The organism is Chelatococcus sambhunathii (assembly GCF_001418005.1).
Taxonomy (GTDB): domain Bacteria; phylum Pseudomonadota; class Alphaproteobacteria; order Rhizobiales; family Beijerinckiaceae; genus Chelatococcus_A; species Chelatococcus_A sambhunathii.
On the sequence record NZ_LIOL01000007.1, the window covers coordinates 1 to 113,291 of the forward strand.

Here is a 113,291-nt window from a genome sequence, read left to right on the forward strand (position 1 = left end):
TCGCCCCGTGCTGGTGGACGCGGACGACAGAGGTGTCGATCATCTGCACGTCACCATCGTAAGCCCTTGTGATCGCGTCCATGAGCCGATCCCAGACGCCCGCCTTCCGCCATCGGTTGAAGCGGTTGTAGATCGTGGTCGGCGGCCCGTAGCGCGCCGGCATGTCCGCCCACGGCGCGCCCGAGCGCAGGCACCAGAAGATGCCATTGAGAACCCGCCGGTCATCCACGCGAGGCACGCCCCGCGACTTGTTGGGAAGGTGAGGCCGGATCGCCTCCCATTCGAAATCCGTCAGATCGTAGCGGCCCATCGCAAAGCTCCCGAAAAGGAGCTTGAATCACAATCGCCACCGTCAGGGAACCCAGAGCCGTTTATGGGTTTACGGCCTAATCGAACAGCCGCCGGATATCTGTCATCGGCCGAAACAGCTTCATCGGGCGGTCCGGAAACGGCAAGAAGCTCTCGCGTTCGTAGAAGCGCCGCGCGTTCTCATCCTTCGCATCCACGATCACCGCGAACGACGCAATCTCACTCCGCGCCGTCCGATGGAGGGCATCGCCCAGAAGAAACCGCCCATAACCTTTTCCCTGGTGACGCCGGTCCACAGCTAGCCGGCCTAGAAGCGTCGCCGGAACCAGCGGATATCTCGGCAACTTCCGCACCGTTTGCGCCGGCAGCTCGCCGAGCTGCACAGACGTCGCGGAGAGCGTGTAGTATCCCGCGATCGTCCCATCCAGCAGCACCAGGACGAAAGGCGCGGCCATATTCTTCCGTGCGTCCTGTCCTGCCTGTGTCCGAAAATATCTGTCGAGTGGCTCTACCCCACTCTCAAACTCCGATCGGTCATGGCTCGAACTTAGCGGCTCGACGCGGAGCTTTTCTTCGATACTGCGAGGCACGCGTCAGACGCCGGCACGTTGGCGATAACGGCGGACCGTCTCACGAAGGCGATCATTGACCGGCTTCGGGTTCAGCAGCGCGTCAACGAACGCCTCGCTGTCACGCAGTGAGAGAGCGAGTTGGCTGTGTTCCTCGATCGCGCGTCGGGCGGCGTCCTGCACGCTCGTCAGCACGAAGTCGGTCACAGTCCGCCCCTGAAGTGCCGCGGCACGCTCGATGAGCTTCTTCTGCTCGGCCGTCACGCGGGTCTCAAGACGCTCACCGCGAACCCGACCACGAGTCGGCTTCCGGATTGCTTCGGCCATCTCAATACCTCCATCTCCTCGATCTGATATATTGTACGGCCAATGGCCGGGTAATTCAAGTGATCTTCAAGGTCGGGTTGCGAGAAGGCCTCCCTGCTCCTGGTCCTGCTTCACGGATTCAGTACCAGAAGGCCGTCAGCCGAGCGCGGCACCCACGGCCGATCGCTGCCTTCGGCAACTGGGATGGACCGAGCTTGGTGGCCAGGGCTGGGAAAGCCCACGGCGGAGCTGCAAACGCGGCAGGTTTGAATTCACTGACTGAATCGTAGCCAGCCTACGATATCCCGCATCAATCCAAATGAAGGGGAAAGCCTTCCCTGCGGCCGAGCCAGGGTCTCGGTCGACCCTTGTCTCGCCGGGAGGTCCCCCACAACGCCCCCATAAGGAAAGTGAGAGTGCGGACTGGGTTTGCCGTGACGGGTGGAGGGCTGGAGGAGAGGCCTCCGGCGCCCGTCGCGGAGAACCGCGATGTCCAGACACCAAAGCAATGGTCGGTCCGGCGCCGACCGGGCGAGCCTTTACGACGACATCACCAACAAGATCATCGCCGAGCTGGAGGCTGGGCGCGTGCCCTGGGTCCAGCCCTGGGGCACGGCTGCGGCGAAGGCGCCGCTCGCCATGCCGGCGAATGCCGCCACCGGCCGCGCCTATTCCGGGATCAACGTGCTGATCCTCTGGGGCGCGGTCATCGAGCACGGCTTTCCGGTGCAAAGCTGGCTGACCTTCCGCCAGGCGCTGTCCCTCGGCGGTCATGTCCGCAAGGGCGAGCGCGGCACCACCGTCGTCTACGCCGATCGCTTCATCCCCGACGACGAGAAGAAGCGCGCGCAAGAGACCGGCGAGGAAGCCCAGGCCATTCCATTCCTCAAGCGCTTCACCGTCTTCAACATCGCGCAGTGCGAGGATCTGCCCGACGATTTTGCCGTCTCGCCGCCCGCGCCGGGTCCCGGCCTGATCGAGCCGCGCGTCGAGGCACTGATCAAGGCGACGGGCATCGACTTCCGCATCGGCGGCGACCGCGCCTTCTATGTGCCGGCGCACGACTACGTCCAGGTGCCGCCACCGCAGGCGTATTTCGAGACGATCAACTGGCATCGCACGGCCCTGCATGAGCTCGGCCATGCGACGGGCCATTCGTCCCGTCTCGGCCGCGACCTCACCGGCTCCTTCGGCTCCAAGAAATACGCCTTCGAGGAACTGGTCGCCGAGATGAACGCGGCCTTTTGCTGCGCCTCGCTCGGCATCACTTCGACGGTGCGCCACGCCGATTACATCGTCTCGTGGCTGGACGTGCTGCGCGAGGACAATCGCGCCATCGTCCGCGCCGCATCGCAGGCCAGCAAGGCCGCCGATTGGCTGCTCGCGTTCCTACCCGAAACCGAACCGGCCAGCGAAGCAGCGAACGACAGGAGGGCGGCATGATCCTCCTGACCGACGACCTGCTCGAGCGCCTGCTCGCCAACGGCCGTGATCGCGGCGCCGATCATGTGCCCGTTGTCAAGTTCTTCAACCCGCTGGGCCAAGGCATCTGGCTCGCTTCCGAGCTGGACGCGGATGGCGATACCCTCTTCGGCCTCGCCGATCTCGGTTTTCCCGAGCTCGGCAGTTTCTCGCTCGAGGAACTCGCTTCGATTGTCCTGCCCTTCGGCATGGGGATCGAGCGCGACATCCTTTTCACCGGCGACTTTCCGATCTCGGTCTGGGCGGAGGCCGCCCGCGAGGCGGGAAGCATCCGGGCGGCCGAGCGCATCCTCTACCGGGCGGCTTCGCCTCGACGTGATGGCGCGTGACGCCCATCCTGAATTTCGCGGAACCGGAGATGAGCGTTTGCGCATCTCCGGTTTTGCGCCCCGGATCGCCGGGAGGAGCCGCCTCCCCTCAGAGTGAGAGGGCGGCGCTTCGCTTCGTGACGGGTTGGAAGCCGAGAGAGAGGCTCTCGGCGCCCGTCGCGGAGTATCTCGACATGGCAAAGGCTGCCAGGAAGATCGTCTTCTCGCGCTCGAGCGACATCCCCTTCAACAAGCTCGTGCTCTCGGAGTCCAACGTCCGGCGCACCCGGCCGGAAGCCGAGCTCGACGAACTCATCCATGACATCGACCGGCGCGAGGACCTCGTGCAGGGCCTCAATGTCCGCGCCATCCTCGACGGCGACGGCAACGAGACCGGCATGTTCGAGGTGCCGGCGGGCGGCCGCCGGTATCGCGCGATCGAGCGCCTGGTGAAGGCCAAGCGCTTCCCGAAGGACGGGCTCGTCCCCTGCATCGTACGCAAGGCCGACACCAGGATCCTCGCGGAAGACGACTCCCTCGCCGAGAACCTCCTTCGCGCTGGGCTTCATCCGCTCGACCAGTTCCGCGCGTTCCAGGACATGCTCGACAAGGGCATGACCGAGGAGGAGATCGCCGCAGCGTACCTCACGACCGTCCAGGTCGTGAAGCAGCGGCTTCGGCTGAACGCCGTCTCGCCCGTGCTGCGCGACGCCTATGCCGAGGAGCGCATGACGCTCGACATGCTGATGGCCTTCACCGTCAACCCGGACCATGCGCGGCAGGAGCAGGTGTGGGAAGCCGTGCAGCATTCCTACAATCGGCAGCCCTGGCATATCCGCCAGCTGCTGACCGAGACGACGATCCCGGCCTCCGACAAGCGGGAGCGCTTCGTCGGCATCGACGCGTATGTAGCGGCTGGCGGCGTCGTGCTGCGCGACCTGTTCGAGGACGATGATGGCGGCTGGCTTGCCGACCCGGCGCTCCTTCACCGCCTGGTCAGCGAAAAGCTGAAGGCGGTGGCCGAAGAGATCGCCGGCGAAGGCTGGAAGTGGGTGAAGGTCGATCTCGACCTGCCCTATGGCTACGACCACGGCCTGCGCAAGATCGGCGGCGCCTTTGTCGATCTCACCGACGACGAACGCGCCAAGCGCGAGACGCTGCGCGCGGAGTACGATCGGCTCGAGGCGGAGTATGACGGCGCCGACGAGCTGCCGGACGAGATCGACCGACGCCTCGGCGAGATCGAGGAGGCGCTCGAGGCCTTCGAGAAACGTCCCGTCGTCTACGATCCCGCCGACATCGCGCGCGCCGGCGTCTTCGTCAGCGTGGACCGCGACGGCGAGATCGTGATCGATCGCGGCTATGTGCGGCCGGAGGACGAGGCGCCCGTCGCCGTCGACAGCAGCGACGCTGAGACCGATGGAGAACCCGGCGGCGACGATGCTCCCGCGACCCCCTCCGCTCAGCACGCTGTCATCACCATCGGCGGCCAGACCACCGGCGCCGAAGAGGACGATGAAGACGACGCCGTCAAGCCGCTGCCCGAGCGGTTGGTGATCGAGCTCACCGCCCATCGCACGCTGGCGCTGCGCGACGCGGTGGCTAATCACCCGCAGGTCGCTTTGACGGCGCTCCTGCACAGGCTGGTGCTCGACGCCTTCAGGCGCACCGCGCACGGCTCCGCCGTCGAGGCGTCGGTCCGGGAGGTCCACTTCCCCGTCCAGGCCACCGACCTGAAGGACAGCGCTTCCGCCAAGGCCATTCAGGCCCGCGTGGAGGCCTGGAAAGCCGACATGCCGCTCGATGACGACGATCGGCTGTGGGACTGGATCGCCGGCCTCGACGATGCGAGCCGCCTCGCGCTGCTCGCCCACTGCGTCAGCTATGGCATCAACGCGCTCTACGAGCGCCCGAATCCCCATAGCGGCTATGGCGTCACGCAGCACGGTCTCGATCGGCGCATGCGCGATGCCGATCGGCTGGCGCGCGCCACCGGCCTCGACATGGTGGAGGCCGGCTGGCGGCCGACGGTGGCGAACTATCTCGGCCGCGTGACGAAGAGCCGGATCATCGAAGCCGTGCGGGAAGCGCTCGGCGAGGAGAAGGCTCAGCTCATCGACCATCTCAAGAAGCCCGAGATGGCGAAGGAGGCCGAACGCCTGCTCGCCGACACCGGCTGGCTGCCGGAGCCGCTGCGGTCCGCCGATCCCGGTGTGACGACCTCGGTCGATGCAAGCGGAGGTGAAGGCGATGAAACGCTGCCGGCCTTCCTCGCCGACGATGAGGACGAGCAGCCGGATGATGGCGACGCCGATGCCGATGACCCGGCGATGATCGCCGCCGAGTGACGCGACCATGGCGGGGGCGGCTCCTGCGCTCCCGCCAGCCTCTAGATCAGGAGCAATCCGATGACCAAGCTCAGCTCGGCCACGCCTAGCCGCGTCGTCTTCCAGTATCTCGTGCCCGTCCATGTCGAAGTCGAGGACGGCCTCGTGTGCAGCGTGACGGTGATCGACGAAACGCCCGTCGAGAACCCGACCGTCGTGGAAGGCGATGCCGACTATCTCGAAGCGGCGGTGAAGGCCGCCGATGACGGTCAGCCCTGGCCGCCCTGGCAATTCGGCTTCTAGGCCCGCCTTCCCTCCACCCAACCCCAACAGCCCGGCCGCCGCGCCGGGCTTTCGCGTTTTCAGGAGGCTGTCATGCCCGCTTACACCGTTGAAACGACCTACGGCGTGCCGGTCTACCGGCAGCGCACCTATGAGGCTGCAACACCAGCCGAAGCCTGCCGCCGAGCCATCGAGGACGATGACTGGTCCAACGACAAGCTCGACTACGAGGCTGCCGGCGAAACCTATGTCACCGGCATCTGGCTTGGGGCGGATGCTGCCTATTCAGGTGACACCGTCCCGGTCCCATCGCACTTCGATGAGACCATTCAGCGGAAGGCCGCGCACTTCGAGGTGCTGTTCGGCCTTCTGAAGATCGTCATTGCGGATGAGGTCGCCCAGCGGCGCACGGATGCCTACTGGCTTGCACGGGCGAGCGCCGCGGTCGCGAAGGCCGAGGCGATCCTTGCTGGAGCGCGCGATCCCGACGAACCCGTCACGGCTCCACGCCCACGTCACGTCCTCGCGCAGCTCCAGGAGGACCGCGTCCGCGACCAGATCGCCGCGATCGTCGAGACCGATGCCGAGTTTGCGAGTCTCAGCCCGGGCGCCGTGTCGGACGCTGATATTCACAGCGCATGCGTGTCCGTCGCCGCCAACATCGACTTGTCGGAGGAAGTGGGCGCAGCGGAATTCCGCGCGGCGCTCGCCGCCCTGCGAGCGGCGAAGCAGGCGGACGGAGGCTGAGATGCACGGCACCTATCTCCGCCTCGGCGTCACCGCCTGGGACAGCGACCGCACGGTGATCCGCGCGGCACGGCGCAAACTCACGCGATCGGCACGGCGCGATCCGGCGAAGCGGGAGGCCCGCAAGCAATTCTACCGCGAGATGCTGGAGCATCACGCCAACGCGCAGCGCCTCGTCGCTGAATTCCGGCTCTGACGCCGTCAACCGCAACCCCGTCCTTCAACCAGCCCGGCCATCGCGCCGGGCTTCGTCGTTTCAGGAGCCTGACATGGCCGACTTCTTCACGCACTTCTCCTGTCTTCTCGATGTCCGCACGCCGGAGAACGCCGCGCGTGCGCTCGATCTCTACAATCGCATGATGGAGGAGAACACCGCCGAGGACCCGCCATCCGAGGCGTTTCTTCTTTCCATCCAGCCCGAGCATGGCGGAACGCAGCTCTGGATTCGCGATGACACGACCGGCGATCCTCAGGCTGTCATCGAATTCGTGCTCCGCTGCGCCGAGGAATTCGGACTCACCGGACGGTGGGGCTTTCAGTGGGCGAATACCTGCTCGCGCCCGCGTGTGAACGCGTTCGGTGGCGGCGCGCACGTCCTCGACCTCGGCCGCCGCAGGACCGTCGCCTGGATCGCGACCAATGGCTGGCTCGACCGCACCTTGTCGGGCAAGCGCGGAATGCGAGGTGCGCGATGAGCATCCCCGATCACGCGCGGGCGAATTTTGCGACGCTGCTCCGTGCTGCGGCGGACGGCAACCTCGCGCTCATGGAGTGCGCCGATGCCGTTACCGGCGAGCCGCGCTACGTCATCTGTGCCGTGGGGCGCGACGGCACGGATTTCGTGTTTACGCCGTTCGGCCATCTCGCCAACGGCAACCCCTTCGACGCCTACGTGCCGTCATCGGCAACCCTGCCGGACGAACCGGCTCCCTGATCCTCGCGTGCGTGGCGGCGTGCGGTGAAGGCTGCGTGACGAGAGGGAGAGCCTGGCCGGGACGGGTTTGAGCCGGTGCGGTCCAGAGAGAGCGCCGGCCGGCTCGCCCGTCTCCGCTCTCCCAGAGGTTCCCCGACATGACCCCGTCCACCGCTCTCGCGGCCGCGCCCGCGGTCGCGGCGTCGCCGCTTGCGTCTCCCGCCGATATCGCTCGCTGCATCGGCGCAGCCGCGCACCTTCTCATTCCTCATCTTGAACAGGGCCGGCAGGTTGACGCGGCGATCCTTCGCGCCGCAATGGAACAAGCCTTCGGCGGTTCCGACACGTCCGGCGCGTGGGACTGGAAGGCGGCCTACGATGCCTGCGAGGCCGCGACCGTCCTGTTTCTCCGCAAATACGGAAAGGCGCTTCTGCGCAAGGCCGGTTCTCCGGCTGTCGCTCTTCCCATGCTGGAGAAGATCGTCGGCCTTCTGCCGACGCACACGCGCCGCTCGATCGAGAGCGAAGCCTTCCAGCAATTCTCGACACCGATGCCGCTCGGGCTCGCGGTCGCGACGGCCGCCGCCATTACGCCCGGCGACCGCGTGCTCGAGCCCTCGGCCGGCACCGGCCTGCTCGCCATCCTCGCCGAGATCGCGGGCGGATCGCTCGTCCTCAACGAGCTGGCGGGGGCTCGCGCCGGCCTCCTCTCCCTCCTCTTTCCGCACATCGCCGTGAGCCGGCATGACGCCGCGCAGATTCACGACCACCTCGACGCCGCCATCGTGCCGAGCGTCGTCATCATGAACCCGCCGTTCTCGGCGATGGTCAACGTGCAAGGGCGCATGGCAGATGCCGCGTACCGGCACATCGCCTCGGCGCTCGCGCGGCTCGCCGATGGCGGGCGCCTGGTCGCGATCACCGGGGCCAATTTCGCGCCCGACGCACCGGCCTGGCGCGACGCCTATATGTGGCTTCAGGAGCGCGGCCGTGTCGTCTTCTCCGCGGCCATCGACGGCCGCGTCTATTCCAGGCATGGCACGACTTTTCCCACGCGGCTCACCGTCATCGATAAGCGCCCGGCCGACGATCCCACAGTTTTCCCGGCCGCGCCCGGTGTCGCGCCGAACGCCGCGACGCTGCTGGTCTGGGTCACAGAGCACGTTCCGGCGCGGCTGCCGGTGGATGCCTGCGTGGCGGTGCCCACTGTCACCACGCCGCGCACCGTTCGCGGCTACGTCGCCCGTACCGCACAAGCCGCGTCGCGGCCAGCGATGGCGGCCGAGCCGGAAGGCATCGAGCTCGACTACGAGACGGTCGACTGGACACCGCCACAGGGTGCGCGCCTCTCCGATTCCATCTACGAGGACTATGCGCTCCAGAGCATCCGGATTCCCGGCGCTCAGGACCATCCGACCCAGCTCGTCCAGTCGGCGGCGATGGCCTCGGTCGCGCCACCCAAGCCGGGCTACCGGCCGCGCCTGCCAGCGAACATCCTGAATCTGCTCTCGGGCGCCCAGCTCGAAACCGTGATCTATGCCGGCGAGGCGCATTCCGGCTATCTCGCCGGCGGCTGGACCGTCGACGAGTCCTTCGACGTCGTCACCGCCGCCGCCGAGGACGCCAAGGGCGTGGTCCGCTTCCGGCGCGGCTTCATGATTGGCGACGGCACCGGGGTCGGCAAAGGGCGCGAGGCCGCCGGCATCATCCTCGACAACTGGCTGCGGGGCCGCCGCAAGGCGGTGTGGATCTCGAAAAGCGACAAGCTGATCGAGGACGCGCGGCGCGACTGGTCCGCGCTCGGCATGGAGCGGCTGCTCATCACGCCGCTCTCCCGCTTCCCGCAGGGCAAGCCGATCACGCTGCGGGAAGGCATCCTATTTCTAACCTACGCCACGCTGCGCTCCGACGACCGCGGCGAAAGGCTTTCCCGCGTCAAGCAGATCGTCGAATGGTTGGGCCCGGATTTCGACGGCGTGATCATTTTTGACGAAGCCCATGCCATGCAGAACGCGGTCGGCGCCAGGAGCGAACGCGGCGATCAGGAGCCCTCACAGCAGGGCCGCGCGGGCCTGCGGCTCCAGCACGCGCTGCCGGACGCACGCGTCGTCTACGTCTCCGCCACCGGCGCGACCACCGTGCACAATCTCGCTTATGCGCAACGCCTCGGCCTCTGGGGGAGCGATGACTTCCCGTTCTCGACGCGCGCGGAGTTCGTGGAGGCGATCGAGGCCGGAGGCGTCGCGGCGATGGAGGTGCTCGCCCGCGACCTGCGCGCGCTCGGGCTCTACACCTCCCGTTCGCTCTCCTTCGACGGCGTCGAATACGAGCTGGTCGAGCACGCGCTGACGCCCGAGCAGACCCGCATCTATGACGCCTACGCCGACGCCTTCGCGATCATTCACAATAATCTCGATGCCGCCATGCAGGCGGCCAACATCACCGGCGGCAGCGAGGGCGGATCGGGCACGCTGAACCGGCAGGCCAAGGCCGCCGCGCGGTCGGCCTTCGAGAGCGCCAAGCAGCGCTTCTTCGGGCACCTGCTCACCAGCATGAAGACGCCGACCCTGATCCGCTCGATCGAACGCGATCTCGAAGAGGGTCATGCCGCCGTCGTCCAGATTGTCTCGACGGGCGAAGCCCTGATGGAGCGGCGCCTCGCGGAGCTGCCGACCGAGGAATGGAACGACGTCCGCGTCGACATCACGCCGCGCGAATACGTCCTCGACTACCTCGCCCATTCCTTCCCGGTCCAGCTCTACGAGCCCTACACCGACAGCGAGGGCAAGCTGTCGTCGCGTCCGGTCTATCGCGACGGCCAGCCGGTCGAGAGCCGCGAGGCGGTCGCACGCCGGGACGCCCTGATCGCGAAGCTCGCGAGCCTGCCGCCCATCCCCGGCGCACTCGACCAGATCGTCCAGCACTTCGGCGCGGACATGGTGGCCGAGGTGACGGGGCGCTCGCGCCGGATCGTCCGCAAGCCGGGCAGCGCCGGCCGAACCGATCGTCTCGTGGTCGAGACGCGCGCCGCGTCCGCCAACCTCGCCGAGGCGCAGGCCTTCATGGACGACGGCAAGCGCATCCTGGTCTTCTCCGACGCCGGCGGCACCGGGCGCAGCTACCACGCCGAGCTATCCGCGAGAAACACGCGGCTGCGCGTGCACTACCTGCTCGAACCCGGCTGGAAGGCGGATACGGCCATCCAGGGGCTCGGCCGCACGCACCGAACCAATCAGAAGCAGCCGCCGCTGTTCAGGCCCGTCGCCACGAACGTCAAGGCCGAGAAGCGCTTCCTCAGCACCATCGCGCGCCGGCTCGACACGCTCGGCGCGATCACGCGCGGACAGCGCGAAACCGCCGGCCAGGGCCTGTTCCGGCCGGAGGACAATCTGGAGTCCCACTATGCGCGCGACGCGCTGCGCCAGCTCTATCATCTGCTCGCCGCGGCAAGATCGAGGGCTGTTCTCTCGAGCGCTTCGAGGCGGCCACCGGCCTGACGCTCACCGATGCGAAGGGGCTCAAGGACCAGTTGCCGGGCATCAGCACGTTCCTCAACCGCATGCTCGCGCTGACGATCGAGCTTCAGGGGGTGCTGTTCACCGCGTTCGAGCAGCTTCTCAACGCGCGCATCGAGGGCGCCATTGCCGCCGGCACCTATGATGTCGGGCTGGAGACGCTGCGGGCCGAGAGCTTCGTCGTCACCGGCCGGAAGACGATCTATACCCATCCCGGCACCGGCGCCGAGACGCGCCTGCTCACCATCGCGCAGCGCCAGCGCAACCGGCCCCTCACGCTCGACGAAGCCTTGAACCGGCTGCGCGAAAGCGGGGCACGCCGTCTCATCAACGGGCGGTCCGGCCGTGCGGCCGTGCAGGTCCATGCCCCCTCCGTCATGCTCGACAACGGCGAGATCGAGTACCGCGTCCGCCTGATCCGGCCGATGGAAGCTTCGAACGTGCCCGTCCGCACGATGGCGGAAAGCCACTGGCAGGACGCCGACGAGGCGACCTTCGCGGCCGCCTGGACGGCCGAACTCGCCGAAGCCCCCGCGTTCACGGACTCGACCTTGCACATGGTCTCCGGCCTGCTGCTGCCGATCTGGAAGCGGCTCCCGAACGAGTCGACCCGCGTCTATCGCCTGCAGACCGACGACGGCGAGCGCATCATCGGCCGCAAGGTTTCCCCGGTCTGGGCGGCCACGGCAACCGCAACCGGCCTGCCTTCACTGACGCCGGACGACGCCTTCGCCGCCCTGATCGAGGGCAAGACCGTCATCGATCTCGCCGAAGGTCTTCAGCTTCGCCGCGTCCGCGTCATGGGCGGCCTTCGCGTCGAGCTGTCGGGCTTCACCGACACCATGCGCGAGCGGCTCACGGCCTACGGCCTCTTCCACGAGATCATCTCGTGGAAGCTGCGCCTGTTCGTGCCCACCGACGCCAGCGGTCCCGCGATCCTCGCGAGGGTGATGGACCGCTATCCCATCGAGCGGGTCGCCGAGCGGGAGGCGGTGTGATGTCCCGGCCCGACGCTTCCGAACTGGCACGCCGGCTCGCGCGCAATGCCGAGGCGGTGTGCCGCCACTACCTGTCCAACGGTCATCGCGAAGGCCGCTACTGGATGGTCGGCGACGTGCGCAACACGCCCGGCCGCTCGATGTTCGTGCGCCTCACCGGCCCGGAGAGCGGCAAGGGCGCGGCGGGCAAGTGGACCGACGCCGCGACCGGCGAGCATGGCGACCTGCTCGACGTCATCCGCGAGAGCTGCGGCCTCGTGGATTTCGCGGATGTCGCGAAGGAGGCACGCGCCTTCCTCAGCCTGCCGCAACCCGAACCGCAGGCGCACGAACATCGTCGCGCCATTCAGCCAGCCCCAACGGGTTCGCCGGAAGCCGCGCGGCGGCTATTTGCCATGTCGCGGCCGATCCCCGGCACGCTCGCCGAGACGTATCTCCGCCGACGCGGCATTACGTCTTTGCACGGAACCGGTTCGCTGCGCTTCCACCCGCGCTGCTACTACCGGCCGGACGAGCATTCCGGCACGGAGACCTGGCCCGCCATGATCGCCGCCGTCACCGATCTCGACGGCCGCCTCACCGGCGCGCACCGGACCTGGCTCGATCCCGACGGCTTCGACCCCGTCCGTCTCGGCAAGGCGCCGATCGACACGCCGCGCCGCGCGATGGGCGATCTTCTCGGTCACGCCGTCCGCTTCGGCGTCGCTGGCGAAGTCATGGCCGCAGGCGAAGGCATCGAGACCATGCTGTCGCTGAGGATGGCGCTGCCCGACATGCCGATGGTCGCCGCCCTCTCGGCCGCCCATCTCTCGGCCATCCTCTTCGCCGACACACTGCGCCGGCTCTACATCGCGCGCGACGACGATCCGGCCGGCGATGGCGCGATGGCCGCGCTGATCGAGCGCGCGTCCGCCGACAGCATCGAGGCGATCGTGCTGTCGCCAAGGCTCGCCGACTTCAACGAGGATCTCCGGATGCTCGGCCCCGACGCGCTGCGGGCAGCCGTTCGGGCGCAGGTCGTGGCCCGGGATGCCGCTCGCTTCATGGCCGAGGCCGCGTAGCCCTCATGAACGTGGACGTGCGGCCGGAACGGATGATGGGGCTCGCCGTCACACCGGCGGCCGATGCTCCGAGCGCACTGGAGAGAGCCGCGCCCTCGGCCTTCAAGAGGGCGAACGGGACGGCAAGCGGCCCGGCCCGGCAATGGCTGCGGCCGGCTATTTTCCGCCGGCGCTGACGCGCCTTTGCATCGCCAGGCAAAATAGCCGGCCTTCGCCATCCTCCGCTCGCGCTTCGGCCCTGCGCTTCGCTCCGGGTGCAGGGCCGGCCCGCCCGCCGTCTTCCGTCGCCATGAAGGCCGCGAGGGTCGCGGCCAATCCAGCGACGGAGCATCCCATGACCAGCGACGACGACTTCGAGCCCCACCACAGCTCCTCCCCGACCGATCACGTCCTGACCGAGCTGCAGCTCTACGGCTTCCGCCCCTTCCAGGACGAACCCGACCCGCGCCCGCTTCCCGAGGGCAATGCCGTTGCCGGGGCCATCGCCGACATCTTCGACGCCCTCATCGCCACCCTCGGCGACACCCGCCTGGAGCCCGATCTCGAAGACCTGCTCTGGTCGACAACGAACGTCTTCCATCGCGCCGCCGACCGCGTCGCCCGTGACCTAGACGACAACGAGCAGGCGCAGCGCCGCAGCCAGCGCGAGCAGGACGGCACCGAAGTCAAGTCCGTCGAGCTGGAGCGGCTCATTGCCGAGGGGCAGACGCTCATCGAGCGCCGCGACGCCTTCGAGCTGATGCGCGACCAGGCCTGCGAGCATTTCGAGCGCCACACCGGCTCTGCCTGGCGGCCGCGCAGCGGCTCGCTCGTCAACCATCGCGCCATGACCGCGGCGATGATCGACAGCCGCGACTTCCTCGCCGCGAAGAAGCGCGCCGAGACCGAGGTCATGCTGCCGGCCGGCCCGAAGGTCGCGCTGAGCGGCGGGCTCGAGTTCAACGATCATCGGCTGATCTGGGCGAAGCTCGACCAGGTGCACGTCAAGCACCCTGACATGGTGCTCATGCACGGCGGCTCGCCGAAGGGGGCCGAGCGCATCGCCGCACGCTGGGCCGATCACCGCAACGTGCCGCAGATCGCGTTCAAACCAGACTGGACGAAGCACGCCAAGGCCGCACCGTTCAAGCGCAACGACGCCATGCTGGAGGTGCTGCCAATCGGCGTCATGATCTTTCCCGGCACGGGCATCCAGCAGAACCTCGCCGACAAGGCGAAGAAGCTCGGCATCCCGGTCTGGCGGTTCGGCGGCGCCTGAGCGCCGCCATCATTCTTGAAAAATGCCATCACATAAGGTATATTGATAGCACTGCAGTCAATCCGTCGAGGACGCCATCATGCCCGCTGTCACTATTCGCAACCTATCGGAGGAGGCGCATCGCGCTTTGAAGGTCCGGGCTGCGCAGCACAACCGCAGCACTGAAGCCGAAATGCGCGCCATTCTGGAAGCCGCCGTGCGCCCCGCGGGACGCCTGCGGATCGGCACCGCGCTCTCGGAGATGAGCCGCAAGATCGGGCTCACCAATGCCGATGTCGAGGCACTCGAACAGACTCGCGACACCCGGCCCGCCCAGCCGATGCGCTTCGGATGATCCTGCTCGACACCAACGTCGTCTCCGAGGCGATGAAGCCCGAGCCGCACCCGTCTGTCCGGGACTGGCTCGATGCCCAGGCCGCGGAAACGCTCTTTCTCTCCAGCGTCACCATCGCGGAGCTGATGTTCGGCATCGGCGCGCTGCCCAGGGGCAAGCGCAAGGGCCGCCTGGCAGCCACGCTCGACGGCGTGATGGAGCTGTTCGAGCCGAGAATCCTGCCCTTCGATACGCAAGCGGCGCCGCGATACGCCGACCTCGCCGTCAAGGCGCGCAAGGCCGGCAAGGGCTTCCCGACGCCCGACGGCTACATCGCCGCGATCGCCGCCGCGCACGGCTTCGCCGTGGCGTCGCGCGACACCGCCGCGTTCACCGCCGCCGGCCTGACGGTCATCGATCCCTGGACCGCTGGCGGCTGACCGGCAGCCGGCGAAGTTGCTTCCGTTGCGGAACAATCGGGCTCATCTGCGCCGGATGGGAGTCGTCCGCAACGTCCGCTCACGCGCCGTCGATCTTGTGCTATAGAGCCGTTGCGCCGTGGTGGTGGTGGAAGGCGCGACCGTCAGATCCTTGTCTCACGGAGGCCACCACCATGATTGTTCTCAGCGTGCTCGGCAGCATCGCCGCCATTGGCGTCATCTGCTGTCTCTTGTTCTACCTCGCGGTCTACGCCCTTCCTCTATTCGCAGGGGTCACGGCAGGCGTCTGGGCGTACGGCACAGGCGCCGGCTGGCTCGGCGGAATCGCCGTTGGAGCGGTCGCCGGCCTCGCAACCCTTCTCGCTGGTCACGTCCTGCTCGCATTCGTCAGGACGCTCTGGCTGCGGCTCATGATTGCCGCCGCTTTCGTCGCGCCGGCCGCCATCGCCGGCTATCACGCGACACATGGCATCGTGAAGCACACGATGCCCTCCGAAACTTGGCAGGTCGTCTTCTCGCTGGTCGGAGCCGTCGTCGTCGCCATCAACGCTCTTGTCCGGCTGGCGACGCTGGCCCCGCCCGGCCGGACCAGACAGGGCGTGGCGCGCGCCTGAGGCCTTTTCAGCGGTCTGGGCGGGACCAGATCACGCCGCCTGGGTCGCGCCGACCCATCGGTCGTGGTCTACGTTGGAACGCGGGGGTGGCGCGCGACGAAGCTCCACGCCCTCGTAGGCAGTGGGCTGGTCGCACGCATGTCCCTGCTCATCGGGAGCATTGATGCGGCCGGTCGCCTTGACGCGGGGGGAGCGCCGTGCGCCGACCCCGCCGACCCTCGGTTGCACGATGGAGTCGCAAGGCTCTCCTTGATCGTCTCTGCCTGATCGAGCGCTCCACGCGGCCTCTTCGATGGGCTGATCTGGCCGCAGGCCGGCTTCGCCTCGATCGCCTATGCCGCAATGGCGCCGGTCGACTTTCTTCCCCTGGGCTACGCCCATTCCTCGCGAAACAAGAAAGTCTCCCGGCCGCCATCCTCCGCTGCGCTGCGGCCTGCAAGCAGGTGCGGCGTCGATCGCCTGCGGCCTGCCGATCGCCATCGAGGCCGCAATGGTGCGGGCTCGAAACAGACATCAAGGAGAACCATCATGGCGACCATCGGCACCTTCAAGAAGTCCGGCAACGAGTTCGTCGGCCAGATCGTCACCCTCAGCGTCCAGGCCAAGAACGTCCGCATCGTCCCCGAAGCCAACCGCTCCGGCGAGAACGCCCCCAGCCACCGCGTCTTCGCGGGCCGCGTCGAGATCGGCGCCGCCTGGGCCAAGCGCTCCAACGAGGGCCGCGACTATCTGGGCCTCAAGCTCGACGATCCGAGCTTCACCGCCCCGATCTACGCCAACCTCTTCGACGATGAGGACGGCGACGGCTACAGCCTGATCTGGTCCCGCCCGAACCGCCGCAACGGCGAATGAGGCGCAAGCCCCAGGCCCCGCCCGGACAGCCGGGCGGGGCTAGGCCAGCTCGTTGCAGCCGACACGGCGGGGCGACCGAATCGGTTCGGCGCGATTCGCCCAACTTCCCGTCTTTGGCTGCCAATTTTGCTCGCCTCGTTGGCCAAGAGCGACTATTCTAGTCGTAGTTCTGGCACGCTCGATCGACCCGGTGGGAGGTGATCATGCATGATCACCGCCCGACAATCGCGGGCCGCTCGCGCGCTGCTGGGATGGACGCAGGAGACGCTCGCCGACAAGGCCCTGGTATCGCTGACGGCGCTGAAGCGCCTGGAGTCGGGCCATCGCGCCGTTTACGAGTCGACGGAAGATCAGGTCCGTCGCACGCTGGAGGCCAACGGCATCGTATTCCTGTCGTCAGACCAGGGCGAAGGAGTGATGCTTGTCCGCGCGAAGGCCGAGACCCGCAAGAACCGATGATGCCGCGGGGCGCCGCGGGCATCGATCCTTCGTGCCGACGCGTCGCCTTGCGCTCAGCGCCCGTGGGCGTAGCGTCAACAGCTCGTCGACGCGCGCCAGCGTCGGCCCGCGGGGTTCAGTTTGACACACGATCCGTTCATGGACGAACCGCCGCAGAGCGCCGTTCTGACCAGCTACGACCGCGCGCATATGAAGCTCTATCTGCGCCTGCTCGACGCCGAAACGGACGGCGCTGACTGGCGCGAGGCGGTCGAGGTCCTCTTCGGGATCGATCCCGCAAAAGAACGGGAACGCGCCAGTCGCGTGCACCGCAGTCATCTCGCGCGCGCCCGCTGGATGACCGAGCAGGGTTATCGGCAGCTCGCCCGTGAGACGGACAAGTAACACCCATACATGATGCCGTCACGGCATCGCGTGTTGCACAAAACGGGACTTCTCCAAGCTCGATCAACCCGTAATCGTATCTCCTCCTTCGCACGCGCCCGGCCCGCGGGTCGGGGGAGGAAGCAGAATGGGGCCCGACACATCGCGCTGGCGCTCGTCCGACACCTACGACTATCTGGATCACCTGGTCGCGCCTGACCTTGCCTGGGAATGCCTGAGGCGCAACGCCGTCTATCAACGGGATTTTGCCGAAAGCGCGCGCTCCCCCGACGCCACCGGGCGCCTTGCCGCGACCATCCAGCGGCGCTGGGGGCTGCGCTTTCGCGATCGATCCCACGCTCGATGCGACCGCAGCGACCGTATTCTGGGCGCCTGACATTGACCCCGGCACGGTCGTTCTCACAACCATTCCTGCCGCGCCGGCCGTCGAAAGCACCGTCCTTCCCGAGCTCGATCTGAATACCGCCCGCGCTGGCCCTGACGGGCTGAGCATCGTCCATGGCCGCGGGTCGAGGACGGTTCGGCTCCTGCTCGTGTCCGATGCTTCGCCGGCGGGCCCGCTCGTGGCCGTTGTCTCGCTGGGAGCCGACGGGCTTGACCGGATCGAGGCAGTCGCGCGCCTCTGGCGGGCCATCAACGGCCGGCACGTCCCGGCCGACGCGAGGCTGACGAGCCAGCAGCGACGACGGCTCCGCCGCATGCTTCAGGCCGTAGACGGCCACCACGAAGGCGCGAGCTATCGCGAGATCGCCGAGGCGATCTTCGGGGCCGCGCGCGTTGCCGATTCCCCCTGGAAAACCTCCGCCCTGCGCGACGCGACGATCGATCTCGTGAAGGATGGCCTTGCGCTGATCGCCGGCGGCTATCGCTCCCTCCTGCGCCGGCGCCGCCGCCCATAGCTCGGGCCGCCGCGGGGGTGCGATTTTAGCATCCGCATCTTCGCCATCCCCCAACGTCCCGCCCCTCCGCCACCGTGGCCGCCAATCGCCGGATTTGGCCGGCGATCTGAACGAACGCCCGGAGATGCGACATGACCAATCTCGCCGGCTTGCCGCCGCGCTTCTTGCGGACGCCGGAGGCCGCCGACTTCCTCGGCCTCTCCAGCCGGACACTCGAGAAGCATCGGACCTACGGCACGGGTCCCGCTTATCGCAAGCTCGGCGGACGCGTCGTCTACGCGCTCGACGATCTCAAGGCCTGGGCCGATCGCGGCGCCGTCACCTCGACATCCGACCCGCGCGGCTCGGTGCTGCCAGCGAAGCGTCACGGCCCGGCCCCGGCGCAGGTCGGCCGCGGCCGCCGTTGAGGTACGGGCCATGTCCTCGGCACGACGCAATGGCGAGCGGGAGCAGCTCGATCTCTTCCGGGCGCTGCGGGGCGACCTCGCGCCGCGCGACGCGCAGGACCTCATGGCCTATCCCTTCTTCTCGCTCGCCAAGTCGAAGCGGCTGACGCCGATCGACTTCAAGGCCGGCCCGATCGTCATCCGCGTCGAAGCGGTTCCGGAGCACGGCATGGCGACCATCTGGGACGCCGACGTGCTGATCTGGGCCGCCTCGCAGATCGTGGAGGCGCGCGATCTCGGCCTGCGGCCGTCACGCCTGATGGCGGCGACGCCCTACGAGATCCTCTCCTTCATCGGCCGCGGCGTGAGCGTGCGCGATTATGACCGGCTGAAAGCCGCTCTCGACCGCTTGCAGTCGACCACCGTAGCGACGTCGATCCGCCAGCCGACCGAGCGGCGGATGCATCGCTTCTCCTGGATCAACGAATGGAAAGAGCGAGCGGACGCGCACGGCCGTCCGCTCGGCCTCGAGCTGATCGTGCCGGACTGGTTCTACGCGGCCGTGCTCGACGACGCCCTCGTGCTGACGATCGACCGCGCCTACTTCCGCCTGACCGGCGGTCTTGAGCGCTGGCTCTACCGCCTGGTGCGCAAGCATGGCGGCCGCCAGCCGTCCGGCTGGAGCTTCGACATCGCGTATCTCCACGCGAAGTCCGGCAGCCTCTCGCCGCTCAAGCACTTCGCCTACGACCTGCGCGAGATCGTCCGCCAGCAGACGCTGCCCGGCTACCGGCTGACCATCGAGCAGCCCCCGGACACCCCCGAACGTCTCGCCTTCGCTCCAATCGATCCCGCTGTCCTCGCTTCGCTGGGGCAGCGCGGGACCTCGCGCGCTGGGGATAAGCTGTGAATCGTCTCGTGCTATCGGGGACCGGACCTATCGTGCCATCGGGGACCCGATCCTCGTGCTATCGGGGACCGCAATCGTCGAATCCTGACGCCGATTCAAGACATTCCGCGCGGCGTAACTCTTCTAACCAGGATTCCTTCGGAATCTTTCTAACGGCCGCTCCGCGATCCACACCTGTGCATGAGCGCCGCCGAGAGCGGGGCGCACCATGATCGTCGCGCTGCTCAACCAGAAGGGCGGCGTCGGCAAGACGACGCTCGCTCTTCACCTCGCCGGCGACTGGGCGCGCCGCGGCCAGCGCGTCACCGTCATCGACGCCGATCCGCAAGGTTCTGCCCTCGACTGGTCGCAGCAGCGCGCCCGGGAGTGCCTTCCGCGCTTGTTCGGCGTCATTGACCTGGCGCGCGATACGCTGCACCGGGAAGCGCCCGAGCTCGCGCGCAATGCCGATCACATCGTCATCGACGGTCCGCCCCGCGTCGCCGGGCTCATGCGCTCGGCGCTGCTCGCGGCCGACATCATCCTGATCCCGGTGCAGCCGTCGCCCTTCGACGACTGGGGATCGGCCGAGATGCTCACGCTGCTGAGCGAGGCGCGCATCTATCGCCCCCAGCTCGTCGCCCGCTTCGTCCTCAATCGATGCGCCGCGCGCACTGTCATCGCGCGCGAGACCGCGCTTACGCTCGCCGATCACGACCCGCCGCTGCTCGCCTCCAGAATCGGTCAGCGTGTCGCCTTCGCCGAGGCGGCCCAGTCCGGCCGCCTCGTCTGGGAAGCACACACAGAAAGTCCGGCGGCGCGCGAGATCACCGCTCTTGCCGCCGAGGTCGGGAGGCTGGCGCGATGACGCAGCGCTCCTCGAAACGCGCCTTCATCGCGCGACCGGCCGACCCCGAACGCTGGATCAAGGCGCCAGAACCGCGCGCCAGCGGCAACGGCGACGCCACCGCATTCACCGCGCGGCTCACGATCGACATCACGCCCGAGCTGCGCGGCCGCATCAAGATCGTCGCCTTCCAGCGCGGGCTAACCGTGGCGGACATGCTGCGCGAGCTCCTCGCCCGCGAATTCCCTCCAGCCGAAGGAGACCCGCAATGACCGGTGCGCCCCACCTGCGCCTCCTGCCGTCGCCACTTCCCGCCGACAGCCTGACACGCGTCGAGCTGACCTGGATTGAGAAGAAGGTCGAATACTGGATCCGCTTCGGCAGGGAGAAGGACGAGCAGATCCTCGACCGGCGCCGCCGCGTGCTCACCTTCGCACCCAACAGCACCTTCGCCTTCGTGCGCTGGGCCTCCAATGACCATGGCACCATCCTCTCTCGCATCGACATCGTGCGCGCGATCACGCCCGGCGAGCGCTATCAGACGCTGCCCTTCGTGCGCCCCGGCGGCGACATCCTCCTCAAGATGGAGGGCTGGCCGAAGGTCGAGCGCGTCCTCCAGATCGTCGATGCGATCGAGGCAATCGGCATCGATCCGGCCGAGGTGTCGCCGCATCACTGGCGCCACGTCCACAACCGCCTGACCGCCGGCCAGGAGCCGCGCCGCTACACTGTCGAGCAGCATCGGGCGCTCCTCCTGCGGCGGAGGGTCGAGCCGTGACGCGCTTCGGCTATGTCATGACGACCTCCTTCGCCGTGGTGGCGGTCGGCGTTCACTCCTTCCTCCCGGTCGCCCCGAAGCTCATCTGGAATGCGTCGGCCAGCGTGCCGCTCGGCCTCTATTCCATCGCGTCGGCGCGTCACGTCGAAGTCGCCGACCTCGTTGCCGTCCGCACGCCCGAACCGCTCGCATCCTTCATGGCCGAGCGCCGCTATCTGCCCCGCGGCGTGCCGCTGATGAAGCGGGTCGCCGCCGTTGCTGGCCAGCAGGTTTGCCGCGACGGATCGCACATCACGGTCGACGGCATCGATATGGGTGAGGCGCTGGCGCGCGACCACGCCGGCCGTGTCCTGCCCGCCTGGCACGGCTGCCGCCGCATCGCCGACGGCGAATTCTTCCTCATGAACTGGGCCGCTCCCGACAGCATGGACGGCCGCTACTTCGGCCCGCTCTCCACGAACACGATCATCGGCCGCGCGATCCCGCTGTGGACCGACGAGGACGGCGACGGCCGGTTCGAATGGCGTGCCGCAACGCGGTGACGGCGCACCAAGCACACCCTCTTCACCGCACATAGGGAGCTTTCAATGCCACAGATCGGAGAGTTCGCCCGCACCAAGAACGGCTATGCCGGGCACGTCCGCACGCTCACGCTGAACGGCGAGATCGTGCTCGTTCCGGCCGAACATTCCGACGCCGAGAACGCGCCGGATTACCGCGTCCATCTCGGCGACAGCAACGGGCCTGAGATCGGCGCCGGCTGGAAGCGCACCGGCGAGAAAGCCGGCGATTACGTCTCCGTCCAGATCGACGACCCGGCGCTCAGCCAGCCGATCCGCGCCAACCTGTTCCAGTCGGGCGACGCGAAGTCCGTCTGGGGCCTGCACTGGAACCGTCCCCAGAAGCGGCCGGAGCGAGACTGAGGCGATGCCCATCCGCTCGACATCGCGGAGATGGAGTGAGGCGGCCGGGCGGAGTTCACCCGCCCGGCGTCTTCCCGCTCTTCTCCTTTCCGGCCTGCTGATCGCCGGGCCGTTCACCAGCGTTGCGCTTGCGCAGAACGCGCCTGCCGCGCGTCCTCGGAGCGACCACGCGATCGCAGACTACGTCGCGGAAGCGGCGCGGCGCTTCGGCATACCCGTCGCATGGATATGGGCCGTCATGGGCGCGGAAAGCGCCGGCGATGCGCGCGCCGTCTCGCACAAAGGCGCGATGGGCCTGATGCAGATCATGCCGCACACGTGGTCGGAGCTGCGCATGCGCTACGGTCTTGGCCGCGATCCGTTCGATCCGCGCGACAACATCCTGGCCGGCGCGGCGTACCTGCGCGAAATGCACGACCGCTACGGATCGCCGGGTTTCCTCGCGGCGTATAATGCCGGCCCGCAGCGGTACGAGGAATACCTCGCGGGCGGGCGCGCATTGCCGGCGGAGACGCGTGCCTATGTCGCGACGCTGGCGCTCCTTATCGGCGGCGAACCGTTCGAGAGCGTGACCGCGATTGCGCCCGATCCGCTCACCTGGACGCGCTCGCCCTTGTTCGTCGTGCACGCGAACAACGGTGCGAATGCAGGACCATCGCAAGACCAGCGCGGGTCCGGCAACAACGCGACGGCATCGCGCATGCATGAGGCGATATCGCTTTCACCGCGCTCGTCCGGGCTCTTCGTCGCTTTGGCACGTCCGGAGCCGCCGCAATGACGTGCCCTCTGCCAGATCGCATTCTAGAGAACCCTAGCGCACCAAAGCGTGTGGTGAGGCGGGAGGGCGCAACCACGACCGCACGATGGCAGGATAAAGGGGCGCGAGGTGCGCTTCGGTTCGGTTGTGCTTTTTCAAGGGGTTATGGCGCGATTTCGCGAGGTGCGCATGATCGGCGCAGCCTGCGCATCGGCTCATTTCTCAAGAATATCATCGCGTTAGCGCGATGTGCGGAGCGTCGGGAATGACCGACGAGCACGACTTCCGCATCCGGCCAGGCCGCATCCGCTCGACGAGCGCGCAGCGGGCGCGGCCCTTCATCGCCCAGGCGCTGGCGGCCGCGCAGCGCGCCGGCGGCAGCGTCTCCCGGCAAGGGAAGATCGGGTCCGGCGCGCGGTCCCGGTTCGGGCGCGGCCAGCGCGCCTCGATCCAGGCGAACCGCCTCATCACCGCCCGCTCGCGCGGCGCGGTCATCAAGGCGCGGGTCGTCCGTCATAGCGCGCGGTCAGCGCCGCTCTCGACGCATCTCGATTACCTGCGCCGCGACGGCGTCACCCGCGACGGGGAGAAGGCCCGACTGTTCGGTCCGGGCGGCGATGACGTCGACGTCAAGAACTTCGCGGAGCGGTCCGAGGACGACCGCCACCATTTCCGCTTCATCGTCTCGCCGGACGACGCGCTGGAAATGTCCGACCTCAAGGGCTTCACTCGCGAGCTGGTCGGCCAGATGGAGAAGGATCTCGGGACAAAGCTCGAATGGGTCGCGGTCGATCACTGGAACACCGAGCATCCGCATGTCCATCTGATCGTCCGCGGCGTGCGCGATGACGGCGAAAACCTGGTCATCTCCCGCGATTATATCAAAGAGGGCATGCGCGATCGGGCGCGCGACCTCATCACCCAGGAGCTGGGACCGCGCACCGATCAGGAAATCCGGCAGACGCTCGAGCGCCAGATCGACTCCGACCGCTGGACCAACCTCGACCGCCAGCTCGCCCGCGATGCCTATCGCACCGGCGTCATCGATCTTGCACCGCATGCCGACCGCCAACCCGACGAATTCCATGCCTTGAAGGTCGGGCGTCTGCGCAAGCTCGCAGGGCTCGGGCTCGCCGATGAGATCGGCCCCGGCCAGTGGACCATCTCGGACAAGGCGGAGGCGACGCTGCGCGAACTCGGCGAGCGAGGCGACATCATCAAGCGCATCCACCATGGCCTGACCGAGCGTGGCATCGAGCGCGGCGCGGCGAGCTACGTGCTGGCGTCCGAGAGCCTCAACGATCCGGTCATCGGACGTCTCGTCGCCCGCGGCCTCGACGACGAGCTGAAGGGCACGGCCTTCGCCGTCGTGGACGGCGTCGACGGCCGCACCCACCACATCAAGCTTCCCGACCTAGACGCGGCCGGCGACAGCGCGCCGGGTTCGATCGTCGAGCTTCGGAAATTCGATGACGCGCGCGGCCAGCGCCGCGTGGCGATCGCGGTGCGCTCCGATCTCGACATCGAGCGGCAGGTCACCGCGACCGGCGCGACCTGGCTCGACCGGCAGAATATCGCCCGCGAGCTGGCCGCGCTCGGCAGCGGCTTCGGCGCCGAGGTGCGCGACGCCATGGACCGACGGGCCGAACACCTTGTCGGCCAAGGCCTCGCCGAGCGACAGAAGCGCGGCGTCAGCTTCCAGCCCGGCCTGGTCGACACGCTGCGGCGCCGCGAGCTGGAGGCGGTTGCCGAACGCATCGCCGCCGAGACCGGGCGGCCGCAGGTCAAACCTGAATCCGGCGAATATGTCACCGGCACCTACCAGCGGCGGCTGACGCTTGCGAGCGGCCGCTTCGCCATGATCGACGACGGGCTCGGCTTCAGCCTCGTACCCTGGACGCCATCACTCGAAAAGCAGCTCGGCCGTCACGTCTCCGGCGTCGCCCGAAGCGACGGCGGCGTCGACTGGAGCTTCGGCCGCCAGCGGGGGCTCGGCCTGTGACCACCACCCCAAGCGAAAGGACCAGCCATGTCCGCCACTAAAATTCTCTGGGGCCAGATCTTCACGGTCTTCGCCATCGTCGTGTTGACCACCTGGACCGCCACGGAGTGGACAGCCTACCGGCTCGGCTTCCAGTCCCAGCTCGGACCGCCGTGGTTCATGCTCGGTCATTGGCCGATCTACTATCCGTGGTCCTTCTTTCCGTGGTGGTATTTCTACGACGCCTACGCACCGCCGATCTTCGTCGAGGGCGCCTATATCGCCTCCTCCGGAGGCTTCATCTCGATCGCCGTCGCGATCGGCATGTCGGTCTGGCGGGCTCGCGAGGCGAAGAACGCCGAGACCTTCGGCTCGGCGCGTTGGGCACATGACGACGAGGTGCGCGGCGCCGGCCTGCTCGGCGAAGACGGCGTGGTGCTCGGCAAATATGACCGCGCCTATCTTCGGCACGACGGCCCCGAGCATGTCCTGTGCTTCGCGCCGACCCGGTCCGGCAAGGGCGTCGGCCTGGTCGTGCCGTCGTTGCTGACCTGGCCGGGCTCGGCCATCGTCCATGACATCAAGGGCGAGAATTGGACGCTGACCGCCGGCTTCCGCGCCCGCCACGGTCGGGTGCTGCTCTTCGATCCGACCAATGCGAAGTCGGCCGCCTATAACCCATTGCTCGAGGTGCGCCGCGGCGAATGGGAAGTCCGCGACGTTCAGAACATCGCCGACATCCTAGTCGACCCGGAAGGCAACCTCGAGAAGCGGAACCACTGGGAGAAGACCAGCCACGCGCTCCTGGTCGGCGCGATCCTCCATGTCCTCTATGCAGAGGAAGATAAGACGCTCGCCGGTGTCGCCGCCTTCCTCAGCGATCCCAAGCGGCCGATCGAATCGACTTTGGCGGCGATGATGAAGACGGCCCATCTCGGCGAGAGCGGACCCCATCCGGTGATCGCGTCGGCCGCGCGCGAGCTGCTCAACAAATCCGACAACGAACGCTCCGGCGTGCTCTCGACCGCCATGTCCTTCCTCGGCCTCTATCGCGATCCCGTCGTCGCCGAGGTGACTCGCCGCTGCGACTGGCGCATCGCCGACATCGTCGGCGCCCGCCAGCCGACCAGCCTCTACCTTGTCGTGCCGCCCTCGGACATCGCCCGGACCAAGCCGCTGATCCGGCTGATCCTCAATCAGATTGGCCGGCGCCTGACCGAAGACCTCAACGCTAAAGGCAACCGGCATCGGCTGCTCCTGATGCTCGACGAGTTTCCGGCGCTCGGGCGGCTCGACTTCTTCGAGTCCGCCTTGGCGTTCATGGCGGGCTATGGGCTGAAAAGCTTCCTGATCGCCCAGTCGCTGAACCAGATCGAGAAGGCCTACGGACCGAACAACGCGATCCTCGACAACTGCCATGTCCGGGTATCGTTCGCGACGAACGACGAGCGCACCGCCAAGCGGGTTTCCGATGCGCTCGGCACCGCGACTGAAATGCGCGCGATGAAGAACTATGCCGGCCATCGCCTCTCGCCCTGGCTCGGCCACCTGATGGTGTCGCGCTCGGAGACCGCGCGGCCGCTGCTCACCCCGGGCGAGATCATGCAACTTCCGCCGACCGACGAGATCGTCATGGTCGCCGGCACGCCGCCGATCCGCGCGAAGAAAGCCCGATACTTCGAGGACTGCCGCTTCAACGAGCGGATTATGCCGCCACCCGGGCTGATCGGTTCGACACGGCCGAGTACCGACGACTGGAGCAGCCTGCCGGTTCCGGCTCGGCCGAAAGCTGCGATAACCGAAGCGGCTATCGCGACCGGGAGCCGCGACGAAGATCCGACTGGATCGGAGCGGCGCCACCAGCCCGAGTTGGGGCGCGCCGCCCCGGTCGAGAAGAAGGTGCCGACTGAGAACGAGTTCGAGGCCGGCTTCGAAGACGAGGCCGACGAGGACATCGCGCGCATCAGCCGCGCTAACCAGATCATGCAGGGCGTCGCCCGTCAGGTTTCGCTCGATCCGAACGATGGCATGGAGCTGTGAGACGGCTATGTCCAAGCCTCCCAAGAAACAGCGCCTGTCGGTCTATCTCGAACCCGAGGTGATGAAGGCGCTCGCCGCCCATGCGGCGCGCCGCGATCAGTCGCGGTCATTGATCGCCGAAGCAGCGATCGCATCGTTCCTGTCGCCGGACGCCGCCGAGCGCCAGGAGGCCGCCGCGACCAAGCGTCTCGACCAGTTCGATCGCCGCATGACGCGGATGGAGCGTGACCTCGGCATCTCGGTCGAGACGCTCGCCGTCTTCGTGCGCTTCTGGCTCACCACCAACCCGCCTTTGCCCGAACCGGCGCAGGCCGCCGCGCGGGCCCAGGCGGGCGAGCGCTATGACGCGTTCGTTGCCGCGTTAGGGCGCAGACTCGCCAAAGGCCCGAAGCTGCGGCAGGAGATTTCCGAGGACATCAGCCCCATACCGGAGACGCGATAAAGCGTCGATGAACCTGATAAAAAAGCGGAACGGGCGGCGTGTCGGGCCGCGCACCAGGCTGCGAATGACCGGTCGTGGGACTTTGCCGCCCGACCGCTTCCCGTCGTGGGCGAAGCAAAACGTCATTGAAACGCTCGCGTCGCTCGGCGTCCCGCATCCTTGGCCGCGACCGATCATTCCGTCGGCGACAACCCCTCTTCGGCACGGGCCCGCACGACAGACGGCCTTTGATTCATCCGCTCGAAATAGACCTGAAGGCGCTCGGGTGCCGCGATCTCAAATTGTGCCGCCGCGAGCAGGCACCAGTAGAGATAGGGATCGGCTATCGAGATCGACTGGCCGAGAAGGAACGGCTTTTCTCCCATCTGCTCGTCCAGAAAGGCGAACCCCTTCGTGAGCGCATTGCGCGCCTTCGTTTGCTCCGCTTCGGCCGCTTTCTTGAAGAACGGCCCGAGGCCGCCATGAATGGTCGTTGCCATGTAGGACAGAGCCTCCAATGCCCGGCTTCGCCCCAGCGCGTCCTCCGGAAGCAATTTGCCGCTGTGATCCGCGATATGAGCAAGGATGGCGAGATTCTCGGTTAGGATCGAACCATCGTCCAATTCCAGGGCGGGCACGAAACCGCGTGGGTTGATCGCAAGATAGTCTCTACCGTCACGTGTACGCTTGTCGCGGTCGATCGGCATGAGATCGTATGGCAGATCGGCTTCGATCAACGCGATGTGATCGGCGATGCTGCACGCTGCAGGATAGAAATACAGGCGCATTTTTTGGTCTCCACACGCCGTTTCGAAGGCGCGATTACGTGGTCTGGATTGCTGACCAGCTCCAATTATGAGACAAGAGAAGACCTCACAAGAACGCATAATTTCAGGACATGGTCATATGGGCAGGACCGCCCCGCTCGCCGGACAGAATAGTTGCCGCGCCGTCAGTGAGGTTCTCAGCCGGGTCGGCGACAAATGGTCGGTCCTTGTCATCGTCGCCGTCCGGGAGCGGCCACACCGCTTCAACGAGCTGAAGCGCAAGGTCGGTGGCATATCCCAGCAGATGCTCACATCGACGCTCAAGACGCTGGAACGGGATGGCCTAGTGACAAGGACCGTCATGCCCACCACGCCGCCGCAAGTCAGCTATGCGCTGACCGATCTGGGGCGATCTCTGTCCAGCACCCTCCGGCAGCTCGCCGAGTGGTCAATCGACAACCTCGCCACGATCCAGGAAAGCCGGCGCCAATACGACGAAGGGCGTCCGACATAGGGCCCACTCGCTCTGCCGCGAGCCGCGCGCAAATGCGACCATACCGCTACTCGCGCGTGCTGACATATCGCTGATTGTCGCGACCGCTTAAGGAATCAGCACATAGCCCCCGGAATGGCCGGGCTTGGGTCGTCAGCTGTCACTCCACCATGCGGAGGTGCTGCTCGATGGTGGCCTGCTGCGTTCACCACGGCGAGCAGCCACCGGTTGCGGCAACTCAAGTATTCAGCGACCCCACCTATCACCTGTCTTTGTACGCCATGGTACGACAAGCAAAACAACCTGTTGCCGAGAGCCGATTTCCGGTTCTCTTAATCATCCCCGATCCAGGGACGGCCTGACGCGGTCCCACAAAGAACGGGGACGACGTGGCCACCTCTTCCGAGAAATCCGAGGCGATACTTCGCGGAGCCCGCATGCTGCGGACCGCACTCGGCCCCGCGATCGCCGGTTTCCTCGGAGACGCCAGCGTCGTCGAAGTGATGCTCAACCCCGACGGCCGTCTCTGGGTCGACCGGCTCTCGGAGGGATTGTCCGACACAGGCGAGCGGCTCTCGGCCGCCGATGGCGAGCGCATCGTGCGCCTGGTCGCGCACCATGTCGGCGCCGAGGTCCACGCCGCCAGTCCGCGCGTCTCGGCCGAGCTGCCGGAAACGGGAGAGCGGTTCGAGGGCCTGCTGCCACCCGTCGTCCAGGCGCCAACTTTCGCTATCCGTAAGCCCGCTGTCGCGGTCTTCACCCTGCAGGACTACGTCGCAGGTGGGATCATGACCGCCGAGCAGGCCGAGATCCTGCGCCAGGCGGTTGCCGACCGCCGCAACATCCTGGTCGCCGGTGGCACCTCGACCGGCAAGACCACGCTCACGAATGCGCTGCTCGCCGAGGTGTCCAAGACCTCGGACCGCGTCGTGCTGATCGAGGACACCCGAGAGCTTCAGTGCGTCGCGCCAAATCTCGTCGCCATGCGGACCAAGGACGGCGTGGCGACGCTCTCCGATCTCGTTCGCTCCTCGCTCCGCCTTCGCCCCGACCGGATTCCGATCGGAGAGGTCCGCGGCGCCGAAGCGCTCGATCTGCTCAAGGCCTGGGGCACGGGCCATCCCGGCGGCATCGGCACGATTCACGCGGGCACGTCGTTAGGCGCGCTGCGCCGCCTCGAGCAGCTCATCCAAGAAGCCGTCATCACCGTCCCCCGCGCGCTCATCGCCGAGACGATCGATCTCGTCGCCGTGCTCTCCGGCCGCGGCTCGACCCGACGCCTCGCCGAGCTCGGCCTCGTCGAGGGGCTCGGTTGCGATGGCGACTACCGCGTCCGCCCTGCCACCCAGCCCCTTGAAGGAGACCGCGCATGATCCGCCGAGCCCTGCAGTTCCGTCGCCACGTCGCGACCGCCGCCTCTGTCCTCTTCGTCAGCCTGATGCTGGCACCTGCCGCCCACGCATCAGGCTCCTCAATGCCATGGGAGCAGCCGCTGCAGCAGATCCTTCAGTCAATCGAAGGTCCGGTGGCCAAAATAATCGCTGTCATCATCATTATCGTCACCGGCCTGACGCTCGCCTTCGGCGACACAAGCGGCGGCTTTCGCAGGCTCATTCAGATCGTGTTCGGGCTGAGCATCGCCTTCGCAGCGTCGAGCTTCTTTTTGTCGTTCTTCTCGTTCGGCGGCGGGGTCTTGGTGTAATGGCCGCCGTCCTCGAACAGCTCGACGCGGTGCCGGGCTTTACGATCCCAGTCCACCGGGCGCTGACCGAGCACATTCTGCTCGGCGGCGCGCCGCGCTCCATTGCGATCATGAACGGGACGCTGGCCGGAGCCGTTGGCCTCGGCCTGCGCCTCTGGCTGGTCGGGCTCGCCATCTGGGCTATCGGTCACTTCGCAGCCGTTTGGGCCGCGAAGCGCGATCCGCTCTTCGTGGAGGTTGGTCGCCGGCATCTGCGCATCCCTGGCCATCTGTCGGTCTGAGGAGTGCTGCTATGCTGAACCTCGCCGAATACCGCCGCACCGCCAACCGCCTTGCCGACTATCTGCCTTGGGTCGCGCTAGTCGGCGAAGGCGTCGTGCTGAACAAGGACGGCTCTTTTCAGCGCAGCGCGAAGTTTCGCGGCCCCGATCTCGATTCCGCCGTGGCGGCCGAGCTGGTGGCGGTCGCCGGCCGCATCAACAACGCCTTCCGCCGTCTCGGATCGGGCTGGAGCATCTTTGTCGAGGCGCAGCGCAACGAGGCCGCGACCTATCCCAGCAGCACCTTTCCTGATCCGGCTTCCGCATTGGTCGATGCCGAGCGCAAGGCCGATTTCGAGGAGGAAGGCGCGCATTTCGTTTCGAGCTACTTCCTGACTTTCCTCTATTTGCCGCCAGCCGAAGACGCCGCGCGCATAGAAGCCTGGCTTTATGAGGGGCGTGAGCGGTCCGGTGTCGATCCCCATGAAGTGCTGCGCGGCTTTATCGACCGCACCGACCGGGTGCTGGCGCTGCTCGACGGCTTCATGCCGTCCTGCCGCTGGCTCGATGACGCCGAGACGCTGACCTATCTGCATTCCTGCGTTTCCCTGAGCCGCGATCGCGTGCGCGTCCCTGAAACGCCGATCTATCTCGACGCGCTGCTCGCCGACCAGCCGCTGACCGGTGGGCTGGAGCCCCGCCTTGGCGACGGACATCTGCGCATCCTCACCATCATCGGCTTCCCGACCGCCACCACGCCGGGCCTCCTGGACGAGCTGAACCGGCTGGCCTTTCCCTATCGCTGGAGCACGCGGGCGATCCTGCTCGACAAGACCGACGCGACCCGACTGCTGACCAAGATCAGGCGGCAGTGGTTCGCCAAGCGCAAGTCGATCGCAGCGATCTTCAAGGAGGTCATGACCAACGAGGCGTCCACGCTCGTGGACACCGACGCCGCCAACAAGGCCGCCGATGCCGACATGGCCTTGCAGGAGCTCGGCGCTGATGTCGCCGGCATGGCCTATGTCACGGCCACCATCACGGTCTGGGACACTGATCCTCGCGTGGCCGACGAGAAACTGCGGCTGGTCGAGAAGGTCATTCAGAGCCGTGACTTCACGGCCATGGCTGAGACGGTCAATGCCGTCGACGCCTGGCTCGGCTCGCTGCCGGGACATGCCTACGCGAACGTCCGGCAGCCCCCGATCTCGACGCTCAATCTCGCCCACATGATCCCCCTCTCTGCCGTGTGGGCGGGGCCGGAACGGAATGACCATCTCGGAGCGCCCCCCTTGCTCTACGGCAAGACCGAGGGATCGACTCCGTTCCGGCTTTCCCTCCACATCGGCGACGTGGGTCACACGCTCGTCGTTGGTCCCACCGGCGCCGGCAAATCCGTGCTGCTGGCGCTCATGGCGCTCCAGTTCCGCCGCTACGAGGGCGCCCAGGTCTTCGCCTTCGATTTCGGAGGCAGCATCCGGGCGGCGGCGCTCGCCATGGGCGGCGACTGGCACGATCTCGGCGGCGGGCTGACGGAAGGTTCGGACGCCTCCGTCTCCCTCCAGCCGCTCGCGCGTATCCACGACACCTACGAGCGTGCTTGGGCGGCCGACTGGATCGTCGCCATCCTCATGCGAGAGGGCATCCAGATCACGCCCGAGGTGAAGGAGTATATCTGGACGGCGCTGACCTCGCTCGCCTCCGCACCGCTCGAGGAACGCACCATCACCGGCCTCGCGGTGCTATTGCAGTCCAACGACCTGAAGCAGGCACTTCGGCCGTTCTGCGTCGGCGGAGCCTATGGCCGCCTACTCGACGCCGAGACGGAACATCTCGGCAGTTCGCAAGTGCAGGCATTCGAGATCGAGGGCCTTGTCGGCACGGGCGCTGCCCCGGCCGTGCTCTCCTACCTGTTCCATCGCGTCAGTGACCGGCTCGACGGACGGCCGACGCTGCTCATCATCGACGAGGGCTGGCTAGCGCTCGACGACGAGGGATTTGCCGGCCAGCTCCGCGAATGGCTGAAGACGCTGCGCAAGAAGAACGCCAGCGTGATCTTCGCCACGCAGTCGCTCAGCGACATCGACAATTCATCCATCGCACCCGCCATTATCGAGAGCTGCCCGACGCGGCTCCTGTTGCCGAACGAGCGGGCCATCGAACCGCAGATCACGGCCATCTATCGCCGCTTCGGCCTCAATGACCGGCAGATCGAAATCCTCGCGCGGGCGACACCGAAGCGCGACTATTACTGCCAGTCGCGGCGGGGCAACCGGCTCTTCGAGCTAGGCCTGTCCGAAGTTGGCCTCGCGCTCTGCGCCGCTTCCTCCAAATCCGACCAGACCTTGATCGCCGACCTCGTCGCCGAGCACGGCCGCGACAGCTTTCTCGCCGCCTGGCTGCGCCTGCGCGGCGCCGAATGGGCGCTCGACCTCATTCCCAACCTCGACAACCTGGAGACCAAACCATGATGATCCGTCACTCGCACGGGGCGCTCATTGCCGCATCGATCCTGTCCATGCCGCTGGCGCTGTCGCCGATGCTCGCGACGCCGGCTCACGCCATCATCGTCTTCGATCCGTCGAACTATGCCCAGAACGTCCTGACGGCGGCGCGCACGCTGGAGCAGATCACGCATCAGATCACCTCGCTTCAGAATGAAGCCCAGATGCTCATCAATCAGGCTCGCAACCTTGCGAGCCTGCCGTTCTCCGCTCTTCAGCAGATCCAGCAATCGGTGAGCCGCACGCAGCAGCTTCTGAGCCAAGCCCAGAACATCGCCTTCAACGTCCAGCAGATCGACCAGGCGTTCCAGCAGAAATACGGCAACGTCTTGCTCTCCGCGACCGACCAGCAGCTCGTCGCCGATGCGCGCTCGCGCTGGCAGAACACCGTCGGCGGTCTTCAGGACGCGATGCGCGTGCAGGCCGGCGTCGTCGGCAATATCGACACGAACCGCACGCAGATGTCGGCCCTCGTCGACCAGAGCCAGTCGGCAACCGGTGCGTTGCAGGCGACCCAGGCCGGTAACCAGCTTCTCGCCCTCCAATCGCAACAGCTCTCCGACCTTATCGCCCTGATCTCGGCCAATGGCCGCGCCGGCGCGCTGACGGAGGCCGAGCGGGCCGCGGCCGCCGCACAGGGGCGCGAGCAGCGCCGCCGCTTTCTGACGCCGGGCAGCGGCTACCAGCCCGGCAACGCGCAAATGTTCAACAGCGGCAATTGAGGGCGAGCGAATGGACGGCAGGATGTTCGCTCGACTCGGCGCCGTCGTGTTCGTCGCCATCGCCATCACGGCGACAGTGATTGAGCTCACCCTCGAGCAGGATCCGCCGACATCACAACCGGCGCGTCCCCTTCAGACCGAACGTGACCCGCTGCGCGAGGGTCAGCGCCGGTGCCAGCAGCTCGGACAAAAGGCGGCCGAGGATAGCGAATGTCTGCGCGTCTGGGCCGAGACCCGCGACCGGTTCTTGCGCTCCACGCCGGCGCCCGCATCGCCCGCCTCCAACGAAGGGCGGTGAACCGTGGGCGGCGCCGGCGTCATCGACAATTTCCTCGGGGTCTTCACCCGCTATATCGACTCCGGCTTCGGTCTGCTCGGCGGCGAGGTCGCCTTCATCGCGACAACGCTCATCGTCATCGACGTGACGCTCGCCGCGCTGTTCTGGAGCTGGGGCGCGGATGACGACATCATCGCGCGGCTCGTCAAGAAGACCCTGTTCGTCGGCGTCTTCGCTTATCTGATCGGCAATTGGAACAACCTGGCGAAGATCGTCTTCGATTCCTTCGCGGGGCTCGGCCTCAAGGCGTCCGGCACGGGATTCACCGCGCAGGATCTGATGCGGCCGGGAAAGGTGGCCCAAACCGGCCTCGACGCCGCCCGGCCATTGCTCGAATCCATCTCGGACCTGATGGGCTGGATCGCCTTCTTCGAGAACTTCATCCAGATCGCCTGCCTGCTGTTCGCCTGGGCGCTGGTCATTCTGGCCTTCTTCATTCTGGCCATCCAACTCTTCGTCACCCTCATTGAATTCAAGCTCAGCACCCTGGCCGGTTTCGTCCTGATCCCCTTCGGCCTGTTCGGCAAGACCGCCTTCATGGCCGAACGGGTCCTCGGCAACGTCATCTCGTCCGGCATCAAGGTGCTGGTGCTCGCCGTCATCATCGGCATCGGCTCGACACTGTTCAGCCAGTTCACGGCCGGCTTCGGCGGCGCGACACCGACCATCGATGACGCCATGGCCGTCGTGCTGGCCGCGATGTCGCTGCTCGGCCTCGGAATTTTCGGCCCCGGCATCGCATCCGGTCTCGTCAGCGGTGGTCCCCAGCTCGGGGCGGGCGCCGCGGTCGGCACCGGTCTTGCCGCCGGCGGGATAGTGCTTGCGGGCGGCGCCGCCGCCGGCTTAGCCGCGAAAGGAGGCGCTGCTGCCTTCTCGACAGGCGCGGCCGCTGTGCGTGGCGGTGCGACCGCAGCCGGCGCCGTCTCGGCCGCCTACAGCCTCGGCTCGCTTGGACAGTCCGGCGCGGCCGGTGTCGCATCCGGGCTAAGTGGTGTTGCGCGCGCGGCCGGCGGGGCGGCGACGTCACCGCTTCGCCGCGCGATGACAGGCGTCCAGTCCAGCTTCTCCGATGGCGCGAAGGCCGGTTTCGGCGCGACTGGCGGCTCCTCGACCATGGGCACGGTCGGCGACGCGGCCGAATCTCCGTCCGGATCGACCCAGCCATCCAATGCATCGCCTGGCTGGGCGCAGCGCATGCGCCAATCCAGCCATATGGGCCACGCCGTCCAAACGACCGCGCACGCCGTCCGTTCCGGCGATAGCCACGGCTCCGGCTCTTCCGTCAATCTCTCCGAAAGCGACCGCTCATGAACCTCTTTAAGCGACCGGCAACCCATTACGGCAAGACGCCGGAACCCGAGACGCCATACCAGCGCGCGGCACAGGTCTGGGACGAGCGTATCGGCTCCGCCCGCGTGCAGGCGAAGAACTGGCGTTACATGGCCTTCGGATCGCTAATCCTCTCTGCCGGTTTCGCGGCCGCGCTCGTCTGGCAGTCGGCACGCGGGACCGTCGTGCCGTGGGTGGTGCAGGTCGATAATCTCGGCCAGGCGCAGACGGTCGCCCCCGCGACCGCCGACTACCGTCCGACCGATCCTCAGGTGGCGTGGCACCTCGGCCGCTTCATCGAACAGGTCAGGAGCATCCCCGCCGACCCGATCATCGTGCGCCAGAATTGGCTGCGCGCCTATGAATGGACGACCGATCGCGGCGCTGCCGCGCTCAACGACTATGCCCGCGCCAACGACCCGTTCACCAAGGTCGGCAGGCAACAGATCGCCGTCGAGGTGTCGAGCGTCATCCGCGCTTCCCCTGACAGCTTCCGGGTCGCCTGGACCGAGCGTCACTACGAAAACGGCCAGATCTCCTCGACGCAGCGCTGGACCGCGATCCTGACCGTCGTGATCCAGCCGCCGCGTGATGCCGAACGGCTCCGAGCCAATCCGCTTGGCATCTACGTCAATGCGATCTCTTGGTCGCGGGAGATGAGCCAGTGAGCCGACCGACGATCCACACATCCGGCATTCCGGTTCTCCGTAAACCCACCTTCGCGGCTTTGCTGCTTTCCGCCACCGTGCTGTCGGGCTGCGCGACCTACAAGCCGCCAGAAATCAGCTACGACAACAACGTGCCGCCTCTGCCGGCGGTGCCCGCAGCCGCCACCGATGACCGGCCGCGGCCTCTGCACGTCCCGCCGGCCTGGACGGTCGCGCGCGGCGGCAATGCGGCCGGCACCCCGGCCGCACGTGTCGAGAACGCCAATGCCGCCGCCCGCGTCGAGCCGCGTCGCGAGGGCTATTACAACGCCATCCAGATTTATCCGTGGAGCGAGGGCGCGCTCTATCAGGTCTATGCCGCGCCGGGCCAGATCACCAACATCGCGCTGGAACCGGGCGAGAGCCTGACCGGTGCCGGCCCGATCGCGGCCGGCGACACGGCCCGCTGGATCATCGGTGACACCGAGAGCGGTTCGGGAACGACCCGCCGCGTCCATATCCTCGTGAAGCCGTCGCGCCCGGAGATATCAACCAACCTCGTCGTCACCACCGACCGGCGCACCTACATGATCGAACTGCGCGCCCGCGAAGCGCTCTACATGCCCGCCGTTGCATGGGCCTATCCGGCTCCGCCCGCAGGACAACGCCAGGCCGTTCCCGCCACGCCAGTCATCCCGGCCGTGGCGGCACGCAACTACCGCTATGGCCTGACTGGCGACAATCCGGCGTGGAAGCCGGTCGCCGTCTATGACGATGGCCGCAGGGTCTATGTCGAGTTCCCGCGCGGGATCGTGCAGGGCGAGATGCCGCCGATCTTCGTTCTCGGCTCGAATGGCGAGGCGCAGATCGTCAACAGCCGCATTCACCAGCACATCCTGATCATCGACCGCCTGTTCGGCGCGGCGGAGCTGCGCCTTGGCAGTGGCGACCGCCAGCAGACCGTCAGGATTGTCCGCACCGATGGGAGGCCATCGTCATGACCGATACCGAAACCGATGCGGCCGCACCGATGCGGCTTCGCGCCGAGCCGCCACGCGTCACCCGCCTGTCGCGCAAGGTGCTCGCCAGTGTAGGGGCCGTCGCGTTGGTCGGCCTCGGTGGCGCCCTGATCTATGCGCTTCAGACCCGCGATGGCGGTGGCAGCAACGAGGAACTCTATTCGACGACCAATCGGCAAACCGCCGATGGTCTCGCGGGCTTGCCGCGCGACTACACCGGGCCGGTCCTCGGCCCGCCGCTGCCCGGCGATCTCGGCCGTCCGATCCTCGACGCCCAAACACGGGGTCAGCCGGTCGTGCCGCCCCCGATGACGGCGCCGGCCGTTGACGACGCGGAACGCCGCCGGCTGGCTGAGGAAGAGGCCGCCCGAACCTCGCGCGTCTTCTTCCAGACAGCCCCCGGAACCGCGAGCACCGCCGGAACGCCGGGCGGGATGACCGCACCGAATCTCGCTGGCCTCGGCCTCAACGGCCAGCCGACGGCGCAGGACCGCCAGTTGGCGTTCCTCAATGCCGCCGTGGACCGGCGCACGGTCGCGCCAGATCGCGTCGTGCCGCCGGCTTCGCCCTATGTGCTTCAGGCCGGAGCGGTCATCCCGGCCGCGCTCATCACCGGCATCCGTTCCGATCTGCCCGGTCAAATCACCGCACAGGTGACGGAGAACATCTACGACAGCCCGAGCGGCCGATTCCTGCTCGTGCCCCAGGGCACCCGCATCATTGGCCAGTATGACAACAGCGTGCAGTTCGGCCAGCGCCGCGTGCTGCTCGTCTGGAACCGGCTCATTTTGCCGAACGGCCGCTCCATCGTGCTGGAACGCCAGCCCGGCGCCGACACCCAGGGCTATGCCGGTCTCGAGGACGGCGTCGATTACCACTGGTGGGATCTGATGAAGGCGGCCGGGCTCTCGACCCTGCTCGGGGTCGGCACGGAGCTCGCGACCAGCGACGAGGACCGCCTGATCCGCGCCATCCGCGACGGGACGCAGGACACCATCAACCAGGCCGGGCAGCAGATCATCCAGCGCCAGTTGCAAGTCGCTCCGACGCTGACCGTTCGGTCGGGCTTTCCAGTCAGGGTCATTGTGACCCGCGACCTTGTATTCGAGCCTTACGGAGGCTGATCCGTGGCAGCACTCAAGTATTTATCCGACGCCACTCCCTCATTTTCATCTCAAGATTACAGCAGTAATATGTCTAGTTATTTAAAATCCAACGCCCGTCTTGTACTTTCAATGAATGAACGCCAAGGCGCACTTGATCTTTTTGCATCATCGATTGCAAATTTCTTCATACTTGACAATGCAACAGCATAAACAGAGTCCGCATCATCTGGATGCAGCAATCGTTCAAAATTGAACCCCCCTTCGAATTGAAACCACGCACATATCGCCTGCTTGTCCAATGAACGAGACAGCCACAACGATAGGCATTCTTCGAGCCTGTCCGGAATATGGCTCAGCCGTATATCGTAAACAAACAATCTCCTTCCACCCAGAAGGCCTGCATCGTCAATAAGCTCAAATGGGCGCACCTCTCTCACGGGAATCCCGCCGGGAAAAGAGAAATCGATAATATTATCTTCAACATCATGGTAAAATAAGGAATACATGCAGAAATTTGCATATACAAGATCCCACAGCAAAGCATCTCTTAGGGTGATCATCTTATGCCCCACTGCGCAATCTGGTTAGCATCTGGCACTATCGCAGAGAGAACATTACCTTGATATGGCCCCTCCTTCGCCACGAACATTACAACAGGCTTGTCGTCCAATTTGCCTACGAAGGCCTTTGTTGCGGTCCCGCCAAGTCGCCAATCGAAGGTCATCGTGGGATCGGTCAGTATAGAGGAGGTTTTCAACTCAAAAATCTCCTTTCTCGAGACAAGGGATCCCGAATTCGGAATTATACCTTCGTCGATTAAATGGCGCATCGCGTGCCCCCCGTTTCCTCGCATATTTGCATATGCGGAAGAAGCCGTGTCTCGTGTGAAGCTGATCGTTCTTCCGTGGCTACCAACGGCTGCTTGCCCGATAGCCAATACAGCTGCGCCGACATACTTCAGATCGGCGATCTGCTGATCGGTATAGCCGTTCTCCTTTCCGAATGAAGTAGCCCACGCGTCGAACTGCTCCTTGGCGAGAGCGGCGCCGGTGGCGAAGGCCCAAGCCACCGTGTCATAGGCTTCCAGTGCCTCCGCACCGCCAGCCTTGTAGACGGCAGCACGCGTGAGCTCATTGACGAGCTCAGCGCCAAGACCCACCACCTCGCTTAGGGGCTTGTCGCCAACGCCAAGCTGCTGGTCCAGCTTGCGCATATAGGCCGCAACATCGGAGATGCCCAGCGTCTCCTTGAGCGGCTTGCCGGACGCGGCGGCTTCGTCCAGTTGCTTCTGCAGGGTGCCCGCCAGGATCTGCAGGCACTTCTCCCGTTCTTCGGCAGTAAGCTGGTATTCCTTGTTGTCGGCACCGACGTAAGTGCAGCCGCTCGCTTGGGCGTAGGCGGAAGGGACGAGCAGCTCGAACAGGTTGAATCCCTGCTTGCCGCCGCCGCAGCTCAGGACTGCATCGAGCGAGAGGTTCTTCGAAGCCAGCGCGTCGAGCACATCGCCGATGCGCCTTGCTGATTCAGGCCCAAGCTGGCTGCGACCGAGCAAGCCTTCAGTGACCGCTTGCGCTGCCTCGATCAGCGTCTTCCCGGCGAGGTCAACGGTTGACGCGGCCTCGGCGACCGTGCGGTCGAACCTGGCGAGCGAGTTGGCGGTGTTCTCCAGGTTCTGCCGGATGCCCTGGAAGCCCGAGCCGATCTCCTCCACCGCCGAAGTCGAGGCGTAGAACTCCACACCCGAGCGCTCGTCCCTGGTGATCTCCTGCGCCTTGTCGAGGTCACGGTTCAGCGCGGCGACATCCTGGGTCTGGTTCTCCGCGTCGCGGATGATGATCTCACCGTCACCGACCGTGGCCCGCGTCTCCTGCTCGCGCTCGTATTCCGCCACGTGCCCGGAGACGCTGGCGCCCTTGAGCACCCCGCCGACGGCGTTGGAGTTGAAGCCGGCCTGGACGCTCCAGGACGAGCCCCTGTCGTGGTCGTGGATGTCGGAGAAGCCGAGCGTGCCGGTGTCGAGAGTGAGATCCCCGGCGAGCGAGGCGATGACCGCGCCGTCGATTTGGGTGTGGCCCTCGACACGGGCGTCGAGCATCTCCCGGGCGACGATCGCCGTCTGGTCGTTGACCCAGCCATGGTCGGAGGAGCCTTTGCCGAGCCCCCCGGACACGGAGACCGACGACGGGCTCGAACCAAGACCGATAACGACACTGCCTCCGATATTGCTGGAGCGGCTCGCCCCGTGGCCCACATCCTGGCGCGAGGCGACGGTGAGGTCGCCGCCGACGTCGAGGAGAACGTCCGTCCCACTGGCTCCGGCGCCGGCAAAGGTCGCATCGCGCCCGGTCACGACCACAAGGGTGTCACCGGCATGGAGCACGGCATTCAGGTTCTGGAACCCGCTCATCTGGTCGCGGGCATGCGCCACCGAGCCGGAGGCACCGATGCCGAGCGAGCCGCGCGAGCCTTCCGGAGCGCCCAGGCTGAAGCTCGCCTGCAGCCCCACCCCGAAGCTCTTCGATGAGGACGACTGGAACGAGCCGTAGCCGGATTGGGCACTCTCGACGAGGAGGTCACGGCCGACGTCGAGGATGAGGTCCTGCCCGGCAATCGCGTGCGTGCCCTGAAGGTGCATGTCGCGGCCGGCGGTCAGCGTCAGGTCGCCGGCGGCGGTCAGCGTCGTCGGCCGCGCCGTCTCGCCGTAGGCCCATTGCCGGCTCGTCGAGGAGGAGGCACCGGCGGTGATCGAGCCGGAGAGGGTCGGGTTCGACAGCTGCAGGGCGGCGTCGACCCCCTGCATGATGCCGGAGGCCATGCCGATCGCCTTGTAGGCGTCGTTGCCGTAGCCGGAGTTGAAGGTGGAGGCGGCGCCCTTCAGCTGCTCGAGTGCGCCCGAGACGTTCTGGCTGACCTCGGCCTTCAGGCCGACGAAGCTCTGCTTGCGGATCTCGAGTTCGCGCTCCACCTCCGTGGCGGCGAGCAGCGCAAGGTCCCGCCCGGCGGTGACGGCGATGTCTCCGCCGGAGACGATGTCGGCCGCGATGGCGGTGACGTCGCGCCCGGCGGTGATGACGACGCCGCTGCCGCCCTGGATGAGCGAGGCCTCGGCGACCGTCTTCTCGTGCGTCTGATAGAGACTGTCGCGATGGGCGCCGATCGACAGCGAGGCCGAGCCGTTGCCGGCGGAGACGCCGATGCCGACGCCGGAGACTTTTCGCGAGTAAGTCGAACTCTCGGCCTCCATGCCGGGGGCGATGGTGACGTCGCGCCCGGCGGCAAGGCGCGCCTCCTCCACCGCGGCGATGGCCGAGCCGACGATGTCGATGTCGCCCTTGGCGCTGATGTCGACATTGCCGCCGGCGGTGAGCGAGGAGGCGACGTTGTCGACCTCGGCCGTGGTCGAGGCGACCTTCTTCGAGCGGTAGACATCCATCCAGCCGTCGCCGAAATGGAGGCCGACGCCGGAGGTCTTTTTCCAGTAGGCCGTATCGCGCACGTCCTCACCGGCGAGGAGGCGCACGGAGGCATCCTCGCGGCCGTCAGCGCCGGCACCAGCCGCGACGGTGAGATCCTCGCCCGCCGCCAGATGACTTGCCACGACCGTCACGTCGCCGGCCGCCGCGACGGTGAGATTGCCGCCGGCCGAGACCAGCGAAGCGACGTTGCGCTCCTCATGCTTGCTGTAGCCGAAGGACGAGCGGCGCAGGACGTTGCCCTTCCTGCCGCCCGCGGCGATGTCGGTGACGTCGACGACCGACGAGATGACGATTTCCCCGGCCGCCGCGAGGGTGGCATCTTCCGCCGCCGTCACCGTCGACCCCGCGACGACGAGATTGCCGCCGGCGGCGATGGTGAGGTCGCCGCCGGAGGCGACGAGGCCGGCGGCGTGCTCGACGGTGTCGATCCGCGTCCAGCGCTTCTTGTTGCCTTCGAAGAGGCTGTTGGCGATCTGCTGCGCCTCGAGGATGATGTCGCCGCCCGCCTTGAGGGCGAGGCTGTCGTTGCCGACGAGGACGCCGCCGCGGTTGACGAGGTCGCGCTCGGTGGTGATGAGCAGGCTGTCGGCCACGATGAGGCCGCCCGACTGCAGCTCCTGCCAGGCGTAGCGCCCCTGCGCCGTCCAGGCGGCGCGCTGCTCGTTCAGGAACTCCCCGGCGGTGATGGTGAGCGTGTTCTCGGCGAGGATGGCGCCGGTGTTGTGCACCCTCTCGCCCTCGAGGAGGATGTCGCCGGCGATGAGCTGGCCGCCGGCGTCCTTCACCCATTCGCCGAGCCGGTCCTCGGGCAGGAGCAGCTGCGGCACGAGGACCGGGCGGCCGTCGATGAGCTTTTCCTCGTACCAGAGGATGGGCTCGGCGATGCGTGCCTTCTGCTCGTCGCTCAGCGCCTGGCCGAGGCGAATGTCGGGATTGGCCTTCAGGAAGTCGACCGTGCCCTGGTAGAGCGCCTCCTGCTGTTCGACGGGATTGCGGTAGGAGGGATCGAGGACGGCGCGGCCCGTCTGCTCGATGAGCGCCTCACGGATGAGCCGGCGCTCCGTGGTCGGGTCGGCGAAGACGGTGATGGGGCCGCGCACGTCGCCGACCTCGGCGAGGATCCAGCCCGGGCTGCGCTCGTCGGTGCCGCCCGGGATGGGCGCGCCGTTGAGGAAGGTGACGTCGCCGACGGTGACCGGCTTCGGCGCGGCAACGGCGCCGGCATAGGCGGCAAGGTCGATCGCCGCATCCGGCAGGCGCGGCGCCGCCGTCGGCAGGTTGCGGTCGGTGATGCCGATGGTGATCGCCGGCGCCTTGATCTGGGCGGTCTGGGATTGCACCGTCCCGGTATTGGTGAAGCTGCCGCTGGCATTGGCGCTGAAGGCCCCGCCGGCATGGAAGAGGGCCGGCGTCTCGCCCACCGCATAGACATAGGGCCCGTAGAACACGCCCTTGCGGATGGCGGTCTGCGTCATCGTCAGGGTGCGGGCGAGGTTCTCAACCGTGCCGGCGGTGATGACGAGGTCGGTGCCGGCAATGATGGACGAGGCCAGGTTGCGCACGGCGCCGGCGCTGATGGCGAGCCGCCCGTCGGCCTGGATGGTGGCGGCGCCCGAGGTCTCGTACTGCGTCTTCTCGTTGCCGTAGGCGTCGGTGCCGCCGGGGATGACGTAGTCATAGTTGGAGATGCCGACGTCGGTGCGGGTGTTGAGCACCGTGCCGCCGACGGTGATCGCCATGTCGCCCAGCGCCTCAATGACCGAGGCATGGTTCCTCAGGTCGCCGGCCGCGCGGATATCGGCATCGCCGCGGGTGAACAGGACGCCGCCGCCCGGATTGCCCGGATTGTTGCGGCCGACGAGGATCGAGCCGCCGGTCGAGGCAAGGCCGAGGAAAGTGCGCGAGGCGATGGTGCCGAGGACGGTGAGGTTGCCGGCGACCGCAAGCGCGAGGCTGCCGTCGACGATCAACTGCTCGCCCGCGCCGATGGTGAGCCCCTGCCCCGTCAGGGTGAGCGCCAGGTCCTTGCCGAAGTTGAAGGAACCGCGATCGGCGCCGCCGGCGCGCGTAAGGTCGAGGTCGGTGGTGGCCGCCTGGACGGCGGCGCCGTCGAGGCCCTGCAGGACGGAATGGGCGCGGTTGGCGAGATGGCCGGCGACGAGCGCCGTCAGAGTCTTGCCGGACAGCACGGCGAGGCTGCCGGCGGCGCCGCGGCTGTCGAGGCTCGCCGCCTGCAACTGCAGGGCGCCTGCCGCATCGACGATGCCGGCATTGACGAGCGCGCCGGCGAGCGCCAGCGTCACATTGTCCCCCGCAACATGGGCGCCGGCGGCATTGGTGAGCCCGGCGGCCGCCAGGAAGATATCGCCGGCCGCCTTCACCGTGCCGCTGTTGGCGATGGTGCCGCCCGCCGCGATGCCGATGGCACCGCCGCTCTCGATGCGGCCGGCATTGGCGAGGACCCCGCCGATCTCGGCCTCGACGAGGCCGAGCGCCTCGATGACGCCGGCATTGTCGACGTCGCCCGTGACGGCGAGCGCGACGAACCCGCCCGCAAGGCTCGCCCCGGCGCGGTTGGCGAGGGAGCCGGCGGCGAGCGCGAGGCTCTCGGCGCCGATGGCGCGGCCGCCGTTGTCGAAGGCCCCGGCGACGATCAGGTCCGCCGTGACGGCCGACAGGAGGCTCGCCGCCGAGCCGGCGCGGTAGGAGGCGGAGCGCAGCGTCAGCGCCCCGTCGCTGGCGATGACGCCGCCCGTGTTGGTGACGTCGCCGGCGACGATGGCGAGGCAGCGCGGCGACAGGATGCGGCCGAGGTTGGTGAACTCGCCGGCGACGGCGAGCGTCAGCTCCGGCCCGTAGACGACGCCGCCCGCTTCATTGGTCAGCACGTCGCTCGCCAGCGTCGCCGTCAGGCGGCCGTAGAGTGTGCCGGCATTGACGATGGCCTCGCTCGCGGTGAGCGCCAAGTGATCCTGGACGAGCGCGCCCGTGGCGCGGTTCTCGAAGCGCTTGCCGACGGTGAGCGCAAGGTCGGGATAGTCGAGGACCGTGGCGTTGGTCAGCGTCTCGCGCGCGGCGAGCGTGACGCGCCCGGGCGCCGAGAAGGCCGTCCCCTCCCCGAGCGTCAGGTCGGGGGCCGCGACGGTGACGTCGGTCTCGGCGGCGAGCCCCGTGGCGTCGAGGCGGATGCGGCCGAGGCCCGAGACGGAGATGTGCCGGCCGGCGGCGACGAAGCCGTCGATCGTGACGTCATCAGCCTCGATCGCCACGTTGCCGAGCGCCGAGGCGGTGCCCGCCGCGAACAGCGTCCCCGACGAGCGCAGGCTGATCGCCCCGCCGGCCGCGAGCGTGCCGCGGCTGTCGAGCGAGCGGATCGCCTCGGCGACGATGTGCTCGTTGGCGGCGAGGCGCGCGCCCGCCGCCACCGTCACGTCACGGCCGCGCGCCGTGAGCCGGCCGGCCGCGGCATGGTCCCCGGCGAGGCTGAGCGCGCCCTCCGCCCTGAGGTCGAGGTCGCCCGCCGCCGCGGCGCCGGCGAGCGACAGGTCGCCGAGCGAGCGCACGACGAGGTCGCCCGCGCCCGCCGTCAGCGTGCCGGTGAGATGGACGCCGAGGTCGAGGTCGCGCGACAGCACCGAGATGGTACCGGCGCTGACCGTGCCTGCCGCGCTCGAGCGGATGGCCGGGCCGGAGACGGCCGGGATGTCGACGCCGGCGAGCGGCGTTGCGATGTCGCTCTGCTGGTCCCAGTGGACCGCGCCGGCCCTGAGGCGCACGCGCTCGCTCGCCGTCACCGCCCCGTCGATGGCGAGCTGGCGGCCGACGAGATCGATGCGGGAAAGGGCGCCGTCCGGCGCCGAGACGCCGGTGCCCTCGATCGACACGGTGCCGCGCCGCACCGTGAAGCCGACCGTGCCGGTCGCGTAGTCCGGCACCGGCACGCCGGTCGACAGCGTCACCCGGCCGGTGTTGAGGAAGGCGCAGGAGCGGCAGGTCACCCCGTTCGGGTTGGCGACGATGACATCGGCCTTCGCGCCGAACACCTCGGTCGGGCCGTTGAGCAGCGAGGACGAGGTGCCCGTGACCTCGTTGAGGATGACGCTCGCCGGCCGCCGGCCGACGAGGTTCGGGTTGGCGCCGATCTCGCCGCCCAGCACCGAGGTGCCGCCGAGCCCCGAGTTGTTGAGGATGAGGCCGCGCGTGTCGACGTTGTACTCGCGGAACTTGTTGTGCGAGAGCCCGCCCAGCGACGGCGCCGTGATATCGACCACCGGCGCCCCGCGCGGCGAGACCCCCACCCGCGGCCGGAACGCGATCGGCGCCGTCGGATCCGTGATCACCTGCGCCTCAGCCAACCCCGCCGTCAGCGGCTGCAAAGCCACCAGCACCGCCGCCAGAAGACCGCCGGCCCGCCCGACGAGCGAGGCCCCGATCCGCGACAGGCGAAACCCGGCCGGGGATTTGTGCGCATTCGAGCTCCGGGAGGAAACGTAATCGGGACGCATCGGCTGTCTCTTCGGATTGGCTGCGGGAGGCCGCGTTCAGCTACTTGGGACGGCTATTGCGCCACCCTCCACGCCTTGGCCTCGGCCTGCGCTCTGGTGACATCCTCGGCGGACAGCCCGGCCGTGACTCGGGCGAGGGCTTCCGTGCCGCCCGGGTGCTGGCGGGCGGCGGCGAGGTTGTAGTGGACGTGCGCCTTCATGAGGTCGGGCGGCAGGCCGAGGCCCGCCTCGTACATGGCGCCGAGCTCGAACAGGGCGACCGGATTGCCGAGGGCGGCGGCCCTGCCGAAATAATCCGCCGCCTTCACCGGATCCTTCTCGACGCCGAGGCCGTCGCGCCAGATGAAGCCGAGCGCGTTGAGCGCGCCGATGTTGTTCTCGGCGGCCGCCTTCTCGTACCAGGCACGGGCCTTGGCCGGATCCTTGTCGACACCCCTGCCTTCGGCGAAGAGCCCGGCGCAGTTGAAGGCGGCATCGGCATCACCCTTCCCGGCCGCCTCGCAGATCAGCTCCTGCGCCGCCGCATAGTCCTGCAGCACGCCCTCGCCGCGGTAATGCATCAGGCCGAGGCGGTTCATGGCCTTGGCCGAGCCCTTGTCGGCAGCCGCGAGATAGAGCACCCGCGCCTTGTCGAAACTCGCCTCGACGCCGATGCCGAGCTCGACCATGCGCCCGAGATAGAAGGCCCCGTCCGGCGCGCCGGCGTTGAAGGCCGCGTTGAAGCGCGCGAGCGCCGTCGAAAAGTCCTTGCTCTCCAGCGCCGCAAGGCCCGCGGCCAGGGCGTCCGTGGCCGGCGCTGCGGAAGCCTTGTCCGCAGACTTATCCGCAGCCTTGGCCGCTGCGGGCTTGTCCTTCGCGGGCGGAGTGGCGGGCGATCTGGCCGGTGTCTGCTGGGCGACAGCCGCGGTGGCTGTCAGGAGAATGGCGGCGAGCGCGACCGTCGGGCGCATGAAAGGATGTTCCCCTGCCGGTGCAGGTGAAGCCGCAGGTCTCGCTGTAACTCCAGGAGCCGCTCGCCAGCCCGATGTTCTGCAGGCGCTCGGTCTCCATGACCAGCGCGCCATAGGCGTCGATCTGGCCGCTGTTCACGATATCCGCCGCGGAGATCAGGACCGTTTCGCCGGCGATGTAGCCGAGCTGGAGCGGAATGCGCGGCAGGCCGTAATCCATGCTCGCCACCGTGAAGCGGCGGCGCTTGCCGAACAGCCGTCCGAAGAACGACCGATGCGCCCGCTGCACCACGGTAACCTGCGACGCGCCGGCCGGCGTCATGTCGGTGACGTTCTCCAGCCGGGCGGCGGTGATGTTCACGCGCTCCGCCGCCACCAGCCGGCCGGTGCGGTTCTCCACCGTGCCGCCGGCCGTCACCGAGAGCCCGCCGTCGCCCGCGGCGAAGGCGATGGCGAGCCTGTCGGCGCTGTCGGACAGGAGGCGGATGTCGCCGGAGGCGAAGAGCGTGACGTCGCCCCTGGAATCGGGATCGCCCGCATCCATGGAGGCTCCGGTCACCTGGCCCTTCAGGACGAGGTCTCCGGCGCGCGCCAGCAGGGTCACGGCCGACTTGCTTGAGGCCAGCGTGCTCTGGCGCGCCGGCGCGTTGAGAACCTCGATGGCATCGGCGGCGATCTTCACGGCCCGGTCGGCGTCGATCCTGGCGCCTGCGAGCGTCACCTTGCCGTTGGCGTCGATCGTGAAGGTGCCGCGCGCCGCCTGGCCGGCGCCGGCATAGCTCACCCCGGCGCCCTTGGCGTTGACGGCGATGCTGACGCGGCTCGCCGACAGGGAACCGCGCTGCGTGACGTCGACGAGGACGTCCCCGGAAGCATCCGCCTTGATGCTGCGGCTCGTGATCCAGCCGGGAATGCTGTCGCCCGCGGGGACGCCGGCATCGAGGGAGAGTTCCGCGTCCCCCGCCGTCAGGCCGATGTCGGCCTCGGACATCGTGTTCGTGTTGGAGACGGGCCCGTCGATCCTGATCCTCGCGGCGAGCATCTGCAGGCTCGCCATGGTGCCGCCGAGCCCGCCGGGGCCAACCGCGATGTCGCCGGCGCCGGACGTTGCCGTGATGGCGCCGCCGTCGATGCGCACCTGGCCGGTCGACAGCAGCACGCCGCTCGTGTTGATGAACGAGCCGCCGTTGACGGTAATGCCGTTGGGGTTGGCGAGGATGACGTGCGCCCTGTTCCCCAGCACCTCGAGCGGCCCTTCGATGCGGCTGCGATTGGCGGAGGTGACCTCGTTGAGGATCGTCCTGGCGCCGGCCCCGGCGCTGTTGTCCAGCACCACCCCGGCGGCCGGGACGGAGAACTGCGTGTAGGTGTTGCGGCTGATGTCATGGGCGCCGGGCGACGCGATTCCGACGGTGATCCGGCCGCCGGCGCCGACCGTCACCGTTGTCGCCGTGCCGCCGTCGGCCTGCACGGCCTGCGCCAGGGCCGGCCCGTTCGCGCCGAAGGCAAGCGCGCCAAGGGCAAGCGCGGCGAAACCGGCGGCCAGCGTGAGCGGCCGCCCCGATCGACGGGAAGGGATCATCGTGCCGGCCCGTCAAGCGCGCCGACAGCCCGGGTGAAGCCGGCGAGCGACACGGTCACGTCGGCCGGCTTCTCCTTCGCCGTCCAGACGCGGAACACGGCCTTGCTGCCTGCCTTCATCTGCGCGAGCACGTTGCCTGTGAGCGCAAAGCCGGCGTGGCAACCCGAGGCGTTGCAGGTTTCGACGAGCAGCTTGTAGGGCCTGCGCCCGTCGATGCTGAGCTCGATGCCGGGCGCAAGATAGCCTCCGAGCGGCACGGAGACGATGCCGACGAGCCCCTTGCCGCCGGCGTCCGGCACGACGGTGAGGAGGAAAACGGTCTCGCCGCTGTCCTTCACCGCGAGCCGCTGCACGGCCTTGCAGTTGCCCTTCGCAGCGGCTGACGTCCCCTCCCCGCAATGCACCTCCCAATCGTCGAATCGCTCCACCACCGGCGCAGCGAGGGCGCGATCAGGGCGGGCGCCGAAAGCGGCAGCCAGGACGACGAGCAGGAGGACGTGAACGCGGGAGGAAAGCGCGAGGACCATGATCGGATCGCAATGGGGGACGAGCCGCGTGCGATCTAGCAGGGGCCGACGACAATCACAACCCCTGATTGGATATATATTGCGTGCACAACTTTTAATAAAATTTGTTCCAAATGTGGCGGCCGGCGTTCAAAAACATGGCACGGACGCCGGTGTCAAGACATCTGTGAAGGGGAGGGCATCGCGCTGCCCGTGCGGCGCAGCTATGCAGCGGTGGCTGAATCGATGATCGGCGAACTCCGACACATCCTGGGAGTTGCTCGCTGTATCGATAGCCGCCCGCTATGATGCGACGAAGGGATGAGATCTGTGTCGACGGGGCCTCAGACCGGGCACGTGGCTCAATGGTTATCAGGCGTACGACCACCACACCTCGGCGGCTGCGATCTGCATCGTCAATAGCCGAGGCGGCGGGTCGTGCTGGAGACCCGCTTCACGACTGATTCCGATGCGGCCTTGGCCTGCTGAAACCCTATTTGCCGTGACTGCGCCTAGGTGTTTGATCCCACGGTTTGATGGGGCGCTCGCCCAGCGCGTCGGGGTGGGAGAACAGGATCCGGATCACGGGATCGAAGCGAACGCTTCTCGGCGTTTTGACCGATTCTTCGGGCGCAAAGGCGGCGACAGCCGGCGTTCGTGCTTTTGTCCCGAAGTGGCTCGCCGCGGGTACTTCGTCCAGGTCCCGTCCGGCGCTCGCTCGAGATCAGGCCCGAGGTACAGCGTCTGCTGGCTTGTCGTGCCGGCACGGACCCCCTTCTGCAGCCGCGTCAAGACTGGTCCCCACCTCAGAATTCCAGCTGGGCCCGGTAAGCACGCTTCACGATCCACTTAGGTCTCGATCTTTGCACGGCTCCGCGACGTCCGCGCCCCATCCTGCTTCTTCGCATCGAGCTTGCTCGGGCGCTGGATTAGCTCCTCCAAAGTAACGTCAAGCGCCACTGCCAGCTTCCACAATGACATGATGGTGGGATTGCGCTTGCCGGCCTCGAGGCCGCTGAGATAGGCGCGCGAGAAGCCCGAGCGAAACGAGAGCTCCTCCTGCGAGAAGCCCTTTTCGCGCCGCACTCTTTGCACATTGAGGCCGACGACCATGCGCATATCCATGCGGCGAGGTCGCCAGACGGCGCATTTTGGGACGACACACTTTAGTGAACAATCGCGCGCGAGCCACAGCGGGCGCAGGCTCAGGTCGCAGCGCGTTAACTTTGCGAAGCGTCGACGTCGCCGGAAACGCTCTTGCGTCTCTGTTCTAGCCGGCCGGCGATGCCTTGCCGCCTCCGGGAAATCCCCTATCCGATCGAATGTTCACGATCGGCGATCGCCTGATCTGACGAGTGACAGGACGCGCCGCCGACGGCTTTCTCGCGAAGGCGGGCAGGAGATGGCGCATGACCAATACACGCGACGGGAGGCGGCCAGGCTCCAACGAAGGGCGCTTGCGGGTGGGCACGGGCCGGGCCTCGGCGCATCACGGCGAACTCCTTCAGGGAGTATTCGAGGGCGCCGACGGCCGGCTGCACCGCGGGCTCATCACCCTGCCCTGCCCTGTGTTCACCAGCACCGCGACCTTCTGGCCACGCCTCGGCAGCGGCATCACCACGCGCCCAGCCGGGCGCGACAAGGCATCCCGGGCAGCGACGCTGACGCTCGAACGCCTCAGTCTGCCGCAGATCGGTGGCGAACTCACTATTGAGAGCACCGTGCCGATGGGGCACGGCTATGGCTCGTCCACCGCCGATGTGGTTGCCGCCATCCGGGCCACAGCCGCGGCTGCCCGGGTCACCTTGCGCCAGGAAACTGTCGCCGCACTCGCCGTCGCGGCCGAGACCGCGAGCGATCCACTCGCCTACGAAGGCCTGCCGGTGCTGTTCGCACAGCGGGAGGGCCTCCTCCTCGAGCTTCTCGGCCCTGCCTTCCCGCCGCTTATCATCGTTGGATGCAATGTCGCGCCGGACCAGCCGGTGGATACCCTCCTCACGTCCCCGGCGCGCTACGGAAGTGATGAGATCGAGACCTTTCGGGTCCTCTCGGGTCTCGCCCGACATGCCGTCGCAGCAGGCGATGCCCGACTGCTGGCGAGCGTCGCGACCGCCAGTGCGTGCATCAGCCAACGGCATCTGCCGAAGCCTCACTTCGACAAGCTCTCCGACTTAGCCCGGGGCACGGGGGCCTGTGGCTTACAGGTCGCACACAGCGGCACCCTGATCGGCCTCCTGTTCGACGGAGCCGAAAGCCACGCACGCAGGCGCGCGGCCGAGGCCGCAAGCCATTTGGCGGCCCATGGTCTGTTGAGCGTCATCACCTATGAACTCGGCGTCGAGGGGACGCCATGAGAGCACGTTGGCGCCACAGCTATCTCGATGGTTACGCGACGCCGCGGCTCGCGAAGCTGGCGCCCAACCTCGTCGCCGCCTGCTTTCCGCTGATGAAGCTCCTGCCGGCGCGCTTCATGCTCGACCGGGCCGAGGCGCGTGGGGAACTCATGCCCGGCGGCCACATCGTCGAGACGACATCAGGCACCTTCGGCCTTGCGCTCGCCCTGCTCGCCGCGGTGCGCGGCTATCGGCTATCGCTCGTCAGTGCCGACACGCTCCTCGATGCATCACTGCAGCGCCGGCTCGTTGCGCTCGGCGCCCGGATCGAGATCGTTCCCGACGCAGACAAGACAGGTGCGCAGCGGGCGAGGCTCGCCCGCCTCGAGGCCATTCGCAGCGGGCATCCGGAGGCATGGTGGCCGCAACAGTACGACAATCCGGACAATCCCCGCGCCTATGCGCGCCTCGCCGAGCTCCTGGTGCGCACCCTCGGCGCCGTCGACTGCCTGGTCGGCCCGGTCGGCTCGGGTGGATCGATGTGCGGCACGAGCGCCTTCCTGCGTGAGGTCTTTCCGGCGATGCGCACCGTCGCCGCCGACACGCACCGCAGTGTCCTGTTCGGGCATGCGGCCGGATCGCGGCTCCTGCGCGGCCTCGGCAACAGCCTGGTGCCTCAGAACGTCGACCATAGCGCGTTCGACGAAGTCCATTGGGTCGGCGGACTGCAGGCCTTTGCAGCAACCCGCCGGCTCCATCGTGAGCATGGCATCTTTGCCGGACCGACGAGCGGGGCGGCCGTTCTCGTCGCGAGCTGGCACGCCCGCCAGCATCCCGACCAGCTGACGGTCGTCATTCTGCCCGACGAAGGGCACCGCTATCAGGACACCGTGCACAACGACGACTGGCTGTTGGCATTGCCGGGCTGGCCCGCGGTCGAAGCAGCGGGCCCGCTGGAACTCCAGCACCTCGCACCCCTTGGCGAGGCCACCTGGACCTGCATCGCCTGGCAGCGCCGGTCCCTCGATGCGGCCCGCCGCGACTTCGGTGACGGCCTGGCACCTGACGCGCTCACCTGACGACGGGCACGAGGCGTCGCATGACAGGAACGGACAACATGAGCACGGCGGCCGCGAGAAACGCGACGCTGATCGGGCTGTGCAGGAACACGCTCGGGCTGCCGAAGCCGAGGATGAGCGCCTGCCGCGCGTTCTGCTCGAGCAATGTGCCGAGGAGAAAGGCGAGCACCAGCGGCGCGAGATCGAACCCCGCCCGCCGCAGGCCGTAGCCGAGAAAGCCGAAGACGATCATGACGGACACGTCGAACAGGCTGTTGTTGATGCTGAAGGCGCCGACGACGCAGAAGAGCAGGATGAAGGGCGTCATGAAGGCCTGCGGGACGCGCAGCAGCATGACGAAGACGCGCACGAGCGGCACGTTGAGGATGACGAGCATGACATTGCCGATGAACATGCTGGCGACGACACCCCAGAACAGGTCGGGATGCTCGGCGACGAGCCGCGGCCCCGGCGTAACGCCCTGCATGAGCAGCGCACCCATGATGACACCGATGACGGCGTTCGACGGGATACCGAGGCACAGGAGCGGGATGAAGCTCGCCTGCGCAGCGGCATTGTTGGCGCTCTCGGGACCGGCGACGCCCTCGATCGCCCCCTTGCCGAAACGCTCCGGGTGGCGCGACAGGCGCTTTTCCATGAGATAGCTGGCGAAGCTCGCGATGAGGGCACCACCGCCGGGCAATAGCCCCAGGAGGAAGCCGAGACCGCTGCCGCGGGCGATCGGGCCTGCCGAGGCCTTCCAGTCGTCACGGTTCGGCAGCAGGTCGCGCAACCGCCGCCCGACGGCTGCGATCGGTTCGGGGGGACTGATCTTCTCGGCGGCGACAAGAACTTCGCTCATCCCGAACACGCCCATGGCGAGGATCGCGATGTTGAAGCCGTCGCGCAGCTGCGGCGTGTCGAAGGTATAGCGCTCTTCGCCGGAGACGAGATCGACACCGACCGTGGCCAGGAGCAGGCCGAGACCGACCATCGCCCAGGCCCGCACCGTCGGCCCCTCGCCGATGCCCGCAACGAGGGTCAGGCCGAACAGGACAAGGGCCGCCTTCTCGACCGGCCCGAAGGCGAGCGCGGTCTCGGCGAAGGCCGGACCGAGCAAGGCGATGCCGAAGGTGGCGACGATGCCGGCGAAGAAGCTGCCGAAAGCGCTCATGCCGAGCGCCACGCCGGCGCGGCCCTGACGGGCCATCGCATAGCCGTCGAGACAGGTGATGACGCTCGCCGCCTCCCCCGGGACCCGCATGAGGATCGAGGTGAGCGAGCCACCGTACATGGCGCCGTAGTAGATGCCGGCAAGCAGGATGATGGCGCTCGTCTGGTCAAGCATGGCGGAGATCGGCAGCAGGAGGCTGACGGTAGCGGTTGGCCCGAGGCCCGGCAGAACACCGACGGCGGTGCCGACCACGGCTCCGACGAGAGCGACGAGAAGGTTGAGAGGCGACAGGGCGATGCCCATGCCGCCGATGAGACCGGAGAATACGTCCATGGGTTCAGTCCAGAAGGCCGCGCGGCAGCGGCACGTCGAGGAGGTAACCGAACAGCGCCCAGCTGCCGGCAGCCGCCAGGAGGGAGCATGTGACGGCGCTCGCCCAGGATTGGCGTTCGATCGCGCGAAGAATGACGAGGAAGACCAGAGTCGTTGCCGCCAGCGTGCCGAGGATCGCGATCAGCAACGGATAGAGGGCGATCACCGTGCCGTAGCGCAGAAATCGTCCTGCAGCGATCGGCTCGCCCCCGGCGTCATCCGGCGCGGCGATCATGGACCCGACGCCGGCGCCAAGAAGGAGAACGGCAGCGGCAAAGGGAAAGAGCCCGGCCGAGGGCCCGCCATGCCGCCAGAGACCGTAGTCGACGGCCATCGCCGCTGCCGCAGCCGCAGTGAGGCCAAGGAGTGCCGATGCAAGACGCGCCGGGATCACGGCTTGAGCCCCATATCGGCGATCTGCTTTCCGAGCGCCTCGTAGCCCTCGTGCACGGTCCGGGTGAAGGCCGCATGGTCCTGGAAGACGGCGGTGCCGCGCATGGTGCGCAAAAACGTGCGATAGAGCTCCGTCTCCAGCATGTTGCGCAGGACCTGCTGCCACCATTCGATGGCGGCTGGCGGCAAGCCCGCTGGACCAAAGAGGCCGTAGGAGGCGGGGATCGAAACGGGATAGCCACGGCTCCTGAAGGTCGGGATGCCGGGCGCACCCGGGATCGGCTCGGGCCCCGTCTCGATCAGCAGGCGCACGCTGCCGGCGTCGAGGTGCGGTCCGTAATCCGAGGAGACGACGGCGTCGATATGTCCGCCGAGGAGCGCCGTGATGGCTTCGGCGCCGCCGGAGAAGGGGACGAAGGTCGCGCTCACCCCTTCCCGCAGGAAGGCAGCTTCCGTCGCGATATGGGCCACCCCTCTTGGCGCGGCCGTCGCCCACCGCAGCCGGCCGGGATTGGCGCGGCCATAGGCGAGCACGTCGTCCCAGTTGCCGAACGGGCTGTCGCTGCGGACGAAGAACGGAATGGCGATGGCGACGTAGCTTGCGATGTAGGTGAAGTCCTTCAAGGGATCGTAGGGCACCTTCTGCAGATGCGGAGCGACAAGGATCGGGCTTGCCGAATAGAGGGACAACGTCGCGCCATCCGCTCTGGCGCGGGCGAGCTGATCGGCCGCGAGCGTTCCGCCGGCGCCGGGCCGGAAGTCGAGACCCACGGCCACCTTATGACTGGCGCGGGCATGATCGGCGGCAACACGCGCGGCGAGATCCCCTGCCCCACCGGCGGCAAAGCCGACCGTGATGCTGATCCCGCCCGATGGATAGGCTTCGGCTGCCGCCAACCGGGAGAGGCTCAAACCGCCGGCTGACAGTGCGGCGATGATCAGAAGGTCGCGTCGGTTCATGGGTCCCCTCATTCTTGTTCATGGTCGCAACGCTGATGTCGGCCTCGGCGCGGTCAGCCGTTATCGGCGGCCTGGGCGACATGCCGGAGGGCGTCGGCGGCATCGTTGAAGCCCGTGCCGAACCCCTTGCGCGGCCGCGACAGATCGATGTCCTTGAGCCCACTCGCCGTGGCGACGGCCACGACCGTATCGCCAGCCCCGATCGTGCCGTTGCGGCGCAGGAGGCTGATGGCGGCGAGCGGCGTGACAGAGGACAGTTCGGCGAACATCCCATCGAGTGAGGCGAGATCCTCCTGGAGCGCCAGAAGTCCTTCGTTGCCGACCGGGATGGCGAAGCCATCGGATTCCCGCAGCGCCGCGAGTGCCTGATAGGCGCTGCGGGAGGCGCCGAGCGACACGGCGAGCGTGGCAAAGCGCGCGCCGAGGTCCGGCACGCTGTCCTCCTGCCGTGCGAGGGCGGCAGCGAGCGAGCCATGCACCTCGGCCGCCACGAGCCGTGGCAGCCGATCGATCCGCCCGTGATCGCGCAGTTCCTTGAACCCCCGCCACAGGCCGGCCAGCGCATCCCCGTAGCAGACGGGAACCACACACCAGTCCGGCACACGGCCGTCGAGCTGTTCGGCGAGTTCGTAGGCGAGCGTCTTGTAGCCTTCGATGCCGATCGGATGGCTGCCGACCACCGGCGTCCGGAAGGGCGAGGTGACGAACCAGCCATGTCGCTCCATGCCCTCGGCAAGGACCTGCCAGCGGTCGGCCTTGCGGCGCATGGGCACGATGATGGCGCCGTACTTGCGCGCCTGGTCGATCATGGTCCCGGCTGTCTCGGCGAATGTGACGACGACAGCAGTGAGGCCCGCGCGGGCGGCATAGGCCCCAAGCGACGCCCCGGCATTGCCGGAGGAACTGGTGGCGACGACGCGCGCCCCCAGGCTGCGCGCGGCCGAGACCGCCACGGTGGAGAAGCGGTCCTTGTGCGACCACGTAGGATTGCGCGTCTCGTCCTTGATGTAGAGGTAGGTGAGGCCAAGCCGGGCGCCGATCCCGGGCACCGGCACCAGTGGCGTCAGTCCTTCGCCGAGTGAGACGGCATCGGCTTCATCGACCGGCAACATGGCGGCGTAGCGCCACAGCGACGGCAGGCGGCCGGGGGACTGGGGCGCGGTCTCCTGACCTTCCACAGGGGCCGGATAGACCACTTGCAGGTTGGCCGGCGCGGTCGCCGCGCAGAGCGGGCAGCCGCGCGAGTCAATTGCAAGGTCCGGGCGAAAGCGCGCAGCGCAGCGCGGACAGACAAATCCGTCGAAGCGCAGCATCAGCCGACCACCCTGATGTCACCGGCGGTGGTCATGAGGCTTTCGACGCCGTCGGCGCGGACCACGACCATGTCCTCGACCTGCAGGCCCCAGCGGCCGAGCACGTAGTAGGGCGTCTCCACGCACAGCACCATGCCCTCCTCGATGACGTCGGGACTGCCGGGCGACAGGTCGGGCGCATCGTAGCCATCGAGGCCGATACCGTGGCCGACATGATTACGGGCATAGTCCGGGATGCCGGACCGCCGCACGGTCTCGACCGCCGCCTCGAACACCGTGGCAGCTCGCACGCCGGGCCTGATGATCTCACAGGCACGCTCCACTCCGGCGAGCAGCGCCCTGTGGCAACGGAGGATCTCGGCACCGGGCTCACCCAGCGTGGCGATGCGTGCGATATCGGCCCGGTAGTGACGGTAGCGGCCCCCGACGTCGAAGCGAATGACGTCACCATGCGCGAGGCGACGGTCGGAGGGCTGGACATTCATCAGTGCGCTGCGTGGACCGAAGCCGATGCAGCCGAGCACCGGCAGGGCATCGTCCTCGACGGTACGCGTGTGAAAGGCGCGCGCGAGCTCGAGCTCCGTCACACCCTCACGAGCAATCGCCAGGGCTGCGGCTATGGAGCGTTCGGCGATCTCCGCGGCCCGCCGCAGGCGCGCCACCTCCTCCTCCGTCTTCACGGCCCGCACCTTGCGCAGCAGCGACGCGGCGGGAACGAGCGTCGCTGCCGGCAGACGCTTCTGCAGCCGATCCCAGTACCCCGGCAGAAGGCCGAGTTCGTCGACGCCGATACGCGCGCGTGCCAGTCCGGCGTCCGTGATCGCGGCGACGAGGGCTGACAGGGCATCGCCGTCATCCGGCAACTCATGCAACGCGCGCTGCCGCGCGCTTGTTGGATCAAGTTCGCCCTCGTCCGAGACCACGCTGAAGTCGCCGAAGCGCCGTACGCGCTCCACCCAAGCGTCCTGATCAGCCACCAGATCGAGGGTCGCCGTGCTCGTGACGATGACCGGCTCGCCGTGCCCTGCGACCGGCCACAGGGCATAGGCCTGGGGTCCCCGGCGGATCCACTGCGTCATGGCCCAGAAGCCGCTTGTGTAGGTAACATTCTCCGGCGCCGTCGCGACAACGGCGGCGAGATCGTCTCGCTTCATGCACGCCGCGAGGCGCGCCTCGTTGAGCAACATGGAACGGGTCCCTATGCGTGTGGGGTTGAAGGGCCGCGAAAGCCGAGGCGGAAGGAAATCCGCGCGGCTGCGGCCATGACGAGCGGTGCGACGATTGTCGTGGTCAGCGACGGCTCGAGCGCACGTGGATAGGCGACGCTGATCGCCGCCACGACGGTGCCGGCGGCATCGCAGATCCCCGCCCCCACCGAGACGATGCCCGGCAGGTTCTCCTCGACGGAGGTGGCGTGACCCGCCATGCGCGCCTTGCGCAACTGGGCGAGGAGCCGTTCCGGGTCGGTCACGGTGCGCGCGGTCTTCGCCTCCAGCGGCCCAGACCCGAGAATCTGGCGCACCTGCGCATCGTCGAGGGCGGCGAGCAGGGCCTTGCCGAGCGCGGTGCTGTGCAGGGCGAGCGGGTCGCCGGGCGTCGCCTTGACGACGAGAGGGCCGTCGCTCTGCACCGCGACGAGATAGATGCCGCGATCGCCGCGCCGCACGCCGAGGAAGCCGTTGAGGTGATGGTCGCGTGCGAGCTGGCGCAGCTCCTCGAGGGCCGCTTCGAGCATCGGTCCTTGCCGGATGACGTGGTGCGCCAGCGCGAGGGCCGCATGGCCGAGCCTGTAACGTTTCGTCGCGGGATCCTGCTCGACGTAGCCCCACTCCCCAAGCGTGTTCATCAGGCGCTGGATGACCGCAGCGCTCAGGCTGCAGCGCCGCGCGATCTCCCGCACGCCCAGCGGATCGGCATCATCCGACAGGATCTTCAATATGTTGAGGCCGCGTTCGAGCGATTGGCTGCCCGTCATAGATGTTCCTTTTATCGGAACGATGTTTCGTTCAATGACGAGATGCAATCCGACTTGGTCGTGCGTGTCAATGCAAAATGTTCACTATAGTGTGTCGTCACATAGTGCGCGCCGTGGCGACCGTTCGGCATGGACGTTCGCGCGCTCGTCGGAATTAACGTGCTGCGGCTCCGGCGCGATCGGGGCCTGACACAGCTTGAACTGTCGCTGCAGTCAGGCTTCACGCGCGCCTATCTGAGCGGCCTCGAGGCCGGCAAGCGCAACCCGAGGCTCCTGTCCCTCGATCGGCTGGCGGCGTCGCTCGGTGTCACCGTGGAGGATCTGGTACGCCGCCCCCAGGTCGCGGCTGAACGAGCGCGGCGCATCGCCGGCTCATCGGGCGACCGTGAATCCCCGCCGTAAGCGATCCAGATGCTCGCGAACCGATAGCCGGCATCCGCCGCTCCAGCGGGGCGTTCTCGCCACCGCCGGACCACGATGCACAACCGATAGGCAACAGCACAAAAACCGTCAAATTACACTGTCGTGTACATAAATTCGCTAGCCATTGCACACGCCAATCGTGGGGATTATTTGATCGCAGGCTTCAATTACTGAGCCGGCTGCCATGACGCCAACGGGCGCGGTCAAGAGCAATGTCCTCGAAGAGCTCCTCGCTATCGGCGAGAGTGGCAGTCCGGCGCCTCTCAAGAGGCGCCTCCACACTTTGTTGGGACGCTACGGCGTCGAGTGCTGGCTCGTCACAGGTCTGCAGCCCCAGACGGTGGCCGGCTGGCAAGACGGCACCCTGATGAACGCATGGCCGGACGCTTGGTACCGCCGCTATATCGCCGCCGGGCACTATCGCCGCGATCCCTGTGTCGCGCGCAGCCTGAGGAGCCCGCGGCCCTTCGCGTGGCGTGAGCTCGAAAGAGAGATGGCGCAAGACACCGCCGGCCTCCGGGTCATGGCAGAAGCCCGAGAATTCGGGCTCAAGCAGGGCATCTGCGTGCCGCTGCACATCCCCGGCGGCCCCTCAGCGGTCGTGACGATGGCGGGAGAAGCCGTGGACGACGCACCGGGCGCGGATCGCGTCCTGCATCTTGCCGCCTTGAGCGCGTTCTGGTCGCTCACGGGCATCCGCAAGCCAGTCGTGAGACCTGGCCGTTTTGAACGCTCTGACCTGACAGGCCGTGAATGCGAGGTGTTGCGGTGGACCGCGGCCGGCAAGACCGCCTGGGAGGTCGGCCAGATCCTCGGCATCGCCGAGACGACGGCCATCTCCCACCTGCGCAACGCCCGAAGAAAGCTCGGCGCGGCAAACGTGGTCCACGCCGTGGCCGAAGCGTTACGCCTCAACCGTATACAGCTGTAGGCCGGCACTCCGATCGCAACTCCTCAGATCTGGGGATGGAGCCCTGCTTCGCCCCGCCTCATAGAATCGGAGGTCGAGGGAACTGACCTCCATGTTCCGCATTCATGCCGTGTCGGGCGATAATCAGGCCTGCTTCGCCGATCAGCTGGAACAGTATTTCCGGATCCGCCATGAGATCTACGTCGGCGAGCGCGGCTGGTCGGATGTCGCCCGCCCCGACGGACGGGAGATCGACCAGTTCGACACGGACAGCGCCGTTCATCTCCTCGTCACGCACCCATCTCTCGGGCTGGTCGCCGGATCGCGGCTCGTCCCGACGCTCTCCCCGCACCTTCTGAGCGACGTTTTTCCGCAACTTGCCCCGGACGGCGTTCCCCGCGCCGAGGACACCTTCGAGTGGACGCGCATCTTCGTCGTTCCGGCGCTACGCGAGCCCGGCCGGCCGTGCCGGGCCGCCGGCATCGTCTATTGCGGCATTCTGGAATTCTGCCTGTCGCGCGGGATCCGGCGGCTGAGCGTCGTCTGCGAGACCTACTGGCTCCCTCGCCTCGCCAATCTCGGCTGGCGGCCGCAACGCCTCGGTCCGGCGATCTGGCACAAGGGCGAGGAGATCATGGGTCTGATCCTGGACATGACCGAGGACGCGCTGATGCGCACACGGGCGTTCTACGGCATCACTCGCCCCGTGCTGGCGACGAAAGCACCGGCCTGTCCTGCGGCCCGCCTGGAGCGTGGCGCTTGCTGAGATGCGGCCTGCCATGCCACCCGAACACCGCTTCCCATCGCAGTTCGACGGCGATCTCGGCCGCATGACCGCATACAGGTATCTTACGGCAGCCGCCCAGAACGGCAGCTTCCGGCGCGCAGCGGAGGCACTTGGCATTCGCCAGTCGACCATCAGCCGATCCGTGCGGGCTATGGAAGACCGGCTGGGCGTGTCCCTCTTCCACCGCGGGACCGCGGGCATCCGCCTTACCAATGCCGGCAGGCGCTTCCTCGACGAGGTCCTGCCGGCGATCGAGCAGCTTGCGCTGGCTGCGGTTTCTGCCGCGGCCGCCGGGCGAGCGGCGGTCGGCTCCCTGCGCATTGGCACCTTTCCGGGCGCGTTCGGCGGTCTTTTCGGGCAGATCATGCGCAGCTTCGCGGCTCAATATCCGGATGTGCTCATCACCATCGAGGACGAGCAATGCGACGGCGATCTCGGGCGCCTTCAGCGGCGTCGGCTCGACATCGGCTTCATGGCCAGCCCAACTCCAGTCCCGGGATGTGAGGTCGTGGAACTGTGGCGCGAGCCGTTGTTCGTGGCCCTGCCGCCCGAGCACGTCCTTGCCGCTCGTGACCTGATCGACTGGAAGGCCCTGCGGCAAGAAGCCTTCCTCGTCACGAAGAGAGACCCAGGCCCGGCGATCCGGAATCACATCGTCACGCGAACGCATGGAACGGCGAGCGTGCCGGACGTCGCGCTCTGCTCCGTTTCGCCAGGAACGCTGCTCCATCTCGTCAGCCTCGGACAGGGGATCACGCTCGTGCCGGCATCCTGGACGGACGTGCAAACGGCCGGGATCCTCTGCCGGCCTCTGGCGGACAGCACGGAGGCCCTGCCTGTCCGGGCCGTATGGTCAGCGCGGAATGACAATCCGGCTTTGCGGCGTTTCCTTTCCGTCGCCCATATGCTTGCCGGGCAGCACAGGCGCGGCACGTCCGACTGGTCGGGGAGACTGCCCATCGCCGCCTCTGGGCCTAGGCCTACCCACCAGTGACGTAAACGCCCTGTACTATGCCCCCAATCCGCATGTGCTCACGTAGGCTGTTCGGGACATTGCCGTCCATCTCATTGGGAAGCGATCGATATTTCGGCCTTTCTGCTCGCGAGAGCGTCGTGACGATGATCAGCTTCTATTCGAGCCTGTGCATCTCCCAGGTCCAAATCCGCCGGCACGGGCGCCGTGCTGGCTCGTCCGATTTGCGCGCTACAGTACGATATTTTCGCATTCCTCATGCGGGAGGCTTCCATCGTGCCAACTATCGCCTTCTATTGAGCAAAAGAACTCGATGGGAGACGTGAAATGAAACCAGCATCAACGAACCTAACATTGCGCCGAACGATCCGACGTCACGAGTTGCGCGGCATGGTACCCTTGGCCGATAGTACCATTTACGAGATGGAGCAGCGGGGCGAGTTCCCGAGGCGCTTTGCCCTGTCGCCCCGCTGCATTGTCTGGGATCTCGCGGAGGTCCAGGCTTGGCTGGAGAGCCGCCGCGCATCACCGGTCATCCGAGCGAAGCACCCGGACGTGCGACAGCGGAAAACCCGGCCTGTGAAAGCGCCGGATCAAGCTCGAGCAGCGTCATAGCGGGTGGCACGAGAACCGGCACGCGCTTTTTCCCCTCGACCCAGGCATCGACGATGTCCGCCCATTCCTGCAGCATATGACGGCGTTGAACCTCATATTCTGCCTTGTTGTAAACTCCGCGAGATGACCGGCCATCCTCGTGCGCGAGGCACTTCTCGATCCAGTCGCTGTTGAAGCCGAGCTCATTCAAGAGGGTCGATCCGGTGCGCCTCAGGTCGTGAACCGTAAACGGCTCAAGAGGAAGCCCCTCCTTCTTCGCCTGCTCGACCACCGAATAGGTTACTCGGTTAAAGGTCGCTCGCGACATCGGCGCGTCAGCGTCGTAGCGCGACGGCAAGAGATACCGCGAATTGCCCGAACAGGTCTTGAGGGCGATCATGATGTCCAAGGCCTGCCGCGAGAGATAGACGTTGTGAGGCTTCGAGCGCTTCATTCTCTCCTTCGGGATGGTCCAGACAGCATTCTCGAGATCCACCTCGTCCCAGACAGCATCCTGAAGCTCGCTCTTCCGCACCATCGTCAGCAGATAGAGCTTCATACCTAACCGGATGGTCGGCAGCGTAGGAACGTGCTCGAGTTGCTTGAGCATGATGCGAATTTCGGCTGGCGACAGCGCCCGGTCTCTTGGCGCGAACGTCGCGATCGCGGCGGGTCCAACCTCATCCGCCGGGTTGGGCACCTTCTCTCCATGCAGGATCGCAAAGCCGTAAATCTGCTTCAAGATGTCCCGCACATGGATCGCTGTGGCCGGGGCACCGCGCTCGACGATCTTGGCGCAATGCGCTCGCAGATCGTCCGGCGTGATTTCCGTAAGCAGGCGATTGCGCCAGACCGGGAGCAGCTCACGCTCGAAGATGGCGCGGCGCATGGCTCTGGTGCTATCCGCCATCGGAGCATTCACCAGCCATTTCTCGCCGAACTCGCCGAAGCTCTTGGCCTCTTTCAGGCGGCGCTTCTCGCGCTGCTTCTCGATTGCCGGTGAACGTCCCTCTCTGATCGCCCGCCGTGCATCCAGGCAAAGCTCCCGTGCCCGCGCGAGAGAGATGCCATCACGTCCATACTTGCCGAGATAGACCGTCTCGCGTCGGCCATTCAGCCGGTAGTCCAGCCGGAAAGATATCTGTCCTGACGGCATGACGCGGACATACATGCCGTCGCGATCCGCGACCTTGTATATTTTCTCTTTTGGCCTCAAGGCCTTAAGCGCAGCGTCCGTCAGCATTCTCGTGCCACCCTCGAAAAAGTACCGTCACGCGGTTTTTGCGAGGCCCCGGCGAGATAAAGTACGCTATTACAATGGCTTAAGCCAAAAAAAGTACCGTCACGAGCCTCATTTCCCGTGACGGTACTTTCAAAATCAGCAGGGATCAATATGGGCAAGGGCCGTCAGCCGTGACGGTACATGCGATCTATGCCCACCGATAGGCATCGATAGGCACCATCGTAAAAATTATTTTGAATCAGTGGCTTATGTCGAATTCTGGCGTAAAATCGGCGGCGTTCGGATGGGCCTGAATCATTCCCACTCGATCGTTCCCGGCGGCTTCGAGGTCACGTCGTAGGTGACGCGGTTGATGCCGCGGACCTCGTTGATGATGCGGGTGGCGACGCGGCCGAGGAAGGCCATGTCGAAGGGGTAGAAGTCGGCCGTCATGCCGTCGACGGAGGTGACGGCGCGCAGGGCGCAGACATAGTCGTAGGTGCGGTAGTCGCCCATCACGCCCACGGTGCGCACCGGCAGGAGCACGGCGAAGGCCTGCCAGATGGCGTCGTAGAGGCCGGCACGGCGGATCTCCTCGAGGTAGACGGCGTCGGCCTGGCGCAGGATCTCGAGCTTCTCACGCGTGATCTCGCCGGGGCAGCGGATGGCGAGGCCCGGCCCCGGGAAGGGGTGGCGGCCGACGAAGCCTTCGGGCAGGCCGAGCTCGCGGCCGAGCGCCCTCACCTCGTCCTTGAACAATTCGCGCAGCGGCTCCACGAGCTTCATGTTCATGCGCTCGGGCAGGCCGCCGACGTTGTGGTGGCTCTTGATGGTCACCGACGGGCCGCCGGTGAAGGAAACGCTCTCGATGACGTCGGGATAGAGCGTGCCCTGGGCGAGGAAGTCGGCCCCGCCGATCTTCTTGGCCTCGGCCTCGAAGACATCGATGAACAGGCGGCCGATGGTCTTGCGCTTGACCTCCGGGTCGGTGACGCCCTCGAGCTCCTTCAGGAAGAGCTCCTCGGCCTCCACATGCACGAGCGGGATGTTGTAGCTGTCGCGGAAGAGGGTCACCACCCGCTCGGCCTCGCCGAGGCGCAGGAGGCCGTGGTCGACGAAGACGCAGGTCAGCTGGTCGCCGATCGCCTCGTGGATCAGCACCGCCGCGACGGCGGAATCGACACCGCCGGAGAGGCCGCAGATGACCCGGCCGGAGCCCACCTGGGCGCGGATCTTCGCGATCGCCTCGGCCCGATAGGCGGCCATCGTCCAGTCGGGCGTGCAGCCGCAGATGTCGACGACGAAGTTGCGCAGCAGCCTGCCGCCGTCGGGCGTATGCACCACCTCGGGGTGGAACATCGTCGAATAGAAACGCCGCGCCTCGTCCGACGCGACCGCGAAGGGCGCGTTCTCGGACGTCGCCTTGACGGAGAAGCCGGCCGGCAGCTCGGTGACCCGGTCGCCGTGGCTCATCCACACAGGATAGCGGCCGCCCTTGTCCCAGATGCCCTCGAACAGCGCCGAGGGAGCGACGATCTCGACGTCGGCGCGGCCGAACTCGGCGGCATGGCCGCCCTCGACGCGCCCGCCGAGCTGGTGCGCCATCGTCTGCTGGCCGTAGCAGATGCCGAGGAGCGGAATGCCCGCCGAGAAAACCTCCTGAGGCGCCCGGGGCGAGCCTTCGTCCGGCACGGAAGCCGGCCCGCCGGAGAAGATGACGCCCTTCGGCCGCATGCGAGCGAAGGCCTCCGCTGCGGACTGGAAAGGCGCGATCTCGCAGTAGACGCCGATTTCGCGCACGCGGCGCGCGATGAGCTGCGTGACCTGACTGCCGAAATCGATGATCAGGATCTTGTCGTGATCGGCGGTCGGGGCGGAGGAGGTGTCGTGAGGAGCCGTCATGGACATGGCGTTAATGGATCAGGGGGCCGGGCGCAACGGGCGCGGCCGGGAATAACACATGCGCGTGCGGCGGGGCAGTCCCGCAGGAGGGTCACGACCGCCGCAGCACGGTAACGAAGAAGCCGTCCGTCCCGGTCACGCGCGGCGTCAGCAGGATGCCGCCGGCAGGCGTTTCGCGATGCGGCAGCGACGGCAGGCCGGCGGCGGCGAGAACGTCGGCAACCGGGGCGACGGCGAAGCCATCGTGCCGGCCCATGAAGGCGGTGACGGCGCCGTCGTTCTCCTCCGGCAGCAGCGAACAGGTGATGTAGGCAATGCGCCCGCCCGGGCGGACGAGCCGGGCCGCGCGATCGAGGACGACAGCCTGGTCCTTCACGCGCTCGGCGAGCGCGCCGGGCCTGAGGCGCCACTTGGCGTCCGGGTTGCGCCGCCATGTGCCCGTGCCGGTGCAGGGAGCGTCGACGACGACGCAGTCGATGCTGCCGGCAAGGTCGGCAAGCGGGTCGGGCCGCGCCGGGTCGTAACGTCCCTTGGGCGAGCGCACCTCCACATGGCTCGCGCCGCTGCGGGCGACGCGCCCGTGCAGCGGCACGAGGCGGCGGGTGTCGACATCGGTCGCGAACAGCGCGCCGCCGTTCCGCATCAGGGCCGCAAGGGCCAGCGTCTTGCCGCCGGCACCGGCGCAGAGGTCGACGACGCGCTCGCCGGGCTGCGCCAGGGTGAGGCGCGCGGCGAGCTGCGAGCCCTCGTCCTGGATCTCGAACTGGCCGTCGAGAAAGCTCGGCTCGCTCTGCAGCGAAGGACCACGGCCGTCCTCGCCCACTGTGAAGCGCAGGCCGTCGATGGAATGGGGCGTTCGCAGCGGACTGAAGTGTTCGAGTTCGCCGGCGAGGGCTTCTCGCGTCACCTTGAGCGTGTTGACGCGGATGTCGAGCGGCGCACGCGCCACCATGGCCTGCATCTCATCGACGGCGACCTCGCCGAAGGCAGCGGCGAAAGAGGGCGCGAGCCATTCGGGGAAATCGCCGGCGACATGCGCCGGCGCATCGGCGAGCGAGGGCGGGGCCACAAGGCGTGCCGCCTCCCCCTGCGTCAGCGGCGCGGGCGCGTGACGCTCGCCGGAGAACAGGCCGGCGATGGCCGCGGCATCGAGATTGCGCAGGCGGGCAAGCATGCCGATGACGACAGCACGGGGCGTGTCGGCGCCCATGAGGAAGGCGGCGGAGGCGCGGCAGCGCAGGGCATCGTAGACGAGACTCGCCACGGCCGCCCTGTCCTTCGAGCCGGCGAAGCGGCGGGCGAGGCCCCAGTCCTTCAGCGCGTCGGGGGCCGGGCGGCGGCGCGCCTCGATGTCGGCGAGCACCTCGATGGCGGCGGCGATACGGGCGGCAGGCGTCATGACGCTTTCTTGTCGAGCGTGAAGGTGCCGGCCCGCACGGCCTCGGCGAAAATGTCGAGCGCGGCGGCGAGGCGCTCGTCGATGATATGGAGGTACTCCGTCCAGTCCTCGAATTTCGTCAGTTCGGAGCGGCCATCGCTGATGCCGCGCAGGCCAACGATGGGCAGGCCGAAGCGCCGCGCGGCGCGCAGTACGGCGAAGGTCTCCATCTCGACCATATCGGCCGCGATGGCGTCATAGCCGGCGCCCGAGACGATGTTGCCGCCGGTGGAAACGCTGGCCGCGGGAATGCCGGGGATGCGGTGGGGGATGGGGATGACCGCCGGCTCGTCCACGAAGGGCGTGCGCCCCTTCTCGAAGCCGAGGGGGGACACGTCCATGTCGCGATAGGAGACGCTCGCCACCTGGTAGACGCCGGCATGGTCGAGCGTGCGCGAACCGGCCGAGCCGAGAGTGAAGACGAGGTCGGGCAGCAGCCCGTGGTGCGCGAGCGAGGCGAGCGCCGCCGCCACGGCGACGCCGGCCTCGACCGGGCCGACGCCGGTGACGAGCGGGTCGATCTTCTCCCTGAGGTGCACGCCATATTCCTGCTCCGTCGCCATGACGAAGAGCACCTCGAGCCCGCCGACGGCGGCGATATGGCGACGCGGATCGTCCTGCACGGCCCTGCCCCCCGCCGCTCAGCCGCGCGTCGAGTAGTTGGGGCTCTCGCGCGTGATGGTGACGTCGTGCACGTGGCTCTCGCGCAGGCCCGCGCCGGTGATGCGCACGAAGGTCGCCTTCTCGCGGAACTCGGCAAGGTCCTTCGCGCCGACATAGCCCATTGCCGCCCGAAGGCCGCCGGAGAGCTGGTGCAGCACGCTTGAGACCGGGCCCTTGTAGGCCACCTGCCCCTCGACGCCCTCGGGCACCAGCTTCAGCGTGTCCTTGATGTCCTGCTGGAAGTAGCGGTCGGCCGAGCCGCGCGCCATGGCGCCGACCGAGCCCATGCCGCGGTAGGCCTTGTAGGAGCGGCCCTGCCAGAGGAAGACCTCGCCCGGCGTCTCGTCCGTGCCGGCGAGGAGCGAGCCCACCATGACGCATTCGGCCCCGGCGGCGAGCGCCTTGGCGAGGTCGCCCGAGGCCTTGATGCCGCCGTCGGCGATGATCGGAACGTTCTGCGCCGCGGCGACGCTCGCCGCGTCCATGATGGCGGTGAGCTGGGGCACGCCGACGCCGGCCACGATGCGCGTGGTGCAGATGGACCCCGGGCCGATGCCGACCTTGATGGCGTCGGCGCCGGCGTCGATCAGCGCCCGGGTGCCGTCCGCGGTCGCGACATTGCCGGCTACCACCTGCACGGCGTTGGAGAGCTTCTTCACGCGGGTGACGGCGTCCAGCACCTTCTGCGAATGGCCGTGCGCGGTGTCGACGACGACGACATCGACGCCGGCGTCGATGAGCATCTCGGCGCGCAGGAAGCCTTCCTCGCCGGTCGTCGTGGCGGCGGCGACACGCAGGCGGCCCTGGTCGTCCTTGGCGGCATTCGGATAGGTGACCTGCTTCTCCATATCCTTGACGGTGATGAGGCCGATGCAGCGGTAGTGATCGTCGACGACGAGCAGCTTCTCGATGCGGAACTGGTGCAGCAGGCGCCGCGCCTCGTCCTGGCTCACGCCCTCGCGGACCGTGATGAGACGGTCCTTGGTCATCAGCTCCGAGACCTTCTGGTTCGGATTGTCGGCAAAGCGCACGTCGCGGTTGGTGAGGATGCCGACGAGCTTGCCGTTGTGGCCGCCCGGCCCGCGCTCGACCACCGGAATGCCGGAGATGCCGTGGTTCTTCATCAGCGCCAGCGCCTCGGCGAGCGTCGCCTCGGGGTGGATGGTGACCGGGTTCACCACCATGCCGGATTCGAACTTCTTGACGAGGCGCACCTCGTCCGCCTGCTGCTCGGGCGTGAGGTTGCGGTGGATGACGCCCATGCCGCCGTTCTGCGCCATGGCGATAGCCATGCGCGCCTCGGTCACCGTGTCCATCGCCGAGGCGAGGATCGGCAGGTTGAGGGAAATGGAGCGCGTCAGCCGCGTGCCGACAGCGACCTGGCTGGGCAGGACATCCGAATGACCCGGCTGCAGCAGGACGTCGTCGAAGGTGAGCGCTTCGCGGAAGGAACCGTCGCGGATGACCGGCATCGCCAACCCTTTCATGGCCGTTTCGGCAGCCCGCTGCGGGACTCATCGGGCTCGGGCTGCGTCGTTGAGTTGGCAGCGGCCTGTAACACGCCTGTGGCCGGCGCGTCGAGTGGCATGTTGCGGTGCCGCGTGAAAAGTGTGCCGTCTGCTCTACCGCTTGCCCGCACCGCGGCGAGCGATCGCTTGCCTGCAGCGGTTGCATAGGTCGCCGGCGACCTGCCCGGTGGTCGCGGTACCGGCGCTGGGGGGCTGTGCTAAGAGGAACCACCCACCGCAACGGGCCGTTGGTCTGCTGCTCCCGCCCGATGGGTCCTGCCGTGTCACGCAACGTCCTCGTCCCGCTGATCGTCGCCTGCGCCCTGTTCATGGAGAACATGGACTCGACGGTGCTGGCGACGAGCCTGCCCGTGATCGCCCGCGACCTCGCCGTCGATCCCATCGCGCTCAAGCTGGCCCTCACCTCCTATCTCGTCAGCCTCGCCGTCTTCATTCCCGTCAGCGGCTGGATGGCCGACCGCTTCGGCGCGCGCACCATCTTCCGCGCCGCCATCCTCATCTTCATGGCTGGCTCGCTGCTCTGCGCGCTCGCCAATTCGCTCGCATGGTTCGTCTTCGCCCGCTTCGTCCAGGGCATGGGCGGGGCGATGATGGTGCCGGTCGGCCGCCTCGTCATCCTGCGTACGGTGCCGAAGGCCGAGATGGTGCAGGCCCTCGCCTATCTCACCATTCCGGCGATGATCGGCCCGGTCGTCGGCCCGCCGCTCGGCGGCTTCATCTCCACCTTCTTCGACTGGCGCTGGATCTTCTTCATCAACATCCCCATCGGCCTCGTCGGCATCGTCCTCGCCAGCGTCTTCATCGAGAACGTGCGCGAGGAGGACGTGCCGCCGCTCGATCTCGCCGGCTTCGCCATGACCGCCATCGGGCTCTCGGCGCTCATGATGGGCTTCGCCACCGGCGGGCGGCATCTCGTCTCGGAGGAGGTGTCGGTGCTGCTCGTCATCGCCGGCGCGGTCATGCTCTTCTTCTACTGGCGTCACGCCAGGCGCGCGGCGCATCCGGTGCTCGATCTCGCGCTCCTGCGCATTCCGACCTTCCGGGCCGGTGTCGTCGGCGGGTCGCTGTTCCGCATCGGCGTTGGCGCCGTGCCCTTTCTGCTGCCGCTGATGCTGCAGCTCGGGTTCGGGCTCAACGCCTTGCAGTCGGGCCTCCTGACCTTCGCCGCGGCGGCCGGCGCCATGTTCATGAAGACGCTCGCCGCCCGCATCCTGCGCATGTTCGGCTTCCGCCGCACGCTCGTCGTCAATTGCGTGATCGCCTGCGCCTTCCTCGCGGCAACGGGCCTCTTCACGCCCGAGACGCCGCACGTCGTCATCATCACGGTGCTGCTCATCGGCGGGTTCTTCCGCTCGCTGCAGTTCACCAGCATCAATGCCGTCGGCTATGCGGACGTGACGAGCCGCGACATGAGCCTCGCCACGAGCTTCGCCAGCGTGTCGCAGCAGATCTCGCTCTCCATGGGCGTCGCCATCGGGGCGCTGGCGCTGGAGGCGACCGGCTACGTGCGCGGCACCGACGGCCTGACGGCCGGCGATTTCGCGCCGGCCTTCCTCATTGTCACGCTCGTCTCCCTCACCTCGCTCGCCTACTGGCTGCGCCTCGCGCCCGATGCGGGGGCCGAGGTTTCCGGGCACGCGCGCACCTCGCGGCAGATCACGGCCGAGGCGGTGCAGGACAACATGCCGGGCCGCTGAGGCCTCAGGCCGGCGCGAAGAGACCGGCGATGGCGTCCGGCAGCTCGCCGGGCGCCGCGCAGATGTGGCGCGCGCCCGCCTCGGTCAGCTCGGCATGGCTGCCGTAGCCCCAGGCGACACCGATGCAGGGCACGCCATTGCGGGCGGCGCCGAGCACGTCGTGCTCGCGGTCGCCGATCATCAGCGTCTCGGCCGCGGTGAGCCCTTCGGTCGCGAGAATGTAGCTGATGAGTTCGCCCTTGTTATCGTGCGTACCGTCGAGCTCCGCGCCGTGGATGGTGATGAAGCGGCTGTCGAGGCCGAAGTGGGCGAGCACGCGCCGCGCGTAGAAGTGCGGTTTGGAGGTGGCGACGAAGAGGCGGTAGCCGTCCGTGGCGAGCCTGTCGAGCGTCTCCGGCATGCCGGGGATGACGAGTGCGTCCTTGTAGCCGGTCGCGCCGTATTGCTCGCGGTAAAGGCCGATCGCCGGCTCGACCAGCGCCTCGCCGAGCAAGGTCCGGAACGTGTCGCGCAGCGGCGGGCCGATGACCCAGGCGAGATCGTCCTCGGCCGGCGCGGGCTTGCCGAGCGCCGCGAGCGCATAGCGTACGGCACCTGTGATACCGGGCTTGGGGTCGGTGATGGTGCCGTCGAGGTCGAAAAGCAGGTTCATGAGCGCCCTCCCGTCGAAGCTGCAGCCCGGATAAGGGCTGGAACCGGCAGGAGCAAGGACGCTGCGCTCAACCCTGGTCCCCGTTGCGCAGGGGCTGGGTGACGAGGCGATCGAGCCAGCGCTCGCGCGGGTCGCGGAACTCATCGAGCCCGAGCGTCATGGCCTCGTGCCCCTTTTCCGGCTCGGCGCGATAGGTGCCGAACAGCCTATCCCACCACGGCAGGTTGAAGCCGAAGTTGCTATCCGTCTCGCGGCGCAGGATGGAATGGTGCACCCGGTGCATGTCCGGCGTCACCACGAGCCAGCGCAGCATCGGCTCGAGCCTCGGCGGGATGCGGATGTTGGCGTGGTTGAACATGGAGGTGGCATTGAGCAGCACCTCGAAGGCGAGCACGGCCGCCGCCGGCGCGCCGAGGACGAGGATGGCCACACCCTTGATGGCGAGCGACAGGAGGATCTCGCCGGGATGGAAGCGCCCGCCCGACGACACGTCGATCACCGTATCGGCATGGTGCATGCGGTGCAGGCGCCAGAGCAGCGGAACATGATGAAAGACAACATGTTGCGCGTAGATGACGAGATCGAGAATCACGACGCTCAGGAGGACGGCGAGCCAATAGGGCGCGCCGAGAAGCGGCAGCAGCCCCCAGCCCTTCGCCTCCACGGCGAGCGCGATGCCGACCGCTGAGGCTGGCGCGACGAGGCGCACGACGAGCGCGTCAACGAGCAGGATGCCGAGGTTGTTCGTCCAGCGCACCGGCCGGTCGGCGAGATCGTGCCGGCGCGGCGCCAGCACCTCCCACAGCGCCATGGCCGCAAAGACGGCGACAAAGGCGCCGAGCCTGATCGCGACTTCGCCTGTCACAATTCATCACTCCCCTGCGTGCCGTCTCCGTCAGACACCAATGCGGTGCCGGACGCAATCGTCGACGGGTCTGTGATGGCCACGGCAGCGCACAAGTTCTCGCGATCACCGCGCGACCGGCAACCGCGGGTGCAGCCGTCCGCAACGCCATTCGCCCGATAAGCTCGGCCGGAACGTCACGGTCATCAAGGCCGGTCACGTTCCAGGATGGCGTAGCGGTCGAGGAGCGCGGATTATCGCCCGCGACAAAGGATCCGGCCATGTGGCCCTTCGCGCCGGCTTGCCGCGCGCGCGATTGCAGATCGGGCCGCACCTCAAAAACCGATTCAACTTCCTGAGCGATCGATTCAGGCTGTTCAGAAACTGATTCAACCAGCGCCGATCAGCGAGTCTCTTCAGAATCTTGCGGTTCATCCTTCGCGCGTCGCCTGAAGCCGGTCGCGAGCACGTAGAGCTCGGCAGAATCGGCGCGGCTCGCAGCGGGCTTCACATGGCGGACGGTGGCGAAGTCGCGCTTCAGGTCCGCAAGGAGGGAACTCTCCGTGCCGCCCTGCAGCACCTTGGCGAGGAAGATCCCGCCCGGCGCCAGCACCTGGCGGGCGAAGTCGATCGCCGTCTCGGCGAGGCCCATGATCTTGAGGTGGTCGGTCTTCTTGTGGCCGGTGGCGTTGGCAGCCATGTCGGACATGACGACGTCGGCCGGCCCGCCGAGCATGGCGACGAGCCGCTCCGGCGCTTCAGGACTCAGGAAGTCAAGCTGCTCGAAGACGACGCCCGGGATGGGCTCGATGTCGAGCAGGTCGATGCCGACGACGCGCCCGCGCCCGGCCTCGACGCCCACCTTGCGCGCCGCAACCTGCGACCAGCCGCCGGGAGCCGCCCCGAGGTCGACCACGCGCTGGCCGGGCTTGAAGAGCTTGTACTTGTCGTCGATCTCGATGAGCTTGTAGGCGGCGCGCGAGCGGTAGCCCTCGCGCTTGGCGCGGGCGACGTAAGGGTCGTTGAGCTGGCGCTCCAGCCAGCGTGTGGAGGCGACGGAGCGCTTGCCGGCCGTCTTGACGCGCACCTTCAGGCCATGCGGGCCCTCGCGCCCGCCGCCGGCCTTCGCGCCGCCCGCCTTTGCGCCCCCTGCCTTGCGCCCGGACTTGCCGCCGGAACCCGCATCACTCACCGTGCCGCACCCTTCTGCCAGACGCCATCCTCGCCCATCAGGCCCATGAGGATGCCTTCCCGCAAACCTCTGTCGGCGATTCGCAGCCGCTCGCAAGGGAAGGCGCGGCGGATGGCCTCGAGAATGGCGCAGCCGGCGAGCACGAGGTCGGCCCGTTCGCGGCCGATGCAGGGATTGGCGGCGCGCTCGCCGTATTCGGCGGCGATGAGCCGCTCGATGACACGGGTAGCATCGACATTGGCCATCCACAGGCCGTCGACGCGGCGCCGGTCGTAACGCGGCAGGTCGAGGTGGACGCCGGCGATCGTTGTGACCGTGCCGGAGGTGCCGAGCAGATGGAAGTGGCGCCCGCGGCTCGCCCCGTGCGCCCGCTCCGCGAAACCGGCGAGCAACCCGGAGACCTCGTCCACCATGGCCTCGAAGATGTCGCGCGTCACGTCGATGCCGCCGTGCCGCTCCGCCAGGGTGACGACGCCGGTCGGCAATGATTCCCACGCTTGCACGTGGCTGCCGGGATCCTCGTCGAGGCCGCCGGCAAAGCCCGATACCCAGACAATCTCAGTCGAGCCGCCGCCAATGTCGAAGACGATGGCACCGTCCGCCTGCGGATCGAGCAGGCTGGCGCAGCCGCGCACGGCGAGGAAGGCCTCGGTCCGCCGGTCGACGACCTCGAGGGTCAGCCCTGTTTCGCGGGCGACACGGGTGACGAAGGCAGGCCCGTTGCTGGCTGAGCGGCAGGCTTCCGTCGCGATGAGACGTGCGCGGGTGACGCCACGCGCCTCCATCTTGGCCCGGCAGATCTTCAGCGCCTCGATGGCGCGGCCGATGGCCGGCTCGCCGAGGACATTGGCCGTGCCGAGCCCCTCCCCCAGGCGCACGATGCGCGAGAAGGCATCGATCACGCGAAAGCCGCCGCGCGTCGGTTCCGCCACGAGGAGGCGGCAGTTGTTGGTGCCGAGATCGAGCGCCGCATAGGCCGGCCCGCGGCCGTCCCGGTTGCGCAAACGGCGGCGCGGCCCGCGCCGATGCGGCCGCCCATGCGAGTCGGTGCCTTCGCGCAGCGCCTCCGCCCCTCGCGTCTGGCGCGTCTCGAAGGGCGGAACCGGCGATGCGCCTTCAAAGGCGCCGAGGTCGTCGATGACCGTCACGGTCGGAATTTCCCGGTCAAGCGCTGCATGCCATGCGGCCGCCTGCGCGATCCATTCGCAATCAGACTACATAGAGGGGCAGCCTGTGCCAAGCGCGCAGGCCGGCCTGATCCCGCAAAGGGTCGGTCAGGTCGGCCTCGGAGCAGGAACGCCGACCGCCGGCTGGCGGGGAGCGCTGCAGGCCAGCGGCACCATCAGCCCGAGCACGAACCAGAACAGGCGCTGGTAGAAAAAATCCTGCGTCAGGCCGCCGAGGCAGAAGGCGGCGAGGCAGATGAGCGCCGCATTGACGGGCAGCGCCGCGCCGGGCGCCGTGCGCTGGAGGACGAGGCCGCGGACGAAGAGCAGCAGGGCCGCGGCGAACATCACGAAGCCGACGAGCCCCATCTCCGCCAGCACCCAGACGGGAACGTTGTGGATGACCTGGCTCGACTTGCCCTGCACGAGACGGTCGTGGATGAAGCCGCCGAGCCCATGGCCGAAGACCGGCGCCTCCCGCCACAGCTCGAGCCCGCGCCAGACGGTCTCCCAGCGCTCGCTGTCGGCGTAGCCGCGCTGCATGCCCTGTGCGAAGGTCTGCACGAGCGCGCCTCCCGCGTCGCCGCCCCCGCCGCCCGCACCGCTTACGCCGCCCGTCGACGCAAGCAGCGACATGGCCGCCGTGACGATCATCTCGACGAGAGGGATGGCCGCGATGAAAGCGAGCCCTGTCACGATCGACAGGGCCAGTTCCCGGCGCACCGCCGGCATCCAGAAGGCGGTGAGAACGACCGCGGTGCCCATCAGGACCCAGCCGGTGCGCGACTGGGCAAGCACGACGGCCGCAACGAGAACGGCGGGTGCGAGGTGAATGCCCATCCTGTGCCCGCTGACGGCGGCCATGGCCCTGAGACAGAAGAAGGCGATGAAGGCGATGACGCACTGGAAGGCGAAGGCATTGCTGTCCGCCAGATAGCCTTCGAGCCGCACCAGATTGATGCCGGCCGGCACGAGTGCCGTATAGCTGCCGGCGAGATAGAGCACGATCTGAAGTGCGGCGACGATGCTGACCGCGCTCACGGCCAGATGGACGGCGCGCAAGAGACGCGCCCGGCCGCTGTGCGCCCACAGCAGGAAGCCGACGCCGAAATAGGACAGGATGACGAACCAGCCCATGGTGCGATTGACGAAGGCCCACGACAGGAAGCCGTGGTTGACATAGCCGATCGTGAGCGACAGGCCGATGGCGGCGGAGAGAAGCGCGAGCGGTGGCACGACCCAGCGGGCCGGGCTTATGAGCGGGCGCGTCCAGCCCCAGGTCAGCGCCAGCACCGCAGAGGCCGACACGGCAAGGAGATCGGCGAGGTTCACGTTCAGCCAGTGGCTCGGCATCGGCACCCTGAGCTGGAACACCACGGCCACGGGCAGCAGGAAAGCGGCAAGCGCAGCGAAGAGCCGATCGATGTCGTTGCGGCTGGCCACGATCTGTGGCGCCGGCGCGCTGGCCGTCACCGGTTTCGGCCGGATCGTCATGAACGGCACGGCGATCAGGCAGCCGATGACGAGAACGAGCGAAAGGAGCCCGATGGCGACCCCGACCGCGGCGCCAACCGCCGCAGGCACGCCAAGCACGCCGAGCACATGCGCCGCGCTCAGTTCACGGATGCCCCAGCCCGCAAAGCTGATGGGCAATGCGGCAAGGAACATGACCACCGACAGGGCGGCAAGCGCCGCAACAGTCGGCACGGGCTCGCCATAGGCCGAGAACTGCGCATAGAAGGCACCCAGCATGGCGCAATGGGCAACCACGGAGAGAAGGAAGCAGCCTGCGAGCACTGGCCAAGCCAATTGCCCCGACAGCTGGGCGAGGAGCCGCCTGAGCTGGCGCCGGTTGGCGAGGCCGTACAACAGCACGACGGCGATCAGCGAAAGAACGAAATAGGCAAGGTACCCCCCGCCCCCTTCAACGTCGAACACGATGCGGCCGAGGGTATAGGCGCCCCCGGCCAGCGCGAAGAGGAGGAGAGAGCCGAGCGCGATCATGCGCTCGAGAAAGCTGAGGAAGGTGATCGCCGAAGGAGAGACGCCGGCCCCGGCGAGAACCGCAGAGCGTCCGACCGCCTGGCCAACGACGCTGAAGATGAGTTGGTTGCCGAGATGGCCGAGCACGAAGGCACGCGCTGCCTGGCCTCCCGGCACCCCGATGCCGAGCGCCCTGAAGGAATAGCGAAAGCGCACGAAGGACAGGTAGAAATTCAATAATATACAGAAGAAAGCGAAGATCGTCTCGCGTCCGAAGCCGCGCTCCATCGCAGCCAGCAGGCCCGACAGATCAACCTGCATCGCGACAGCGATCGCCGCAAGCAGTGTAATGACGACCGTCAGCCCCCGGTGAATACGCATGCCATCAGCCCCTCCCTCGAATCGGGCAGCGTCTCTTGGCCATGACAACTTTGGAATATCGCCAATTTGTGGGCAGTCTTGCCGCAATTCGGACTTTTTTGCGGCGAGGCTGGCGGCAGCAACGCCGGCCGCGATGACGGCCCGGGCGCGCCAAAAACGACGCCGCTTCGCTGCCGTCGGCTTCGAGACACGTGCCTGGCGTCGGACACTCGCTGGCGCCCTTTGCGGCCTCAACGACCGCGCAGCAACCCTTCGAGAAGCATCCGCATGCGCCGGACGGGCCTTGGCGCGGCACTCGCCTGCACGAGTTGGTCCCGTTCCCGGGCGAGCGCCCGGAGCATCTTGGCGGCGGTCACCATGCGTTCGCGTGACGACAGGCGCGTGGCCGAGGCGCTTTCCTGCATGAGCCGCTGCGCAAGTCGCTCGACTTCCTCGGTTGACGTTCCGACCATGCCCGCTCCGACGCACACAACTGACGGGGAGTTATCACATGTCGGGTCACTCGAACACAAATCGGCCTCGTCAGCGGACCGTTGATGACGTGCGCGATGGCGGCTTTGCCGTCGGCATTCGGCCCGTACCGTGCATAATCCGCAACCGCGGCGCACCTGCGGACGTGTGACGCGCATTCTCGCAGTTGGGAGATGGCCATGGCCAACGGGCCGGAACAGGAGCCGCCGGACGACGTTCGCGAGATGCGACCGAGCGGCTGCCTCATCATCCTTGCCGTGATGCTGCTCGCCGTCTTGCTTGCGCTGGTCATCAACTGGCTGCGCGGCGGCCTGCTCTGAAGCACGCGGCCCGCGCAGCGTGACCTCGTTGGTCACAAGGCGTCCCCGTGGCGTGCCAGACGACGACGCCTGCAAAAACGTCGGGACGGCCCTGCCGGCCGTTCCTCATCAGGACGAATTGTTCTTGAATTTCAGATGGCTGGGGGACGTGGATTCGAACCACGACTAACGGAGTCAGAGTCCGCTGTTCTACCGTTAAACTATCCCCCAACAGGGCGTTGATTTGCCTAAACCATTCCGATCACGACAGAACCGTGCCGGTCGATTGCGGTCACCGCCGTAGGTGGGCTGCATATAGAGTGCGTTTTGGCCACGGTCAACCACCCTCATGGCCGAGATGCAGTGGAAGAGGGGACGTTACGGTGGATAGTTGCGCCGGGCCCGTACCACGGCGCCCATGAAGCCGTACCTGCGGGCGGCAAGCCGAATACTGCGGGCCACGGCTGAAGGGCGCGCCCGTTCCGGCCCTCAACCGACATCCTCGACGGTCACGACGCGGAACGTGTGCATCTCGCCTTCATCATCACGGATCGAGACATATTCGCCCGGCACCCAGACATGGTCGCCGAGACGGAAACCGGCCTCGTCATCGTCGCCCGCAGCGGCGTCATAATCGAACACCCAGGTCGAGCCGCCCATGCCGCCGGCGCGATGAACGAGATGACCGAGCTCCGTCCGCTCGCCGGCCCAGAAGCGGCGCACCCGACAGGCCTCCCTGTGCTTGCGCCATACATCCACATCGAGATGGTTCTCCGCATCGAGCGGGGCAACGATCTCATAGCCATGTCGGGCCGACCCCTGTGGGAACTCCCGCGAGCGCGCCAGGTGCAGCGTGATGCGCTTGAAGCCATCGGGCATTGCCATGATCGTCTCCCCCAGCCTTGCGACGCCACCGCGGCATGCCATTGCACGGCCACGCCGGCCGGTAAGCATGATCGCGCCGGCGCCGCGAGGAACGCAAGCGCAACCGATGCCGCAGGGCATCGAGGAGCGGCCGGCGGGAGTCGATTTCTGACCGGTCGCTCTTTAGAGAGATTATAAATTATTGATTTGATTGGTTATTTTGTTGACGCGCCGTGCCCGTGGCGGCATACGCCTCTGCTCATACGCAAGTTGCGATCGAGGCTGGGGCCCCGTCCCGGACCGAGGGAGGCTACAATCATGCAACGCTATGCTCGCACGCTCATCGGCGCCGCTTCTTTCCTTGCTGCTGGGATGGGCGCTGGCGCGGTGCTCGCCCAGGAAGTCAACCTCTACACGACGCGCGAGCCCGGCCTCATCAAGCCGCTGCTCGATGCCTTCACCGAGAAGACTGGCGTCAAGGTCAACACCGTCTTCGTCAAGGACGGGCTCGGCGAGCGTGTAGCCGCCGAGGGCCAGAACTCGCCAGCCGACGTGTTGATGGTCGTCGATTTCGGCAACCTCATCGATCTCGTCGACCGCAACGTCACCCAGCCGGTCCAGTCGAAGGTGCTTGAGGAGGCGATTCCCGCCAACCTGCGCGACAAGGACGGCAACTGGTTCGCCCTGACGCTGCGGGCCCGCGTGCTCTACGCCTCGAAGGAGCGCACCAACATCGATGCCTTCACTTATGAAGAACTGGCCGATCCCAAGTGGAAGGGCAAGGTCTGCATCCGCTCGGGCCAGCATCCCTACAACACCGCCCTCTTTGCCACCGTCATCGCCAAGGACGGCGCCGAGAAGGCTGAAGCGTGGCTGAAGGGCGTCAAGGCCAATCTCGCCCGCAAGGCCGGCGGCGGTGACCGTGAGGTGGCGCGCGACATCCTCGGCGGCATCTGCGACATCGGCATCGGCAATTCCTACTATGTCGGTCTGATGCGCTCCGGCAAGGGCGGTCCCGACCAGGAGAAGTGGGGCGAGGCCATCAAGGTCGTGCTGCCGACCTTCGCCAATGGCGGCACGCATGTGAACGTCTCCGGCGCGGCCATCGCCAAGAACGCGCCGAATAAGGACGAGGCCGTCAAGCTGCTCGAGTTCCTCGTGTCGGACGAGGGGCAGGAGCTCTACGCGAAGGCGAACTTCGAATATCCGGTGAAGGCCGGCGTGAAGGCCGACCCGATCATCGCGAGCTTCGGCGAGCTGAAGGTCGATCCGGCCCTGCTGACCGACATCGCCGAGCACCGCAAGGCGGCGAGCGAGCTCGCCGACAAGGTCGGCTTCGACAACTGAGCGGCAGCGAGGCAGGCGAAGCTCCTTCGCCTGCCTTCCGCACGAGGTTTCGATGACCAGCCCCAAGCGGACGCTTCCCCGTCCCGGTGCGCTCCTTGAGCGCTCCGGGATTGTTCGTTTCCGTTCCATGCCGGCGGAGGCCGGTCTCCCGTCGGAACGGCGCAACGGGACAGCCGGCCGATGACCATTGCCGCCGCCGGCGAGGGACGCGCCGGAGCACCACGGCGCCTCACCCTGCCTCCGCTCTCCGGCTGGCTCGCCGCTGCGGGCGTGATCGCGCTCGGCGTTGTCGCGCCCATCGCGGCGCTCGCCTGGTTCGCGGCGCAGGGCTCCGGGGATCTCTGGCCGCATCTCGTCGACACGGTGCTGCCGCAGGCGATCCGCGACACGGCGATCCTTCTCTTCGGTGTCGGCGCGCTCGTCATCGTCCTCGGCACGGGAACGGCCTGGCTGGTGACGGCCTACGACTTCCCGGGACGATCGGTGCTCGACTGGGCGCTGCTGCTGCCCCTCGCCATCCCGACCTACATCGTCGCCTATACGTATCTCGACGTGCTGCACCCGATCGGCCCGGTGCAGACGGCCATCCGGGCGCTGTTCGCGATCGGCAACCCGCGCGACCTGCCGTTTCCCGACGTCAGGTCGATGTGGGGCTGCATTCTCCTGCTCAGCCTCGTGCTCTACCCTTACGTCTACCTGTCGACGCGGGCGATGTTCCTGATGCAGGCGGCGAGCCTCGTCGAGGTGGCGCGCACACTCGGCCACGGGCGCCGGCGCGTCTTCTTCCACGTGGCACTGCCGCTCGCCCGTCCCGCCATCGTGGTCGGCACCAGCCTTGCGCTGATGGAAGCGCTCAACGACATCGGCGCCTCCGAATTCCTCGGCGTGCGCACGCTCACGGTGTCGATCTACGCCACGTGGATCAACCGCTCCAGCCTGCCGGGCGCGGCGCAGATCGCCCTCGTCATGCTGGCGCTCGTCATCTCCCTCATCCTCATCGAGCGCTGGGCGCGGCGCCGCCAGCGCTACGCGGCGGCCGCGCAGCAGGCGCGGCGGCTCGTGCCGCAGCGGCTCGCGGGCGCGCGCGGGCTTGGCGCGCTGGCCGTCGGCTTCCTGCCCGTCCTGTTCGGCTTCTGCGTGCCGGCGCTGCACCTCGCCCACGAGGCCTACAAGCGCGTGTCCTTCGCCGGCATCTCCCCCGGCATTCTCGAGGAGACGATCAACACGGTGACGATGGCGGCCGTCGCCACAGCCGTCACCATCGCGCTCGGTCTCGTCGTCGCCTATACGGCGCGCATCGTGCAGCGGCGGGAGGCCAATGTCCTGGCACGGCTCGCCAGCGTCGGCTATGCCATTCCCGGCACGGTGCTCGCCATCGGCCTGCTGACGCCCCTCGCCGCCTTCGACAATGCGGTCGACGGGGCGATGCGCAGCCTTTTCGGCATTTCGACGGGCCTCATCCTCTCGGGCTCGGGCGTGGCGCTCGTCTATGCCTATGTCGTGCGCTTCCTCGCCATCGCCAATGGCGGCATCGAGGCCGGGCTCTCCAAGGTCCCGCACTCGCTCGACCATGCGGCGCGGGCGCTGGGACAGGGCCGGCTCGGCACCATGTTCGGCGTGCACCTGCCGCTGGTGCGCCCCGCCCTTCTCGGCGCGGCCCTGCTCGTCTTCGTCGATTGCATGAAGGAGCTGCCGGCGACGCTGCTGCTGCGGCCGCTCAACTTCGAGACGCTGGCGACCCACCTCTATGCCGAGGCCTCGCGCGGCACCTACGAGGACGGCGCGGTGGCCGCCCTGCTCATCGTCGTCTTCGGCCTCGTGCCCGTGATCCTGCTCGCCCGCATGAGCCGTGGGCGCTACGCCGTCTCGCTGCGCGCCTCGAGTTCCGAGGTCGACCGGCCGGCCTCGTTCCGGCCGTGAGCGGCACGGAGGCGACACGGTCCCTTTTCGTCATGGCCGGGCTTGTGCCGGCCATCCACGCCGTCATGCCTTTCGCAACGCCAAGGCATGGTTGCCTGCGATGAGCGCGGGACGGAAAGGTTGCGTCCCAAGGCCCCGGCGCCGGCGCGCACAGTGCAAGCCGGACAGGCGCAATCACTTCTTGAGCTCGGGCAGATCCCTGTAGAGATCGAGGGCCTCGGGATTGGCCAGCGCCTCCTTGTTCTTGACCTCGCGGCCGTGCACCACGTCGCGCACGGCGAGCTCCGTGATCTTGCCGGATTTGGTGCGCGGAATGTCCGCCACCTGCACGATGCGGGCCGGCACGTGGCGCGGGCTCGCACCCGAGCGCACCTCGCGGCGGATGCGGTCCTGCAGGGCCTCGTCGAGCACCGCGCCCTCCCGCAGCCGGACGAAGAGGATGACGCGCACGTCGTTGTCCCATTCCTGGCCGATGGCGAGCGCCTCCACGACTTCGGGAATGCGCTCGACCTGGGCGTAGATCTCGGCCGTGCCGATGCGCACCCCGCCCGGGTTGAGCGTGGCGTCCGAGCGGCCGTGGATGATGATGCCGCCGTGCTCGGTCCATTCGGCGAAGTCGCCGTGGCACCAGATGCCGTCGAAACGTTCGAAATAGGCGGCGTGGTACTTCTTGCCGCCCGGATCGTTCCAGAACATCACCGGCATGCAGGGAAAGGCGCGGGTGCAGACGAGTTCCCCCTTGCCGGAGCTTATCGGCCTGCCCGCCTCGTCCCACACCTCGACCGCCATGCCGAGGCCGGCGGCCTGGATCTCGCCCTTGTAGACGGGCGAGATCGGGCTGCCGCCGACGAAGCAGGAGACGATGTCGGTGCCGCCGGAGATCGAGGCCAGATGCACATCCTGCTTGATGGCCTCGTAGACATAATCGAAGCTCTCGGGCGCGAGCGGCGAGCCAGTCGACGTGATGAGCCGGACACTGGAAAGATCGTGCGTGCGGGCGGGCGCGAGTCCGGCCTTCTTGCAGGCGTCGATATATTTCGCCGAGGTCCCGAAAAGCGTGATGCGTTCCCTTTCGGCGAGGTCGAAAAGCACCGATGGTTCGGGATGGAAGGGCGAGCCGTCGAAGAGGATGAGCGTCGCGTCGCTGGCAAGGCCCGAAGCCAGCCAGTTCCACATCATCCAGCCGCAGGTGGTGAAGTAGAAGAAGCGGTCGCCGGCCCTGACGTCGCACTGCAGGCGGTGCTCCTTGAGGTGCTGCAGCAGGGTGCCGCCGGCGCCATGGACGATGCACTTGGGCACGCCCGTCGTGCCGGAGGAGAAGAGGATGCACAACGGGTGGTTGAACGGCAGCCGCTCGTAGGTCACCGGCTTGGCTGCATACTCGGCCGTGAGCGCCGGCAGCGCCGTCGCCTTGTCGCCGACGCTCGCCGCCACCTCGTCGGCGATGCCGACATAGGGCACGACGAGCACGGCCGCGAGGCTCGGCAGGCGCGCGACCACATCGCGCACCTTGTCGGTCAGGTCGAGGCGCTTGCCGGCGTAGAAATAGCCGTCGATGGCGATGAAGACCTTCGGCTCGATCTGCCCGAAGCGGTCGATGACGCCCTGCACGCCGAAGTCCGGCGAGCAGGAGGACCAGGTGGCTCCGAGGGAGGCGGTCGCCAGCATGGCGGCGATGGTCTCGGGCCGGTTCGGCATCATGGCCGCGACGCGGTCGCCGACGCCGACGCCCTGGGCGGCAAGCCATTGCTGCAGACGCGAGACGAGGGCATTGAGCTCAGCCCAGGTGAGGCGCAGGGAAGAGCCGTCCTCACCGGCAAAGACCATGGCCTCGCTGCCGTCGTTACGGCGCAGGAGATTCTCGGCGAAGTTGAGGCGCGCATCGGGGAAGAACTTCGCCCCCGGCATGCGGTCGTCGACGAGGATGCGCTCGCCCTTCTCGCCGATCACGCCGCAGAAGTCCCACAGGGCCGACCAGAACGCCTCCCGCTCGGCGATGGAGAAGGCGTGGATGTCGGCGTAATCGGCAAAGCGCCGTCCGGCACGCTCGCCGAGAAAGTCCATGAACCGCCGCAGGGTCGTTCCCGCCACGCGCTCGGGCGAAGGGGTCCACAAAGGTGCGGCAGGGGTCATCGTCACTATCCTCCCTCGATCATCGCCCGCGGTGATAGCGCGGCTCGCAATGTCCATAAAGCGCCAATATCAGGGAGCAAAGGAGGGCTACTGGACGAGAATCCTATGCGAGACGTCTGAATCGGCGTAAACGGATCAGACTGCCTGATGGTTGAGTTGCGCCATTGGCCCGGAGCCAGGGCCAATGCCGGACGCGAGTGGCGATGACAAGGTCCAAGCTCTTTCTCGTGACGGCCGCCGTCCTTGCGGCCTGCGTCATGGCCGTGATGCCGTGGACGCTGGCCACGAAGCCGCTCGCCGAATCCATCGGCGAGGAGATGCGGCGCACGACCGGTCTCGGGCTCGCCACCGAAGGGCGGGCCACCTTCGCGCTCCTGCCCGTGCCGCGCGTCAAGCTGGAGAACGTCAGCCTGCAGACGCCGCAAGGCGAGGAAGTGGCGCGCGCCCGCCAGCTGCGCGGCGAACTGCGGCTGCTGCCCCTTCTGCTCGGCCGCATGGAACTCGTCGAGGTCACGCTCGTGCAGCCGCGGCTTGACCTCAGCCGTGTCGGGACGCTGCGCGAATTGTGGGCCATGCTCAACGCGCATACCGGACGCGAGATCGAGAGCCGGCGGAACGGCACGGCCCGCGGCCGGCATGTCGGGCGGCTCATCATCATCGACGGGCTCGTGCTGACGCGCGCAAAGGACGAGGCCCCCGCGCTCGCCAACCAGGTCAACCTCGTCGTCTACTGGCCCTCGCTCACCGGACCGCTCGCCGTAGCGGGCACCACGCAGTGGCATGGCGAACCGGTAGACATCCGCCTCGATTCCCTCTCACCGGCCGCGATCGTCGACGGGCGCGCCTCTCCCCTCGCCATCCAGCTGCAGAGCCCGTTCGGCGACCTCGCCTTCAAGGGCGATGTGCGCGGGGCCGAAGATCCCCAGCTCAACGGCGACCTGCGCGTCGCGACGCGGTCCCTGCGCTGGGCCGACAGCCAGTTCGGCGGCATCGTGCCGCTCGGTCATCTCGTCGAGACCTTCTCGCTCGCCGGCTCGGTGTCCATGTCGTCGCGCGGACTGTCACTGCCGCAGGCGAGCATCGAGATCGACCGGCGCCGCATCGACGGTGCGCTCACGGCGCGCTTCGAGCAGGCGCGGCTCGCCGTCTCGGGCACTCTGGCAGCCGAAGAGCTGCAGCTCGAGCGTTTCCTGCGCCCCCTCCTGCCGAGGCGCGGCGCCGACGGCGGCTGGAGCCGCGATCAACTGGGCACGCGTGGCCTCGATCAGGCGGACCTCGACCTGCGGCTGTCGATCAACAAGGCCTATTTCGGGCGCATGCCGATCGACAGTCTCGCAGGCTCCATGCAGATCAGGAACGGGCGGCTTGAAATCGCGCTGGGACGGGCCGGCCTTTACGGCGGCACCCTCAAGGGGCGCCTCACGGCCTCGCCCTCGCCCGCCGGCTACGATGTGCGGCTCTCCGGCCAGGCGGACAAGGTGGACCTGCTCGGCCTCCTCAACGACGCCGGCAACATCACCCGTCTCTCTGGAAGCGGCACCGCCCAGTTCCAGATGGAAGCCTCCGGCGCCTCCTTTGCCGAACTCGCGCATGGCCTTCGCGGCCAAGGCCAGTTCGACATTTCGGCGGGATCCATCGCTGGCGTTAACCTGCCTGAGCTCGCCCGGCGCGCGGAAGTGCGCCCGCTCGCCGCTGCGCTCGAATGGCGCGGCGGGCGCACGCCCTTCGAGAGCATCACGGGCCAGGTAACGATCAGCGGCGGCATCGCCGACGTCGGCACGATGGAGATGACGACGCCAGGTGTGCGGGGCCTCATGACCGGGCACGTCCTTGTCGGCGATCGGCGGCTGCTGCTCGACGCGACCGTCACGCCGCCAAAGGCCGCGGCATCGGCCGTGCCATCTGGCTTTCCGCTCAAGATCCGCGGCAGCTGGGACGACCCTGCCGTCCTGCCCGATGTCGATGCGCTTATCCAGCGCTCGAGCGCGGCGGCTCCCTTCTTCGTCACTCCGCCACCGCAGGTGCCGCCGGCAGATCTTTCGTCGGCAGGCGGCACGCTGCAGTAGGCACTACTGGCGCGCGACGGCCGAGCGCTTCGTCGCGAGCGAGGCGATGATCACGCCGATGGTGACGAGCGCCACGAGAATGGTGCAGACCGCGTTGATCTCGGGCGTCACGCCGAGGCGCACCTGGCTGTAGATGCGCATGGGCAGGGTTGTGGCGCCCGGCCCCGACGTGAAGCTTGCGATCACGAGGTCGTCGAGCGACAGCGTGAAGGCGAGCAGGAACCCAGCGAGCACCGACGGCGCGATGAGCGGCAGCGTGATGGTGAAGAAGGTCTTCAGCGGCGGGCAGCCGAGATCCATCGCCGCCTCCTCGAGGCTGCGATCGAAATCGACGAGGCGCGCCTGCACCACGACCGTGACGAAGCACATGGTGAAGGTCGTGTGGGCGAGGACCACCGTCCAGAAGCCACGGTCGAAGTCCACGGCGACGAAGAGCAGCAGCAGCGACAGGCCGGTGATCACCTCCGGCATCACGAGCGGAGCATAGACCATGCCCGTGAACAGCGTGCGGCCCGGATAGCGCCCGTAGCGCACGAGCGCGAGCGCCGCGAGCGTGCCGAGCACCGTCGCCGCCGCCGCCGAGAGGAAGGCGACGCGCAGCGAGATCCAGGCCGCCTGCAGCAGTTGCTCGTTCTGCAGCAGCGAGATGTACCACTGCGTGGAGAACCCGCCCCAGACCGTGACCAGCCGCGAGGCGTTGAACGAATAGACGACGAGGATGAGGATGGGCAGGTAGAGGAAGGCGAAGCCCAGCGTCAGCGCCGTCGCGTCGAAAAAGCCGAAACGCCGGTTCATTTCGCCTTCTCCCAGCGCCGCGCCTCGATGTCGCGATAGGCGACGATGGGGCCGACGAGGAGCACGAGCAGCACGACGGCGACCGCCGAGGCGAGCGGCCAGTCGCGGTTGGAGAAGAACTCGCTCCACAACGTGCGCCCGATCATCAGTGTCTCGGAGCCCCCGAGGAGGTCCGGGATGACGAACTCGCCGACGACGGGGATGAAGCACAGGAGGCAGCCGGCGAGAATGCCCGGCATGGCGAGCGGCACGGTGATGCGCCAGAAGGCGCGCAGCGGCGGGCAGCCGAGATCCTCGGCCGCCTCCAGCAGGTTGTAGTCGAACTTCTCCAGCGTCGCGTAGAGCGGCAAGACCATGAAGGGCAGGTAGGAATAGACGATGCCGATGAAGACCGCCGTGTCGGTGTTCATGATCTGCAGCGGCTCGCCGATGAGCCCCAGATTGATGAGAAGCGCGCTGAGCAGCCCTTCGGGCTTCAGGATGCCGATCCAGGCATAGACACGGATGAGGAAGCTCGTCCAGAACGGCAGGATGACGAGCATGAGCAGCGTCGGCCGCCAGCGCTCCGGCGCCTTTGCCATGGCATAGGCGATGGGGAAGCCGATGGCGAGCAGCAGGACAGTCGAAACCGCCGCAATACGCAGCGAGGAGATGAAGGACGAGAAATAGAGGCTGTCTTCGAAGAGCAGCGAGAAATTGTAGAAGCTGAGCTGCGAGAGGGCTTCGCTGAGGCCCTCGAGACCGAAGGAGAGGTCGAAGACCGGCCGGTAGGGCGGCTGCGCGGTCGCGGGCTCCGACAGCGCGATCTTGAAGACGATAACGAAGGGAATGAGGAAGAAGAAGGTCAGCCAGAGGAAGGGCACGGCCGGGATGAGCGCGCCAAGCGCCCGGCCGAAAGCGCCCCGGTCGGGCGGACGCGGGGCCACATCCATTCTTTCTTGATCGCTCATCGTCTTCACCGCGTCAGGACGACGCCCGCCTCGGGCGCGAAGTGAACGAAGACCTCATCGTCCCAGCTCAGCGGCCGCTCGACGAAGCGGGTGGCATTGGCGCGCGACACCCGCAACGTCCTGCCACTCGCCAGGCGCACCAGGTAGATCGTCCAGTCACCGAGATAGCCGATGTCCCAGACCGTGCCGGCAAAGACGTTCGGCGTCCCCGCAGGCGGTGCCTCGTGGGTCAGCACGAGTTTCTCGGGACGCAGGGCGAGCGCCACCTCCTGGCCGGGCTTTAGCGGCTCGGCGACGCCCGCGACCGAAACCGAGGCCGGCGCGTCGGCGACTGCGAGCGTGCAGCGCCCCTCCCCGGCTTCGCTCACCTTGCCTTCGAGGATGTTCACGTCGCCGATGAACTCCGCCACATAGCGGCTCGCCGGCTGCTCATAGATCTCGCCCGGGGTCGCGACCTGGACGATGCGGCCGTGATCCATGACCGCGATGCGGTCAGCCATGGTCATCGCCTCCTCCTGGTCGTGCGTGACAACGAGGAAGGTCATGCCGAGCTTCACCTGCAGGTCCATCAGCTCGAACTGGGTTTCCTCGCGCAGTTTCTTGTCGAGCGCGCCGAGCGGCTCGTCGAGCAGCAGCACCTTGGGGCGCTTGGCGAGGGCACGGGCGAGCGCCACGCGCTGGCGCTGACCGCCCGAGAGCTGGGCCGGGCGGCGGCGGGCAAAGGGCTCAAGCTGCACGAGGCGCAGCATCTCGACGACCCGCTCCGTGATCTCGGCCTTCGGCAGCCTGTCCTGCTCGAGGCCGAAGGCGATGTTGCGCTCCACGCTCATGTGCGGGAAGAGCGCGTAGGACTGGAACATCATGTTGACCGGGCGCCGGTAGGGCGGCACGCCGGAGAGGTCCTGGCCGGCGAGCACGATGCGCCCCTCGCTCGCCGCCTCGAAGCCCGCCAGCATGCGCATCAGCGTGGTCTTGCCGCAGCCCGAGGGCCCCAGCAGGCAGAAGAACTCGCGCTCGAAGATGTCGAGCGACAGGTCGGCCACCGCTGCGACGTCGCCATAGCGCTTGGTGACCCGTTCGAAGCGGATGAAGGGCGTCGCCGCAGGGTCGGCCCAGGGGGCGAAATCGCGGCGCACGGCGCCGATTGCCAGCGACCCGCGCCTGCGCCCGTCGACAGCCATGGACATTCCGGCACTACCTCCCAAACCGGACCGTTGCGGGCGCGCACGTTAGTCGCAGCCGGGCCCGGCGACAACAGCGAGAGCGATGCTCTCGGCGCGGGTGGGCAGTTGACAGGCCGGGGGGCCGCACCGTTACCTCTCCCGGCATATCAGGCGGATGACATGGCGAAGAAAAGAGCGCACCAGAACAAGGTATCCCACACCCGCGGCGCCGCTTCCATCGAGGAGGCCCGCGCCTTCGTCTCCAAGCGCAACATCGAGGAGATCGAGTGCGTGGTGCCGAATCAGGCCGGGGTCGCGCGCGGCAAGGTGATGCCGGCGGAAAAGTTCTTCGGCGGGCCGACCATGAGCCTGCCCGGCGCGATCTTCTACCAGACGATCGCCGGCGACTATCCGCACGAGGTGCTCGACAAGGACGCCCCGGCGGATGGCGATCTCGTGCTGGAGCCCGACTTTTCGACCATCGCTCTCGTGCCATGGGCGAATGACCCTACGGCGCAGATCATCCACGAGGCCTTCTATCGCGACGGCCGCCCCGTTGAGCACGCTCCGCGCCAGGTGCTGAAGCGGGTGATCGAGCTCTATCGCCGTCGTGGCTGGCAGCCCATCGTGGCACCCGAGATCGAATTCTACCTCGTTAAGAAGAACCTTGATCCCGACTATCCGCTGGAGCCTCCGATCGGCCGCTCGGGCCGGGCGGAGATCGGCCGACAGGCCTATTCCATCGCCGCCGTCAACGAGTTCGACGACCTGTTCGAGCTCATCTACGACTACTCGGAGGCGCAGGGGCTGGAGATCGACACCCTGATCCACGAGGAAGGCGCCGGCCAGATGGAGATCAACCTGCGCCACGGCGACCCGCTCGACCTCGCCGATCAAGTCTTCCTCTTCAAGCGCACCATCCGCGAGGCAGCTCTGAAGCACGACATGTATGCAACGTTCATGGCCAAGCCGATCGCGCATCAGCCGGGCTCGGCCATGCACATCCACATGTCCGTGACCGACATCGAGAGCGGCCACAACATCTTCTCAGACAAGGACGGCAAGCCGACGGACGAGTTCTTCTCCTTCCTCGCCGGGCTGCAGACGCACCTGCCGGCGGCCATGTCGATGCTCGCGCCCTATGTCAATTCCTACCGCAGGCTGACACGCTATTCGGTGGCGCCGATCAATGTCGCCTGGGGCTACGACAACCGCACCACGGGCCTGCGCATCCCGCCGTCGGACCCCTCCGGGCGGCGCGTCGAGAACCGGGTGCCCTCCTCCGACGCCAATCCCTATCTCGCCATCGCCGCCTCTCTCGCCTGCGGGCTGCTGGGTCTAGAGGCCGGGCTCAAGCCGAGCGATCCGGTCGTCGGCTCCGCCTATTCGCTCGACTACGACCTGCCGCGCGGCATCCTCGAGGCGGCGGCCGCGCTCGAGGAGAGCGAGGCGCTCACCGGCCTCTTCGGCGACAGCTTCGTGCGCACCTATACGGCCGTGAAGCGGGCCGAGTTCGAGACCTTCATGGAGGTGATCAGCCCGTGGGAGCGCGAGTTCCTGCTGCTGAACGTGTGACCGGCGAGCCCGCCGAAGGACGAGCCCGTGCAGAAACCCTCCGCCGGCGGCAATCTCTACGAAACGACCGCGCCGCCGCTCGCGCCGCAGCCGGCGCTCGACGGGCCCGCGCGGGCAGACGTCGCCATCGTCGGCGCCGGGCTGACCGGTGTCGGCGCGGCGCTGACGCTGGCACGGGCCGGCCATGACGTCATCGTCGTGGAGAGGGGCCGCGTCGGCGCCGGCGCCTCCGGCATCAACGGCGGACAGATCCATCCCGGCCAAAGGCGCGACCAGCGCTGGCTGGAGGAGAAAGTCGGCAAGATGCGCGCCCGCGCCCTGTGGGACTATGCCGCCGAGGCGCACCGCTGGCTGTTTGAAGTCATTGAGCAGGAGGAGATCGCCTGCGCGCTGCAGCGCGGCCTCATCACGCTGGCGCACCGCCCCGCCCTCTTCCGCGATCTCGCCGCCGACGCCGAGCATCTCGCGCGGCATTACGGCGCGAGCCATCTCACGGTGGTCGAACAGGCGGACCTGCCGCGCTACACGGGCGCCGAGGGCTATCACGGCGCCGTCTTCGATGCCGAGGGCGGCCATCTCGACCCGCTGGCGCTGACGCGCGGGCTCGCCGCGGCCGCCCTTGCGGCTGGAGCCCGCATCGCCGAGGACACGCCGGCGACGGCCCTTGCGAGGACGGGGGCGGGATGGCGCCTCGCGACGCCGCGGGGCGACATCGACGCGGCTTCGGTCATCGTCACCGGCGACGGCAACAACGGCCGGCTCGTGCCGACGGTGGCCGACCACGTCATGCCGCTCGTCAATTTCATGATCGCCACCGAGCCGCTCGGGCCATTGGCGGATGCGGTCTTCACCGGGCCCTATGCGGGCGCGGACACGCGCTTCGTGGTCAATTACTTCCGCCGCACGGCGGACGGGCGGCTCGTCTTCGGTGGGGGCGAAAGCTATGGCGCCACGCTGCCACCGAACTTCGCCGAGCGTGTGCGCCGGCGCATGCTGCCCATCTTCCCCATGCTGGCCGACGCCCGCATCACCCATGGCTGGGGCGGCGCGCTCGGCATCACCGCGCCGCGCCTGCCCTTCGTGCGCCAGATCGAGCCCGGCCTCCACGTCGCTTCCGGCTACAGCGGCCAGGGCGTCATGCTCGCCCCCTTCACCGGACGGGCCATCGCCGAAGCCATCCTCGGCGACGACCGCCGCCTGTCGGTGATGACGGATCTTCCCGTGCCGAAACTGCCCGGCGGGCGCCTGCTGCGCCGGCCGCTGCTGATTGCAGCGATGCTCGGTTTCGGCCTGCTCGACAGATTGTAAGGGTAGCGCGCGGGCCTGCCCCTCTCCTCTTCCCACCGGAGGGTAGCCGCTCGGCCCTTGTCGCGCCTAAAGATCCTCGCGCAGCGCCTCGGCGACACGGGCCTCCAGCACCTCCGGTTTCTTGAGCACGAGGGCGCCGCGCGTGCGCTCCACGAGGTCCTCGCTCGACAAAGCGGTGAACTCGCGCGTGACCTGTTCGCGCCGGCAGCCGATGCGGGCCGCAAGCACATGGTGATAGGGCGGCGGTGTGACCACGCGCTCGCCGGGATGGCCGGCGCGCGGCTGGGACAGGCGCAGCAGCTCCGAATAGAGCCGGTGCCGCAGGTCGAGGACCGAATGTTCCATGAGACGGGCGTTGAGCTCGCGCACGCGGCCGGCGAGCAGGCGCAGAACCTTGTCGCAGACGACCTTGGAGGCGAAGACAATCTCGCGGAACACCGCGGCCGGCATGATGCACACCTCACCGCGCGTCAGCGCCGTCACATTGGCCGAGCGCTTGACCCCGTCGATGGCGGCAAGCTCGCCGAAATACTGGCCACCGCGCATCTCGCCGAGGATGACCTCCTTGCCCGACTGCGTGCGCACCAGGATGCGCACGTCACCCGCGACGAGGAAATAGACATCCGTCGAGGCGTCCTCGAAGTCGACGAGCACCTCATCCTCGTCGAAACGGCGCCAGTTGCAGCGTGTTTCAAAGGGGCCGAGATCGATATCGATGTCCCTGAAAAAGGCGACCCGCGCAAGCGATGCCATGGTTCCTCCCCCCTGCGGCCGAAGCACGAAACGGACACGCCGCGACGGCGCCGCGCGTCAGCCCGAACCGGCCGGCACACCGCTCCCTGGCGGCGTGCCAGCGCTGCGCATCGTTCTTTCCCCGGGCCGCAAGGTCAAGACCGCGGCGGGGGCAGCGTCGTCCTCAGGCATCAAGCGCCCGCGAGCGGAAGGCGAGCCCGGCGCACAGCCCGCCGAGGATGGGCGTGACGATGAACAGCCACAGCTGCGCCAGCGCCTGCCCGCCGACGAAGACGGCCGGGCCGAGCGAACGGGCCGGATTGACCGACACGCCGGTGACGTTGATGAAGACGATGTGGATGACGACCAGTGTCAGGCCGATGGCAAGGCCGGCCGCCGGTGTCGCTCCGGCCCTGGACGTTGCGCCGAGGATGACCGTCGTGAAGAGGAAGGTGGCGACAAACTCCGCCACGGCGGCGGATACGGTGCCATAGGCGCCGAGATAGCCCTCCCCCCAGCCGTTCTGCCCGAGGCCGCCGGTCGCGACGTCATAGCCACCGGCCCGGCCGCTGGCGATGAACAGGAGGACCGCCGCCCCGACGATGCCGCCGAGACACTGGGCGATGATGTAGCCGGGAACGTCGGAAGTCGGCATGCGCCCGGCCGACCAGACGGCGATCGTCACGGCCGGATTGATGTGACAGCCCGACACCGGGCCGATGCCATAGGCCATGGCCGTGACGGCAAGGCCGAAGGCAAACGCGACGGGCAGCATGCCGAGCGGAAACGTAGCCCCATAGCCGCCGAGAACGACAGACCCGCAACCAAACAGCACGAGACAAGCGGTGCCAAGCAATTCAGCCAGATATTTCTTCATGTCTGCCCCCTGAGCCTGTTCGCTCTTCGGACAGCCGGCCATCAGGAATCAGGCCGGCGAACAGACCAAAGTGGACCATCAATCGCCGATCGCATAAATCACAATATCTGCAAATAGATTTGGATTAAGAACAATTGCAGGGACCGCCGGTCGGAAGATTAGGCAGTGGCATTGCAGATCTTCCAATCGGCGATTGCAACGGGCGAAGCGCGCGCCGTCACCTCAAACCGGAAATCTGCCGTCTCGCGCCTCCGCGTCGTGGTCAGGACAGGCGCACCAGCGCCTGCCCCTGCGCCACGTGACGGCCGGGGTCCTCGCCCATCGGCGCATGCGGGTTCTGCCGCACTGGAGCGGCGGCGGGCGCGGGCGGCAGGCGCCGGTCCCAGGCGCTCTCGAGCACCAAGACGATGCCGACGGCCAGCGCGAGGACAGCAAGCACGAGAGCGCCGAAAGAATGCTGGGTATCGGAACGGCGACGCAACATGGCGCGAATCACAAGCTGTTCACAGGTCATCAACAGGCTCTGGGTGACTTATCCACAGGGCGGCTTCGCGGCGGCATTGTGGCATCAGCATGACGGCGCGGCACGAAGTCCGCGGGGCTCGAGCCGGGGCTTGCCCCCCGGGACGCGGCGCGCGACAAGACGCCATGCTGCACGTCAATGATCTCACCTACCGGCTCGGCGCCCGCGTCATCCTCGACGGCGCCACCGCGGCCTTGCCGCCGGACGCCCGCATCGGCCTCGTCGGCCGCAACGGCGCCGGCAAGACCACGCTGTTCCGCATCCTGCTCGGCGAGATCGCACCGGAGAGCGGCTCCATCTCGATTCCGCGCAACCTGCGCATCGGCGCGGTCGCGCAGGAGGCGCCGGGGGGGCCGGAGCGGCTCATCGACATCGTGCTCGCCGGGGACAAGGAGCGCACGGCCCTCCTCGCCGAGGCCGAGACGACGAGCGATCCCATGCGGCGCGCCGAGATCGAGACCCGGCTCGTCGACATCGACGCTCATTCCGCCCCTGCCCGCGCGGCCGCCATCCTGCACGGCCTCGGCTTCGATGCCGACGCGCAGCAGCGGCCCTGCTCGGACTTCTCCGGCGGCTGGCGCATGCGCGTCGCGCTCGCGGCCATCCTCTTCTCGGAACCGGACCTGCTCCTGCTCGACGAGCCGACCAACTATCTCGACATCGAGGGCACGCTCTGGCTCTACGACTATCTCGGGCGCTATCCGCACACGGTGCTCGTCATCAGCCACGACCGCGAGTTGCTCGACACGGCCGTCGACCACATCCTGCACCTCGACCAGGGCAGGCTGACGCTCTACCGCGGCGGCTACACCTCCTTCGACCGGCAGCGGCGCGAGAAGATGGCCCTGCAGGCGAAGGCGCGCGTGAAGCAGGAGGCCGAGCGCAAGCACCTGATGGCTTTCGTCGACCGCTTCCGCGCCAAGGCGTCGAAGGCGCGGCAGGCGCAATCGCGCCTCAAACGGCTGGAGAAGATGGAGCCGATCGCCCCCGTCGCCGAGGAAGAGGCCCTGCCCTTCGACCTGCCCGGCCCCGCGCGGCCGCTGTCCCCACCCCTCGTCGCCATGGAAGGGGTCGGTGTCGGCTATGACGGGCGCCTCGTGCTTGACCGGCTCAACCTCACCATCCTGCCAGATGATCGCATCGCGTTGCTCGGCCCCAACGGCAATGGCAAGTCGACCTTCGCCAAGCTGCTGTCCGGCCGCCTGAAGCCTGTGAAGGGTGAAGTGCGCCATTCGCCGAAGCTCACGACGGCGTATTTCGCGCAGCACCAGCTCGACGAACTCGTGCCGCAGGAAACGCCCGTCGACCACGTGGCCAGGCTGATGCCGGACGCGCCCGAGGCGCGCCAGCGCTCGCGCGCCGCACGCATGGGCTTTCCCGGCGCCAAGGCGGATACGCCCGTCGCCAATCTCTCGGGCGGCGAGAAGGCGCGGCTGCTGATGGGCCTTGCCGCCTTCGCGGGGCCGCATCTGCTCATCCTCGACGAGCCAACCAACCACCTCGACATCGACAGCCGCCAGATGCTGATGGAGGCCATCAACGACTACGACGGGGCGGTGCTGCTCATCAGCCACGACCGCTTCCTGGTCGAGGCCTGTGCCGACCGGCTATGGCTCGTCGCGAACGGTACGGTAAAGCCCTACGACGGCGATCTCGACGACTACCGCCGCATGGTGCTTTCCGGCCCCGACAACGGCGGACGCGGCGAAGGCACTGGCGGCGAGAAGGCGGAGCGGCGGCGCGAGGCGGCGCAGAAGCGCATCGCGCTCGGGCCGCTCAAGAAGCGCGTAGAGGCGCTGGAGATGCGGATGGAAAAGCTCTCGACCGCCATCGCCAAGGTCGATGCGGCGCTCTCGGAACCGGATACGTTCAAGAAGAACCCGGAGAAGGCGGCCGAGCTGTCGCGCATGCGCGCCGAGGCGGCCGATGCCCTGGCGAAGGCAGAGGAGGAATGGCTCGCGGCCTCCGCCGAGATCGAGGCAGCGACGGCGGCGTGATCTGTTCAGAGGCACCCGTCGCGGGAGGATGGGGGTGGGGTCCCTGAAAAGGGATTTTCTGCCCCACCCATTCCGGTCTTATAGCACCGGAGGCCCTTCCCGAGGGTGGGAAGGGTCTGAAGTGGACCGCCCTCAACGGGCGTCCACATAGCTAGGTTAACGCCATGTGAGCTGGATTCAAAGAGTTTTCCACAGGGCGGCCAGCCGTGCACAGGGGTGCGCTGGCGGAGGGCTTCCCTATGCCTCCGCCACGCTGCCGGTTACCCCGCCAACGACGGGACGCTGCCCGCCAGCACCGAGCCCGCCATGCGCCGTCATGGCCGGGCTGAACAACAAGCCCGGCCATGACGGCTGCAGGACATTTCTCAGCCGTCATGCCCGCGCTCGTCGCGGGCATCCACGCCCCGGACAAGCGCGCAGGGTTGAAAGGCGTGGATGGCCGGGACAAGCCCGGCCATGACGGCTGCACGACGTTTCCCGCCTTCATGCCCGCGACGAGCGCGGGCATGACGGCGAGGACGTTTGCCGGCCTAACTTTCCACGATCCGGGCCTATTCGACGACCCGGGTCAGGCGGTTGTCGGTGAAGAGGTAGAGCTTCTTGCCCGACGGCTCCTGATAGAGCACCTGCACCTCACGCTGGCCCTTGCCGCTCTCGCCGATGAGCACGTCGGTGGGCTGGCCCTTGAGGCCGACGAGCGCGCATTCGGTCATGCCGAGCGCGATGCCAGCCGGCCCGCCCGTCGCCGGATTGAGGCTCGCGTCCGCCGTGCAGCGTCCGTCGGGGCCGAGCACCGGCTCGCTGGTGCCGGCATGCACGGTCACGGACCGGTCGTTGACGAATGCCGTGCCGCCCACGTCGGCGCTGCAGGCGCCGAGCAGAAGGGCCGTGGCGCAGGCGAGCGCGTTCTTCACCATCATCGTGCTGTCATCCCATCTTTCACTTGATCTCTTCGTAGAGTGGACGCACGGCGTTCGTCAGGGCGCGGCGCGAGACGTCGCGCGTATAGAACATATGGCCGCCCGGCAGCACCGCGAGCTCGACCCGCCCGCCGTCGCTGCCGAGCGCCGGCAACTGGTCGAGCGCGAGCTTTGAGGCAAAATAGGGCGTCACCAGATCGGTGAAGCCGTGCACGACGAGCGCCCTGGCCCGCCCGTCGAGCGCCAGCGCGTCGGCGAGGTCGCCGAGCGCCTGCGGCTGGCGGCGGCCGGAGCCCCAGTTCCAGCGGCTGCTCACCTGCCGATTGAGCAGGTGATAGCGGCCGTCGACCCGGTAACCCAGTTCTCGCGCCAGATAGTCGACGCTCGCACTGGTGAGGGGCGCGACGGAGCCGTCGAGCACGGGATCGTCGAAATCCGACCGGGCGGCGAAGGGGTCCGGGTCGAGCCCCGTGACGGCGCCGTCGTAATAGCTGCCGACCCGCTCGCGATCCCTGTGCAGTTCGCGCACGAAGCTGCGCATGTCGACCCGGCCGGCGAGCCGGCGCACGAAGGCCTCGTCGAGGCCGGTGAAGCGGGTTACTTCGGCGACGAAACGCTCCGTCGCCTCCCGATCGCGCGGGCCGCGCAGGAAATCGGCGAGGAATGGGCCTCCGGCATAGCGCTCGGCCTCGGCGAGCTCGTCGCGGCTGGTGATGGTCCGGCCTCCCCTCTCCAGCGCCGTCGCCGCAAAGGACGGCAGCCGCGCCGCCTTGGCGAGCGGCGATACTGCCCCGTCCTCGATAAGGCTGAAATCGAGGACCGGCGAGATCATGACGAGCGTGCCGACACCGATGCCGAAGCGTGTCTGCAGCGCGCGGGCGAGCTTCGGCACGCGGAAGCCGCCGTAGCTCTCGCCGACGAGCCCCTTGGGCGACGCGAGGCGATCGTAGCGGTTGAGGAACTGCCATACGAAGCTGCCGAGCGCCGAGATGTCGCCATCCACGGACCAGTAGCGGCGGCGCACCTCGCCGTCGCTCGTCAGGAAGCGGCTGAAGCCGGTGCCGACCGGATCGACGAAGACGAGATCGGTGAAGGGCAGCCAGCTCTCCGCATTGTCGCTCAGCACGGGCGGGCTCGACGGCACCTCGCCCTCGTTGCCGAAGGACAGGCGCCGCGGACCGAGCGCACCAATGTGCAGATAGGCGGAGGCCGCGCCCGGCCCGCCGTTGAACGCGAAAGTGATCGGCCGCCGCTGCGGATCGGCGCCCTTCCTGAAATAGGCGACGAAAGCGATGTCGGCTTCCTCGCGGCCGTTCGCGCCCTCGAGCACGATGCTGCCGGCGATGGCCTGGTACTCGATCGTCTCGCCGCCGATCGCGATCTGGTGCTCGGTGGCGACGGCCGGCGGCAGGCGCCGGGATTCGGGGCGCTCGCGGCGGGCGTCGCTCCGCGGCTCGCCGCCGTGGTCATCCGCCTGCGCCGCGGCGGCGGGGGCGCCCTCGCCTTCCTCCTGCGCGACGAGTGGAGCGGCGAGGCCGAGCGGAAGAAGCAGCGCAAGCAGAAGCAGGAGAGAGGCGCGTTTCAGCATGGGTCCGTCCGGCTGGCGCATTGGGAAGGCATGTTCCGCGTGCGATGGGGTTGTACCGACAAGAGGCCGGAAACGGCCGAGCGGCAGTGGTGCGTCGGACCCGTGGCAGGAAAAAGGCTGTTCAAGCCTTCTTGATCCAGCGGCCCGCCTCGTCCTGCTGCCAGTAGGTGGCGGCAAGGCCCAGTTGGCGCGCCCGCTTCCACTCTTCACGCGCGGCGGCGAGCGCGTCCTCGTCGTTGCCATCGAACATCAGCACGATGCGCTCGTAGCCGTCGACGGCCTCCGGCAGCCGCGCGGCGGCGGCGAGGAAGCGCACCTGCGCGCCATTGGGGTTGTGCGCCCCGGTGGTGAGGAGAACGGGCTGGCTCGCCGCATCCGCCTCCTTCTCGGTGCCATGAGGCAGGAAGCTCTCCTCCGAGAATGTCCAGAGGTGATCGTCGAGCGCGCCGAGACGCTCCTCGTCCGGCACCTCTATGACGACGCGCCAGCCGCGCTCGAGGCTCCTCGTGACGAGCACCGGCAGCACCGCCTCGAGCGGCTGGCGCTGCAGATGGTAGAACAGCACTTCGGCCATGGCGTTCCGGTCAGCTCTCGTAGTGGTCCCTGACCAGCCGGTCGAGCAGCCGCACGCCCCAGCCCGAGCCCCAGCTCTGGTTGATGTCGCTTGCCGGCGAGGACATGCCGGTGCCGGCGATGTCGAGATGCGCCCATGGCGTGTTGTTGACGAAGCGCTGCAGGAACTGCGCGGCCGTGATCGAGCCGCCGTTGCGCCCGCCGGTGTTCTTCATGTCGGCGAACTTGGAATCGATGAGCTTGTCGTATTCGGGTGCGAGCGGCAGGCGCCAAACCTTCTCGCCCGTGGCGCTGCCGGCAGCGGCGATCCGCTCGGCGAGTTCGTCGTCGTTGGAGAAGAGGCCGGCGTGCTCGGTGCCGAGCGCCACGAGGATGGCACCGGTCAGCGTGGCGAGATCGACCATGAAGGCAGGACCATACTTGTCCTGCACGTGCCAGAGCACGTCGGCGAGCACGAGGCGCCCCTCGGCGTCAGTGTTGATAATCTCGATCGTCTGGCCGGACATGGACGTGACGATGTCGCCCGGACGCTGGGCCTTGCCGTCCGGCATGTTCTCGACAAGGCCGATGGCGCCGATGGCATTGACCTTCGCCTTGCGGGCGGCGAGCACGTGCATGAGGCCGACGACGCAGGCGGCGCCCGCCATGTCGCCCTTCATGTCCTCCATGTTCTGCGAGGGCTTGATGGAAATGCCGCCCGTGTCGAAGGTGACGCCCTTGCCGACGAAGGCGACCGGCTTCACGTCATCCCGGGCGCCGTTCCAGCGCATGAGGACGACGCGGCTCTCGTTGTGCGAACCTTGGCCAACGCCGAGCAGGGCCCGCATGCCGAGCTTCTTCAGGGCCTTCTCGTCGAGCACCTCGATGTCGACCCCGAGCTTGGCGAGTTCCGCCGCGCGGTCGGCAAAGGCGGCCGGGAAAAGCACATTCGGCGGCTCGTTGACGAGATCGCGGGCGAGGAAGACGCCATCGGCAACCGCCGCGCGAGGCTTCCAGGCGCGCTTGGCGGCCGCCGGATCGGCGACATGCAAGGTGACCCGCGCCGGCGCGCCGCCGTTGTCGTCGTCCTTCTTCTTCGTCTTGTAGCGGTCGAAGCGGTAGGAACGCAGGAGGAGGCCGAGTGCGAAATCGGCCGCGGCCTCGGCCGAAACGGGCGCTTCGCCCGGCGCCTCGAAGAGGACGCGCGCATGGCCACCGGCCGAGAGCTTCGCGCAGACGGCCCCACCCAGGGCAGCCCAGTCGAACTTGGCCCGCTCCTCGCCCTCGCCGAGCCCGGCGACGATCAGCCGGTCGGCGGCAAGGCCATTCGGCGCCGTCAGAACGAGCAGGCTCTTGGCCTTGCCCTTGAAACGCTCGAGATCGGCGGCGCGCGCGATCGTCTCATCGAGCCCCGCCCCGACGAGGCCGGCAGCGGCGCGCGCGCTCTTGCGATCAGCGCCTACGAAGACGACGACGTCGCCCCCGTCCGTCAGCTTGTCGTAAGGCTTGAACTCGAGCTTCACGTTCTGCGCCATGTCGTCGTCCCCGTTGCCGTTCGGCGCGCGGCCCGGCCGTTGCTGCCGCGAATCCGGCCCGTCGTCCGTGGCACATATAACATGCACGGTTGCCTTGGGCAGGCCGGCCCGGCAATGACAAGACAGCGAGGCGGCACGTCTTGCCTCTTGCCGAAGCCGCTGAGGGGGATTAGCTCCAAACGCACGAGCGACGGGACGGGGCGCCACCAGGCGAGATAGATGGGCCAGATCGAGCGATACATCATGCGCAATGCGGCCGTCGCCTTCGTGGCCTGCCTCGTGGCGCTCACGCTCGTCATCTGGGTCACGCAGATCCTCCGGGAGCTCGACCTCGTCACCGGCAAGGGACAGACCTTCGCCATCTTCCTCACGGTGACGATGCTTTCGCTGCCGGCGCTCATCACCATCATCGCGCCGGTCGCCCTGTTCATTGCCACGCTCTATGCGCTCAACAAGCTCAACGGCGATTCGGAGCTCATCGTCATGAGCGCGGCCGGCATGGCGCCGGCGCGGCTGCTTCGGCCATTCGCAGCCATCATGCTCGTGGTGAGCATCGTCGTCGCTGCCATGACGATCCATCTCATGCCGGCGAGCTTTGCCGCCCTGCGCGATCTCATCACCCAGATCCGCGCGGATTTCGTCGCAACGATCGTCAAGGAAGGCCAGTTCACCACGCTCGAATCCGGCCTGACCTTCCATTTCCGCCAGCGCTCCGGCGACGCGCTGCTAGGCATCTTCATGCAGGATCGCCGCGATCCGGAAAGGACGACGATCTACCTCGCCGAGCGCGGCCAGACGGTCGACGTCGACGGCCAGAGCTATCTCATCCTCGAGAAGGGCTCGGTGCAGCGGCAGGAGCCGAACAGCCGCGATTCCGCCATCGTCACCTTCGAGCGCTACGCCATCGACCTGTCGAGCTTCGGCCAGGATGGCGGCGAGATCGTCTACAAACCGCGCGAGCGTTCCACGATGGAGCTACTCTTCCCCGACAAGGAGGAGAACTACTACAAGATGCAGGAGGGGCGCTTCCGTGCCGAACTGCACGAGCGCTTCGCGGCCCCGCTCTATGCCATCGCCTTTACGCTGATCGCCTTTGCCGCGCTCGGCGAGCCGCGCACCACACGCCAGGGCCGCGGCTCGGCCATGGCGGCGGCGCTCATCGCCGTCGTGTTGGTGCGCATCGCCGGCTTCGCGGCCTCGAGCGCACTGGTGCGGACCCCGGCCGCAGTCGTCGGCGTCTATGGGGCGCCGATCCTGGGCAGTCTCAGTGCGCTCTTCCTCATCTTCGGCGGGCACGGCGTCAAGCGCCGCATATCGCGCCTCGCCGATGCCGCAGCCGCGCAACTTGCTGCCTTCCTGCCGCGGGTGCGGAGGGCTTGACATGCAGCTCATCGGCCCGACGCTGACGCGCTATTTCTCCGCCCGCTTCCTCGTCATGATCGCGGGTGTCTTCGGCACGGTCTTCGCCCTCATCTACACGCTCGATTTCGTCGAGCTGATGCGCCGCGCCGGCGATGCCCAGGGCGCCTCGAGCGGCCTGATGGCGACGCTGTCGCTGCTGCGCACGCCGGCGGTGGCGGAGCAGGTGCTGCCCTTCGCCATGCTTTTCGGAGCCATGGCTGCCCTGCTCAACCTCAGCCGGCGGCTTGAACTCGTGGTGGCGCGTGCCGCCGGCATCTCGGTCTGGCAGTTCCTGCAACCCGGGCTGCTCGTGGCGCTCGGCATCGGCCTTGCCTCTGTCATGCTCTATAACCCGCTGTCGGCCCTGATGAAACAGCAGGCGAGTGCGATCGAGGGGCGTATTTTCGCGAGCGCCACCCGTTCCTCCGCCGGGCAGGAACTGTGGCTGCGTCAGAGCAGCGTCGACGGTCAGGCCATCATCCGCGCCGATGTCGCGGTGGAGAACTCGACCACGCTCGCCCGCGTCACCGTCTTCCTGTTCGCGCCTGACGGCTCCTTCCGCGAACGCATCGAGGCGAGTCAGGCCGAGCTGAAAGAAGGCTACTGGGACCTGAAGGATGTCCGCATCCTCTCCGTCGATGCGGAGCCGCGCAGCCACGACAGCTATCACCTGGCCACGACGCTGGATCCCGCCCAGGTCAGGCAGAGCTTCACCTCGCCCGACGCCGTGCCGTTCTGGAGCCTGTCCGGCGTCATCGAGCGTACGGAGCGGGCGGGGCTCGACGCCACCCGCTATCGCCTGCAGCGCGACATGCTGCTGGCGCGGCCCTTGCTGTTCATCGCCATGGTGCTCGTGGCCGCATCTTTTTCCTTAAGGTTTTTCCGATTTGGTGGTGTAGCGCGGATGGTTCTTGGTGGCGTCGTCGCAGGCTTCGTGCTTTATGTTGCGACCGAAGTCATGAAGGACCTCGGCGCGTCGGGCCTCGTCAGTCCGCCGGTCGCGGCGTGGTTTCCGGCAGTTGTTGGCAGCTTGCTCGGGGTGCTCGCCCTCCTCTATCAGGAGGATGGCTGATGCGTCTTTGGCCAGGCAGGAACCGGCAGGGTGTGGGTATGCGCTCGAGTTACGGCACGGTCGCAGGGCTGGCGATCGCGGCGGCGCTATGCGTCGGCGCGTCGGAGCCGGCGAGCGCGCAGGGCACGCTCAACGACCGCCTTGCCGCGACCGCGCAGCAGAGTGGCAACCAGGACCAGCGGCTTGTCGTCGAGGCGCGCGAGATCGTCTACAACAACGACAAGAACACGGTTTCGGCCGTCGGCGACGTGCACCTCTACTACCAGGGGCGCGTGCTCGAGGCCGACAGAGTCACCTATGACCGCAATACCCGCCGCGTGCATGCCGAGGGCAATGCCCGGCTGACCGAGACCGATGGAACCGTCGCCACCGGCGAGCGCTTCGAACTCACGGACGACTTCCGCGACGGCTTCATCGATTCGCTGCGCGTCGAGACAACCGACAAGACCCGCTTCTCCGCGCCGCGCGCCGAGCGTACCAGCGGCGAATCCACCGTCTTCGAGAAGGGCACCTACACTGCCTGCGAGGCCTGCAAGAAGGATCCTACGCGCCCGCCGCTGTGGCAGGTCAAGGCCGCCAAGATCATCCACAACAACAGCGAGCAGATGATCTATTACGAGGACGCCACCATCGAGTTCTGGGGCGTGCCTCTCCTCTATGTGCCGTATTTTTCGACGCCCGACCCGACGGTGAAGCGCAAGACAGGCTTCCTCGCCCCGCGTTTCGTGAACTCCACGTCCCTCGGCTACGGCGCTTCGCTGCCGTTCTTCTGGAATCTGGCGCCCAACTACGACCTCACCATCACGCCGACCATTCTCAGCCGCCAGGGCCTCCTCGGCCAGGTGGAATGGCGGCACCGGCTGATGAACGGCTCTTACAACATTCGTGCGGCCGGCATCTTCCAGCAGGATCAGGACGCCTTTCTTCAGCCACCGTTCGGAGCGGGTGACAAGACGTTCCGCGGCTCGGTCGAATCGACCGGCCGCTTCGACATCAACCAGCAATGGAAGTGGGGCTGGGATGTCGCTGTCCTCTCGGACAAGTGGTTCCTGCAGAACTACAAGATCAAGAGCGAGAGCGTCACCTCAACCTACTTCAGGGAATCGACATCGACGGTCTACCTGACGGGCCGCAGCGACACCGGCTTCTTCGACCTGCGCGGCTACTACTTCCGCACGCTGACCTACGAGGACTGGCAGAAGCAGCAGCCGGTCGTGCATCCGGTGCTCGACTACAACAAGCGCCTGCCGGGCCCGGGCTTCCTCGGCGGCGAGGTCACGATCGACGCCAACGTCACCAGCCTGACGCGCGACGCGGCCCAGTACGCGGGCGTGCCCAACGCGCTGTCGACGCCGCTGTTCAGCTTCTCGAACGGATCGATCTACTACACCTGCTCCACCTTCACCTCGGCAGACTGCCTGGTGCGCGGCGTCGGCGGCACGACGACGCGCGCCTCCGTCGGCCTGTCCTGGCGGCGCAGCTTCATCGACCCGCTCGGCCAGGTGTGGACGCCGTTTGCCGGCGTCCGCGTCGACGCCTATGCGCTCGATATCAATACGACACGCTACCAGAATAGCGAGATCTCGAACTTCCTCGACCCGAGCGAGAACTTCCTTGCGCGGGCCATGCCTACCGTCGGCCTCGAATACCGCTACCCGCTCATCGCCGCCACCAATGGCCTCGGTACGCACACCATCGAGCCGATCGGCCAGATCGTGGTCCGGCCGCGGGAAACGAGGATCGGGCAATTGCCGAACGAGGATGCACAAAGCCTCGTCTTCGACGACACCAACCTCTTCGAGTGGAACAAATTCTCGGGCTACGACCGGGTCGAGGGCGGCGTCAGGGCCAATGTCGGCCTGAAATACGCGCTGGCCATGGACAATGGCGGCTATGCCGACGTACTCTTCGGCCAGTCCTACCAGCTCGCCGGCACGAACTCCTATGCTGCGGGCGACATCGCCCACGTAGGCCTCAATTCAGGCCTCGAGACGAAGCGCTCGGACTATGTCGGCCGCGTCCATCTCGCGCCGAGCTCGAAGCTCTCCTTCACCGGCCGCGGGCGCTTCGACGAGGAGGATTTCGGGCTGCGCCGCCTCGAGCTGCAGGCCAATGCGGTCCTCGGCCCGGTCACGACCAGCGTGATGTATGCGCGCTACGCCGCCCAGCCCGAGCTCGGCTATCCCACGCGGCGCGAGGGCCTGCTGACGAGCGCCAACCTCAAGCTGTCCGAGAACTGGTCACTGAACGGCTCGATCCTGCTCGACCTCGACCGCTATCTGCAGGATCGCCAGCGCTACATCGAGAACCCGAGCCTGCCCTACAACAAGTCCAATCCCTGGACCGTGGCGGGCGTCTCGCTCGGCGCCGTCTATCAGGACGAATGCACGCTGTTCGGCATCACCTATTCGTCGAGCTACAAGGACGCGGCGACAGGCACGAAAGACCGCGACCAGACGGTCATGTTCCGGCTCGAGCTCAGGACGATCGGCGAGGTCAGCTACCAGTACCAAATCGACAGCGGTTCCTCGGTCACGGACGGGGTGAGCAGCAACTGACATGGCTCGCGGCAAGGTCCTTGCGCTGACACAGGGCGATCCCGCAGGCATCGGCCCCGAGATCGCACTCAGGGCTTGGCTGCGGCGCCGCGAGGAGGCCCTGCCGCCCTTCGCGCTCATCGGCTCCGCCTCGTTCATGACCGGCCTGGCTGAACGCCTGTCTCTCGACGTCGCGATAGCGAAGACGACGCCGGACACCGCCGCCGCGCTGTTCGATACGGCCCTGCCCGTCATCGACATCGGGCACGCCGTCGATGCCGTTCCGGGCGTCCCCTCGTCGCGCTGGGCGGCCGGCACCATCGCCGCCATCGACCTTGCCGTGCGCCTGATCCAGGAGGGCCGCTGCACGGCCGTCGTCACCAATCCGATCGCCAAGCACGTCCTCTACGAGGCGGGCTTTGCCCATCCGGGCCACACGGAATATCTCGCCGTGCTCGCCGCCGGCCCCGGCGAGCCCGCGCCACATCCGGTCATGATGCTGTGGAGCGAGGAGCTCGCGGTCGTGCCGGTCACCGTCCACATCCCCCTCGCCGCCGTTCCGGCGGCGCTGAAGCGCGAGCTGATCGTGGAGACCGGGCGCATCGTGGCGCGCGACCTCAAGGAGCGCTTCGGCATTGCCCGGCCGCGGCTCGCGGTCGCCGGCCTCAATCCGCATGCCGGCGAGAAGGGGGCGCTCGGATCGGAGGACGAGGCCGTCATCGCCCCAGCGGTCGCGGCCCTGCGCGCGGAGGGCGTCGAGGCCGGCGGCCCCTACCCTGCCGACACCATGTTCCATGCCCGGGCGCGGCGCAGCTATGATGCGGCGCTGTGCATGTATCACGACCAGGCGCTCATTCCGATCAAGGCACTCGCCTTCGACGAGGCGGTCAACGTAACGCTCGGCCTGCCCTTCATCCGCACGTCGCCGGACCACGGCACCGCCTTCGACATTGCCGGCAAGGGCGTGGCGCGGGCGGACAGCCTGTGCGCGGCGATCAGGCTCGCAGGCCGGCTCGCGGCGGCCGAGGCATGAGCGCCATCGACGACCTTCCGCCGCTGCGCGAGGTGGTACAGCGGCATGGGCTGATGCCGAAGAAGTCACTCGGCCAGAACTTCCTGTTCGATCTCAACCTGACCATGCGCATCGCGCGCGCTTCCGGCCCGCTCGACGGCGTCAACGTGGTCGAGGTCGGACCGGGACCGGGAGGGCTGACGCGCGCCCTTCTTGCCGGCGGCGCCCGGCACGTACTCGCCATCGAGCGCGACGAGCGCTGCCTGCCGGCGCTTGCCGAGATCGCCGAGCGCTATCCCGGCCGCCTCACGGTGATCAATGCGGATGCGCTTGAGCTCGACCCCACGGCCCATTTGCCGCCCGGGCCGGCGCGCATCGTCGCCAACCTGCCCTACAATGTCGGTACCGCACTGCTCATCGGCTGGCTCACGGCCGAGCCGTGGCCGCCGTGGTGGGAATCGCTCACGCTGATGTTCCAGCGCGAGGTCGCCGAACGCATCGTCGCCGACGAACGGCACCCAAAGGACTACGGCCGCCTCGGCGTACTGACGGGCTGGCGCGCACAGGCCTCCATCGCCTTCGACGTCTCCCCCTCCGCCTTCGTGCCGCCGCCGAAGGTCGTCTCTTCGGTGGTGCGCATCCTGCCACGGGCGGTGCCCGATCCGTGCCGACTCGGCGCCCTCGAGGCTGTCAGCCAGGCCGCCTTCGGACAGAGGCGCAAGATGCTGCGGCAGAGCCTGAAGGGAATCGCCGGCGGCGATGCCACGCGCCTCATCGAGGCTGCCGGCCTTGCCCCCACCGCGCGCGCGGAGGAGATTCCCGTGGCGGGCTACCTCGCGCTGGCACGGGCGCTCGATCGGCAACTACACCTTTGAGCCATTGGTCCCCTCTCTGGCGGCGTGGTAAAAATCCATAAAATTGTTCGCATCAGCGGAAGCTGACATGAGGGAAGCTGCCGAGGCCATTCTGCGTTGCGGCGTGCGGGTCCTTCACGGTTCGCACCGGCAGCGCCTACCATCCAGCGATCAGCGATGACGGCCGCGGCGCCTCCCTCCAAGGAGGGGTGGAGCAAGCGTGCGGCCGCCACAGGCCAACGAAGCGGCGCGCACCTCCTCGCCGTTCAGGTGCTGCGCGCCTTTGCGGCCTTGGCCGTCGTGATCTACCACGCCGAGTATGATGCGGAAGCCGTCGCGGCACGGGCGGGGCTGACGTTCGAGCACAGCGAACTGCTGCCGTGGATGGCCGGGGTCGATGTCTTCTTCGTCATCTCCGGCTTCATCATGGTGCATGCGAGCGAAGAGCTCTTCGGCATGTCCGGTGCGGCAGGGCTCTTCCTGACCCGGCGCCTGATCCGCATCGTGCCGCTGTACTGGGCAGCCACCCTCCTGTTCCTCGCCAGTCTCGTGCTCCTGCCGAACGCGCTCAACAAGGCAGCGCCGAATCTCTGGCAGATCGTGGCATCCTTCCTCTTCGTTCCGGTCGAACGCAGCGATGGGCTCATTCGCCCGGTCTTCTCGCTCGGCTGGACGCTGAACTACGAGATGTTCTTCTACGCGCTGTTCGCCACGGCGCTCGTGCTGCGGCGTGCCGCGGCGGTAGCGACGGTCACGGCGACCCTCGTCCTTCTCGTCATCATGGGCGAAGCCGTGCACAGGACCGGCATTGCGGCACCGGCCGTCCTCGCGTTCTGGAGCGATCCCATCGTGCTCGAATTCGCCTTGGGCATGGGCCTTGCCCTGTTACGGGCCGAAGGCATTCGGCTGACCTTGCTGGCGCGCACCAGCCTCGCCGCCGCGGGCGTGCTGCTGCTGCACCTCGACCTCGCACAGCCGGATAGGGTCGTCGTCCTGCCGCCGCTCGTGGCCTACGGCGGACCGGCGGCACTCCTTGTCGCGGCAGCCGCCCTTGGACACGGCGCAACGGCCGGACAGCGCCTCGAGCGCCTGATGGCAGCGCTGGGCGACGCCTCGTACGCGCTCTATCTGGTGCACCCTTTCATCATCCGCCCCCTACGCCTTGCCGTCATCGCGGCCGGCTTTGCGGGCATCGGCGCAGCCTGGGGCTACGTGGCGCTGGTCCTCGTCGCGTCCGTGCTCGCCGCGCTCCTCGTCCATCGCCGATTCGAGCGGCCGATGATGCGCCGGCTGCGCCGATGGGCCGTGCGCGCCGCTCCGGCAACGATCAGCGGGGCGACCGGCCCTTCTCCTCGCTGAGCAGCTTGTCGACGAAGGCCTGAAGCCCGATGCGGCGCTCGCGCTTCAGCCGCTCGGCCGTGAGGATCGCGACGAGCTCGTTGAAGGCCCGGCCGAGGTCATCATTGATGAGGACATAATCGTAGAGCGGCCAGCGGGCGATCTCGTCGCGGGCGTTCTGCAATCGCTTGGCGATGACGTCCTCGGCATCCTCGGCGCGGCGATCCAGCCGCGCCTTCAGCTCTGCCATCGACGGCGGCAGGATGAAGCAGGTGACCACGTCCGCGCGCATCCTGTCGACGATCTGCTGCGTGCCCTGCCAGTCGATGTCGAAGACCATGTCCTGGCCGGCGGCCAGCGCCTCCTCCACCGGTCGACGCGGCGTACCATAGAAATTCCCGTGCACCTCCGCCCATTCGATCAGGTCGCCCCGGTCGCGCATGAAAAGGAATTGATCCTTCTCGATGAAATGGTAGTGCACGCCGTCGATCTCGGACGGGCGGCGCTGGCGCGTAGTGACAGAGATGGAGAGGCGCAGCCCGAGCTCCGCCTTCTCGATCATGTTGCGCGTGAGCGTCGTCTTGCCTGCTCCGGAGGGAGAGGACAGGATGAGGACGAGCCCGCGACGCTCAATCGCCGGGCCGGAAGAAGGCTTGCTCATTCGACGTTCTGGACCTGCTCGCGGAACTGCTCCACCACCGTCTTGAGGTCAAGACCGATGGCCGTCAAGGAGGCATCGCCGGCCTTGGCGCACAGCGTGTTCGCCTCGCGCGACAGCTCCTGGGCAAGGAAGTCGAGCCGCCGGCCGATGACGCCGCCCTCGGCGAGCAGCGCGCGCACGCTCTCCACGTGACTCTTCAGGCGGTCGATCTCCTCCCGGATATCGGCCTTGGCCGCGATGAGCACCGCCTCCTGATGCAGCCGCGTCTCGTCGAGGCGCCGGTCACTGTCGATGAGGGCCGCCACCTGCGCGGCAAGGCGGGCCTTGATCGCCTCCGGCTGGCGCGCCGGGCACGTCTCGGCGGCGGCGGCGAGTTCCGCGATGCGGTCGATCTGGGCCGACAGGATGGCGGCGAGCGCCTCGCCTTCCTCGGTCCGCGTGCCGACGAGCGCTGCGAGCGCCCGGGTCAGGCCGGCCTCGACATCGGCCGCAAGGCGCGCCAAGAGCGCCTCGTCGTCGGCCTCGTCGATGATCTCGACGACGCCACGCACCGAGAGGAGCCCGTCGAGCGTCGCCGGCGCGATACCTGGCGGCAGGGCGAGGCCTTTGACGGTGTCAATGAGCCCGTTCAGCATCGCCGTGTTGATGCGGGCGACCGGCGTCTGCTCGGCGCGGGCGAGCGTGAGATTGGCGTGACACGTGCCGCGGCCCAACATCTTGCCGATCAATTGCCGGGCCGTCTCACCCATCCCTTCGTGGCCGGGCGGCAGGCGCAGGCGCAGGTCGAGCCCACGGCCGTTGACGGTCTTGATCTCCCAGGCCCAGCGATAGGGGCCCGTGTCGCCCGCCTCGCGGGCGAAGCCGGTCATGCTGCGAAGGGTCATGTTGCCTCGTGCATTGAGAAAGCGGGCCGCCCCCACGGCCCGTGAACGCCGGCGCCCTCCCTTCGGCCGTGACGGCAAAGACGCGGGCCGACGGCACCTATTCCGTCAGTGTACTGACGTCCGGCACCACCTTGGGCGAGGTAAGATCGAAGGTCTTGTTTCGCAGCGGATCTTTCGGCGTCCCTTCCGAGGCGTCGTAGATCTTGGGCCCGCGGGAGCCTGCCGCGCCCTGCCGCTGCGGCTCGTCGACAGGTTTTGCGCCGTCGGCTCCATCGTCCTCGGGATCGACCCGATCCACCTCGGGGGCGGCACCGGCCGGCGCGCGCTCAGCCTCGATCCGGCGCCACTGCCGCACATTGCGGTTGTGCTGGTCGAGGGTTTCCGAAAAGGCGTGGCCACCGCTGCCGTCAGCGACGAAATAGAGATCGTTCGTATTGCTCGGCCGCGCCGCTGCCTGCAGCGCATCCCGGCCGGGGTTAGCGATCGGCCCCGGCGGGAGGCCGGGGATGACATAGGTGTTGTACGGCGTCGCCTGGTTGATCTCGCTACGCCGGATGCCGCGGCCGAGCGTGCCCTTGCCGCCGACGAGGCCGTAGACGATCGTCGGGTCGGACTGCAGCTTCATGCCCTTGCGCAAGCGATTGACGAACACGGCCGCGACCCGCGGCCGCTCCTCCGCCACCCCCGTCTCCTTCTCGACGATGGAGGCGAGCACGATGAGTTCCTCAGGGCTCTTCAGCGGCAAGTCCGGATCGCGGTTGGCCCAGATCTCCTGCACCATGCGCTTGTGGTCCGCCTTCATGCGGTCGATCAGGACCTGGCGCGGCGTGCCGCGCGCGACCTTGTAGGTCTCGGGCAGCAGCGTGCCTTCGGCCGGCACCTCGGCGATCTGTCCGGTGAGCAGGTCATTCTCCATCAACCGCGCGACGATCTGCTCGCTCGTCAGGCCCTCCGGCAGGGTGATGGGGTGCAGGAGCGTCCGGCCCGAGGCGATGAGGTCCATGACCTCGCGCAGGCTGGCCTCGCGCTTGAAGAGATACTCGCCTGCCTTGAGCTCATCGTTCTTGCCCGTGACATAGAGGCCGAGCACGAAGAGCAGCGGATAATCGATGACGCCTTCGCGGCGCAGCGTCTCGGCAACCGTCTGCCCGCCGCCGCGCACGACCACCGCCTTATCCTCCGTGAGCGGCCCGGGCGCATCGAACTGCCGCTGGCCCAGATAGACGGCCGCGCCGAAGGCCAAGACCGCGATCATGATGAAGGTGAAGAAGGCGCTGAGCGCGGACAGCAGACCGCCACGACGGCGGCGGCGGGACTCACGCGGCGGTGGGGGTGGTGCTACCATTGGCTTGATCGCCTCGCTCGGACTGCGTGGGGCGACGCGCGGCGCCGCGTCCACATTGCGCGCCGGATCCTGCGCCGACGATGCGTGCTCGTTGTCGCCCATCGGAATCAGGCTGGCCCTCCCCGCGAAGAACTTGCCTTCGCCTCCAACACTAGGATCGATTATGGCGAAAGCACGCCGCCCGACACAACTCAGGCGTCCACCCTGCGAAAGGCAAGTGATGCGTTCGTCCCTCCGAAGCCGAAGGAATTCGACAGCACCACGTCGATCTCGCGCTGCCGCGCCTTGTGCGGCACGAGGTCGATCGGCGTGTCCACCGACGGGTTGTCGAGGTTCAGCGTCGGCGGTGCCACCTGGTCGCGGATCGCGAGGATGGAGAAGATCGCCTCAACCGCGCCGGCCGCGCCGAGCAGATGCCCTATGGCCGACTTCGTCGATGACATGCTGATGTTGGCCGCGGCGTTGCCGACGAGCCGCTCGACGGCGCGCAACTCGATCTCGTCGGCCATGGTCGAAGTACCATGGGCGTTGACGTAGTCGAGATCCGCAGCAGTGATCCCCGCCCGCTTGAGGGCGGCCTGCATGCAGCGGAACGCTCCGTCGCCATCCTCTGACGGAGCGGTGATGTGATAGGCATCGCCCGACATGCCATAGCCGACAACCTCGGCATAGATGCGCGCGCCACGGGCCCTGGCGTGCTCGTATTCCTCCAATACGACGATGCCCGCTCCCTCGCCCATGACGAAGCCGTCACGGTCGCGGTCATAGGGCCGCGAGCCCCGGGTCGGATCCTCGTTGAAGGCGGTACACAGCGCCCGGCAGGCCGCAAATCCGGCCAGCGACAGGCGGTTGATGGGCGATTCGGTACCCCCGGCAACCATGACGTCGGCATCGCCGAGCGCAATGATGCGGGCCGCATCGCCGATGGCGTGCGCCCCTGTCGAGCAGGCGGTGACGACGGAATGGTTCGGGCCCTTGAGCCCATGCTCGATCGACACATAGCCCGAGGCGAGATTGATCAGCCGCCCGGGAATGAAGAAGGGAGAGATGCGACGGGGCCCGCGCTCGTCCAGCAGCAGGGAGGCGTCATGGATGCCACCAATGCCGCCAATGCCGGAGCCGATGAGCACGCCGCTGACGATCTGATCCTCGTAGGACGAGGGATGCCAGTCGGCGTCATCGAGCGCCTGCTTGGCCGCCGCCATCGCATAGACGATGAACGGGTCGACCTTGCGCTGCTCCTTCGGCTCCATCCAGGCGTCGGCGTCAAACTCGCCCTCGCCGGTGCCACGCGGAATGGAGCAGGCGATCTGGCAGGGCAGGTCCGACACCTCGAATGCCTCGACGCGCGACGCACCGCTCTCGCCGGCCAGCAGCCGACGCCAGGTCACGTCCACGCCGCTGCCGAGCGGCGTAACCATCCCGAGGCCGGTGACGACGACACGTCTCATGCAATCACTCTGTCAGCAAGCCACAAGGCCGGCGCGGCGCAGAGGCGCCGCACGCCGGTCGACAAGGCCTGTTCAGGCCGCGACGTTCTTCTCGAGGAACTTGATGGCGTCGCCGACGGTGACGATCGTCTCGGCGGCATCGTCCGGGATCTCGACGCTGAACTCTTCCTCGAACGCCATGACGAGCTCGACCGTGTCGAGGCTGTCGGCACCGAGATCGTCAA

General features: G+C 67.6%; 105 protein-coding genes, 1 tRNA gene and 1 pseudogene (1 of these 107 running past the window's edge). 62 read left to right on the top strand and 45 right to left on the bottom strand.

Annotation, left to right across the window (positions count from 1 at the left end; translation table 11 throughout):
* From ASC46_RS13985 to ASC46_RS13995, 3 genes are all read right to left on the bottom strand, one after another.
* Positions 1 to 310: IS5 family transposase (locus ASC46_RS13985; RefSeq protein ID WP_055459938.1), on the bottom strand; the 310-nt coding region annotated here is incomplete at its 3' end.
* Between the two features lie 76 nt (positions 311 to 386).
* Complete coding sequence (locus tag ASC46_RS13990; RefSeq protein ID WP_055459939.1) at positions 387 to 899, bottom strand: GNAT family N-acetyltransferase; 513 nt, start codon at positions 897 to 899, stop codon at positions 387 to 389.
* Between the two features lie 3 nt (positions 900 to 902).
* On the bottom strand, positions 903 to 1,205 hold the full coding sequence (locus tag ASC46_RS13995; protein ID WP_055459940.1) for a type II toxin-antitoxin system TacA family antitoxin: 303 nt from the start codon (positions 1,203 to 1,205) through the stop codon (positions 903 to 905).
* Between the two features lie 468 nt (positions 1,206 to 1,673).
* On the opposite strand from ASC46_RS13995, the gene ASC46_RS14000 reads away from it, so the two are divergent.
* The 30 genes and pseudogenes from ASC46_RS14000 (at position 1,674) to ASC46_RS14140 (ending at position 27,079) form a co-directional block, all read left to right on the top strand.
* Entirely contained in the window at positions 1,674 to 2,627 is a 954-nt protein-coding gene (locus tag ASC46_RS14000) for an ArdC family protein (RefSeq protein WP_055459941.1), read from the top strand.
* Complete coding sequence (locus tag ASC46_RS14005) at positions 2,624 to 2,995, top strand: DUF2958 domain-containing protein (RefSeq protein WP_055459942.1); 372 nt, start codon at positions 2,624 to 2,626, stop codon at positions 2,993 to 2,995. Before ASC46_RS14000 ends, ASC46_RS14005 begins: the two co-directional genes overlap by 4 nt.
* Before the next feature lie 173 nt (positions 2,996 to 3,168).
* Positions 3,169 to 5,322 carry a ParB/RepB/Spo0J family partition protein gene (locus tag ASC46_RS14010; protein ID WP_055459943.1) on the top strand — a complete coding sequence of 718 codons (2,154 nt, stop codon included), beginning with the start codon at positions 3,169 to 3,171 and terminating at the stop codon, positions 5,320 to 5,322.
* A gap of 60 nt (positions 5,323 to 5,382) precedes the next feature.
* Positions 5,383 to 5,604 carry a hypothetical protein gene (locus ASC46_RS14015; RefSeq protein ID WP_055459944.1) on the top strand — a complete coding sequence of 74 codons (222 nt, stop codon included), beginning with the start codon at positions 5,383 to 5,385 and terminating at the stop codon, positions 5,602 to 5,604.
* A 72-nt stretch (positions 5,605 to 5,676) separates the two neighbouring features.
* Entirely contained in the window at positions 5,677 to 6,330 is a 654-nt protein-coding gene (locus ASC46_RS14020) for a hypothetical protein (RefSeq protein WP_055459945.1), read from the top strand.
* 1 nt (position 6,331) lies between these two features.
* Positions 6,332 to 6,526: a hypothetical protein gene (locus ASC46_RS14025; protein ID WP_055459946.1), complete on the top strand. Its 195-nt coding sequence runs from the start codon at positions 6,332 to 6,334 to the stop codon at positions 6,524 to 6,526.
* A 73-nt stretch (positions 6,527 to 6,599) separates the two neighbouring features.
* A complete protein-coding gene (locus tag ASC46_RS14030) occupies positions 6,600 to 7,025 on the top strand; it encodes a hypothetical protein (RefSeq protein WP_055459947.1) in 426 nt (141 codons plus the stop codon).
* On the top strand, positions 7,022 to 7,264 hold the full coding sequence (locus tag ASC46_RS14035; RefSeq protein WP_055459948.1) for a DUF6117 family protein: 243 nt from the start codon (positions 7,022 to 7,024) through the stop codon (positions 7,262 to 7,264). Before ASC46_RS14030 ends, ASC46_RS14035 begins: the two co-directional genes overlap by 4 nt.
* Before the next feature lie 137 nt (positions 7,265 to 7,401).
* A pseudogene (locus tag ASC46_RS14040) lies at positions 7,402 to 11,756 on the top strand (strawberry notch-like NTP hydrolase domain-containing protein).
* Positions 11,756 to 12,817 (top strand): DUF7146 domain-containing protein, encoded by a 1,062-nt coding sequence (locus ASC46_RS14045; RefSeq protein ID WP_055459949.1) that lies wholly within the window; start codon positions 11,756 to 11,758, stop codon positions 12,815 to 12,817. Before ASC46_RS14040 ends, ASC46_RS14045 begins: the two are co-directional and overlap by 1 nt.
* A 334-nt stretch (positions 12,818 to 13,151) precedes the next feature.
* Positions 13,152 to 14,075 (top strand): DUF2493 domain-containing protein, encoded by a 924-nt coding sequence (locus tag ASC46_RS14050; RefSeq protein WP_055460080.1) that lies wholly within the window; start codon positions 13,152 to 13,154, stop codon positions 14,073 to 14,075.
* A gap of 79 nt (positions 14,076 to 14,154) precedes the next feature.
* Entirely contained in the window at positions 14,155 to 14,409 is a 255-nt protein-coding gene (locus ASC46_RS14055; protein ID WP_055459950.1) for a FitA-like ribbon-helix-helix domain-containing protein, read from the top strand.
* A complete protein-coding gene (locus ASC46_RS14060) occupies positions 14,406 to 14,828 on the top strand; it encodes a type II toxin-antitoxin system VapC family toxin (RefSeq protein ID WP_055459951.1) in 423 nt (140 codons plus the stop codon). The genes ASC46_RS14055 and ASC46_RS14060 overlap by 4 nt, the downstream gene beginning before the upstream one ends.
* A 173-nt stretch (positions 14,829 to 15,001) precedes the next feature.
* Positions 15,002 to 15,442, top strand: a complete 441-nt coding sequence (locus ASC46_RS14065) for a hypothetical protein (RefSeq protein WP_055459952.1) — start codon at positions 15,002 to 15,004, stop codon at positions 15,440 to 15,442.
* Positions 15,443 to 15,970: 528 nt separating this feature from the next.
* Positions 15,971 to 16,294 carry a DUF736 domain-containing protein gene (locus tag ASC46_RS14070; protein WP_011315360.1) on the top strand — a complete coding sequence of 108 codons (324 nt, stop codon included), beginning with the start codon at positions 15,971 to 15,973 and terminating at the stop codon, positions 16,292 to 16,294.
* A 207-nt stretch (positions 16,295 to 16,501) separates the two neighbouring features.
* Positions 16,502 to 16,753: a helix-turn-helix domain-containing protein gene (locus ASC46_RS14075; RefSeq protein ID WP_055459953.1), complete on the top strand. Its 252-nt coding sequence runs from the start codon at positions 16,502 to 16,504 to the stop codon at positions 16,751 to 16,753.
* Between the two features lie 138 nt (positions 16,754 to 16,891).
* Entirely contained in the window at positions 16,892 to 17,137 is a 246-nt protein-coding gene (locus ASC46_RS14080; RefSeq protein WP_055459954.1) for a DNA -binding domain-containing protein, read from the top strand.
* Positions 17,138 to 17,264: 127 nt separating this feature from the next.
* The gene (locus tag ASC46_RS21540) at positions 17,265 to 17,513 is read left to right on the top strand and encodes a transcriptional regulator domain-containing protein (RefSeq protein WP_072249508.1); all 249 of its coding nucleotides are present in this window, start codon (positions 17,265 to 17,267) and stop codon (positions 17,511 to 17,513) included.
* A 157-nt stretch (positions 17,514 to 17,670) separates the two neighbouring features.
* The gene (locus ASC46_RS14085; protein ID WP_245280554.1) at positions 17,671 to 18,036 is read left to right on the top strand and encodes a DUF2285 domain-containing protein; all 366 of its coding nucleotides are present in this window, start codon (positions 17,671 to 17,673) and stop codon (positions 18,034 to 18,036) included.
* 131 nt (positions 18,037 to 18,167) lie between these two features.
* Positions 18,168 to 18,443: a helix-turn-helix transcriptional regulator gene (locus ASC46_RS14090; protein WP_055459955.1), complete on the top strand. Its 276-nt coding sequence runs from the start codon at positions 18,168 to 18,170 to the stop codon at positions 18,441 to 18,443.
* 10 nt (positions 18,444 to 18,453) lie between these two features.
* Entirely contained in the window at positions 18,454 to 19,332 is an 879-nt protein-coding gene (locus ASC46_RS14095) for a replication initiator protein A (RefSeq protein WP_055459956.1), read from the top strand.
* Between the two features lie 208 nt (positions 19,333 to 19,540).
* Complete coding sequence (parA, locus tag ASC46_RS14100; RefSeq protein WP_055459957.1) at positions 19,541 to 20,179, top strand: ParA family partition ATPase; 639 nt, start codon at positions 19,541 to 19,543, stop codon at positions 20,177 to 20,179.
* Positions 20,176 to 20,430: a ribbon-helix-helix protein gene (locus tag ASC46_RS14105; RefSeq protein ID WP_055459958.1), complete on the top strand. Its 255-nt coding sequence runs from the start codon at positions 20,176 to 20,178 to the stop codon at positions 20,428 to 20,430. The genes parA and ASC46_RS14105 overlap by 4 nt, the downstream gene beginning before the upstream one ends.
* The gene (locus ASC46_RS14110; RefSeq protein WP_055459959.1) at positions 20,427 to 20,936 is read left to right on the top strand and encodes a DUF2840 domain-containing protein; all 510 of its coding nucleotides are present in this window, start codon (positions 20,427 to 20,429) and stop codon (positions 20,934 to 20,936) included. Before ASC46_RS14105 ends, ASC46_RS14110 begins: the two co-directional genes overlap by 4 nt.
* Positions 20,933 to 21,478 (top strand): S26 family signal peptidase, encoded by a 546-nt coding sequence (locus ASC46_RS14115; RefSeq protein WP_055459960.1) that lies wholly within the window; start codon positions 20,933 to 20,935, stop codon positions 21,476 to 21,478. Before ASC46_RS14110 ends, ASC46_RS14115 begins: the two co-directional genes overlap by 4 nt.
* Before the next feature lie 45 nt (positions 21,479 to 21,523).
* Complete coding sequence (locus ASC46_RS14120; RefSeq protein ID WP_055459961.1) at positions 21,524 to 21,859, top strand: DUF736 domain-containing protein; 336 nt, start codon at positions 21,524 to 21,526, stop codon at positions 21,857 to 21,859.
* A 4-nt stretch (positions 21,860 to 21,863) separates the two neighbouring features.
* Entirely contained in the window at positions 21,864 to 22,637 is a 774-nt protein-coding gene (locus ASC46_RS14125; RefSeq protein ID WP_055459962.1) for a lytic transglycosylase domain-containing protein, read from the top strand.
* Between the two features lie 244 nt (positions 22,638 to 22,881).
* Positions 22,882 to 24,618, top strand: a complete 1,737-nt coding sequence (locus tag ASC46_RS14130; RefSeq protein WP_055459963.1) for a relaxase/mobilization nuclease domain-containing protein — start codon at positions 22,882 to 22,884, stop codon at positions 24,616 to 24,618.
* Between the two features lie 27 nt (positions 24,619 to 24,645).
* On the top strand, positions 24,646 to 26,637 hold the full coding sequence (locus ASC46_RS14135; RefSeq protein WP_019404630.1) for a conjugal transfer protein TraG: 1,992 nt from the start codon (positions 24,646 to 24,648) through the stop codon (positions 26,635 to 26,637).
* A gap of 7 nt (positions 26,638 to 26,644) precedes the next feature.
* Positions 26,645 to 27,079, top strand: coding sequence for a ribbon-helix-helix protein, CopG family (locus ASC46_RS14140; RefSeq protein ID WP_019404631.1), 435 nt, complete (start codon positions 26,645 to 26,647; stop codon positions 27,077 to 27,079).
* Positions 27,080 to 27,252: 173 nt separating this feature from the next.
* On the opposite strand, the gene ASC46_RS14145 is transcribed toward ASC46_RS14140, so the two are convergent.
* Positions 27,253 to 27,846, bottom strand: coding sequence for a glutathione S-transferase N-terminal domain-containing protein (locus tag ASC46_RS14145; protein WP_019404632.1), 594 nt, complete (start codon positions 27,844 to 27,846; stop codon positions 27,253 to 27,255).
* 118 nt (positions 27,847 to 27,964) lie between these two features.
* Here ASC46_RS14145 and ASC46_RS14150 point away from each other — a divergent pair, with 118 nt between their 5' ends.
* The 11 genes from ASC46_RS14150 (at position 27,965) to ASC46_RS14200 (ending at position 37,962) form a co-directional block, all read left to right on the top strand.
* Positions 27,965 to 28,339, top strand: coding sequence for a winged helix-turn-helix transcriptional regulator (locus tag ASC46_RS14150; protein ID WP_019404633.1), 375 nt, complete (start codon positions 27,965 to 27,967; stop codon positions 28,337 to 28,339).
* Positions 28,340 to 28,755: 416 nt separating this feature from the next.
* On the top strand, positions 28,756 to 29,691 hold the full coding sequence (gene trbB, locus ASC46_RS14155) for a P-type conjugative transfer ATPase TrbB (RefSeq protein WP_019404634.1): 936 nt from the start codon (positions 28,756 to 28,758) through the stop codon (positions 29,689 to 29,691).
* Positions 29,688 to 30,020, top strand: a complete 333-nt coding sequence (locus tag ASC46_RS14160) for a TrbC/VirB2 family type IV secretion system protein (protein ID WP_019404635.1) — start codon at positions 29,688 to 29,690, stop codon at positions 30,018 to 30,020. The genes trbB and ASC46_RS14160 overlap by 4 nt, the downstream gene beginning before the upstream one ends.
* Positions 30,020 to 30,301, top strand: a complete 282-nt coding sequence (locus ASC46_RS14165; RefSeq protein WP_019404636.1) for a VirB3 family type IV secretion system protein — start codon at positions 30,020 to 30,022, stop codon at positions 30,299 to 30,301. The genes ASC46_RS14160 and ASC46_RS14165 overlap by 1 nt, the downstream gene beginning before the upstream one ends.
* 11 nt (positions 30,302 to 30,312) lie before the next feature.
* Complete coding sequence (gene trbE, locus ASC46_RS14170; RefSeq protein ID WP_055459964.1) at positions 30,313 to 32,751, top strand: conjugal transfer protein TrbE; 2,439 nt, start codon at positions 30,313 to 30,315, stop codon at positions 32,749 to 32,751.
* Positions 32,748 to 33,506 (top strand): P-type conjugative transfer protein TrbJ, encoded by a 759-nt coding sequence (gene trbJ / locus ASC46_RS14175; RefSeq protein WP_019404638.1) that lies wholly within the window; start codon positions 32,748 to 32,750, stop codon positions 33,504 to 33,506. The genes trbE and trbJ overlap by 4 nt, the downstream gene beginning before the upstream one ends.
* A gap of 10 nt (positions 33,507 to 33,516) precedes the next feature.
* Entirely contained in the window at positions 33,517 to 33,804 is a 288-nt protein-coding gene (trbK-alt, locus tag ASC46_RS14180) for a putative entry exclusion protein TrbK-alt (protein WP_019404639.1), read from the top strand.
* A gap of 3 nt (positions 33,805 to 33,807) precedes the next feature.
* Entirely contained in the window at positions 33,808 to 35,154 is a 1,347-nt protein-coding gene (trbL, locus tag ASC46_RS14185) for a P-type conjugative transfer protein TrbL (protein ID WP_019404640.1), read from the top strand.
* Complete coding sequence (gene trbF / locus ASC46_RS14190) at positions 35,151 to 35,840, top strand: conjugal transfer protein TrbF (protein ID WP_019404641.1); 690 nt, start codon at positions 35,151 to 35,153, stop codon at positions 35,838 to 35,840. Before trbL ends, trbF begins: the two co-directional genes overlap by 4 nt.
* Complete coding sequence (gene trbG, locus ASC46_RS14195) at positions 35,837 to 36,820, top strand: P-type conjugative transfer protein TrbG (protein ID WP_055459965.1); 984 nt, start codon at positions 35,837 to 35,839, stop codon at positions 36,818 to 36,820. Before trbF ends, trbG begins: the two co-directional genes overlap by 4 nt.
* Entirely contained in the window at positions 36,817 to 37,962 is a 1,146-nt protein-coding gene (locus ASC46_RS14200) for a TraB/TrbI/VirB10 family type IV secretion system protein (protein ID WP_055459966.1), read from the top strand. The genes trbG and ASC46_RS14200 overlap by 4 nt, the downstream gene beginning before the upstream one ends.
* A gap of 77 nt (positions 37,963 to 38,039) precedes the next feature.
* Here the strand turns inward: ASC46_RS14200 and ASC46_RS21295 are convergent, their stop codons facing one another.
* The 6 genes from ASC46_RS21295 to ASC46_RS14225 form a co-directional block, all read right to left on the bottom strand.
* On the bottom strand, positions 38,040 to 38,504 hold the full coding sequence (locus tag ASC46_RS21295; protein ID WP_141659689.1) for a hypothetical protein: 465 nt from the start codon (positions 38,502 to 38,504) through the stop codon (positions 38,040 to 38,042).
* Complete coding sequence (locus tag ASC46_RS14205) at positions 38,501 to 45,925, bottom strand: hemagglutinin repeat-containing protein (protein ID WP_055459967.1); 7,425 nt, start codon at positions 45,923 to 45,925, stop codon at positions 38,501 to 38,503. The genes ASC46_RS21295 and ASC46_RS14205 overlap by 4 nt, the downstream gene beginning before the upstream one ends.
* Before the next feature lie 53 nt (positions 45,926 to 45,978).
* Complete coding sequence (locus tag ASC46_RS14210) at positions 45,979 to 46,848, bottom strand: tetratricopeptide repeat protein (RefSeq protein WP_280949168.1); 870 nt, start codon at positions 46,846 to 46,848, stop codon at positions 45,979 to 45,981.
* On the bottom strand, positions 46,745 to 48,457 hold the full coding sequence (locus tag ASC46_RS21705; protein ID WP_055459968.1) for a filamentous hemagglutinin N-terminal domain-containing protein: 1,713 nt from the start codon (positions 48,455 to 48,457) through the stop codon (positions 46,745 to 46,747). Before ASC46_RS21705 ends, ASC46_RS14210 begins: the two co-directional genes overlap by 104 nt.
* Entirely contained in the window at positions 48,454 to 48,984 is a 531-nt protein-coding gene (locus ASC46_RS14220) for an invasion associated locus B family protein (protein ID WP_055459969.1), read from the bottom strand. The genes ASC46_RS21705 and ASC46_RS14220 overlap by 4 nt, the downstream gene beginning before the upstream one ends.
* An 828-nt stretch (positions 48,985 to 49,812) precedes the next feature.
* Positions 49,813 to 50,076, bottom strand: coding sequence for a helix-turn-helix domain-containing protein (locus ASC46_RS14225; RefSeq protein WP_082464852.1), 264 nt, complete (start codon positions 50,074 to 50,076; stop codon positions 49,813 to 49,815).
* 296 nt (positions 50,077 to 50,372) lie between these two features.
* Here ASC46_RS14225 and ASC46_RS14230 point away from each other — a divergent pair, with 296 nt between their 5' ends.
* A complete protein-coding gene (locus ASC46_RS14230) occupies positions 50,373 to 51,317 on the top strand; it encodes a GHMP family kinase ATP-binding protein (protein ID WP_245280555.1) in 945 nt (314 codons plus the stop codon).
* Positions 51,314 to 52,375, top strand: coding sequence for a PLP-dependent cysteine synthase family protein (locus tag ASC46_RS14235; RefSeq protein ID WP_055459971.1), 1,062 nt, complete (start codon positions 51,314 to 51,316; stop codon positions 52,373 to 52,375). The genes ASC46_RS14230 and ASC46_RS14235 overlap by 4 nt, the downstream gene beginning before the upstream one ends.
* Here ASC46_RS14235 and ASC46_RS14240 read toward each other — a convergent pair.
* The 6 genes from ASC46_RS14240 to ASC46_RS14265 are packed head-to-tail and all read right to left on the bottom strand — an operon-like array spanning position 52,368 to position 58,541.
* Positions 52,368 to 53,861, bottom strand: a complete 1,494-nt coding sequence (locus ASC46_RS14240; RefSeq protein WP_019401967.1) for a tripartite tricarboxylate transporter permease — start codon at positions 53,859 to 53,861, stop codon at positions 52,368 to 52,370. The genes ASC46_RS14235 and ASC46_RS14240 overlap by 8 nt on opposite strands.
* A 4-nt stretch (positions 53,862 to 53,865) precedes the next feature.
* Entirely contained in the window at positions 53,866 to 54,294 is a 429-nt protein-coding gene (locus ASC46_RS14245) for a tripartite tricarboxylate transporter TctB family protein (protein WP_072249509.1), read from the bottom strand.
* Positions 54,291 to 55,253 (bottom strand): tripartite tricarboxylate transporter substrate binding protein, encoded by a 963-nt coding sequence (locus ASC46_RS14250; RefSeq protein WP_055459973.1) that lies wholly within the window; start codon positions 55,251 to 55,253, stop codon positions 54,291 to 54,293. Before ASC46_RS14250 ends, ASC46_RS14245 begins: the two co-directional genes overlap by 4 nt.
* Positions 55,254 to 55,306: 53 nt before the next feature.
* Positions 55,307 to 56,566 (bottom strand): threonine synthase, encoded by a 1,260-nt coding sequence (locus tag ASC46_RS14255; protein ID WP_245280556.1) that lies wholly within the window; start codon positions 56,564 to 56,566, stop codon positions 55,307 to 55,309.
* Positions 56,566 to 57,753, bottom strand: coding sequence for a M24 family metallopeptidase (locus ASC46_RS14260; RefSeq protein WP_055459974.1), 1,188 nt, complete (start codon positions 57,751 to 57,753; stop codon positions 56,566 to 56,568). The genes ASC46_RS14255 and ASC46_RS14260 overlap by 1 nt, the downstream gene beginning before the upstream one ends.
* Before the next feature lie 11 nt (positions 57,754 to 57,764).
* On the bottom strand, positions 57,765 to 58,541 hold the full coding sequence (locus ASC46_RS14265; RefSeq protein ID WP_055459975.1) for an IclR family transcriptional regulator: 777 nt from the start codon (positions 58,539 to 58,541) through the stop codon (positions 57,765 to 57,767).
* Positions 58,542 to 58,670: 129 nt separating this feature from the next.
* On the opposite strand from ASC46_RS14265, the gene ASC46_RS14270 reads away from it, so the two are divergent.
* From ASC46_RS14270 to ASC46_RS20900, 5 genes are all read left to right on the top strand, one after another.
* The gene (locus ASC46_RS14270; protein WP_055459976.1) at positions 58,671 to 58,943 is read left to right on the top strand and encodes a helix-turn-helix domain-containing protein; all 273 of its coding nucleotides are present in this window, start codon (positions 58,671 to 58,673) and stop codon (positions 58,941 to 58,943) included.
* Positions 58,944 to 59,148: 205 nt separating this feature from the next.
* Positions 59,149 to 59,895 carry a helix-turn-helix transcriptional regulator gene (locus ASC46_RS14275; RefSeq protein ID WP_055459977.1) on the top strand — a complete coding sequence of 249 codons (747 nt, stop codon included), beginning with the start codon at positions 59,149 to 59,151 and terminating at the stop codon, positions 59,893 to 59,895.
* Between the two features lie 91 nt (positions 59,896 to 59,986).
* Entirely contained in the window at positions 59,987 to 60,640 is a 654-nt protein-coding gene (locus tag ASC46_RS14280) for an acyl-homoserine-lactone synthase (RefSeq protein ID WP_055459978.1), read from the top strand.
* A 64-nt stretch (positions 60,641 to 60,704) separates the two neighbouring features.
* Positions 60,705 to 61,655, top strand: a complete 951-nt coding sequence (locus ASC46_RS21950) for a LysR family transcriptional regulator (RefSeq protein WP_072249514.1) — start codon at positions 60,705 to 60,707, stop codon at positions 61,653 to 61,655.
* A gap of 306 nt (positions 61,656 to 61,961) precedes the next feature.
* The gene (locus tag ASC46_RS20900; protein ID WP_072249510.1) at positions 61,962 to 62,249 is read left to right on the top strand and encodes a helix-turn-helix transcriptional regulator; all 288 of its coding nucleotides are present in this window, start codon (positions 61,962 to 61,964) and stop codon (positions 62,247 to 62,249) included.
* Here the strand turns inward: ASC46_RS20900 and ASC46_RS14290 are convergent.
* The 5 genes from ASC46_RS14290 to guaB all read right to left on the bottom strand — a co-directional run bounded on the left by ASC46_RS14290 (position 62,167) and on the right by guaB (position 68,925).
* The gene (locus ASC46_RS14290; protein ID WP_055459980.1) at positions 62,167 to 63,471 is read right to left on the bottom strand and encodes a tyrosine-type recombinase/integrase; all 1,305 of its coding nucleotides are present in this window, start codon (positions 63,469 to 63,471) and stop codon (positions 62,167 to 62,169) included. The genes ASC46_RS20900 and ASC46_RS14290 overlap by 83 nt on opposite strands.
* A gap of 294 nt (positions 63,472 to 63,765) precedes the next feature.
* Positions 63,766 to 65,352: a glutamine-hydrolyzing GMP synthase gene (gene guaA / locus ASC46_RS14295; RefSeq protein ID WP_055460085.1), complete on the bottom strand. Its 1,587-nt coding sequence runs from the start codon at positions 65,350 to 65,352 to the stop codon at positions 63,766 to 63,768.
* Between the two features lie 91 nt (positions 65,353 to 65,443).
* Positions 65,444 to 66,751 (bottom strand): RsmB/NOP family class I SAM-dependent RNA methyltransferase, encoded by a 1,308-nt coding sequence (locus ASC46_RS14300; protein ID WP_055459981.1) that lies wholly within the window; start codon positions 66,749 to 66,751, stop codon positions 65,444 to 65,446.
* Positions 66,748 to 67,413, bottom strand: a complete 666-nt coding sequence (locus ASC46_RS14305; protein ID WP_071923655.1) for a 5'-methylthioadenosine/S-adenosylhomocysteine nucleosidase — start codon at positions 67,411 to 67,413, stop codon at positions 66,748 to 66,750. The genes ASC46_RS14300 and ASC46_RS14305 overlap by 4 nt, the downstream gene beginning before the upstream one ends.
* Positions 67,414 to 67,431: 18 nt before the next feature.
* Entirely contained in the window at positions 67,432 to 68,925 is a 1,494-nt protein-coding gene (guaB, locus tag ASC46_RS14310; protein ID WP_055459982.1) for an IMP dehydrogenase, read from the bottom strand.
* A 305-nt stretch (positions 68,926 to 69,230) separates the two neighbouring features.
* Here guaB and ASC46_RS14315 point away from each other — a divergent pair, with 305 nt between their 5' ends.
* A complete protein-coding gene (locus ASC46_RS14315) occupies positions 69,231 to 70,679 on the top strand; it encodes a DHA2 family efflux MFS transporter permease subunit (RefSeq protein WP_055459983.1) in 1,449 nt (482 codons plus the stop codon).
* 4 nt (positions 70,680 to 70,683) lie between these two features.
* Here ASC46_RS14315 and ASC46_RS14320 read toward each other — a convergent pair whose 3' ends face one another.
* The 6 genes from ASC46_RS14320 to ASC46_RS14345 form a co-directional block, all read right to left on the bottom strand.
* Complete coding sequence (locus ASC46_RS14320) at positions 70,684 to 71,331, bottom strand: HAD-IA family hydrolase (RefSeq protein ID WP_055459984.1); 648 nt, start codon at positions 71,329 to 71,331, stop codon at positions 70,684 to 70,686.
* Between the two features lie 67 nt (positions 71,332 to 71,398).
* On the bottom strand, positions 71,399 to 72,196 hold the full coding sequence (locus ASC46_RS14325; protein ID WP_245280558.1) for a sterol desaturase family protein: 798 nt from the start codon (positions 72,194 to 72,196) through the stop codon (positions 71,399 to 71,401).
* Positions 72,197 to 72,578: 382 nt separating this feature from the next.
* Positions 72,579 to 73,367 (bottom strand): RlmE family RNA methyltransferase, encoded by a 789-nt coding sequence (locus ASC46_RS14330; protein WP_425349147.1) that lies wholly within the window; start codon positions 73,365 to 73,367, stop codon positions 72,579 to 72,581.
* On the bottom strand, positions 73,364 to 74,506 hold the full coding sequence (locus ASC46_RS14335) for a Ppx/GppA phosphatase family protein (RefSeq protein ID WP_425349151.1): 1,143 nt from the start codon (positions 74,504 to 74,506) through the stop codon (positions 73,364 to 73,366). Before ASC46_RS14335 ends, ASC46_RS14330 begins: the two co-directional genes overlap by 4 nt.
* 135 nt (positions 74,507 to 74,641) lie before the next feature.
* Entirely contained in the window at positions 74,642 to 76,897 is a 2,256-nt protein-coding gene (locus ASC46_RS14340; RefSeq protein WP_055459986.1) for a lysylphosphatidylglycerol synthase transmembrane domain-containing protein, read from the bottom strand.
* Between the two features lie 230 nt (positions 76,898 to 77,127).
* A complete protein-coding gene (locus ASC46_RS14345) occupies positions 77,128 to 77,349 on the bottom strand; it encodes a hypothetical protein (protein ID WP_055459987.1) in 222 nt (73 codons plus the stop codon).
* 198 nt (positions 77,350 to 77,547) lie between these two features.
* Here ASC46_RS14345 and ASC46_RS21300 point away from each other — a divergent pair, with 198 nt between their 5' ends.
* Positions 77,548 to 77,688: a hypothetical protein gene (locus ASC46_RS21300; protein WP_157672342.1), complete on the top strand. Its 141-nt coding sequence runs from the start codon at positions 77,548 to 77,550 to the stop codon at positions 77,686 to 77,688.
* A gap of 136 nt (positions 77,689 to 77,824) precedes the next feature.
* Here ASC46_RS21300 and ASC46_RS14350 read toward each other — a convergent pair.
* Together ASC46_RS14350 and ASC46_RS14355 are read right to left on the bottom strand one after the other, a co-directional pair.
* A tRNA-Gln gene (locus tag ASC46_RS14350) sits at positions 77,825 to 77,898 on the bottom strand.
* Positions 77,899 to 78,156: 258 nt separating this feature from the next.
* Positions 78,157 to 78,546 carry a hypothetical protein gene (locus tag ASC46_RS14355; protein ID WP_082464847.1) on the bottom strand — a complete coding sequence of 130 codons (390 nt, stop codon included), beginning with the start codon at positions 78,544 to 78,546 and terminating at the stop codon, positions 78,157 to 78,159.
* A 357-nt stretch (positions 78,547 to 78,903) separates the two neighbouring features.
* Between ASC46_RS14355 and ASC46_RS14360 the strand changes: the two genes are divergently transcribed.
* Positions 78,904 to 79,878, top strand: a complete 975-nt coding sequence (locus ASC46_RS14360) for a Fe(3+) ABC transporter substrate-binding protein (RefSeq protein ID WP_425349152.1) — start codon at positions 78,904 to 78,906, stop codon at positions 79,876 to 79,878.
* 180 nt (positions 79,879 to 80,058) lie between these two features.
* On the top strand, positions 80,059 to 81,798 hold the full coding sequence (locus ASC46_RS14365) for an ABC transporter permease (protein WP_055459990.1): 1,740 nt from the start codon (positions 80,059 to 80,061) through the stop codon (positions 81,796 to 81,798).
* 174 nt (positions 81,799 to 81,972) lie between these two features.
* Here ASC46_RS14365 and ASC46_RS14370 read toward each other — a convergent pair whose 3' ends face one another.
* Positions 81,973 to 83,931 (bottom strand): acetoacetate--CoA ligase, encoded by a 1,959-nt coding sequence (locus ASC46_RS14370; protein ID WP_055459991.1) that lies wholly within the window; start codon positions 83,929 to 83,931, stop codon positions 81,973 to 81,975.
* 203 nt (positions 83,932 to 84,134) lie between these two features.
* Between ASC46_RS14370 and ASC46_RS14375 the strand changes: the two genes are divergently transcribed.
* Complete coding sequence (locus tag ASC46_RS14375) at positions 84,135 to 85,997, top strand: AsmA family protein (RefSeq protein ID WP_055459992.1); 1,863 nt, start codon at positions 84,135 to 84,137, stop codon at positions 85,995 to 85,997.
* A 3-nt stretch (positions 85,998 to 86,000) separates the two neighbouring features.
* Here the strand turns inward: ASC46_RS14375 and ASC46_RS14380 are convergent, their stop codons facing one another.
* The 3 genes from ASC46_RS14380 to ASC46_RS14390 are packed head-to-tail and all read right to left on the bottom strand — an operon-like array spanning position 86,001 to position 88,923.
* Positions 86,001 to 86,792: an ABC transporter permease gene (locus ASC46_RS14380; RefSeq protein ID WP_055459993.1), complete on the bottom strand. Its 792-nt coding sequence runs from the start codon at positions 86,790 to 86,792 to the stop codon at positions 86,001 to 86,003.
* Positions 86,789 to 87,742, bottom strand: coding sequence for an ABC transporter permease (locus ASC46_RS14385; protein WP_425349148.1), 954 nt, complete (start codon positions 87,740 to 87,742; stop codon positions 86,789 to 86,791). The genes ASC46_RS14380 and ASC46_RS14385 overlap by 4 nt, the downstream gene beginning before the upstream one ends.
* Positions 87,743 to 87,747: 5 nt before the next feature.
* Positions 87,748 to 88,923 carry an ABC transporter ATP-binding protein gene (locus tag ASC46_RS14390; RefSeq protein ID WP_055460089.1) on the bottom strand — a complete coding sequence of 392 codons (1,176 nt, stop codon included), beginning with the start codon at positions 88,921 to 88,923 and terminating at the stop codon, positions 87,748 to 87,750.
* A gap of 162 nt (positions 88,924 to 89,085) precedes the next feature.
* Here ASC46_RS14390 and ASC46_RS14395 point away from each other — a divergent pair, with 162 nt between their 5' ends.
* Both ASC46_RS14395 and ASC46_RS14400 read left to right on the top strand, forming a co-directional pair.
* Complete coding sequence (locus tag ASC46_RS14395) at positions 89,086 to 90,480, top strand: glutamine synthetase family protein (protein ID WP_055459995.1); 1,395 nt, start codon at positions 89,086 to 89,088, stop codon at positions 90,478 to 90,480.
* 27 nt (positions 90,481 to 90,507) lie between these two features.
* Positions 90,508 to 91,788: an NAD(P)/FAD-dependent oxidoreductase gene (locus ASC46_RS14400; RefSeq protein WP_055459996.1), complete on the top strand. Its 1,281-nt coding sequence runs from the start codon at positions 90,508 to 90,510 to the stop codon at positions 91,786 to 91,788.
* 66 nt (positions 91,789 to 91,854) lie between these two features.
* On the opposite strand, the gene ASC46_RS14405 is transcribed toward ASC46_RS14400, so the two are convergent.
* The 3 genes from ASC46_RS14405 to ASC46_RS14415 all read right to left on the bottom strand — a co-directional run bounded on the left by ASC46_RS14405 (position 91,855) and on the right by ASC46_RS14415 (position 93,881).
* A complete protein-coding gene (locus ASC46_RS14405; RefSeq protein ID WP_055459997.1) occupies positions 91,855 to 92,541 on the bottom strand; it encodes a Crp/Fnr family transcriptional regulator in 687 nt (228 codons plus the stop codon).
* Positions 92,542 to 92,704: 163 nt separating this feature from the next.
* Complete coding sequence (locus tag ASC46_RS14410) at positions 92,705 to 93,397, bottom strand: aquaporin (protein WP_055459998.1); 693 nt, start codon at positions 93,395 to 93,397, stop codon at positions 92,705 to 92,707.
* Positions 93,398 to 93,659: 262 nt separating this feature from the next.
* A complete protein-coding gene (locus tag ASC46_RS14415) occupies positions 93,660 to 93,881 on the bottom strand; it encodes a hypothetical protein (protein WP_141659690.1) in 222 nt (73 codons plus the stop codon).
* A 164-nt stretch (positions 93,882 to 94,045) separates the two neighbouring features.
* Between ASC46_RS14415 and ASC46_RS14420 the strand changes: the two genes are divergently transcribed.
* Positions 94,046 to 95,917 carry an ABC-F family ATP-binding cassette domain-containing protein gene (locus ASC46_RS14420; RefSeq protein ID WP_055460000.1) on the top strand — a complete coding sequence of 624 codons (1,872 nt, stop codon included), beginning with the start codon at positions 94,046 to 94,048 and terminating at the stop codon, positions 95,915 to 95,917.
* Positions 95,918 to 96,468: 551 nt separating this feature from the next.
* Here the strand turns inward: ASC46_RS14420 and ASC46_RS14425 are convergent.
* The 4 genes from ASC46_RS14425 to ASC46_RS14440 form a co-directional block, all read right to left on the bottom strand.
* Positions 96,469 to 96,837, bottom strand: a complete 369-nt coding sequence (locus ASC46_RS14425; protein ID WP_055460001.1) for a hypothetical protein — start codon at positions 96,835 to 96,837, stop codon at positions 96,469 to 96,471.
* A gap of 19 nt (positions 96,838 to 96,856) precedes the next feature.
* Positions 96,857 to 98,425, bottom strand: a complete 1,569-nt coding sequence (locus ASC46_RS14430; protein ID WP_245280559.1) for a S10 family peptidase — start codon at positions 98,423 to 98,425, stop codon at positions 96,857 to 96,859.
* 121 nt (positions 98,426 to 98,546) lie between these two features.
* The gene (locus ASC46_RS14435; RefSeq protein ID WP_055460003.1) at positions 98,547 to 98,999 is read right to left on the bottom strand and encodes a DNA polymerase III subunit chi; all 453 of its coding nucleotides are present in this window, start codon (positions 98,997 to 98,999) and stop codon (positions 98,547 to 98,549) included.
* Between the two features lie 10 nt (positions 99,000 to 99,009).
* Positions 99,010 to 100,512, bottom strand: a complete 1,503-nt coding sequence (locus tag ASC46_RS14440) for a leucyl aminopeptidase (protein WP_055460004.1) — start codon at positions 100,510 to 100,512, stop codon at positions 99,010 to 99,012.
* Positions 100,513 to 100,731: 219 nt separating this feature from the next.
* Here ASC46_RS14440 and lptF point away from each other — a divergent pair, with 219 nt between their 5' ends.
* The 6 genes from lptF to ASC46_RS14470 all read left to right on the top strand — a co-directional run bounded on the left by lptF (position 100,732) and on the right by ASC46_RS14470 (position 108,747).
* The gene (gene lptF, locus ASC46_RS14445) at positions 100,732 to 101,892 is read left to right on the top strand and encodes an LPS export ABC transporter permease LptF (protein WP_055460005.1); all 1,161 of its coding nucleotides are present in this window, start codon (positions 100,732 to 100,734) and stop codon (positions 101,890 to 101,892) included.
* Position 101,893: 1 nt separating this feature from the next.
* On the top strand, positions 101,894 to 102,985 hold the full coding sequence (gene lptG, locus ASC46_RS14450) for an LPS export ABC transporter permease LptG (RefSeq protein WP_055460006.1): 1,092 nt from the start codon (positions 101,894 to 101,896) through the stop codon (positions 102,983 to 102,985).
* Positions 102,985 to 105,543, top strand: a complete 2,559-nt coding sequence (locus ASC46_RS14455) for an LPS-assembly protein LptD (protein ID WP_245280560.1) — start codon at positions 102,985 to 102,987, stop codon at positions 105,541 to 105,543. The genes lptG and ASC46_RS14455 overlap by 1 nt, the downstream gene beginning before the upstream one ends.
* A 1-nt stretch (position 105,544) precedes the next feature.
* On the top strand, positions 105,545 to 106,555 hold the full coding sequence (gene pdxA / locus ASC46_RS14460) for a 4-hydroxythreonine-4-phosphate dehydrogenase PdxA (RefSeq protein ID WP_055460008.1): 1,011 nt from the start codon (positions 105,545 to 105,547) through the stop codon (positions 106,553 to 106,555).
* Positions 106,552 to 107,409 carry a 16S rRNA (adenine(1518)-N(6)/adenine(1519)-N(6))-dimethyltransferase RsmA gene (rsmA, locus tag ASC46_RS14465; protein WP_055460009.1) on the top strand — a complete coding sequence of 286 codons (858 nt, stop codon included), beginning with the start codon at positions 106,552 to 106,554 and terminating at the stop codon, positions 107,407 to 107,409. The genes pdxA and rsmA overlap by 4 nt, the downstream gene beginning before the upstream one ends.
* A 156-nt stretch (positions 107,410 to 107,565) precedes the next feature.
* Complete coding sequence (locus tag ASC46_RS14470; protein ID WP_055460010.1) at positions 107,566 to 108,747, top strand: acyltransferase family protein; 1,182 nt, start codon at positions 107,566 to 107,568, stop codon at positions 108,745 to 108,747.
* On the opposite strand, the gene gmk is transcribed toward ASC46_RS14470, so the two are convergent.
* The 5 genes from gmk to ASC46_RS14495 all read right to left on the bottom strand — a co-directional run.
* The gene (gene gmk, locus ASC46_RS14475) at positions 108,716 to 109,387 is read right to left on the bottom strand and encodes a guanylate kinase (protein WP_055460011.1); all 672 of its coding nucleotides are present in this window, start codon (positions 109,385 to 109,387) and stop codon (positions 108,716 to 108,718) included. The two genes, ASC46_RS14470 and gmk, sit on opposite strands and share 32 nt — an antisense overlap.
* Positions 109,384 to 110,271, bottom strand: coding sequence for a YicC/YloC family endoribonuclease (locus ASC46_RS14480; protein WP_055460012.1), 888 nt, complete (start codon positions 110,269 to 110,271; stop codon positions 109,384 to 109,386). The genes gmk and ASC46_RS14480 overlap by 4 nt, the downstream gene beginning before the upstream one ends.
* Before the next feature lie 97 nt (positions 110,272 to 110,368).
* Positions 110,369 to 111,718: an endolytic transglycosylase MltG gene (mltG, locus tag ASC46_RS14485; RefSeq protein WP_055460013.1), complete on the bottom strand. Its 1,350-nt coding sequence runs from the start codon at positions 111,716 to 111,718 to the stop codon at positions 110,369 to 110,371.
* Between the two features lie 89 nt (positions 111,719 to 111,807).
* Positions 111,808 to 113,067: a beta-ketoacyl-ACP synthase II gene (gene fabF, locus ASC46_RS14490; protein ID WP_055460014.1), complete on the bottom strand. Its 1,260-nt coding sequence runs from the start codon at positions 113,065 to 113,067 to the stop codon at positions 111,808 to 111,810.
* 72 nt (positions 113,068 to 113,139) lie between these two features.
* Positions 113,140 to 113,291, bottom strand: partial view of an acyl carrier protein gene (locus tag ASC46_RS14495; protein WP_019401507.1) — the 3' portion only. It continues 88 nt past the right edge of the window; only the last 152 of its 240 coding nucleotides appear in the window; the start codon falls outside the window, past its right edge; it ends in the stop codon at positions 113,140 to 113,142.

Coding starts and splice junctions, on each gene's coding strand:
- ASC46_RS14390 (WP_055460089.1), bottom strand. CDS start 88,923: ATGGCTGTCGACGGGCGCAGGCGCGGGTCGCTGGCAATCGGCGCCGTG.
- ASC46_RS14095 (WP_055459956.1), top strand. CDS start 18,454: ATGTCCTCGGCACGACGCAATGGCGAGCGGGAGCAGCTCGATCTCTTC.
- ASC46_RS14360 (WP_425349152.1), top strand. CDS start 78,904: ATGGGCGCTGGCGCGGTGCTCGCCCAGGAAGTCAACCTCTACACGACG.
- ASC46_RS14010 (WP_055459943.1), top strand. CDS start 3,169: ATGGCAAAGGCTGCCAGGAAGATCGTCTTCTCGCGCTCGAGCGACATC.
- ASC46_RS14455 (WP_245280560.1), top strand. CDS start 102,985: ATGCGTCTTTGGCCAGGCAGGAACCGGCAGGGTGTGGGTATGCGCTCG.
- rsmA (WP_055460009.1), top strand. CDS start 106,552: ATGAGCGCCATCGACGACCTTCCGCCGCTGCGCGAGGTGGTACAGCGG.
- ASC46_RS14440 (WP_055460004.1), bottom strand. CDS start 100,512: ATGGCGCAGAACGTGAAGCTCGAGTTCAAGCCTTACGACAAGCTGACG.
- ASC46_RS14135 (WP_019404630.1), top strand. CDS start 24,646: ATGTCCGCCACTAAAATTCTCTGGGGCCAGATCTTCACGGTCTTCGCC.
- gmk (WP_055460011.1), bottom strand. CDS start 109,387: ATGAGCAAGCCTTCTTCCGGCCCGGCGATTGAGCGTCGCGGGCTCGTC.
- ASC46_RS14300 (WP_055459981.1), bottom strand. CDS start 66,751: ATGACGCCTGCCGCCCGTATCGCCGCCGCCATCGAGGTGCTCGCCGAC.
- trbE (WP_055459964.1), top strand. CDS start 30,313: ATGCTGAACCTCGCCGAATACCGCCGCACCGCCAACCGCCTTGCCGAC.
- ASC46_RS14080 (WP_055459954.1), top strand. CDS start 16,892: ATGGACGAACCGCCGCAGAGCGCCGTTCTGACCAGCTACGACCGCGCG.
- ASC46_RS14265 (WP_055459975.1), bottom strand. CDS start 58,541: ATGACGGGCAGCCAATCGCTCGAACGCGGCCTCAACATATTGAAGATC.
- ASC46_RS14320 (WP_055459984.1), bottom strand. CDS start 71,331: ATGAACCTGCTTTTCGACCTCGACGGCACCATCACCGACCCCAAGCCC.
- ASC46_RS14410 (WP_055459998.1), bottom strand. CDS start 93,397: ATGAAGAAATATCTGGCTGAATTGCTTGGCACCGCTTGTCTCGTGCTG.
- ASC46_RS14395 (WP_055459995.1), top strand. CDS start 89,086: ATGGCGAAGAAAAGAGCGCACCAGAACAAGGTATCCCACACCCGCGGC.
- ASC46_RS21705 (WP_055459968.1), bottom strand. CDS start 48,457: ATGATCCCTTCCCGTCGATCGGGGCGGCCGCTCACGCTGGCCGCCGGT.
- ASC46_RS14000 (WP_055459941.1), top strand. CDS start 1,674: ATGTCCAGACACCAAAGCAATGGTCGGTCCGGCGCCGACCGGGCGAGC.
- ASC46_RS14380 (WP_055459993.1), bottom strand. CDS start 86,792: ATGAACCGGCGTTTCGGCTTTTTCGACGCGACGGCGCTGACGCTGGGC.
- ASC46_RS14370 (WP_055459991.1), bottom strand. CDS start 83,931: ATGACCCCTGCCGCACCTTTGTGGACCCCTTCGCCCGAGCGCGTGGCG.
- ASC46_RS14425 (WP_055460001.1), bottom strand. CDS start 96,837: ATGATGGTGAAGAACGCGCTCGCCTGCGCCACGGCCCTTCTGCTCGGC.
- ASC46_RS14160 (WP_019404635.1), top strand. CDS start 29,688: ATGATCCGCCGAGCCCTGCAGTTCCGTCGCCACGTCGCGACCGCCGCC.
- lptG (WP_055460006.1), top strand. CDS start 101,894: ATGCAGCTCATCGGCCCGACGCTGACGCGCTATTTCTCCGCCCGCTTC.
- ASC46_RS14385 (WP_425349148.1), bottom strand. CDS start 87,742: ATGAGCGATCAAGAAAGAATGGATGTGGCCCCGCGTCCGCCCGACCGG.
- ASC46_RS14055 (WP_055459950.1), top strand. CDS start 14,155: ATGCCCGCTGTCACTATTCGCAACCTATCGGAGGAGGCGCATCGCGCT.
- ASC46_RS14235 (WP_055459971.1), top strand. CDS start 51,314: ATGAGAGCACGTTGGCGCCACAGCTATCTCGATGGTTACGCGACGCCG.
- parA (WP_055459957.1), top strand. CDS start 19,541: ATGATCGTCGCGCTGCTCAACCAGAAGGGCGGCGTCGGCAAGACGACG.
- ASC46_RS14275 (WP_055459977.1), top strand. CDS start 59,149: ATGACGCCAACGGGCGCGGTCAAGAGCAATGTCCTCGAAGAGCTCCTC.
- ASC46_RS14340 (WP_055459986.1), bottom strand. CDS start 76,897: ATGCGTATTCACCGGGGGCTGACGGTCGTCATTACACTGCTTGCGGCG.
- fabF (WP_055460014.1), bottom strand. CDS start 113,067: ATGAGACGTGTCGTCGTCACCGGCCTCGGGATGGTTACGCCGCTCGGC.
- ASC46_RS14470 (WP_055460010.1), top strand. CDS start 107,566: ATGACGGCCGCGGCGCCTCCCTCCAAGGAGGGGTGGAGCAAGCGTGCG.
- ASC46_RS14480 (WP_055460012.1), bottom strand. CDS start 110,271: ATGACCCTTCGCAGCATGACCGGCTTCGCCCGCGAGGCGGGCGACACG.
- ASC46_RS13995 (WP_055459940.1), bottom strand. CDS start 1,205: ATGGCCGAAGCAATCCGGAAGCCGACTCGTGGTCGGGTTCGCGGTGAG.
- ASC46_RS14140 (WP_019404631.1), top strand. CDS start 26,645: ATGTCCAAGCCTCCCAAGAAACAGCGCCTGTCGGTCTATCTCGAACCC.
- pdxA (WP_055460008.1), top strand. CDS start 105,545: ATGGCTCGCGGCAAGGTCCTTGCGCTGACACAGGGCGATCCCGCAGGC.
- ASC46_RS14050 (WP_055460080.1), top strand. CDS start 13,152: ATGACCAGCGACGACGACTTCGAGCCCCACCACAGCTCCTCCCCGACC.
- ASC46_RS14365 (WP_055459990.1), top strand. CDS start 80,059: ATGACCATTGCCGCCGCCGGCGAGGGACGCGCCGGAGCACCACGGCGC.
- ASC46_RS14240 (WP_019401967.1), bottom strand. CDS start 53,861: ATGGACGTATTCTCCGGTCTCATCGGCGGCATGGGCATCGCCCTGTCG.
- ASC46_RS14290 (WP_055459980.1), bottom strand. CDS start 63,471: ATGCTGACGGACGCTGCGCTTAAGGCCTTGAGGCCAAAAGAGAAAATA.
- ASC46_RS14045 (WP_055459949.1), top strand. CDS start 11,756: ATGTCCCGGCCCGACGCTTCCGAACTGGCACGCCGGCTCGCGCGCAAT.
- ASC46_RS14225 (WP_082464852.1), bottom strand. CDS start 50,076: ATGGTCGTCGGCCTCAATGTGCAAAGAGTGCGGCGCGAAAAGGGCTTC.
- ASC46_RS14220 (WP_055459969.1), bottom strand. CDS start 48,984: ATGGTCCTCGCGCTTTCCTCCCGCGTTCACGTCCTCCTGCTCGTCGTC.
- ASC46_RS14255 (WP_245280556.1), bottom strand. CDS start 56,566: ATGCTGCGCTTCGACGGATTTGTCTGTCCGCGCTGCGCTGCGCGCTTT.
- ASC46_RS21540 (WP_072249508.1), top strand. CDS start 17,265: ATGGGGCCCGACACATCGCGCTGGCGCTCGTCCGACACCTACGACTAT.
- ASC46_RS20900 (WP_072249510.1), top strand. CDS start 61,962: ATGAAACCAGCATCAACGAACCTAACATTGCGCCGAACGATCCGACGT.
- ASC46_RS14375 (WP_055459992.1), top strand. CDS start 84,135: ATGACAAGGTCCAAGCTCTTTCTCGTGACGGCCGCCGTCCTTGCGGCC.
- ASC46_RS14120 (WP_055459961.1), top strand. CDS start 21,524: ATGCCACAGATCGGAGAGTTCGCCCGCACCAAGAACGGCTATGCCGGG.
- ASC46_RS14025 (WP_055459946.1), top strand. CDS start 6,332: ATGCACGGCACCTATCTCCGCCTCGGCGTCACCGCCTGGGACAGCGAC.
- ASC46_RS14405 (WP_055459997.1), bottom strand. CDS start 92,541: ATGGCATCGCTTGCGCGGGTCGCCTTTTTCAGGGACATCGATATCGAT.
- ASC46_RS14165 (WP_019404636.1), top strand. CDS start 30,020: ATGGCCGCCGTCCTCGAACAGCTCGACGCGGTGCCGGGCTTTACGATC.
- trbB (WP_019404634.1), top strand. CDS start 28,756: ATGCTGCGGACCGCACTCGGCCCCGCGATCGCCGGTTTCCTCGGAGAC.
- ASC46_RS14035 (WP_055459948.1), top strand. CDS start 7,022: ATGAGCATCCCCGATCACGCGCGGGCGAATTTTGCGACGCTGCTCCGT.
- ASC46_RS14345 (WP_055459987.1), bottom strand. CDS start 77,349: ATGGTCGGAACGTCAACCGAGGAAGTCGAGCGACTTGCGCAGCGGCTC.
- ASC46_RS14260 (WP_055459974.1), bottom strand. CDS start 57,753: ATGTTGCTCAACGAGGCGCGCCTCGCGGCGTGCATGAAGCGAGACGAT.
- guaB (WP_055459982.1), bottom strand. CDS start 68,925: ATGCCGGTCATCCGCGACGGTTCCTTCCGCGAAGCGCTCACCTTCGAC.
- ASC46_RS14075 (WP_055459953.1), top strand. CDS start 16,502: ATGATCACCGCCCGACAATCGCGGGCCGCTCGCGCGCTGCTGGGATGG.
- ASC46_RS14150 (WP_019404633.1), top strand. CDS start 27,965: ATGGGCAGGACCGCCCCGCTCGCCGGACAGAATAGTTGCCGCGCCGTC.
- ASC46_RS14230 (WP_245280555.1), top strand. CDS start 50,373: ATGACCAATACACGCGACGGGAGGCGGCCAGGCTCCAACGAAGGGCGC.
- ASC46_RS14015 (WP_055459944.1), top strand. CDS start 5,383: ATGACCAAGCTCAGCTCGGCCACGCCTAGCCGCGTCGTCTTCCAGTAT.
- ASC46_RS14110 (WP_055459959.1), top strand. CDS start 20,427: ATGACCGGTGCGCCCCACCTGCGCCTCCTGCCGTCGCCACTTCCCGCC.
- ASC46_RS21950 (WP_072249514.1), top strand. CDS start 60,705: ATGACCGCATACAGGTATCTTACGGCAGCCGCCCAGAACGGCAGCTTC.
- ASC46_RS14280 (WP_055459978.1), top strand. CDS start 59,987: ATGTTCCGCATTCATGCCGTGTCGGGCGATAATCAGGCCTGCTTCGCC.
- trbF (WP_019404641.1), top strand. CDS start 35,151: ATGAACCTCTTTAAGCGACCGGCAACCCATTACGGCAAGACGCCGGAA.
- ASC46_RS21295 (WP_141659689.1), bottom strand. CDS start 38,504: ATGATCACCCTAAGAGATGCTTTGCTGTGGGATCTTGTATATGCAAAT.
- trbK-alt (WP_019404639.1), top strand. CDS start 33,517: ATGGACGGCAGGATGTTCGCTCGACTCGGCGCCGTCGTGTTCGTCGCC.
- ASC46_RS14105 (WP_055459958.1), top strand. CDS start 20,176: ATGACGCAGCGCTCCTCGAAACGCGCCTTCATCGCGCGACCGGCCGAC.
- ASC46_RS14420 (WP_055460000.1), top strand. CDS start 94,046: ATGCTGCACGTCAATGATCTCACCTACCGGCTCGGCGCCCGCGTCATC.
- ASC46_RS14145 (WP_019404632.1), bottom strand. CDS start 27,846: ATGCGCCTGTATTTCTATCCTGCAGCGTGCAGCATCGCCGATCACATC.
- ASC46_RS14090 (WP_055459955.1), top strand. CDS start 18,168: ATGACCAATCTCGCCGGCTTGCCGCCGCGCTTCTTGCGGACGCCGGAG.
- ASC46_RS14060 (WP_055459951.1), top strand. CDS start 14,406: ATGATCCTGCTCGACACCAACGTCGTCTCCGAGGCGATGAAGCCCGAG.
- trbJ (WP_019404638.1), top strand. CDS start 32,748: ATGATGATCCGTCACTCGCACGGGGCGCTCATTGCCGCATCGATCCTG.
- ASC46_RS14205 (WP_055459967.1), bottom strand. CDS start 45,925: ATGCGTCCCGATTACGTTTCCTCCCGGAGCTCGAATGCGCACAAATCC.
- ASC46_RS14070 (WP_011315360.1), top strand. CDS start 15,971: ATGGCGACCATCGGCACCTTCAAGAAGTCCGGCAACGAGTTCGTCGGC.
- mltG (WP_055460013.1), bottom strand. CDS start 111,718: ATGGGCGACAACGAGCACGCATCGTCGGCGCAGGATCCGGCGCGCAAT.
- ASC46_RS14270 (WP_055459976.1), top strand. CDS start 58,671: ATGGACGTTCGCGCGCTCGTCGGAATTAACGTGCTGCGGCTCCGGCGC.
- ASC46_RS14065 (WP_055459952.1), top strand. CDS start 15,002: ATGATTGTTCTCAGCGTGCTCGGCAGCATCGCCGCCATTGGCGTCATC.
- ASC46_RS14315 (WP_055459983.1), top strand. CDS start 69,231: ATGGGTCCTGCCGTGTCACGCAACGTCCTCGTCCCGCTGATCGTCGCC.
- ASC46_RS14200 (WP_055459966.1), top strand. CDS start 36,817: ATGACCGATACCGAAACCGATGCGGCCGCACCGATGCGGCTTCGCGCC.
- ASC46_RS14250 (WP_055459973.1), bottom strand. CDS start 55,253: ATGAACCGACGCGACCTTCTGATCATCGCCGCACTGTCAGCCGGCGGT.
- ASC46_RS14020 (WP_055459945.1), top strand. CDS start 5,677: ATGCCCGCTTACACCGTTGAAACGACCTACGGCGTGCCGGTCTACCGG.
- ASC46_RS14355 (WP_082464847.1), bottom strand. CDS start 78,546: ATGCCCGATGGCTTCAAGCGCATCACGCTGCACCTGGCGCGCTCGCGG.
- ASC46_RS14125 (WP_055459962.1), top strand. CDS start 21,864: ATGCCCATCCGCTCGACATCGCGGAGATGGAGTGAGGCGGCCGGGCGG.
- ASC46_RS14435 (WP_055460003.1), bottom strand. CDS start 98,999: ATGGCCGAAGTGCTGTTCTACCATCTGCAGCGCCAGCCGCTCGAGGCG.
- lptF (WP_055460005.1), top strand. CDS start 100,732: ATGGGCCAGATCGAGCGATACATCATGCGCAATGCGGCCGTCGCCTTC.
- ASC46_RS14415 (WP_141659690.1), bottom strand. CDS start 93,881: ATGTTGCGTCGCCGTTCCGATACCCAGCATTCTTTCGGCGCTCTCGTG.
- guaA (WP_055460085.1), bottom strand. CDS start 65,352: ATGACGGCTCCTCACGACACCTCCTCCGCCCCGACCGCCGATCACGAC.
- ASC46_RS14030 (WP_055459947.1), top strand. CDS start 6,600: ATGGCCGACTTCTTCACGCACTTCTCCTGTCTTCTCGATGTCCGCACG.
- ASC46_RS14430 (WP_245280559.1), bottom strand. CDS start 98,425: ATGCTGAAACGCGCCTCTCTCCTGCTTCTGCTTGCGCTGCTTCTTCCG.
- ASC46_RS14005 (WP_055459942.1), top strand. CDS start 2,624: ATGATCCTCCTGACCGACGACCTGCTCGAGCGCCTGCTCGCCAACGGC.
- ASC46_RS14130 (WP_055459963.1), top strand. CDS start 22,882: ATGACCGACGAGCACGACTTCCGCATCCGGCCAGGCCGCATCCGCTCG.
- ASC46_RS21300 (WP_157672342.1), top strand. CDS start 77,548: ATGGCCAACGGGCCGGAACAGGAGCCGCCGGACGACGTTCGCGAGATG.